The 112,254-nt window shown below is 73.5% G+C and carries 106 protein-coding genes and 1 riboswitch (2 of these 107 running past the window's edge); of the genes, 56 read left to right on the forward strand and 50 right to left on the reverse strand.

Annotated features, from left to right (window positions below):
- The 4 genes from ACH4TP_RS28140 to ACH4TP_RS28155 all read left to right on the forward strand — a co-directional run.
- On the forward strand, positions 1-936 hold the 3' portion of the coding sequence (locus tag ACH4TP_RS28140) for a hypothetical protein (RefSeq protein WP_398439451.1). 525 nt of this gene lie to the left of the window's left edge; 936 of the gene's 1,461 nt are visible here — the last part of the coding sequence; the start codon falls outside the window, past its left edge; the stop codon is at positions 934-936.
- 428 nt (positions 937-1,364) lie between these two features.
- Positions 1,365-2,783: an alkaline phosphatase PhoX gene (locus ACH4TP_RS28145; RefSeq protein ID WP_398177303.1), complete on the forward strand. Its 1,419-nt coding sequence runs from the start codon at positions 1,365-1,367 to the stop codon at positions 2,781-2,783.
- Between the two features lie 63 nt (positions 2,784-2,846).
- Positions 2,847-3,542: a GntR family transcriptional regulator gene (locus ACH4TP_RS28150; RefSeq protein ID WP_389223535.1), complete on the forward strand. Its 696-nt coding sequence runs from the start codon at positions 2,847-2,849 to the stop codon at positions 3,540-3,542.
- Between the two features lie 47 nt (positions 3,543-3,589).
- The gene (locus ACH4TP_RS28155; RefSeq protein WP_398177300.1) at positions 3,590-4,606 is read left to right on the forward strand and encodes a 1-aminocyclopropane-1-carboxylate deaminase; all 1,017 of its coding nucleotides are present in this window, start codon (positions 3,590-3,592) and stop codon (positions 4,604-4,606) included.
- Positions 4,607-4,616: 10 nt separating this feature from the next.
- Here the strand turns inward: ACH4TP_RS28155 and ACH4TP_RS28160 are convergent, their stop codons facing one another.
- Positions 4,617-5,846, reverse strand: coding sequence for a TerD family protein (locus tag ACH4TP_RS28160; protein ID WP_389223529.1), 1,230 nt, complete (start codon positions 5,844-5,846; stop codon positions 4,617-4,619).
- A gap of 123 nt (positions 5,847-5,969) precedes the next feature.
- Here ACH4TP_RS28160 and ACH4TP_RS28165 point away from each other — a divergent pair, with 123 nt between their 5' ends.
- A complete protein-coding gene (locus tag ACH4TP_RS28165; protein ID WP_398439452.1) occupies positions 5,970-6,974 on the forward strand; it encodes an AraC family transcriptional regulator in 1,005 nt (334 codons plus the stop codon).
- Between the two features lie 486 nt (positions 6,975-7,460).
- Here ACH4TP_RS28165 and ACH4TP_RS28170 read toward each other — a convergent pair whose 3' ends face one another.
- Entirely contained in the window at positions 7,461-8,156 is a 696-nt protein-coding gene (locus tag ACH4TP_RS28170; RefSeq protein WP_389223523.1) for a GntR family transcriptional regulator, read from the reverse strand.
- Between the two features lie 215 nt (positions 8,157-8,371).
- Here ACH4TP_RS28170 and ACH4TP_RS28175 point away from each other — a divergent pair, with 215 nt between their 5' ends.
- Positions 8,372-9,643, forward strand: coding sequence for an amidohydrolase (locus ACH4TP_RS28175; protein WP_398439453.1), 1,272 nt, complete (start codon positions 8,372-8,374; stop codon positions 9,641-9,643).
- Entirely contained in the window at positions 9,640-11,103 is a 1,464-nt protein-coding gene (locus ACH4TP_RS28180) for an APC family permease (RefSeq protein WP_398439454.1), read from the forward strand. Before ACH4TP_RS28175 ends, ACH4TP_RS28180 begins: the two co-directional genes overlap by 4 nt.
- A gap of 97 nt (positions 11,104-11,200) precedes the next feature.
- On the opposite strand, the gene ACH4TP_RS28185 is transcribed toward ACH4TP_RS28180, so the two are convergent.
- From ACH4TP_RS28185 to ACH4TP_RS28225, 9 genes are all read right to left on the reverse strand, one after another.
- Positions 11,201-13,966, reverse strand: a complete 2,766-nt coding sequence (locus ACH4TP_RS28185) for a SpoIIE family protein phosphatase (RefSeq protein ID WP_398439455.1) — start codon at positions 13,964-13,966, stop codon at positions 11,201-11,203.
- Positions 13,963-16,035, reverse strand: coding sequence for a SpoIIE family protein phosphatase (locus ACH4TP_RS28190; protein ID WP_398439456.1), 2,073 nt, complete (start codon positions 16,033-16,035; stop codon positions 13,963-13,965). The genes ACH4TP_RS28185 and ACH4TP_RS28190 overlap by 4 nt, the downstream gene beginning before the upstream one ends.
- A 111-nt stretch (positions 16,036-16,146) precedes the next feature.
- Entirely contained in the window at positions 16,147-17,322 is a 1,176-nt protein-coding gene (locus ACH4TP_RS28195) for an MFS transporter (protein ID WP_398177282.1), read from the reverse strand.
- Between the two features lie 48 nt (positions 17,323-17,370).
- Positions 17,371-19,368 carry a hypothetical protein gene (locus ACH4TP_RS28200; protein ID WP_398439457.1) on the reverse strand — a complete coding sequence of 666 codons (1,998 nt, stop codon included), beginning with the start codon at positions 19,366-19,368 and terminating at the stop codon, positions 17,371-17,373.
- Positions 19,365-19,760 carry a hypothetical protein gene (locus ACH4TP_RS28205; protein ID WP_398439492.1) on the reverse strand — a complete coding sequence of 132 codons (396 nt, stop codon included), beginning with the start codon at positions 19,758-19,760 and terminating at the stop codon, positions 19,365-19,367. The genes ACH4TP_RS28200 and ACH4TP_RS28205 overlap by 4 nt, the downstream gene beginning before the upstream one ends.
- A gap of 161 nt (positions 19,761-19,921) precedes the next feature.
- Positions 19,922-21,370 carry a peptidoglycan D,D-transpeptidase FtsI family protein gene (locus ACH4TP_RS28210; RefSeq protein ID WP_398439458.1) on the reverse strand — a complete coding sequence of 483 codons (1,449 nt, stop codon included), beginning with the start codon at positions 21,368-21,370 and terminating at the stop codon, positions 19,922-19,924.
- 66 nt (positions 21,371-21,436) lie between these two features.
- Positions 21,437-22,081, reverse strand: coding sequence for a response regulator (locus ACH4TP_RS28215; protein ID WP_398439493.1), 645 nt, complete (start codon positions 22,079-22,081; stop codon positions 21,437-21,439).
- A 41-nt stretch (positions 22,082-22,122) separates the two neighbouring features.
- Positions 22,123-23,358 (reverse strand): sensor histidine kinase, encoded by a 1,236-nt coding sequence (locus tag ACH4TP_RS28220; RefSeq protein ID WP_398439459.1) that lies wholly within the window; start codon positions 23,356-23,358, stop codon positions 22,123-22,125.
- A complete protein-coding gene (locus tag ACH4TP_RS28225) occupies positions 23,355-24,341 on the reverse strand; it encodes a hypothetical protein (protein WP_398439460.1) in 987 nt (328 codons plus the stop codon). The genes ACH4TP_RS28220 and ACH4TP_RS28225 overlap by 4 nt, the downstream gene beginning before the upstream one ends.
- A 163-nt stretch (positions 24,342-24,504) precedes the next feature.
- On the opposite strand from ACH4TP_RS28225, the gene ACH4TP_RS28230 reads away from it, so the two are divergent.
- Complete coding sequence (locus ACH4TP_RS28230) at positions 24,505-25,002, forward strand: cupin domain-containing protein (RefSeq protein ID WP_398439461.1); 498 nt, start codon at positions 24,505-24,507, stop codon at positions 25,000-25,002.
- 3 nt (positions 25,003-25,005) lie between these two features.
- On the opposite strand, the gene ACH4TP_RS28235 is transcribed toward ACH4TP_RS28230, so the two are convergent.
- Positions 25,006-25,776 carry an IclR family transcriptional regulator gene (locus tag ACH4TP_RS28235; RefSeq protein WP_398439462.1) on the reverse strand — a complete coding sequence of 257 codons (771 nt, stop codon included), beginning with the start codon at positions 25,774-25,776 and terminating at the stop codon, positions 25,006-25,008.
- A 149-nt stretch (positions 25,777-25,925) separates the two neighbouring features.
- Here ACH4TP_RS28235 and ACH4TP_RS28240 point away from each other — a divergent pair, with 149 nt between their 5' ends.
- Positions 25,926-27,428, forward strand: a complete 1,503-nt coding sequence (locus tag ACH4TP_RS28240; RefSeq protein WP_389224231.1) for an aldehyde dehydrogenase (NADP(+)) — start codon at positions 25,926-25,928, stop codon at positions 27,426-27,428.
- Between the two features lie 3 nt (positions 27,429-27,431).
- Here ACH4TP_RS28240 and ACH4TP_RS28245 read toward each other — a convergent pair whose 3' ends face one another.
- Positions 27,432-28,433 (reverse strand): zinc-dependent alcohol dehydrogenase family protein, encoded by a 1,002-nt coding sequence (locus ACH4TP_RS28245; RefSeq protein WP_398439463.1) that lies wholly within the window; start codon positions 28,431-28,433, stop codon positions 27,432-27,434.
- A gap of 90 nt (positions 28,434-28,523) precedes the next feature.
- On the opposite strand from ACH4TP_RS28245, the gene ACH4TP_RS28250 reads away from it, so the two are divergent.
- Positions 28,524-29,438: an AraC family transcriptional regulator gene (locus ACH4TP_RS28250; RefSeq protein WP_398439464.1), complete on the forward strand. Its 915-nt coding sequence runs from the start codon at positions 28,524-28,526 to the stop codon at positions 29,436-29,438.
- 84 nt (positions 29,439-29,522) lie between these two features.
- Positions 29,523-31,088, forward strand: a complete 1,566-nt coding sequence (locus tag ACH4TP_RS28255; RefSeq protein WP_398439465.1) for a phosphatidylinositol-specific phospholipase C domain-containing protein — start codon at positions 29,523-29,525, stop codon at positions 31,086-31,088.
- Positions 31,089-31,203: 115 nt separating this feature from the next.
- Here ACH4TP_RS28255 and ACH4TP_RS28260 read toward each other — a convergent pair whose 3' ends face one another.
- Positions 31,204-32,571, reverse strand: coding sequence for an MFS transporter (locus tag ACH4TP_RS28260; protein WP_398439466.1), 1,368 nt, complete (start codon positions 32,569-32,571; stop codon positions 31,204-31,206).
- 70 nt (positions 32,572-32,641) lie between these two features.
- Between ACH4TP_RS28260 and ACH4TP_RS28265 the strand changes: the two genes are divergently transcribed.
- The 3 genes from ACH4TP_RS28265 (at position 32,642) to ACH4TP_RS28275 (ending at position 35,596) form a co-directional block, all read left to right on the forward strand.
- A complete protein-coding gene (locus tag ACH4TP_RS28265; RefSeq protein ID WP_389223478.1) occupies positions 32,642-33,643 on the forward strand; it encodes a GlxA family transcriptional regulator in 1,002 nt (333 codons plus the stop codon).
- Positions 33,644-33,707: 64 nt separating this feature from the next.
- Positions 33,708-34,415, forward strand: coding sequence for a DsbA family oxidoreductase (locus tag ACH4TP_RS28270; RefSeq protein ID WP_389223475.1), 708 nt, complete (start codon positions 33,708-33,710; stop codon positions 34,413-34,415).
- Between the two features lie 110 nt (positions 34,416-34,525).
- On the forward strand, positions 34,526-35,596 hold the full coding sequence (locus tag ACH4TP_RS28275; RefSeq protein ID WP_398439467.1) for an aminotransferase class V-fold PLP-dependent enzyme: 1,071 nt from the start codon (positions 34,526-34,528) through the stop codon (positions 35,594-35,596).
- A gap of 37 nt (positions 35,597-35,633) precedes the next feature.
- Here ACH4TP_RS28275 and ACH4TP_RS28280 read toward each other — a convergent pair whose 3' ends face one another.
- Positions 35,634-36,149 (reverse strand): MarR family winged helix-turn-helix transcriptional regulator, encoded by a 516-nt coding sequence (locus tag ACH4TP_RS28280; protein WP_398177253.1) that lies wholly within the window; start codon positions 36,147-36,149, stop codon positions 35,634-35,636.
- 116 nt (positions 36,150-36,265) lie between these two features.
- Between ACH4TP_RS28280 and ACH4TP_RS28285 the strand changes: the two genes are divergently transcribed.
- Positions 36,266-37,333 carry an alkene reductase gene (locus ACH4TP_RS28285; RefSeq protein WP_398177250.1) on the forward strand — a complete coding sequence of 356 codons (1,068 nt, stop codon included), beginning with the start codon at positions 36,266-36,268 and terminating at the stop codon, positions 37,331-37,333.
- A gap of 76 nt (positions 37,334-37,409) precedes the next feature.
- Here ACH4TP_RS28285 and ACH4TP_RS28290 read toward each other — a convergent pair whose 3' ends face one another.
- Positions 37,410-38,510, reverse strand: a complete 1,101-nt coding sequence (locus tag ACH4TP_RS28290; RefSeq protein WP_389224228.1) for a pyridoxal-phosphate-dependent aminotransferase family protein — start codon at positions 38,508-38,510, stop codon at positions 37,410-37,412.
- A gap of 268 nt (positions 38,511-38,778) precedes the next feature.
- Here ACH4TP_RS28290 and ACH4TP_RS28295 point away from each other — a divergent pair, with 268 nt between their 5' ends.
- On the forward strand, positions 38,779-39,762 hold the full coding sequence (locus ACH4TP_RS28295; RefSeq protein ID WP_398177247.1) for a hypothetical protein: 984 nt from the start codon (positions 38,779-38,781) through the stop codon (positions 39,760-39,762).
- Between the two features lie 34 nt (positions 39,763-39,796).
- Positions 39,797-40,882, forward strand: a complete 1,086-nt coding sequence (locus ACH4TP_RS28300) for an amidohydrolase family protein (RefSeq protein WP_389223459.1) — start codon at positions 39,797-39,799, stop codon at positions 40,880-40,882.
- 57 nt (positions 40,883-40,939) lie between these two features.
- On the opposite strand, the gene ACH4TP_RS28305 is transcribed toward ACH4TP_RS28300, so the two are convergent.
- Positions 40,940-41,506, reverse strand: coding sequence for a GNAT family N-acetyltransferase (locus ACH4TP_RS28305; protein WP_389223455.1), 567 nt, complete (start codon positions 41,504-41,506; stop codon positions 40,940-40,942).
- A complete protein-coding gene (locus tag ACH4TP_RS28310; RefSeq protein ID WP_398439468.1) occupies positions 41,503-43,860 on the reverse strand; it encodes a penicillin acylase family protein in 2,358 nt (785 codons plus the stop codon). Before ACH4TP_RS28310 ends, ACH4TP_RS28305 begins: the two co-directional genes overlap by 4 nt.
- Before the next feature lie 352 nt (positions 43,861-44,212).
- Here ACH4TP_RS28310 and ACH4TP_RS28315 point away from each other — a divergent pair, with 352 nt between their 5' ends.
- Entirely contained in the window at positions 44,213-45,187 is a 975-nt protein-coding gene (locus ACH4TP_RS28315; protein WP_398439469.1) for an SCO1860 family LAETG-anchored protein, read from the forward strand.
- A 113-nt stretch (positions 45,188-45,300) separates the two neighbouring features.
- On the opposite strand, the gene cobC is transcribed toward ACH4TP_RS28315, so the two are convergent.
- Positions 45,301-46,950 (reverse strand): Rv2231c family pyridoxal phosphate-dependent protein CobC, encoded by a 1,650-nt coding sequence (gene cobC, locus ACH4TP_RS28320; protein ID WP_398439470.1) that lies wholly within the window; start codon positions 46,948-46,950, stop codon positions 45,301-45,303.
- A gap of 6 nt (positions 46,951-46,956) precedes the next feature.
- On the opposite strand from cobC, the gene ACH4TP_RS28325 reads away from it, so the two are divergent.
- A complete protein-coding gene (locus ACH4TP_RS28325; protein ID WP_389223443.1) occupies positions 46,957-47,685 on the forward strand; it encodes a ZIP family metal transporter in 729 nt (242 codons plus the stop codon).
- Between the two features lie 2 nt (positions 47,686-47,687).
- Here the strand turns inward: ACH4TP_RS28325 and ACH4TP_RS28330 are convergent, their stop codons facing one another.
- The 7 genes from ACH4TP_RS28330 to ACH4TP_RS28360 all read right to left on the reverse strand — a co-directional run bounded on the left by ACH4TP_RS28330 (position 47,688) and on the right by ACH4TP_RS28360 (position 56,104).
- Positions 47,688-49,118: a cobyrinate a,c-diamide synthase gene (locus ACH4TP_RS28330; RefSeq protein WP_398439471.1), complete on the reverse strand. Its 1,431-nt coding sequence runs from the start codon at positions 49,116-49,118 to the stop codon at positions 47,688-47,690.
- Positions 49,112-49,720, reverse strand: a complete 609-nt coding sequence (gene cobO, locus ACH4TP_RS28335) for a cob(I)yrinic acid a,c-diamide adenosyltransferase (protein ID WP_398177233.1) — start codon at positions 49,718-49,720, stop codon at positions 49,112-49,114. Before cobO ends, ACH4TP_RS28330 begins: the two co-directional genes overlap by 7 nt.
- The gene (locus ACH4TP_RS28340) at positions 49,720-51,774 is read right to left on the reverse strand and encodes a putative cobaltochelatase (protein ID WP_398439472.1); all 2,055 of its coding nucleotides are present in this window, start codon (positions 51,772-51,774) and stop codon (positions 49,720-49,722) included. The genes cobO and ACH4TP_RS28340 overlap by 1 nt, the downstream gene beginning before the upstream one ends.
- Positions 51,775-51,823: 49 nt before the next feature.
- Positions 51,824-53,332 (reverse strand): cobyric acid synthase, encoded by a 1,509-nt coding sequence (locus tag ACH4TP_RS28345; RefSeq protein ID WP_398439473.1) that lies wholly within the window; start codon positions 53,330-53,332, stop codon positions 51,824-51,826.
- The gene (locus ACH4TP_RS28350) at positions 53,329-54,315 is read right to left on the reverse strand and encodes a cobalamin biosynthesis protein (RefSeq protein WP_398439474.1); all 987 of its coding nucleotides are present in this window, start codon (positions 54,313-54,315) and stop codon (positions 53,329-53,331) included. The genes ACH4TP_RS28345 and ACH4TP_RS28350 overlap by 4 nt, the downstream gene beginning before the upstream one ends.
- Positions 54,316-54,348: 33 nt before the next feature.
- A riboswitch (cobalamin riboswitch) is annotated at positions 54,349-54,491 on the reverse strand.
- Positions 54,492-54,603: 112 nt separating this feature from the next.
- Positions 54,604-54,825: a hypothetical protein gene (locus ACH4TP_RS28355; RefSeq protein WP_389223426.1), complete on the reverse strand. Its 222-nt coding sequence runs from the start codon at positions 54,823-54,825 to the stop codon at positions 54,604-54,606.
- A gap of 16 nt (positions 54,826-54,841) precedes the next feature.
- Positions 54,842-56,104, reverse strand: a complete 1,263-nt coding sequence (locus ACH4TP_RS28360; RefSeq protein ID WP_389223423.1) for an anion permease — start codon at positions 56,102-56,104, stop codon at positions 54,842-54,844.
- Between the two features lie 363 nt (positions 56,105-56,467).
- Here ACH4TP_RS28360 and ACH4TP_RS28365 point away from each other — a divergent pair, with 363 nt between their 5' ends.
- Both ACH4TP_RS28365 and ACH4TP_RS28370 read left to right on the forward strand, forming a co-directional pair.
- Positions 56,468-57,595, forward strand: coding sequence for an alpha/beta hydrolase (locus ACH4TP_RS28365; protein WP_398177225.1), 1,128 nt, complete (start codon positions 56,468-56,470; stop codon positions 57,593-57,595).
- An 88-nt stretch (positions 57,596-57,683) separates the two neighbouring features.
- Positions 57,684-59,102: a hypothetical protein gene (locus ACH4TP_RS28370; RefSeq protein WP_398439475.1), complete on the forward strand. Its 1,419-nt coding sequence runs from the start codon at positions 57,684-57,686 to the stop codon at positions 59,100-59,102.
- A gap of 16 nt (positions 59,103-59,118) precedes the next feature.
- On the opposite strand, the gene ACH4TP_RS28375 is transcribed toward ACH4TP_RS28370, so the two are convergent.
- Positions 59,119-59,520: a VOC family protein gene (locus ACH4TP_RS28375; protein WP_398439476.1), complete on the reverse strand. Its 402-nt coding sequence runs from the start codon at positions 59,518-59,520 to the stop codon at positions 59,119-59,121.
- Positions 59,521-59,596: 76 nt separating this feature from the next.
- Positions 59,597-60,487 (reverse strand): neutral zinc metallopeptidase, encoded by an 891-nt coding sequence (locus ACH4TP_RS28380; protein ID WP_398439477.1) that lies wholly within the window; start codon positions 60,485-60,487, stop codon positions 59,597-59,599.
- Between the two features lie 268 nt (positions 60,488-60,755).
- Here ACH4TP_RS28380 and ACH4TP_RS28385 point away from each other — a divergent pair, with 268 nt between their 5' ends.
- From ACH4TP_RS28385 to ACH4TP_RS28395, 3 genes are all read left to right on the forward strand, one after another.
- Positions 60,756-62,354, forward strand: a complete 1,599-nt coding sequence (locus ACH4TP_RS28385; protein WP_389223407.1) for an ABC-F family ATP-binding cassette domain-containing protein — start codon at positions 60,756-60,758, stop codon at positions 62,352-62,354.
- Between the two features lie 353 nt (positions 62,355-62,707).
- Positions 62,708-62,929 carry a helix-turn-helix domain-containing protein gene (locus ACH4TP_RS28390; RefSeq protein WP_006123601.1) on the forward strand — a complete coding sequence of 74 codons (222 nt, stop codon included), beginning with the start codon at positions 62,708-62,710 and terminating at the stop codon, positions 62,927-62,929.
- Between the two features lie 133 nt (positions 62,930-63,062).
- Positions 63,063-63,863, forward strand: a complete 801-nt coding sequence (locus ACH4TP_RS28395; protein ID WP_398177216.1) for an enoyl-CoA hydratase/isomerase family protein — start codon at positions 63,063-63,065, stop codon at positions 63,861-63,863.
- 97 nt (positions 63,864-63,960) lie between these two features.
- Here ACH4TP_RS28395 and ACH4TP_RS28400 read toward each other — a convergent pair whose 3' ends face one another.
- A complete protein-coding gene (locus ACH4TP_RS28400) occupies positions 63,961-64,641 on the reverse strand; it encodes a hypothetical protein (RefSeq protein ID WP_398177213.1) in 681 nt (226 codons plus the stop codon).
- A gap of 93 nt (positions 64,642-64,734) precedes the next feature.
- Here ACH4TP_RS28400 and ACH4TP_RS28405 point away from each other — a divergent pair, with 93 nt between their 5' ends.
- The 5 genes from ACH4TP_RS28405 to amaP are packed head-to-tail and all read left to right on the forward strand — an operon-like array spanning position 64,735 to position 67,024.
- Positions 64,735-65,211: an Asp23/Gls24 family envelope stress response protein gene (locus ACH4TP_RS28405; protein WP_389223398.1), complete on the forward strand. Its 477-nt coding sequence runs from the start codon at positions 64,735-64,737 to the stop codon at positions 65,209-65,211.
- Positions 65,212-65,253: 42 nt separating this feature from the next.
- Entirely contained in the window at positions 65,254-65,445 is a 192-nt protein-coding gene (locus ACH4TP_RS28410) for a hypothetical protein (protein ID WP_189505666.1), read from the forward strand.
- 6 nt (positions 65,446-65,451) lie between these two features.
- Entirely contained in the window at positions 65,452-65,820 is a 369-nt protein-coding gene (locus tag ACH4TP_RS28415; RefSeq protein WP_398177209.1) for an Asp23/Gls24 family envelope stress response protein, read from the forward strand.
- Positions 65,817-66,440 carry a DUF6286 domain-containing protein gene (locus ACH4TP_RS28420; RefSeq protein WP_398177206.1) on the forward strand — a complete coding sequence of 208 codons (624 nt, stop codon included), beginning with the start codon at positions 65,817-65,819 and terminating at the stop codon, positions 66,438-66,440. Before ACH4TP_RS28415 ends, ACH4TP_RS28420 begins: the two co-directional genes overlap by 4 nt.
- A complete protein-coding gene (gene amaP, locus ACH4TP_RS28425) occupies positions 66,437-67,024 on the forward strand; it encodes an alkaline shock response membrane anchor protein AmaP (RefSeq protein WP_398439478.1) in 588 nt (195 codons plus the stop codon). The genes ACH4TP_RS28420 and amaP overlap by 4 nt, the downstream gene beginning before the upstream one ends.
- 15 nt (positions 67,025-67,039) lie before the next feature.
- Here amaP and ACH4TP_RS28430 read toward each other — a convergent pair whose 3' ends face one another.
- From ACH4TP_RS28430 to ACH4TP_RS28455, 6 genes are all read right to left on the reverse strand, one after another.
- The gene (locus ACH4TP_RS28430; RefSeq protein WP_389223386.1) at positions 67,040-67,795 is read right to left on the reverse strand and encodes an SDR family oxidoreductase; all 756 of its coding nucleotides are present in this window, start codon (positions 67,793-67,795) and stop codon (positions 67,040-67,042) included.
- A gap of 5 nt (positions 67,796-67,800) precedes the next feature.
- A complete protein-coding gene (locus ACH4TP_RS28435; protein ID WP_398439479.1) occupies positions 67,801-69,585 on the reverse strand; it encodes a glycoside hydrolase family 15 protein in 1,785 nt (594 codons plus the stop codon).
- A 34-nt stretch (positions 69,586-69,619) separates the two neighbouring features.
- Positions 69,620-70,435 carry an SURF1 family protein gene (locus ACH4TP_RS28440; protein WP_398439480.1) on the reverse strand — a complete coding sequence of 272 codons (816 nt, stop codon included), beginning with the start codon at positions 70,433-70,435 and terminating at the stop codon, positions 69,620-69,622.
- A gap of 80 nt (positions 70,436-70,515) precedes the next feature.
- Complete coding sequence (locus ACH4TP_RS28445) at positions 70,516-70,749, reverse strand: hypothetical protein (RefSeq protein WP_030691654.1); 234 nt, start codon at positions 70,747-70,749, stop codon at positions 70,516-70,518.
- A 63-nt stretch (positions 70,750-70,812) separates the two neighbouring features.
- Positions 70,813-71,787, reverse strand: coding sequence for a DEDDh family exonuclease (locus tag ACH4TP_RS28450; RefSeq protein WP_389223378.1), 975 nt, complete (start codon positions 71,785-71,787; stop codon positions 70,813-70,815).
- Positions 71,784-72,461 carry a TetR/AcrR family transcriptional regulator gene (locus ACH4TP_RS28455; RefSeq protein ID WP_389223375.1) on the reverse strand — a complete coding sequence of 226 codons (678 nt, stop codon included), beginning with the start codon at positions 72,459-72,461 and terminating at the stop codon, positions 71,784-71,786. Before ACH4TP_RS28455 ends, ACH4TP_RS28450 begins: the two co-directional genes overlap by 4 nt.
- 96 nt (positions 72,462-72,557) lie before the next feature.
- Between ACH4TP_RS28455 and ACH4TP_RS28460 the strand changes: the two genes are divergently transcribed.
- The 8 genes from ACH4TP_RS28460 (at position 72,558) to ACH4TP_RS28495 (ending at position 80,211) form a co-directional block, all read left to right on the forward strand.
- Positions 72,558-73,355 (forward strand): acetoacetate decarboxylase family protein, encoded by a 798-nt coding sequence (locus ACH4TP_RS28460; protein ID WP_389223372.1) that lies wholly within the window; start codon positions 72,558-72,560, stop codon positions 73,353-73,355.
- Complete coding sequence (locus ACH4TP_RS28465; protein ID WP_398439481.1) at positions 73,355-74,239, forward strand: SDR family NAD(P)-dependent oxidoreductase; 885 nt, start codon at positions 73,355-73,357, stop codon at positions 74,237-74,239. Before ACH4TP_RS28460 ends, ACH4TP_RS28465 begins: the two co-directional genes overlap by 1 nt.
- Positions 74,240-74,268: 29 nt before the next feature.
- Entirely contained in the window at positions 74,269-75,561 is a 1,293-nt protein-coding gene (locus ACH4TP_RS28470) for an amidohydrolase family protein (RefSeq protein WP_389223366.1), read from the forward strand.
- Complete coding sequence (locus ACH4TP_RS28475) at positions 75,558-76,784, forward strand: amidohydrolase family protein (RefSeq protein WP_398177190.1); 1,227 nt, start codon at positions 75,558-75,560, stop codon at positions 76,782-76,784. Before ACH4TP_RS28470 ends, ACH4TP_RS28475 begins: the two co-directional genes overlap by 4 nt.
- A gap of 24 nt (positions 76,785-76,808) precedes the next feature.
- Positions 76,809-77,534 (forward strand): VIT family protein, encoded by a 726-nt coding sequence (locus ACH4TP_RS28480; protein ID WP_389223360.1) that lies wholly within the window; start codon positions 76,809-76,811, stop codon positions 77,532-77,534.
- Positions 77,535-77,638: 104 nt separating this feature from the next.
- On the forward strand, positions 77,639-78,520 hold the full coding sequence (locus tag ACH4TP_RS28485; protein WP_398439482.1) for a sterol desaturase family protein: 882 nt from the start codon (positions 77,639-77,641) through the stop codon (positions 78,518-78,520).
- Entirely contained in the window at positions 78,517-79,149 is a 633-nt protein-coding gene (locus ACH4TP_RS28490) for a lysoplasmalogenase (RefSeq protein WP_398177184.1), read from the forward strand. The genes ACH4TP_RS28485 and ACH4TP_RS28490 overlap by 4 nt, the downstream gene beginning before the upstream one ends.
- 18 nt (positions 79,150-79,167) lie before the next feature.
- Complete coding sequence (locus tag ACH4TP_RS28495) at positions 79,168-80,211, forward strand: zinc-dependent alcohol dehydrogenase family protein (RefSeq protein WP_389223351.1); 1,044 nt, start codon at positions 79,168-79,170, stop codon at positions 80,209-80,211.
- A gap of 37 nt (positions 80,212-80,248) precedes the next feature.
- Here ACH4TP_RS28495 and ACH4TP_RS28500 read toward each other — a convergent pair whose 3' ends face one another.
- Both ACH4TP_RS28500 and ACH4TP_RS28505 read right to left on the reverse strand, forming a co-directional pair.
- Positions 80,249-81,550 carry a CoA transferase gene (locus tag ACH4TP_RS28500; protein ID WP_398439483.1) on the reverse strand — a complete coding sequence of 434 codons (1,302 nt, stop codon included), beginning with the start codon at positions 81,548-81,550 and terminating at the stop codon, positions 80,249-80,251.
- A gap of 80 nt (positions 81,551-81,630) precedes the next feature.
- Complete coding sequence (locus ACH4TP_RS28505) at positions 81,631-83,166, reverse strand: S8 family serine peptidase (RefSeq protein ID WP_389223345.1); 1,536 nt, start codon at positions 83,164-83,166, stop codon at positions 81,631-81,633.
- Between the two features lie 273 nt (positions 83,167-83,439).
- Here ACH4TP_RS28505 and ACH4TP_RS28510 point away from each other — a divergent pair, with 273 nt between their 5' ends.
- From ACH4TP_RS28510 to moaA, 3 genes are all read left to right on the forward strand, one after another.
- Entirely contained in the window at positions 83,440-83,814 is a 375-nt protein-coding gene (locus tag ACH4TP_RS28510; protein ID WP_389223342.1) for a DUF485 domain-containing protein, read from the forward strand.
- Complete coding sequence (locus ACH4TP_RS28515) at positions 83,811-85,436, forward strand: cation acetate symporter (RefSeq protein WP_389223339.1); 1,626 nt, start codon at positions 83,811-83,813, stop codon at positions 85,434-85,436. The genes ACH4TP_RS28510 and ACH4TP_RS28515 overlap by 4 nt, the downstream gene beginning before the upstream one ends.
- Before the next feature lie 152 nt (positions 85,437-85,588).
- On the forward strand, positions 85,589-86,578 hold the full coding sequence (moaA, locus tag ACH4TP_RS28520) for a GTP 3',8-cyclase MoaA (RefSeq protein WP_389223336.1): 990 nt from the start codon (positions 85,589-85,591) through the stop codon (positions 86,576-86,578).
- A gap of 14 nt (positions 86,579-86,592) precedes the next feature.
- Here moaA and ACH4TP_RS28525 read toward each other — a convergent pair whose 3' ends face one another.
- Both ACH4TP_RS28525 and ACH4TP_RS28530 read right to left on the reverse strand, forming a co-directional pair.
- Positions 86,593-86,811, reverse strand: a complete 219-nt coding sequence (locus tag ACH4TP_RS28525) for a hypothetical protein (RefSeq protein WP_398439484.1) — start codon at positions 86,809-86,811, stop codon at positions 86,593-86,595.
- Positions 86,812-86,945: 134 nt separating this feature from the next.
- The gene (locus ACH4TP_RS28530; RefSeq protein WP_389223330.1) at positions 86,946-87,272 is read right to left on the reverse strand and encodes a DUF3099 domain-containing protein; all 327 of its coding nucleotides are present in this window, start codon (positions 87,270-87,272) and stop codon (positions 86,946-86,948) included.
- Positions 87,273-87,441: 169 nt separating this feature from the next.
- Here ACH4TP_RS28530 and ACH4TP_RS28535 point away from each other — a divergent pair, with 169 nt between their 5' ends.
- A complete protein-coding gene (locus ACH4TP_RS28535; RefSeq protein ID WP_389223327.1) occupies positions 87,442-87,717 on the forward strand; it encodes a GlsB/YeaQ/YmgE family stress response membrane protein in 276 nt (91 codons plus the stop codon).
- A 63-nt stretch (positions 87,718-87,780) separates the two neighbouring features.
- Here the strand turns inward: ACH4TP_RS28535 and tyrS are convergent, their stop codons facing one another.
- The 3 genes from tyrS to ACH4TP_RS28550 are packed head-to-tail and all read right to left on the reverse strand — an operon-like array spanning position 87,781 to position 92,015.
- Positions 87,781-89,049, reverse strand: coding sequence for a tyrosine--tRNA ligase (tyrS, locus tag ACH4TP_RS28540; protein ID WP_389223324.1), 1,269 nt, complete (start codon positions 89,047-89,049; stop codon positions 87,781-87,783).
- 54 nt (positions 89,050-89,103) lie between these two features.
- Positions 89,104-90,495 carry a metallopeptidase TldD-related protein gene (locus ACH4TP_RS28545; RefSeq protein WP_389223321.1) on the reverse strand — a complete coding sequence of 464 codons (1,392 nt, stop codon included), beginning with the start codon at positions 90,493-90,495 and terminating at the stop codon, positions 89,104-89,106.
- Positions 90,492-92,015 carry a TldD/PmbA family protein gene (locus ACH4TP_RS28550; protein WP_398177168.1) on the reverse strand — a complete coding sequence of 508 codons (1,524 nt, stop codon included), beginning with the start codon at positions 92,013-92,015 and terminating at the stop codon, positions 90,492-90,494. The genes ACH4TP_RS28545 and ACH4TP_RS28550 overlap by 4 nt, the downstream gene beginning before the upstream one ends.
- A gap of 244 nt (positions 92,016-92,259) precedes the next feature.
- Between ACH4TP_RS28550 and fabG the strand changes: the two genes are divergently transcribed.
- From fabG to ACH4TP_RS28565, 3 genes are all read left to right on the forward strand, one after another.
- Complete coding sequence (gene fabG / locus ACH4TP_RS28555) at positions 92,260-92,979, forward strand: 3-oxoacyl-[acyl-carrier-protein] reductase (protein WP_086827680.1); 720 nt, start codon at positions 92,260-92,262, stop codon at positions 92,977-92,979.
- Positions 92,980-92,984: 5 nt separating this feature from the next.
- Positions 92,985-93,761 (forward strand): enoyl-ACP reductase FabI, encoded by a 777-nt coding sequence (gene fabI / locus ACH4TP_RS28560; protein ID WP_030691677.1) that lies wholly within the window; start codon positions 92,985-92,987, stop codon positions 93,759-93,761.
- A gap of 160 nt (positions 93,762-93,921) precedes the next feature.
- Positions 93,922-94,362 carry a hypothetical protein gene (locus ACH4TP_RS28565; protein ID WP_389223314.1) on the forward strand — a complete coding sequence of 147 codons (441 nt, stop codon included), beginning with the start codon at positions 93,922-93,924 and terminating at the stop codon, positions 94,360-94,362.
- Here the strand turns inward: ACH4TP_RS28565 and ACH4TP_RS28570 are convergent.
- A complete protein-coding gene (locus ACH4TP_RS28570) occupies positions 94,277-95,020 on the reverse strand; it encodes a FadR/GntR family transcriptional regulator (RefSeq protein ID WP_389224225.1) in 744 nt (247 codons plus the stop codon). The two genes, ACH4TP_RS28565 and ACH4TP_RS28570, sit on opposite strands and share 86 nt — an antisense overlap.
- A gap of 73 nt (positions 95,021-95,093) precedes the next feature.
- On the opposite strand from ACH4TP_RS28570, the gene ACH4TP_RS28575 reads away from it, so the two are divergent.
- From ACH4TP_RS28575 to ACH4TP_RS28590, 4 genes are all read left to right on the forward strand, one after another.
- Positions 95,094-96,383: a CynX/NimT family MFS transporter gene (locus tag ACH4TP_RS28575; RefSeq protein ID WP_389223312.1), complete on the forward strand. Its 1,290-nt coding sequence runs from the start codon at positions 95,094-95,096 to the stop codon at positions 96,381-96,383.
- 17 nt (positions 96,384-96,400) lie between these two features.
- Complete coding sequence (locus ACH4TP_RS28580) at positions 96,401-96,517, forward strand: SGM_5486 family transporter-associated protein (RefSeq protein ID WP_256341457.1); 117 nt, start codon at positions 96,401-96,403, stop codon at positions 96,515-96,517.
- 147 nt (positions 96,518-96,664) lie between these two features.
- The gene (locus ACH4TP_RS28585) at positions 96,665-96,868 is read left to right on the forward strand and encodes a hypothetical protein (protein ID WP_389223310.1); all 204 of its coding nucleotides are present in this window, start codon (positions 96,665-96,667) and stop codon (positions 96,866-96,868) included.
- A 35-nt stretch (positions 96,869-96,903) separates the two neighbouring features.
- On the forward strand, positions 96,904-97,422 hold the full coding sequence (locus ACH4TP_RS28590) for a SixA phosphatase family protein (protein ID WP_389223307.1): 519 nt from the start codon (positions 96,904-96,906) through the stop codon (positions 97,420-97,422).
- Between the two features lie 69 nt (positions 97,423-97,491).
- Here ACH4TP_RS28590 and serB read toward each other — a convergent pair whose 3' ends face one another.
- Positions 97,492-98,709 (reverse strand): phosphoserine phosphatase SerB, encoded by a 1,218-nt coding sequence (gene serB, locus ACH4TP_RS28595; RefSeq protein ID WP_389223304.1) that lies wholly within the window; start codon positions 98,707-98,709, stop codon positions 97,492-97,494.
- 197 nt (positions 98,710-98,906) lie between these two features.
- Here serB and ACH4TP_RS28600 point away from each other — a divergent pair, with 197 nt between their 5' ends.
- Positions 98,907-101,486, forward strand: a complete 2,580-nt coding sequence (locus tag ACH4TP_RS28600) for an FHA domain-containing protein (protein ID WP_389223301.1) — start codon at positions 98,907-98,909, stop codon at positions 101,484-101,486.
- A gap of 64 nt (positions 101,487-101,550) precedes the next feature.
- Here ACH4TP_RS28600 and ACH4TP_RS28605 read toward each other — a convergent pair whose 3' ends face one another.
- From ACH4TP_RS28605 to ACH4TP_RS28615, 3 genes are all read right to left on the reverse strand, one after another.
- Positions 101,551-102,315: a transglycosylase SLT domain-containing protein gene (locus tag ACH4TP_RS28605; RefSeq protein WP_389223298.1), complete on the reverse strand. Its 765-nt coding sequence runs from the start codon at positions 102,313-102,315 to the stop codon at positions 101,551-101,553.
- Between the two features lie 289 nt (positions 102,316-102,604).
- On the reverse strand, positions 102,605-103,819 hold the full coding sequence (locus ACH4TP_RS28610) for an S-adenosylmethionine:tRNA ribosyltransferase-isomerase (RefSeq protein ID WP_398439485.1): 1,215 nt from the start codon (positions 103,817-103,819) through the stop codon (positions 102,605-102,607).
- Positions 103,816-104,514 carry an SDR family NAD(P)-dependent oxidoreductase gene (locus ACH4TP_RS28615; protein ID WP_398439486.1) on the reverse strand — a complete coding sequence of 233 codons (699 nt, stop codon included), beginning with the start codon at positions 104,512-104,514 and terminating at the stop codon, positions 103,816-103,818. Before ACH4TP_RS28615 ends, ACH4TP_RS28610 begins: the two co-directional genes overlap by 4 nt.
- A gap of 179 nt (positions 104,515-104,693) precedes the next feature.
- Between ACH4TP_RS28615 and ACH4TP_RS28620 the strand changes: the two genes are divergently transcribed.
- From ACH4TP_RS28620 to ACH4TP_RS28630, 3 genes are all read left to right on the forward strand, one after another.
- Positions 104,694-105,839: a GAF domain-containing sensor histidine kinase gene (locus ACH4TP_RS28620; protein WP_389223288.1), complete on the forward strand. Its 1,146-nt coding sequence runs from the start codon at positions 104,694-104,696 to the stop codon at positions 105,837-105,839.
- Positions 105,832-106,476 (forward strand): response regulator, encoded by a 645-nt coding sequence (locus ACH4TP_RS28625; protein ID WP_389223285.1) that lies wholly within the window; start codon positions 105,832-105,834, stop codon positions 106,474-106,476. Before ACH4TP_RS28620 ends, ACH4TP_RS28625 begins: the two co-directional genes overlap by 8 nt.
- A 153-nt stretch (positions 106,477-106,629) precedes the next feature.
- Positions 106,630-106,875 (forward strand): chaplin, encoded by a 246-nt coding sequence (locus tag ACH4TP_RS28630; protein ID WP_389223283.1) that lies wholly within the window; start codon positions 106,630-106,632, stop codon positions 106,873-106,875.
- A gap of 64 nt (positions 106,876-106,939) precedes the next feature.
- Here ACH4TP_RS28630 and ACH4TP_RS28635 read toward each other — a convergent pair whose 3' ends face one another.
- Positions 106,940-107,731, reverse strand: a complete 792-nt coding sequence (locus ACH4TP_RS28635) for a hypothetical protein (protein ID WP_389223280.1) — start codon at positions 107,729-107,731, stop codon at positions 106,940-106,942.
- Between the two features lie 135 nt (positions 107,732-107,866).
- Here ACH4TP_RS28635 and ACH4TP_RS28640 point away from each other — a divergent pair, with 135 nt between their 5' ends.
- The 4 genes from ACH4TP_RS28640 (at position 107,867) to ACH4TP_RS28655 (ending at position 111,077) form a co-directional block, all read left to right on the forward strand.
- A complete protein-coding gene (locus ACH4TP_RS28640; protein ID WP_359509350.1) occupies positions 107,867-108,664 on the forward strand; it encodes an ABC transporter ATP-binding protein in 798 nt (265 codons plus the stop codon).
- A gap of 76 nt (positions 108,665-108,740) precedes the next feature.
- Complete coding sequence (locus tag ACH4TP_RS28645; protein WP_389223277.1) at positions 108,741-109,169, forward strand: NfeD family protein; 429 nt, start codon at positions 108,741-108,743, stop codon at positions 109,167-109,169.
- A gap of 103 nt (positions 109,170-109,272) precedes the next feature.
- On the forward strand, positions 109,273-110,211 hold the full coding sequence (locus tag ACH4TP_RS28650; protein ID WP_389223275.1) for an SPFH domain-containing protein: 939 nt from the start codon (positions 109,273-109,275) through the stop codon (positions 110,209-110,211).
- A gap of 92 nt (positions 110,212-110,303) precedes the next feature.
- Positions 110,304-111,077 (forward strand): sulfite exporter TauE/SafE family protein, encoded by a 774-nt coding sequence (locus ACH4TP_RS28655; RefSeq protein WP_398177138.1) that lies wholly within the window; start codon positions 110,304-110,306, stop codon positions 111,075-111,077.
- A gap of 78 nt (positions 111,078-111,155) precedes the next feature.
- On the opposite strand, the gene ACH4TP_RS28660 is transcribed toward ACH4TP_RS28655, so the two are convergent.
- Complete coding sequence (locus tag ACH4TP_RS28660; protein WP_389223270.1) at positions 111,156-111,662, reverse strand: HNH endonuclease; 507 nt, start codon at positions 111,660-111,662, stop codon at positions 111,156-111,158.
- Between the two features lie 170 nt (positions 111,663-111,832).
- A protein-coding gene (locus ACH4TP_RS28665; protein WP_398439487.1) for a YbhB/YbcL family Raf kinase inhibitor-like protein crosses the window boundary here: on the reverse strand, positions 111,833-112,254 show its 3' portion. Its footprint extends 109 nt past the window's final position; the window shows 422 of its 531 coding nt (coding positions 110-531); its start codon lies off the right edge, out of view; its stop codon occupies positions 111,833-111,835.

Genomic DNA, 112,254 nt, shown 5'->3' on the forward strand with positions numbered 1-112,254 from the left:
AACCTCTACCTGCTGACCGTCAGCGAGGGCGGCGCCGGCGAAGGCCCCGTACCGCTGCCCGCGCTCGCCGCGTCGATGGTCGTCCCCGACGACATGGGCGAGCCCACCGACGACGTCCTGGAGCAGGTCTCCGACGCGATGATGCGGCTCGACGAGCAGTTCCGGCTGCTCGAACCGATCGGGCTCGTCGAGTACCAGCCCGTCGACGAGGCCCTGATGGCCGAGGAGGGCGAGGAGCCCGCGCCGCCCCTCGACGACGAGGACGTCACCCGCTACGGCATGGTCCGGCTCACCCCGCTCGGGCTCTACGGCGTCCGCGCCCGGATGCTGGAGGCCGGTGTCGACGCGCCCGCCGTCGGCGACCTCGCGGACAAGGGCGCCGACGCCCTCCTCGACGGGATCGCCGGCTACCCCCAGGCCGCGGCCCGCGAGGAGACCGCCGCGTGGCTGGCCGGCCGCGACGCGCTCGGCGCGGCCCGCGAACTGCTGCACGCCGCCCGGGGCGCCGACGCCGGCTCCCCGCTCCGCCGCCTCCACTGCCAGCAGACCCTCTCCCTGGTGGGCGCCGAGGCGGAGCCCGCCGTACGGGAGGTCCTGGACGACGCCGAACTCGGCGGGCTCGCCCGGGTCTGGCTCGCCGAGCACGGCGCGGCGGACGTCCCCGCCCCGCCGGAGTCCATGGTCTTCTGGCTTGCCATCGACACGATCGCGGCCCAGCTCGACTCGGACGGCGACCTGGCGGAGCTCCAGGAGCTGATCGAGGGCCTCACCGGCCGCCACGGCGGCTTCTTCGAGGCGGCCTGGCGGGTGCAGCACCCGGCGACCGCCGAGGTCCTGGAGGCCATGGGCCGCCTGCACCGCGACAAGGCCGTGGCGAAGGAAGCCCGCAAGGCGGCCTTCAAGGCCCGCTCCCGACAGGGGGCTTCGGGGGCCTGACGCGGGGGCGCCGATGCCGGGGGAGTCGGGCTCCTGGCGCGGGGCGCCGATGCCGGGAGAGTCGGGCTCCTGATGCGGGGTCACCGATGCCGGGAGAGTCGGGCTCCTGACACGGGGCCGCCGGCGCCGGGGGCGGCCGGGGGGAGGGCCCCGGTGGGGCGGCCGCCGGGGCGCGGTGCCCTACGGCCGGGTGCGCGCCGCGGCGCGGCGCCCCCGGCGGGGTGCGGTCCCGCCCTGGTGCGGGACGCCCGCGGGGGCCAGGCGGGATGCCCGTGGGGTCCGGACAGGATGCCCGTGGGGTCCGGGCGGGGCGCCCGTGGGGTCCGGGCGGGATGCCCGGTGGTGTTCCCGTGGTGTTCAGGCCGTGTTCTCGGGGGCGCGGCAGGGTGGCCCGCGAGACCCGGCCATCACAGGGAGACGCCACCACCATGCCGCTGAACCGCAGAGAGTTCACCAAGCAGTCCGCCGTCGCCGGTGCGGGCCTCGCCCTCACCGGTGTCGTCGGAGCTCTCGCCACCGCCCCCGAGGCGCTCGCCTCCGACGAGCCGGAGACGTACGGGGCGGGCCACGGCCACGACCTCGGGTACGGGCCGCTGGTCGCCGACCCCGACGGGATGCTCGCGCTGCCCGAGGGCTTCTCGTACCGCGTCGTCACCCACAGCGGCGTGACCCGCCTGGAGTCCGGCGAGTTCACGCCCTCCAACCACGACGGCACCGCCGCCTTCGCCGGGCCGCGCGGCACCACGTACCTGGTCAACAACCACGAGCTCAAGGGCCCCCGCGCCAAGTGGGCCCACCCCGTCCCGCTCACCGAGGGCCTCGTCTACGACCCGGCCGCGGCCGGCGGCTGCACCGTCGTCGAGGTGCACCGCGACGGCACCGTCGCCGAGTGGGTCGGCGTCGCCGGCACCTCCACCAACTGCGCGGGCGGCCGCACCGCCTGGGGCACCTGGCTGACCGGCGAGGAGACCGAGGACCTGGCCGGCAAGAACGGCATGACCAAGGACCACGGCTACATCTTCGAGGTCGACCCGCGCGACCGCCGGGCCAACCTCGCCCCGAAGCCCGTCAAGGCCTTCGGGCGTTACGCCCACGAGGCCGTCGTCCTCGACCCCAAGCGCGGCCACGCCTACCTCACCGAGGACGCCTCCGGCCCGAACGGACTGCTCTTCCGCTGGGTCCCGCCGCAGGGCTTCGAGCACGGCCGCGGGCAGCTCCGCACCCTCGCCGACGACGCCGGCGTGCTCCAGGCCTTCCGCTGCATCGACTCCTCGGGCGACTTCGTCGACGACCTGTCCCGCGCCACCCGGATCGGCACCGTCTACGGCGTCGACTGGGTCGACGTCCCCGACCGCGACGCCCGCACCACCTCCGTCCGCAAGCAGTTCACGGACGGTCAGGTCACCCGCGCCCGCAAGCTGGAGGGCATGTGGTGGGCCGACGGCGGCGCCTACGTCGTCTCCTCCTACGCGCGCGAGGAGAGCCCCGGCACCGCGCACGACGGCCAGGTCTGGTTCTACGACCCGAAGCACCGCACCCTCACCCTCAAGGTGCTCCTCGGGGTGAACCCCGCCCCGGCCGAGGACGGCGCCTTCGACGGCCCCGACAACATCACCGTCTCCCCGTACGGCGGGCTCGTCATCGCCGAGGACGGCGAGGGCGTCAACCACCTCTTCGGCGCGACCGACTCGGGCCGCACCTACCCGATCGCCCGCAACGACCTCAACGACAGCGAGTTCACCGGCGTCGTCTTCTCGCCCGACGGCGACACGCTGTTCGCCAACATCCAGGACCCGGGCATCATGCTCGCGATCACCGGCCCCTGGCGCCGCCAGCCCCGCCGCTAGGGTGGTTGAGGCCGAAACTGATCCCTGGTCAGCTCCATGGGCTGACATCTAACATGTCAGTCCATGGACGCACTGCGGCCCGTGGGCCGGACCCTGCTGCGTGACCGGGCGTACGAGGCGCTGCGCGAGGCCATCGTGCGCGGCGACCTCGCGCCCGGCGCCCCGCTGAAGGACGCCGATCTGGCCGAACGGCTCGGGCTCTCGCGCGCACCCGTGCGCGAGGCCCTGGCCCGGCTCGGCGCCGAGGGGCTTGTCGAGTCCAAGCCGCAGAGCTACACCCGGGTCACCCGGCCGGTCAGCCGGGTCGTCCGGGACGCCGCCTCGGTGGTCCGGGTGATGCACGAGCTCGCCGCCAGGACCGGCGTGCCGCTGCTCGGCCCCGAGGGCATCCGGACCATGCGCGAGGCCAACGAGCGCTTCGCGGCGGCCGTCCGCGCCTCCGACGTGGAGGCCGCGCTGACCGCCGACGACGAGCTCCACCAGGTCCTCGTCGTCGCCAGCGGCAACCACGCCGCCGCCGCCACGATCGCCCGCTACACCCCCCTGATCCGCCGCGTCGAGCGGCGCCTCTTCGGCGACGCCGGGAGCTGCGGATCGGCCGAACTGCACGCCCGGCTCATCGAGGCCTGCGCGGCGGGGGACGCCGAGGAGGCGGTACGGGTCACCAGCGAGATCTGGGCCACTCTGGAGCAACTCGCGGACGACGCCATCGAGGTGGCCGAGGTCACCGGGATCCCCGCGCCCGAGTCCGTCCCGTAGCGCGTCCAGGACCTCCGACCAGCCGTCGCCACCCACCGGGAGCCGCCATGCCGATCACCGACTTCGACCGCTACCCGCTCCTCTTCGGGCCCTCCCCGGTCCATCCGCTCGACCGGCTCTCCCACCACCTCGGCGGCGCCGCCCTCTGGGCCAAGCGCGAGGACTGCAACTCCGGTGTCGCGTACGGCGGGAACAAGACCCGCAAGCTGGAGTACCTGGTCGCCGACGCGCTCGCCGAGGGGTGCGACACCCTCGTCTCCATCGGCGGGGTGCAGTCCAACCACACCCGCCAGGTGGCCGCGGTCGCCGCCCGCGCCGGCCTCAAGTGCGTGCTCGTCCAGGAGAGCTGGGTCGACTGGCCCGACTCCGTGTACGACAAGGTCGGCAACATCCTGATCAGCCGTCTCGCGGGCGCCGACGTGCGGCTGGTGAAGGCCGGGTTCGGCATCGGGTTCAAGGAGAGCTGGGAGCAGGCCCTGCGGGAGGTCGAGGAGGGCGGCGGGAAGCCGTACGCGATCCCGGCGGGCGCCTCCGACCACCGGCTCGGCGGCCTCGGCTTCGCGAACTGGGCGTACGAGGTGGCCGAGCAGGAGCGGGAGCTCGGCGTCTTCTTCGACACGGTCGTCGTCTGCTCGGTGACCGGCTCCACCCAGGCCGGCATGGTCGCGGGCTTCGCCGCGCTCGCCGAGGAGGGCGGCCCGGCCCGCCGGATCATCGGCGTCGACGCCTCCGCGAAGCCCGTCCCGACGCACGAGCAGATCACCCGGATCGCCCGGGACACCGCCGCCCTCATCGGTGTCGAGCGCGCGGTGACGGCCGCCGACGTCGAGCTCGACGAGCGCTACCACGCCGGGGTGTACGGCGTCCCCGATGAGGCCACCCTCGACGCGATGCGGCTCGCCGCCCGCACCGAGGGCATGGTCACCGACCCCGTCTACGAGGGGAAGTCGATGGCGGGTCTGATCGACCTGGTGGACCGGGGGGAGATCGGCCGGGACTCGACCGTGCTCTACGCCCACCTCGGCGGCCAGCCCGCCCTCAACGCGTACAGCGCGCTCTTCTGACGTTCGGGCCCTACAGCGCCTGGGCGGCCGGCTTCACCATGCCCCGGACGGTCCGCGACTTCACGAACTCGCCCATCGCCGTCATCTCCCACTCGCCGGAGAACTGCTTGATCAGCTTGGCCATCATCACGCCGGTCTGCGGCTCGGCGGTGGTCAGGTCGAAGCGGACCAGCTCCTCGCCCGTCGCCGCGTCGATCAGCCGGCAGTAGGCCTTGGCGACCTCGGTGAACTTCTGGCCGGAGAAGGAGTTGACCGTGAAGACCAGGCCGGTGGCGTCGGCCGGGAGACGGCCGAGGTCGACGACGATCACCTCGTCGTCGCCCGCGCCCTCGCCGGTGAGGTTGTCGCCGGAGTGCTTGATCGAGCCGTTCAGGATGGACAGCTTGCCGAAGTAGCAGCTGTCCAGGTGGTTGCGCTGCGGGCCGTACGCGATGACGGAGGCGTCCAGGTCGATGTCCTTGCCCCGGTAGGCGGGCTCCCAGCCGAGGCCCATCTTGACCTGGGAGAGCAGCGGGCGGCCGCCCTTGACCAGGGACACCGTCTGGTTCTTCTGGAGGCTGACCCGCCCCTTGTCGAGGTTGATCTTGCCGGTGGAGGCGGGGGCCGGGGGAGCGGGTGGAGCCGGGGGCACCGGGGCCGTGATGCGCGGGTCCACCGGGGCGGCCGGCGGCGCGGGCGGCACCGGCGGGGCGGGCGGCACCGGGGCGACGGGGGCCGCGGCCGGTGCGGCGGCGGGCTCCTCGTCCACCGAGACGCCGAAGTCGGTCGCGATGCCGGCGAGCCCGTTCGCGTACCCCTGGCCGACCGCGCGGGCCTTCCACGCGCCGTTGCGCAGATAGATCTCGACGACCACGAGCGCCGTCTCCGTGGCCAGCTGCGGCGGCGTGAACGTGGCGATCACCGTGCCGTCGTCCGCGTTCCGGATGGTGGCCGTGGGTTCGATGCCCTGGAAGGTCTGGCCCGCGGCGTCCGGGCTGGCCGTGACGACGATCCTCTCGATGCCGGCCGGGAGGGCGCCGGTGTCCACCAGGATCGCGTCGGGCGCGGCCCCGCCGCCGGAGCGGTAGGTGACGCCGGGCCCGGCCGGCTGGTTGTAGAAGATGAAGTCGTCGTCCGAGCGCACCTTGCCGTTGGCGCCGAGCAGCAGGCCCGAGACGTCGAGCCGCACGGGCGCGGCGACGTCCACCGCCACGCGCGCGGCGGTGAGAGGGAGGTTCGAGCCGGGGGTCATAGCGGTCATGCCAGGGGTAACGATCAGGCCCCCTTTGCCGTTCCCTTACCCGCGACCGGTTCGGCCACCCTGGTGACGGGGCGGTTCCCGTCGTTTCCGGTCAGATCCGTCATATGAATATTCTTTCGGTCCATGGGAGCAGTGGGGGCCGGGGGCGGCACGGGAGCGACGGGCGGGAACTCGTTCCGGACGTACGACGTGGACGAGGCGCGCGAGGAACTTGACGCGCGCTACTACGCCAACCGCATGGCCGTCGTCGACCGGGAGCGGCGCCCCTTCGCGGCCCGCTTCGACACCGTGTCGCTCGGGCCGCTGGTCATCGGCGACCTCAGCTGCGGCGCCGACGTGCGGATGAGCTTCGGCGAGCTCGGCGCGTACCACCTGAACGCGCCGATGAGCGGGACGATGGAGCTGCGCCAGGGCGGCCGCTCCCCGGTCGTCGCGACGCCCACCGAGGCCCTGCTGCTCGACCCGGCCGGGGACACCTTCCTCGACCGCTGGAGCGGGGACTGCCGGACCCTGTCCGTGAAGATCGGCGCGGCCGAGCTGCGCGACCGCCTCGAACAGCTGCTGGGCCGGGCGCCGCGCGGCCCGCTCGCCTTCGCGCCCCACCTGGACATCACGCGCGGCCCCGGCCTGAGCTGGGTGCGCTTCGCCCGCCAGGTCGCCGCCGAGGCGCTCGCGGGGGAGGGCCTCGCCACGCACGAGCTGGTCGCCCGGCCCCTCCAGGAGGCGCTGCTCAACGGGCTGCTGCTCGCCGCCGAGCACCCCTGGCGCGAGGCCCTCGCCCACCCGGGGGAGGCGCGGCGCCCGGCCCCCGTCAAGCGCGCGATGGACGCGGTGCGGGAGCGCCCCGAGCACCCCTTCACGAGCACCGAACTCGCCGCCCTGGCGCGGGTGAGCGTGCGCCGCCTCCAGGAGTCCTTCCGGGAGTACGTCGGGATGTCGCCGATGGCGTACGTGCGGGAGGTCCGGCTCGACCGGGTCCGCGAGGAGCTGCGGGCGGCCGCGCCGGACGAGGTGAGCGTGAGCGAGGTGGCCTGGCGCTGGGGTTTCGCCCATCAGGGCCGGTTCGCGGCCCGCTACCGGGAGAGGTTCGGCGAGTCGCCGTCCCGGACGCTTCGGGCGAGCGTGTAACCAGGGCGGGGCGGGGCGGGGCGGCCGACCGGCGACGGAAGCGGGCGCCGGGTGGGGGAACGGAGCGCGAGCCCACCACCGGGAGGGGCGCAGGGGGCGCTTCCGAGCCTGTTTCGCCCATCAGGGCCGGTTCGCGGCCCGCTACCGGGAGAGGTTCGGCGAGTCGCCGTCCCGGACGCTTCGGGCGAGCGTGTAACCGGGGTCGGGGTGGGGTACCTGACCGAGAACGGAAAGCGGGCGCCTGACCGGCAAAGGAAAGCGGGCGCCCGATCGGGGACGGAGTGCGGGCCCGCCACCGGGAGGGGCGCACGGTGCGCCCCCGAGTCTGCTGCGACCCGCCGCGCAATCCGGACAGGTGTCGCGTTCCGCGGATCGCGATGATCTTCGGCCGGGCCTACGGTGAGCTGGTCGGGTGCGCCGGTGCGCACCGTGGCCCGGGCCCCGGCCGGCTCCCCCGTATCAGTCCGGCCGGGTCCTGCGTACCCCCTACGGGGTGTCCGGCAGCGCCGCGAGCAGGCGCAGGGTCGAGGCGCGGGTGTCGGCGACGTGGGCGCGGGCCAGGGCCTCCGCGCCCTCCTCGTCGTGGTCGCGGACCGCCTCGTAGAGCCGCTCGTGCGCCCCGCACATCGGCTCGCCGTCCGACTGGGCCGAGGTGAGCCGGAAGAGGCGGCGCAGCCGGGAGTCGAGCGGGGCCATCAGGTCCGCCAGGAGCGGGTTGCCGGAGAGCTCCACGATCCGGCGGTGGAAGTCGGCGTTGAGCGAGACGGCCTCGCGGAGCCGCCCGGACTCCGTCGCCCTCCGCGCCCGGGCAAGGAGCCGCTCCAGGTCCCGCAGCCGGGCGGGGCCCGCGTTCCGGGCGGCGAGCCGCGCGGCCAGGCCCTCCAGGTTCTCCCGTACGTCGAAGAGGTAAGCGGCGTCCTCGGGGCCGAACTCCGCCACCACCGACCCCCGGCGCGGCTGCACCGTGAGGAAGCCCTCCGACTCCAGGCGCTGCATCGCCTCGCGCACCGGCACCCGGGAGACCCGCAGGTCGTCGGCGATCTCCCGCTCCACGAGGCGCAGCCCCGCCGGGTACTCGCCCTCGATGATCCGCTCGCGCAGCTCCACGTACACCCGCTCCCGCAGGGACATGTGGGTGTCCCCGACGGCGGGGGTGCGGGCGGCGGGGCGGGGGGTGGTCATCGGGCGGGCTCCAGTCGTTCGGCCGGGAGTGCCGGGAGTGGGGAGGCGGTGTTCCCCGATCTTCGCAGACCGGTTCACGAGGGTTCCGAACCGAGGGCCCTCAAACCATTGCCTGGTATTCGGTATACCAGCTACGTTTGCGCCGCACCGCGGTCACCAGGGGGATCCCGACGCGCGCCCCCTCCCCTCGTCCGTATTCCCGCGAAGGAGACACCATGAGCGAGGCCTCCGCCCCGCCCGGTCCCACCGCCCTCCTCGGGGCCGTCCTCCCCGACGGCCGCACCGCCGACGTCCACCTCCGGGGCGGCCTGATCGACGCCGTACGGGAGCACGTCCCGGGCCGCCCCACCCCGCCCGGCGCGCTCGACCTCGGCGGCGCGCTCCTGCTGCCCGCCCTCGTCGACGGCCACGCCCACCTCGACAAGACCCTCCTCGGCGCTCCCTGGCGCCCGCACCGGGCCACCGCCACCCTCCAGGAGCAGATCGCGTCCGAGCGGGAGTCCCGCCGCGCCGAGGAGGTGCCCGTCACCGAACGGGCCGCCGCCCTGGCCCGCCGGATGGTCTCCCTCGGCACCGGACACGTCCGCTCCCACGTCGACGTCGACCCCGACACCGGCCTCGACCACCTGCACGCCCTCCTGGCCGTCCGGGAGGAGTTCCGCGACCGGCTCGGCATCCAGCTCGTCGCCTTCCCGCAGTCCGGGGTCGTCGCCGCGCCCGGCGTCGCCGACCTCCTCGACGCCGCCCTCGCCGACGGCGCCGACCTCGTCGGCGGCCTCGACCCGGTGGGCTTCGACGGCGACCCCGACGGTCAGCTCGACATCGTCTTCGGCCTCGCCGAACGCCACGGCAAGGGCATCGACCTGCACCTCCACGACGGCGGCGAGACCGGCACCGCCCAGCTGCGGGACATCGCCGCCCGCACCGCCGCCCTCGGCCTCGGCGGCAAGGTCGCCGTCAGCCACGCCTACGCCCTCGGCGGCGTCGACGACGCCGAACTCGACCGCACCGCCGCCGCCCTCGCCGCCGCCGGGGTCGCCATCATGACCAACGGCCCGAGCGGCCGCGTGCCGCCCGTCCTGCGGCTGCGCGAGCACGGCGTCCGGGTCTTCGCGGGCTCCGACAACATCCGCGACACGTGGTGGCCCTACGGCACCGCCGACATGCTCGAACGCGCCACGATCATCGGCCTCAGGACCGGCCTCATGACCGACCCCGAACTGTCCGCCGCCGCCTCCCTCGTCACCGACGAGGCCGCCGCCGCGCTCGGCCTCGACGCCTACGGCCTCGCCCCCGGCGCCCGCGCCGACCTCGTCGTGGTCGCCGCCGGTTCCGTCCCCGAGGCCGTCGCCGCCCACCCCCGCAGGCTGCTCGTGCTGCATGCCGGACGGATCGTCGGCCCCTTCGCCGACGACGCCTACCCCGAGCTCGTCCCGTCGGCGCTCGTCCCGTCGGCGCTCGTCCCGTCCGCCGGAGGGGCCGCGTGACCAACACGGACACCCCCTCCCGTACGGCCCCGGCGGAGGCGGGCCGGCTCGCCGCTGGCCGGATCGGCACCTTCGACCTCGTCTTCTTCGTCGTGGCCGCCGCCGCGCCGCTCACCGTCCTCGCCGGCGTCGCCCCCTTCGCCATCGGCATCGGCGGCCCCGGCGCCCCGCTCGCCTACCTCGTCTCCGGCGTCCTGCTCGCCCTCTTCGCCGCCGGGTTCACCGCGATGAGCCTGCACGTCCGCAACGCCGGCGCCTTCTACGCGTACGTCGCCCGCGGCCTCGGCCGCACCCTCGGCGTCGGCACCGCCTACGTCGCCGTCGTCTCGTACAACCTCGTCACCCCCGGAGTCGCCGCCGCCTTCGGCTACTTCGCCGCCGGATCCGTCCGGGACGCCACCGGCGCCGACGTGCCCTGGTGGCTGCTCTCCGGGCTCTGCGTCCTCGCCGTCGGCGTGCTCGGCTGGCTGAAGGTCACGCTCAGCGCCAAGGTCCTCGGCATCGCCCTGGTCCTGGAGGTCCTCTCGCTCGTCGTCATGGACGGCGGCATCCTCGGCGAGCGCGGCACCGCCGCCCTCGACACCGCCTCCTTCGCCCCCTCCACCCTCGCCGCCGGCGGCGTCGCGGGCATGTTCGTCCTGGTCATCGGCGCCTTCACCGGCTTCGAGGCCACCGCGATCTTCGCCGAGGAGGTGCGCGACCCCCGCAGGACCGTGCCCCGCGCCACCTTCATCGCGATCGGCTTCCTCGCCGTCTTCTACGCCCTCGGCTGCTGGCTGATCATGGGTGCCTTCGGCACCGACAAGGCCGTGGAGCTGGCCCGCGCGGCCGACGGACCCGAACTCACCTTCAAGGCCGCCGAGCTGTACGCGGGCGCGTGGCTGGCGGACGCCATGCACGGGCTCATCGTCGTCAGCGCCTTCGCCGCCACGCTCGCCTTCCACAACGCCGGGGCCCGCTACCTGTACGCCCTCGGCCGCGAGGGCCTGCTGCCCCGCCGCCTCGGCACGGTCTCCGGGAAGCACGGCTCGCCCGGCGGCGCCGTCATCGCCCAGACCGGCTTCAACCTGGCCGTGGTCGGCGCCGGGGCGCTCCTCGCCGCCGACCCGTACGGCGAGGTCTTCCTGTGGACCAACAGCGTCGGCGTCCTCGGCATCATGGGCATGCAGGCCCTCGCCGCCCTCGCCGTGTGGGCCTACTTCCGGCGCGACCGGATGGGCCTCTCGGCCGCCCGGGTCGTCTGGGCACCGCTGGTCTCCTGCGCCGGGCTCGCCCTGCTCACGGTGCTCGCCGTGGTCCACTTCGACCTGCTCACCGGCCGCACCGGCGCCGTGAACACGGCCCTCCTGGTGCCGCTGCCCGCGGTCCTGGCCGCCGGTCTGCTCGTGGCCCTGCGCATCCGGCGCACGGACCCCGAGCGGTACGCCTCGCTCACCACGGTGGACGTGGAGCGGGACTGAGCGCGGGTGCGGGGCGGGGGACCGGCCCCCGCCCCGTACCCGTACTCCTCGATGCCTCAGACCAGCCGGCCGTCCCGTGGGGCGCGGGGCCGCAACGTCACCAGGCGAGGTCCTCCAGCGCGTCCAGGTCCGGTACCACCATCGGGATCGGTTCGGAGCCGTCCGCGCCGACCCGGAGCTCTGCCCAGATGGTCTTGCCGCGCCGGGCGTAGCGCGTGCCCCAGCGTTCCGCGTACTGGGCGACCAGGTAGAGGCCGCGGCCGCCCTCGTCCGTCGTCGCGGCGTGCCGCAGGTGGGGGGAGGTGCTGCTGCCGTCGGAGACCTCGCAGATCAGGGTGCGGTCGTGGAGGAGGCGTACGCGTACCGGATCGGCTCCGTACCGGACCGCGTTGGTGATCAGTTCGCTGAGGATCAGCTCGGCGGTGAAGGCCAGCCCGTCGAGCCCCCATTCCGACAGCTTCGCGGCCGCCGCGTTCCGCACCGGCGAGACCGCCGAAGGATCCCGGGGCACCTCCCACTCGGCGATCCGCTCGCGGTCCAGCAGCCGGGTACGGGCCACGAGGAGCGCGATGTCGTCGCGCTGCGTCGGGGAGAGCAGCGTCGCGAGGACGTCCGCGCAGGTCTGCTCCGGGGTCCGGTCCGACCGCGAGAGCGTCGACCGCAGCAGCCCGAGCCCCGTGTCCAGGTCCCGACCGTGGTCCTCCAGGAGCCCGTCCGTGAACAGCACCAGCTTGCTGCCCTCCGGCAGCCGCAGCTCCGTCGACTCGAACGGCACGTCGCCCAGACCGAGCCCCAGCGGCAGTCCCGGCGACAGCTCGGGGAACTCGACCGTTCCGTCGGGCCGTACGAGCGCCGGACCCGGATGGCCGGCGCTCGCCACCGTGCACAGCCCGGACGCCGGGTCGTAGATCGCGTACAGGCAGGTCGCGCCGGTGATGCCCTCGTCCCGCCGCGGCCCACGGTCGTCCGGCACGTCCGAGTCCCGGTCCTCGATCCGGCCCGTCAGCTCGTCGAGATGGCCGAGGACCTCGTCCGGCGGCACGTCCAGGGTCGAGAAGTTGTGCACCGCCGTCCGCAGCCGGCCCATCGTCGCCGCCGCGTGCAGCCCGTGCCCCACCACGTCCCCCACCACGAGCGCCACCCGCGCCCCCGGCAGCGGGATCACGTCGAACCAGTCGCCGCCCACCCCCGCCTTCGCCGGGAGGTAGCGGTACGCCACCTCCACCGCGCTCTGCTCGGGCAGCGCCCTCGGCAGCAGGCTCCGCTGGAGCGTCACCGCCATCGCGTGCTCCCGGGTGAACCGGCGCGCGTTGTCGATCGCGACCGCCGCCCGCGCCGCCAGCTCCTCCGCGAACGACAGGTCCTCCTCCCCGAACGGCTCCGGGGTGTCCGCCCGCCAGAAGTTCGCCATCCCCAGGACCACCCCGCGGGCGAGGAGCGGCACCGTCAGCAGCGAGTGCATCCCGTACGCCAGGGCCTGCGCCGCCCCCTCCGGATCCTGCTCCCGCCAGCCCTCCGCCGCGGCCAGCTCCGCCTGCACCACCGCGTGCCCCGCATGCAGGGCCCTCGCCATCGGGGTGCTGGGGACGTCGAAGCGGACGGTGTCCCCGACCGGCTGGAGCGGCTGGTCCGGACGCAGCGCGCTCAGCGCCGTCCGCCGCATCTCCGTGGCCGCGGCCGCCGTCGCCGGGGGCTCCTCCCCGCGCAGCACCGGCTCCAGCAGCTCCACCGTCGCGAAGTCCGCGAACCGGGGCACCGCCACCTCCGCCAGCTCCTCCGCCGTCCGGACGACCTCCAGCGTCGTCCCGATCCGCACCCCCGCCTCGTACAGCAGCTGCAGCCGGCCGCGCGCCACCGCGGCCCGGCCGGTCACGGCCGCCAGCTCGGTGGTGTCCCGCATCGTCATCACGCACCCGGACTCCGAGCCGTGCGCCAGCGTGGGCCGCACGCTCACCGCGAGCAGCCGGTCGCCCGCCCGGTGCACCTCGTCCGTCGCCGCCCGCCCCGACTCCAGGAGCTCGACCGTACGGGGATCGAGACCGAGCTCCGAGACGTGCCGCTGCTCCGCCTCCGTGGTCAGACCGAGCAGCCGGCGCGCCTCGTCGTTGGCGAGCAGCAGCCGGTGGTCGGCGTCCACGATCAGGACCCCTTCCCGCACCGCGTGCAGCACCGCCTCGTGGTGCTCCTTCATCCGGGTCATCTCCGCCGGCCCGAGACCGTGCGTCTGCCGCCGCAGCCGCCGGCTCACCAGGGCCGCCCCGCCCACGGCCACCGCCAGGGCCCCGCCCGCCGCCCCGATGAGCAGCGGCATCCGCCCCTGCACCGCGTGCGAGATGCTCTCCACCTCGATGCCGCTGCTGACCATGCCGACGATCCGGCCCCGCGCGTCGACCACCGGCACCACGGCCCGTACCGCGTTGTTCGGCGCGCCGTGGAACAGCTCCGTGAACGCCTCGCCGTCCACCGCCGCCCGCGAGAGGTCCCCGGTCGCCTTCCGGCCGATCAGGGACGGGTCCGAGTCCGTGTACCGCACCCCCGTCGGGCTCAGGACCGCGATGAAGTCCACCCCCGTCGCCTTCCGGGTCGCCTCCGCCCGGCTCTGCAGCTGCCCCGTCGGATCGGGCGAGGTCAGCGCGGCGTCGATGCCCGGCGCGTGCGCGAAGCCCTCCGCGACCGCGAGCGAACGGACCCGGGCGTCCCGCTCGGTGTCGCTGCGCGCCTGGTGGAGCGTCACGAACACCGCCGCCAGGATCACCAGGAGCGCGATCAGCGCCTCCAGGGCGAACACCTGCCCGGCGACGCTCCGCAGCCCCGTGCCCCGGCCCCTCTCCTTCCCCCGCCCCCGCTCGCGGCCCCGGGTCATCCCGTGCTCCGGGCGATCAGGAGCGCCACGTCGTCCGGCGCGCCCGGCCGGCGCAGCGCCCTCAGGAGCCGGTCGCAGGTCTCCTCCAGCGGGCCGCGCTCCTCGTCGAGGAGGCGTACGAGCAGGGCGAGCCGCTCGTCGATCCCCTCCGTACGGGTCTCGACCAGACCGTCCGTGTACAGCACGAGGAGATCACCCGGCCGGAACGGCACCCGGGCCGTCCGGAACGTGCCGTCGCCGACGCCCAGCGGCACCCCCGTGGAGAGCCGCACCAGCTCGGCCGGCCCGTCCGCCGGGACCCGGACGGGCGGCAGGTGGCCCGCGTTCGCGATCCGGCACCGCTGCCGCACGGGATCGTGCACCGCGAACAGACAGGTCGCGATGTAGTGCTCCAGGCCCGCCGTGATCCGGTCCAGATGCCGCAGCACCTGGGCGGGGGACAGGTCGAGGTCCGCGAACGCGCAGGTCGCCGTCCGCAGCCGGCCCATCGTCGCCGCCGCGTCGATCCCGCTGCCCATCACGTCCCCGACGACCAGCGCCGTCTTGTCGTCGGGCAGCGCGATCACGTCGTACCAGTCGCCGCCGACCTCGCTCGACGCGTACGCCGGCTGGTAGCGGGCGGCGACCTCCAGGCCCGCCCGGACCGGCGGCGCGGCCGGCAGCAGGCTCCGCTGGAGCGTCACCGCCGAGTTCCGCACGCTCTGGTACCAGCGCGCGTTGTCGATGCTGACGGCCGCGCGCGCCGCGAGCTCCGTCGCCAGGAGCACGTCGTCCCCGTCGAACGGCAGCGCGTTGCGGTCCCGCTTGAGGTCCAGCGCGCCCAGCACCTCGCCGCGCGCGATCAGCGGCACCGCCAGGTACGAGTGGACCCCGGCCCGCGCGAGCAACTCGGCGGCCTCCGGGCTGCGCGCGATCCGCGTCAGGTCGCCCGGGCCGACGTGCTCCACCAGGACCGGCAGACCGGTGTGCACGCACCGGGTGACCAGCCGGTCCGCGCCGTACATCGCGACCTCCCCGGGCGGGTCCGCCGCCGGCAGCGCCTCCGTGGGGCCCTCCGCCTTCACCGCGAGCGCGCGGAACAGCTCCGGACCCTCCTCGGGCGCCCCCGGCCTGCGCAGCGCGAGGACGGAGTCGAGGACGTCGACGGCGGCGATGTCCGCGAGCACCGGCACCACGACCGAGGCCAGCTCGTCGGCCGTCCGCTCCACCTCCAGGGTGGTGCCCACCCGGGCCGAGGCGTCCGCGATGAGCGCGAGCCGTCGCCGGGACCGGTCGGCGTCCGCGTCCGCCCGGTGTCGCTCGGTCACGTCGATCACCGAGGCCGCGACCCCGAGGATCCGGCCCTCGGAGCCTTCGAGCCGGAACAGGGAGACCGACCAGGCGTGGTCCCGGTCCGGGTCCGCGGGCGTCCGTCCCACCGTCGGGTGGTCGAGCAGCGGCTCCCCCGTCGCGAGCACCTGGCGCAGCGCGGCGTCGAGCGCCACGGTGTCGAGCAGCGGCAGCATGTCGCCCATCCGCCGCCCGAGGTGCTCCGCGGCCGGGATGCCGTTGATCCGCTCCAGGGCCCGGTTCACCAGGACGTAGCGCAGTTCGACGTCGAGGACGGCGAGGCCGATCGGCGACTGGGAGACCAGCCGGTCGGAGAGCGCCAGCTCGGTCTCGATCCGCTCGACGGCGGTGGCGTCGGCGACGATCCCCAGGGCGTACGGGTCGCCCAGGTCGTCGGTGAGCCGCATGTTCCGGAAATCCACCCGGCGGACGGAGCCGTCCTTGTGCCGTACGGGGAAGGTGCCCGCCCAGGCCGTGCCGCCGTGCAGCACCTCGCCGAAGAGGCGCACCGCCTCCTCGCGGTGCTCCTCGCCGACGAGCAGCGGGGCCACGTACCGGCCGAGCGCCTCGTCGGCGTGGAACCCGAAGAGGGTCTCCGCCTGCGGGCTCCACAGCACGATCCGGCCGCGCGCGTCCACGACGACGGCGGCGACGCCGAGCACGTCGAGGAGGCCCTTGCCGTCCAGGGGCACCCCGACCCCGCCCGTCGTCCCCGTCCCGGGGAAGGATCCAGCGGTCACGCTGCCCTCCTCCCGCCGCGCCCTCACCTCCCTCCATGCTCCCCGTCCACCGCGCGCCCCGCCCGTTGTGGACCCGGGACGGGCGGGGCGCGGCCCGGCGCGGCCCCGGGGTCAGTCGCCGCGGATCAGGAGGCCGCGGCGGTACGCGCCCGGGAGGAGCGTCGCCGCCCAGCCGAGCCCCGCCACCGCGAGCACCGGCAGCAGGACGCGGAAGTCGGCGAGGGCGACGAGGCCGGCGCCGAGGGCGATGGCGAGGGCGTTCGGGGCCATGACCAGGGTGTTCGCGGTCGCGGCGACGCGGCCGACGGCCTCCGGCGGGGCCTCCTTCTGGACGGCGGTCATGACGGCGATCACGACCCACGGCAGCCCCAGGCCGATGACGGCACTCGCCGCGAGGGCCGTCGCCTCGTACGGCAGGGCTCCCCGCACCCCGATCGCCACCGAGAACAGCGCGAGGCCGAGGACGGCGAGGGTCCGCTCCGAGATCCGGCCGAGGAGGGGGCCCGTGACCAGGCCGGCGAGGACCGAGCCCACGCCCTGGACGGCGTAGAGGACGCCCACGTACGCGGGCGCGTGCCCGAGGCCCCGGTCCACCACGGTGTAGATCGCGGCACCGTTCACCCCGGCGAGCAGCATCGTGAACGCGCCCGTCGCCACGAGCGGCAGCAGCACCCGCGACTCCCGCAGCAGCCGCACGCCCTCGGCCGTCTCGCGCCACCAGTTCGAGGACTCCGGCCGGGTGGGCGCCGCCTCGCGGACCGGCATCAGCGCGAACACGCCGGCCGCGACCGCGAAGCTCGCCGCGTCGAGGAGGGCGACGGGCCCGCCCCCGTACGCGGCGAAGAGGCCCGCGGCGACCAGCGGGGCGATCAGCTTCATGGACTCGTTCGCGGTCATCCGCAGCCCGTTGAAGGTGCCGAGCCGCTTCTCGTCGAAGGCGGTCGCGATCAGCGCCTGCTCCGCCGCGTCATGGACGGTGCCCTGCGCGCCGTACAGCACGAGGACCGCGAAGAGCAGCCACACCCTGTCCGCCGACTCCACCCACAGCAGGAGCGGCAGCAGGCACGCCATCGCCAGGTTCAGGACGACGAGCAGCGGCCTGCGCCGCACCCGGTCGGCGAGCGTGCCGAGCAGCGGCCCCAGGAGCACCGGCGCCCAGAGGGCGAAGGAGGCCAGGGCCGCCAGACTGTCCGAGCCCGTGAGGGACTTGACCCATATACCGGAAACCAGCCACATCGCCGTCGTGCCGAATCCGGACACGACGACACCTGTCAGATACCAACGCATGGCCGAAGGCTGGCGTCTGAGGCGGGCCGCGCGGATCGGTCAGATGTCCTAGCCGACCGGGCCCGTTCCCCCCGAAATGCTGGTCAGCGCCGTAAGGACCGCCGTACACAGCGCGTCGTCCTCCGGTACGGACCGCCAGTTGCCGTGCTCCACCGGACGCTCGTCCGCCTCCAGGAACGCGCGGAGCACGGGCACGGCGGGGGCGGCCGCAGGCCCGATCTCGCCGAGCAGCCGGACCGTCTCCGGCACCGCGCGGGTGACGCCCCCGCCGGTGTACGGCTCGATCGCCGCCACCAGGGCCGGCACCACCTCCTCGGCCCGGCCGGTGATCCGCCACAGCGCCTCGCCGACCCGCAGCGGCAGCCAGCCCGTGGTGTCCGTGGCGAGCAGTCCGCGCAGCCGGTCCGCGTACGGGGCGCCCGCCGGGCCCAGCTCGCCGAGCGGGATCGCCGGGTTGTCGTTCCCGTACGGCTCGCCGAGCCGGGGCAGGTACAGGGCGAGCGCGGGCTCGCGGTCGCCGGTCAGCCGCCCGTACGCCAGGGCCAGGGCCCGCGCCGCGAAGGGCTGCCCCTCGGGCGGGGCGTCGACCAGGGCCCGCAGCCGGTCCCGGTCCAGGACCGCGGCCGCCGCCGGGCCGATCGCGGCGAGCGCCTCCGCCGCCCACACGGCGGCGTCCGTCTCCAGGAGGGCGCACAGCTCGGGGACGGCGGGCGCGGCCGCAGGACCCCACTCCGTCAGGGACTGGCACAGTGCCCGCGCCTCGTCCACCGACCGTACGTCCCGCAGCCGGGCCCGCAGCGGCGGAAGCAGCGCCTCCGCGTGGGCGGCGAGCGGACCGAGGGTCTCGCTCAGGCTCAGCTCGTGCGTCCACCAGCCCATGGAGTGCACCGAGAAGTACCCGAAGCCCAGCCGCTCCCCGGCGAGGCGCCGGGCCAGCGGGGCGGCGCAGCGCGGGTCCCCGGTCCGCGCGAGCGCCCACAGGGCGTGGTCCCGCGCGGGCGGGTGCGGCTCGCCCGCGTCGTCGGTCAGGGCGGCCAGCCGGTCCGCCCACGGCAGGGCGGCGGTCCCGCACATGCCGAGGACCCGGGCGGCGAAGAGCCGGTTGCCGGGCTCGGGGTCGTCGAGCCGTTCCGCCACCGCCGGAAGCAGCGGCGGGACGGCCGAGCGCCACCGGCTCAGCTCCCCGGCCACCGCCTCCAGGGCCTCGTGCCGGGTCGACGCGGCCGGGTGCCCGAGCAGCCGGACGAGGTGGCCGGCCCGCTCCGCCAGGGCCCCGCCGAGCAGCCGCACCGCCTGGGCGACCCGGTACCCGCCGAGGTCCCCGCCCTCCAGCACCTCGCCCACCACGCGCGCGTGGCTCGCGTCGCCGGTCCCGGGGGCGGCGGTCCGCAGGGCGGCCACGGCCCGCAGCCGCTCCCCGGGGCTCGCGTCCGGGACCGTCAGCGCGTGCAGCCGGGCGAGCGTCGCCTCCCGCTCCCGGTCCGCGTGGCCGGCCAGGTCGCCCACCGCGTCCACGAGTGCGCGCAGTACCTCCGGGGCGGTCTCCCGGGCATGCCGCGCCCACAGGGCGGCGAGGACGTCGTCGGCCCGCTCGCGAGCCTCGCCGAGGGCGCCGGCGACCGCCGCCCGTATCTTCGGCTCGGGGTCGTGGAGCAGCGGCAGCAGATCGGGGACCGCCAGGTCCCAGGCCTCGGCCCAGCCGTGCGCGACCAAGGGGGGCTCGACCCGGTTGCCCTCGGCGGCGACGCAGGCGACCAGGTCGATCAGGTCGATCCGTGCCGCCGCCTCGACGGCGGGGTCCACGGCGGCGCGGACGAGGAACGGGAGGACGGCCGGGGCGGCCGACTCGACGCAGCCGCCCTGGTGGTGCACGTTCACGAAGAGGGTGTCGGCCGCTTCGACGGCGTCCTCCGGCCGGTACAGGGCGCGGATCAGCCCCGGGACGTCGGCGGCGGAGCCGTACGCATGGGACAGGGACGCCCACCCGATGTCGTCGAGCCCGACGAACGGGCCGTCCCCGCCCGCCGCACGCCCCTCCTCGCTCACGCCCGCGCCTCCGTCCGTACGGCCGCCCGCTTGTCGTACCGCAGCGCGAACCCCGTCACCACCGCGCCGAGTCCCTCCCACAGGCCCACGCCGAGGAAGCCGGCCGGGGCGCGGCCGGTGGCGACCGCGAGGGTGAAGACGGCGCAGGTGAGCAGCCGGAAGGGGACCGTCCAGCGGAAGAAGGCCTTCCAGTCGGCGAGGGCGGCCAGGACGTAGTAGACGCCCATGTTGAGCGCGGCCATCGAGGAGGAGGTCAGGAAGACCAGGGTGTGGTCGCCGTCCGCGCGCCCGCCCGCGGGCACCGGCTCGAAGCCCATGACGGTGAGCAGGGCGTCGGGGGCGACCAGGCCCACCACCCCCAGGGAGGCGGCGAGCACGCCGAAGACCGCCATGGTCCAGCCGGACAGGGAACGGGGCAGACGCACGGCGGTCCTCCGTGGGACGGGAGCAGGGGCACGCCCCGTGATTCGAATGAGCGATCGGATCACGGGGCGTGCCCCTGCATATCGTGCGACGGGGGCCCACGGCCAATCGGCCCCCGCCCCCTGTCACTTCACCTCAGCGCCGCCTCCATCATCTTCTGCGCCACCGGGGCCGCCAGGCCGTTGCCGCTGACCTCGGAGCGGGCCGCGCCCGAGTCCTCGATCATCACCGCGACGGCGACCTGCTTCCCGGTCGAGGGGTCCTTGGCGTAGGAGGTGAACCAGGCGTACGGCGTCTTGCTGTTGTTCTCGCCGTGCTGCGCGGTGCCGGTCTTGCCGCCGACCTCGGCGCCGTCCACGGCCGCGTTGCTGCCGGTGCCCTTCTCGACGACGGTCACCATCGCGCTGCGCAGCTGCTCGGCAGTCGAGGAGGAGACGATCCGCTCGGTGTCCCCGTCCTTGTACGAGTTCAGCGCGTCGCCGTCGGAGTCGACGACCTCCGAGACCATGTGGGGGGCGGCGAGCAGGCCGTCGTTGGCGATCACGGCCGACACCATGGCCATCTGGAGCGGGGTGGCGGTCACGTCGAACTGGCCGATGCCGGTCAGCGCCGTCTGGGCCTTGTCCATGCCGGAGGGGTACACGCTCGCGTAGGCGCGGACGGGGACGTCCAGCTCGGCGTCGTTGAAGCCGAACTTCTCCGCCATCGCCCTCACCTTGTCCTGCCCCAGGTCGGCGGCCATCTTGCCGAAGACGTTGTTGCAGGAGTAGCGGAGCGCGGTGCGGATCGTGGCGTTCTCGCAGGGCGCGGAGGCGTTCTCGTTCCTCAGCACGGTCCGGGTGCCGGGCAGGGTGTACGGGTCGGGGCTCTCCGTTGCCGTGTCCACGGAGCCGTACAGGCCGTCCTCCAGGGCGGCGGCCGCGACGACCAGCTTGAACGTGGAGCCGGGCGGGAGCGGCTGCCGGAGCGCGCGGTTCACCAGCGGCTTGTCCTCGTCGGCCGTCAGCTGCTTCCAGACGTCGCCGTCGTTCGTCCCGGAGATCTTCGACGGGTCGTAGGACGGGGTGGACACCATGGCGAGGATCCGGCCGGTCGCCGGGTCGATGGCGACGGCCGCGCCCTTCTTGCTCCCGAGCGCCCGGTAGCCGGCCTTCTGCACGGCCGGGTCGATCGTGGTGACAACGGTGCCCGGCTGCTGCTGCTCGCGGGTGACGGCGTCCAGGGGGTTCTTCAGCCGGTCGTCGGTGCCGTCGAGGACCTTGGAGTAGATGCCCTCCAGCTGGGTGGCCCCGTACGCCTGCGAGCTGAAGCCCGTGACCGCCGCGTACAGCTCGCCGTCCGTGTAGGTGCGCTTGTACGCGAGATCCGATCCCTCCGTCCTCTTCGAGCCGGTGACCGGAGAACCGGCCACGACGATGTTCCCGAGCGGCTGCGCGTACTGCGCGATCGTCTTCCGCCGGTTCTTCGAGTCGTCCGCGAGCGCCGTGCCTTCGTACGCCTGCACCCAGGTGGCCCGCCCGAGGAGGGCGAGCACCAGGACGAGGACGAAGACCGACGTGTGCCTGATCGTCTTGTTCATCGCACTGAGGGGGACGAACGGGCCGGTGCGGGACGTTCCGGATGTGGCCCGTTTCTCAGCGAACCTTCATGTCCGGGGGCTGCGGGGTCCCGGGTCGGCCCGCCCCGCGAACCCCGACTCGTACGCCAGGATCACCGCCTGGGTGCGGTCGCGGGCGCCCAGTTTGGACAGGACCGCGGCGACGTGGGTCTTGACGGTGGCGGGGCCGACGCCGATGCGGTCGGCGATCTCGGCGTTGGTGAGGCCGGTGGTCACGAGGCGGAGGACCTCTGACTCGCGTTCGGTGAGGCGGGCGGCCCAGGGGGGTGGCGTCGGGGGGCGGCGGCGGGCGTGTTCGGCGGCCAGGCCGCGTACGGCGGCGGGGTAGAGGAGTGAGTCGGTGCGGGCGACGAGGCGGACCGCGCTCACCAGCTCTTCCGCCGCGGCCCGCTTCAGGAGGAAGCCGGCGGCGCCGACGCGCAGGGCGTCGTACACGTAGGAGTCGTTCTCGAAGGTGGTGACGACCACGATCCGGGGCGGTTCGGTCATTCCGGCGAGGATCTGTTCGGTGGCGCGGATCCCGTCGATCTCCGGCATCCGCACGTCCATGAGGACGACGTCCGGCCGCTCGGCCCGCACCACCGAGACGGCCTCGGCGCCGGTGGCGGCCTCGCCGACGACCTCGAGGTCGGGTTCCGCGTCGAGGATGACCCGCAGGGCCGTCCGGACCATCCGCTCGTCGTCGGCGAGGACGATCCTGATCGCCGGGGCGCTCACCGGGGGAGCCTTGCGGCGAGGCGCCAGACGCCGTCCGCCGGGCCCGCCTCGGCGGTGCCGCCGAGCAGCCGGGCCCGCTCGGCGACCCCGCGCAGGCCGCGCCCGCCGTCGGGCCGGGTGACCGGGGGACGGTCGGGCAGGGGGTTCTCCACGGTGATCTCCAACTCCTCGGTACGGGCGTCGAGCCGTACGGTGACGGGCGCGCCGCCCGCATGCCGGGCCGCGTTCGTCAGCCCTTCCTGGACGATCCGGTACGCCTCCCGGGACAGCGCCTCCGGTACGGAGCCCAGGGCCCCGCCGACGGTCAGCGCCACCCGCGGCCCGGCGCCCCGCACCAGGGCCTCCAGGGCGTCGAGCCCCGGGCCCGGACCCCGCTCCGGTGCCCCGTCGTTCCGCAGCACGCCGAGGACCCAGTCCAGTTCGCCGACCGTGCGCCGGGTGGTCTCCTCGATCGCGGTCAGCGCCTCCCGTACGAACTCCAGGTCGGCCGCGTCGCCGTCCAGGACCCGGCGGGCCGCGCCCGCCTGGAGGGTGACCGCGCTCAGGGCGTGGCCGACGGAGTCGTGCAGCTCGCGGGCGAGCCGGTTGCGGGACTCGGCCTCGGCGGCGCGCCGTTCGGCCGCCGCGAGCCGGTCCGCCGGGCTCGGCCCGAGCAGCCGGGGCGCCTGCCGGGCGAGCAGGGCGCCGGTGGCGGCGACGACGGCGGCGAGCGCGAGCAGCATCGCCAGGCCCGCGGGGAGCGCCGCCCAGACCCAGCCGGGCCGGTCGAGGCCCCAGAACCGGCCGAGTTCCGACTCCCGGAGTCCCGGCGAGAACGGCAGCGCCATGACCGCGACCGTGAACGGCGGCAGGGCCAGGGTCGCCCCGCTGACCAGCGCCCCGGCGCCCAGGTGCAGGGTGAACCAGCCCGCCGTCCGGGCCCTGGCCGCCCGGCCGCGCGCCGGGCCGTCCGCGAACCGGTCCGCCGCCACCCCGCACAGCGCCCGCGCCGCCGCCACCGACATCGGCCGGGCCAGCGGGAAGAGCGCGACGACCGCGGCGAGCGGCAGCCCCACCGCGTACGCCCCGAACTGCGTCCCGAGGCCGCCGGTGAACAGGCCGCCGTCGTCGAGCAGCGGCCCCACGACCAGCGAGCCGACCATCCAGAACGGCATGAACAGCGCGCCGCCCAGGATCAGATGGAGCCAGCGCAGCCTGGCCCGCTGCCCGAACAGGGCCTGCACCGGTCTCACGCCTCGGCGCTCCGGCGCCGCAGGAAGACGGCCACGCATGCGGCGAGCAGGAACCCGGTGATCATCTCGCCAGCGTAGGACAGCTGTACGAGCCCCGGGACCCGCTTCGTGGGATCCGCGTCCGGGAGCAGTGCGACGAGCGACATGTAGGCACCCCAGCAGCCGACCGCCGCCGATGACGTCCAGGCCAGGGCGAGCGTGGTGCGGACCCCGAGCCGGGCGGGCCGGCGCAGCACCAGGAAGAGGGTGAGGACGACGGCGACGGCGACGAAGCCGGCCGTCTGGGCCTCCAGGACGTGGAAGTCGGGGTCGCGTTCGGCGATCCGCCGGGGGGACAGGCCGGTCGTGGCGCCGGTCGCCCAGATCAGGTGGAGCGTCGCCGGCAGGAGCGCGACCACCGCGCCGACCAGGGCGGTGGCCCGTACCCCCGGCCCGGACGTACGGGCGGACAGCTCGCCGAGCCGGCCCCGCCAGACGTGGCCCCAGCGGTCCCGGGCGTACAGGGCGAACAGGGTGCCGAGGGCGAGGCCCTGGAGGATGAAACCGCTGTAGACGACGCCGAAGACCCAGTCGTCCAGGAAGGGTTCGCGGGGTGCGGCGGCCCGCTCGTCGCCGGTGAAGAGGGCGACCACGAGCTGCGTCGGGTAGCCGGTCATGATCGGGGCGAGCAGCCCGGTCGCCGCCCACATGGGCAGGGCGAGCAGCCAGGCGGGGAACCGGCGGCCCCAGGCCTGGGTGAGCAGCAGGGCGAGGGCGACGACGAGGACGTCGGCCAGCACGGTGGCCGAGTTGACGACCACCATCATCCGCCGGTGCTCCAGGAGGACGCTCCCGGCCGGGATGCCGATGTCGCTCCCCGCCACCCAGGCGACCTTGAGCGCGATGTACGGGAGGCAGGCGAGGATCGCGAGGACGCGCAGCGCCCGGCGGGCGGGAGCGGTCCCCGGTGCCGGAGCGGCCGCTGCCGGAGTGGTCTCTGTCATGGCTCCACGCTCCCGCGCGGGCCCCGGCCGCCACCTCCTGCCGGACGGTGAACCGCCTCCGCCGCACGGGGGAGGGGGCCTCCGCCCCGCACCGAATTGACCCGCCTATCCGGGGCTCGATTGCACCCCTTCCAGTGGTCAATGCCCTTCTAGGCTGGGGAACATGAACGAGACCGCGCCCTTCGCCCCGCTCCTCGCCCGCGCCGCCACCGCCGAGACCACCGCCGACCCGAGCAGCGTGATGACCCTCCTCGCCGACTCCGACACCACCGGCGGGCAGCTCACCAGCTACCGCTCCTCGTTCGCGAAGGGCGCGGTCGGCGCCCCGGCGCACTTCCACACCAGGGCCTCGGAGATGTTCTTCGTGCTCGGCGGCTCGCTCCAGGTCCTGGTCGGCGAGGAGCTGACCGTCCTGGAGCGGGGCGACTTCCTCCTCGTCCCGCCGCACACCCCGCACGCCTTCGCGGCGGCGCCCGGTGCCGAGGCCGACGTCCTCTTCGTCTTCACGCCCGGCACGGCCCGCTTCGACTACCTGCGCCTCCTCGGCCGCGTCATGCGGGGCGAGGCGAGCTCCGAGGAGATCAAGGCCTCCTCGGAGCAGTACGACAACCACTACGTCGAGAGCCCGGTGTGGCAGAAGGCCCTCGCCGACCGCGCATGACCTTCAGGGGCGGCGGGTCGCCGGCGTCATCCGGTCCCGCGCCTGGAACAGCGCGTCCTTGATCGCCCGCTCGTGGGCCGGGGTGAGCCGTGCCACCGGCACCGAGCAGCTGATCGCGTCCCGCGCCGGGGTCCGGTGGGGGATCACGACGCCGAAGCAGCGCAGCCCCAGCGTGGTCTCCTCGCGGTCCACCGCGTAGCCCCGCTCGCGGACGGTGCGCAGCTCCGCGATGAGCCGCTCGCGGTCGGTGACGGTGTGCTCGGTCAGCGCCGGGAGCGTCTCCGGGAGCATCCCGCGCACCTGCTCGTCGCTGTGGGTGGCGAGCAGCGCCTTGCCCAGCGCGGTCGAGTACGCGGGCAGCCGGCGCCCGACCCGGGTGAACGGCCGCAGGTGGTGCAGGGACTGACGGGTCGCCAGATGGACCACGTCGGTGCCGTCGAGCCGCGCCAGGTGGATGGTCTCGGTGGTGTCGTCGGAGAGCCGGTCGAGGGTGGGCCGGGCGGCGGCCACCACCTCGTCGCCGTCGAGGTACGAGGTGCCGACGAGCAGGGCCCGCACCCCGATCCCGTACCGCGTGCCCGTCGCGTCCGTCTCCACCCAGCCCAGCTCGACCAGGGTGCGCAGCAGCATGTACAGACTGGACTTGGGGTAGCCGACGGCCTCCTGGACGGCGGTGAGCGAGTGCGTCCCGGGACGTCCGGCGAAGAACTCCAGCAGCTCCACGGTCCGCACCGCGGACTTCACCTGTGCCCCGCCCGCGTCGGCAGTCGCCACGCCCCGCCCCCTTTTCCGCTGTCCGGCCGCCCACCGGCGCCCCGGCCTGGCGGGAGCCTTGTGGAGACGGCCGGGCCGTCAATAGAGTCCCCTCCGGAACGCGTTCATCTACGGGAACCGCGTTCAGAATAGCGAACAGGGGCGTGACGGTGGCGGCGGAATCGGTGTGGAGCGTGGACCCCAGGACGGGGAAGCCGCGCGAGCAGGTCGCGGTGGAGGCCACCCCCGAGGAGGTCGACCAGGCCGTCAGGTCCGCGCACGCCGCCCGGGGGGCGCTCGCCGACCGGGCGGTCCGGGCCGCCTTCCTCCGTACCGCCGCCGACCTCCTCGACGCCTCCGGCGAGCACGTCGTCGAGGCGGCCGACGCCGAGACCGCCCTCGGACCCGTCCGGCTCACCGGCGAACTCGCCCGCACCACCGCCCAGTTGCGGTCCTTCGCCGAGGTCGTCGAGGAAGGCTCCTTCCTCGACATCCGGATCGACCCGCCGGACCCCGGGGCCGTCCCGCCCCGCGCCGACCTGCGCCGCTGGAAGATCCCGCTGGGCGTCGTCGCCGTCTACGCCGCGAGCAACTTCCCGCTCGCCTTCTCCGTCCCCGGCGGCGACACCGCGAGCGCCCTCGCGGCCGGCTGCCCCGTGGTGGTCAAGGCCCACCCCGACCACCCGGCCACCTCCGAGCTCTGCGCCTCCCTGCTGCGCCGGGCCGCCGCCAAGGCCGGACTCCCCGAGGACGTCGTCGTCCTCGTCCACGGCTTCGACGCGGGCCTGGAGCTCGTCCGCCACCCGCTCGTCGCGGCGGCGGGCTTCACCGGCTCGGTCCGCGGCGGCCGCGCCCTCTTCGACGCGGCCGTCACCCGGCCCGTCCCCATCCCCTTCCACGGCGAACTCGGCTCCCTCAACCCGGTCGTGGTCACCGAGGCCGCCGCCGCGGAGCGCGCCGAGGAGATCGGCGCGGGGCTCGCCGCCTCCATGACCCAGGGCGCCGGCCAGTTCTGCACCAAGCCCGGCTTCGTCCTCGCCCCCCGGGGCGAGGACGGCGACCGCTTCCTCGACGCCCTCACCGCCGCCGTCAGCGACACCGAACCGGCCGTCATGCTCGACCACCGGATGCGGGACGCCTTCGTCGCCGGGGTCGCCGAACGCGCCGCGCTCGCCGGAGTCGACACCCCGGTCACCCCCGGCGCCGGCAGTGCCCACACGGTCAGCGCCGGAATCCTCGCCGTCGACGCCGCCGTGCTCACCGGGGGCGGCCACCACCTCCTCCTGGAGGAGTGCTTCGGACCGGTGACCGTCGTCGCCCGCTACTCCACCCGCGAGGAGGTGACCGCCGTCCTCGGCCTGCTCCCCGGCAACCTCACCGCCACCCTGCACAGCGCCGAGAACGCCGCCGAGGATCCAGCGGCCGCCCCGCTGCTCGCCGAGCTCACCCCGCTGGCCGGCCGCGTCCTCGTCAACGGCTGGCCCACCGGCGTCGCCGTCGCCCCCGCCCAGCACCACGGCGGCCCCTACCCGGCCACCACCTCCACCTCCACCTCGGTCGGCGCGACCGCGATCGAGCGCTGGCTGCGCCCGGTCACGTACCAGTCGACGCCCGACCACCTCCTCCCGCCCGAGCTCCGCGACGGCAACCCGCTGGGAGTCCCGAGGCGCTGACGGTCAGAGCCTGACCACGATCTTCCCGAGGTGCGCGTTCGACTCCATCAGCCGGTGGGCGTCGGCGATCCGCTCCAGACCCTCGAAGGTCTCGGCGATCACCGGCGCCAGGGAGCCGTCCCGCAGCCCCGAGCCGATGAACCCGGCCGCACGCCGCCGACCCTCCGCCGTCCTGGCGAGCGCCCCGTTCGCGTACGTGTGCGTGGTCAGCGGCCAGTTCCGCGACAGCTCGACCGGCCGCGGGTCCTGCCAGCCGTAGAGCACGGCGGTGCCGCCGGTCCGCAGCGCGTCCCCGAGCCGGGCGAAGCCGGGCCCGCCGATCGCGTCGAAGGCCAGGTCGGCGCCCGTGCCACCGGTGACCTTCCGGACCCCGTCGACCAGGTCCTCGGTGTCCGTGGCGATCACGTGCGCCGCCCCGAGCTCCAGGAGCCGCCTCCGCTTCCCCTCGCCCCGGGTGGTGGCGATCGGCACCGCGCCGACCCGCAGCGCGACCTGGATCGCGGCGGTGCCCACCGAGCTGGACGCCCCCGTGATCACCACGTGCTCGCCCGCGCCGAGACCGCCGGTCAGCACCATCCCGCCGTACGCGGTGAAGTAGCTCAGCCACACCGCCGCCGCCGTCACCGCGTCCACCCCCTCGGGCCGGGCCACCACGTACTCCTCCGGGAGCACCACCCGCTCCGCGTGCACCCCGTACGTCCCGAAGTCGAAGTTGGCCGCCGCCATCACCGGGTCGCCCGGGGCGTACGCCGTGACGCCCGCGCCGACCGCCTCGACCACGCCCGCCGCCTCGTAGCCGAGCCGCGAACCCGGCAGTGTCGCCGGGTAGTAGTAGGCGCCGGCGCGGAACAGCGCCTCGGCGCGGTTGAGCCCGATCGCCTCGACCCGGACCAGCACCTCCCCGGGACCGGGCGCCGGCAGCGGCACCTCCTCGACCTTCAGCACCTCGGGTCCGCCGAGCTCGTGGAACAGAACCGCCTTCGTCGTCATGCCTGTTGTCGTCATGCCCCTGACGTTAGGAGCGGCGGGGAAGACGATCCATGTCTCCCCGGCTTCCCGCCATGTCCGATCGTCTCGGGCGCTACCGTTCGGACCATGGACGTACTGAGCGACGCCATCGCCGTCATGCGCACCGGACGCCCGCACTCCTCCCGCACCGTCCGCTTCGCCCCCTGGGGCTACCGCTTCCCCCCGAGCATGGGCGCCGGATTCCACGTCGTCCTCCAGGGCTCCGCCTGGCTGCTGCCCCCGGACGACGGCGCCCCCGTCCGGCTCGGCCCCGGTGACGTCGTCCTCGTCGCCCACGCCACTGGGCACGGCCTCGCCGACCGGCCCGACACCCCGCTCGTCGAGGCGGTGCCCACCCCCGACGGCTCCTGGCCCACCCGGCCCCACCGGGGGCCCGTCGGCGCCGACGAGACCCTGCTGCTCTGCGGCGCCTACCAGCTCAGCCGGGCCCACGCCCACCCCCTGCTCACCGAGCTGCCGCCGTACGTCCACCTCCCCGCCCGGGTCGGCGCCCACCCCCGGCTGCGGGTCGCCGTCGACCTCCTCGGCGCCGAACTCGCCGAACCCCAGCCGGGCTCCGACGCGATCGTCCCCGCGCTCCTCGACACGCTGCTCCTGTACCTGCTGCGCACCTGGTGGCTCACCGAACGCGCCGACCGCTCCACCGGCTGGTCGGCCGCGCTGAGCGACCCCGCCGTCTCGGCCGCCCTGCGCGCCCTGCACGGCGACCCGGCCCGCGCGTGGACGGTCGAGGAGCTCGGCGCGCTCGGCGGCCTCTCCCGCGCCGCCTTCGCCCGCCGCTTCACCACCCTCGTCGGCCGCCCGCCCCTCGCCTACCTCACCTGGTGGCGCATGACCACGGCCGGCCGCCTCCTCCGCTCCGACGACCTCCCCCTCCGCGCGATCGCCGAACGCTCCGGCTACTCCTCGGAGTTCGCCTTCGCCAAGGCCTTCAAGCGGGAGTACGGGGTGGCGCCCGGTCGCTACCGCAGGGGTGCGTAGGGCGTTAGCGGAACGTCAGTGGAACGCCAGTCGTGGCGGCCAGACTGGGCCCCGCACCGCCCCCCTCACCCGGACTGGAGTCTCATGTCCCGCCCCACCCCCCGCGCCAAGGGCGCCGGATCGCCCCGGCGCTCCCGCCGGCTGACCGGCCTGATGACGGCCGCCTGTCTCGCCCTGGGAGCCGCGCTGCTGACGCCCGTCACCGCCGACGCGGCGGGTTCGACGAACCAGGACGCCTACCGGAACATCGGGCAGCCGGACCGGGCCGAGTGGATGTGGGGCGTCGCGAGCGACACCCCGCTGTCGAACATGTCCATCCCCGGCACCCACGACACGCTCGCCATCCACAACGGCACCAGCGTGCAGACGCAGGAGGACTGGGGCGACAGCGCGGACACCCTGACGGCGCAGCTGGAGCGGGGCATCCGGGCCATCGACATCCGGGCCCGGGTCTCCGGGGGCTCGGCCTTCACGATCCACCACGCCGTGTACTACCAGCAGGCCAACTTCGACGACGTCCTGACCAAGGCGCAGTCCTTCCTCCGCGCGCATCCGACCGAGACGATCGTGATGCGTCTGAAGTCCGAATGCCCCTACTCGGGCGCGGGTGCCTTCGACTGCGCGCACGACCCGAAGTCGGTGACCCCGGCGACGGTCAGGTCGATCTTCGCCGGCTATGTGGCGAGGTACCCCGGCCTCTTCTACGCGCCGTCGACGTCGGGTTCCGGCCGGGCGGACGTCCCGACGCTCGGGCAGGTCCGCGGCAAGCTGGTCCTGGGCAGCTTCGACAGCGTCGACAGCGACGGCTACGGGATCAAGGGCTTCAACGACCGCATGGAGGACCACTGGGCGGCGGAGACCGTCGCCGAGAAGTGGGGCTACGTCAAGGGCAACGTCGACCAGGCGCGCTCCGGCCGCCCCGGCGACATGTACGTGACGTACTCGTCCGCGTCCAAGGCCCCCTTCGGCCTGTTGCCGTCCGACTACGCCGGCGGCTGGAAGCTGGGCAACGAGAACGGTGACATCGTCCACGAGGAACCCGGTGTCAACGTCCAGCTGATGAAGCACCTCAACAGCACCACCGGCCGGGTCGGCATCGTCATGACGGACTTCCCCGGCTGGGGCCTGGTCAACGCGATCATCGACCACAACGCCGACAACGCCGTCAGGGGCGGCAACCGTACGATCTGGCTGGTCAACGCCGACAAGACCTACGTCAACAGCCTGTACGGCCGCTGCATGGTCCGGGGCCCCGAGTTCGACAGCTCCAAGACCGGCGGCCTGGTCACCCAGCGCGAGTGCCAGTCGACCCCGCCCAGCAGCCACCAGTGGGGGGCCGAGAAGCCGTCGACGTACGACGGCAAGGGCTACTACTGGATCAAGGCGAGCAACGGCAAGTGCCTGACCGTCCCCTACAACAACGGCACCCCGCCGGGCTCCGGCACCCAGCTCTTCTGGTGGGACTGCGAGACCCGCTGGTTCTCCGGCAGCCAGCTGTGGAACATCATCCCGACCAAGCTCGCCACCGCGACGGGGTCCCGGCCGGCCTACCAGTTCATCAACAACTGGACGGGCCTGTGCCTGTCGATGGATCCGGCCACCGCCGCCACCGCGGGCGGCAAGGTCACCCAGGAGACCTGCTCCAGGTAACGCCCGCCCGCAAGGGGTCCGGAGCGCGACGCGCCCGCCCCGTCCACGCCCCAGGCCGTCCTCTCCCCCGGAGGGCGGCCTGGCCGTGTCGCCCCGGCGCGGCACGCCCCGGCCCTCAACGGCTCCGACGGCGCGGCAGCCGCAGCGAGACCAGGGTGGTCAGGGTCAGCAGGCCGGCGCTGATCAGCAGGGTCGTCGGGAGCGCCGTGTCGAAGCCCCGGGCCGCGAGCGAGCCGAAGACCGCGATCGCGAGCGCGCCCGCCGTCTGCCGGATCGCGTTCAGGAGGCCCGCCGCGGTGCCCGCCCGCTCCGCCGGGACGGCCTCCATCATCGCCGCGATCAGCGGCGGCAGGGAGAAGCCGGCCCCGAGCGCCAGCGGCACGAGGAGCAGGGCCTGCGCCACCCGCGAGGAGTCCGCGTCCACGGTGAGCAGGCCGAGGAGCCCGGCCACGGCGACCACCTGGCCCAGGACGATCGGCAGACGCGCCCCGTACCGCGCCGCCACCCTCGCCGACAGGATGTTCACCCCGGCGAGCAGCCCCGTCATCGGCAGGAACATCAGCCCCGCGCCGAGCGCCGAGAGCCCGAGGACCTGCTGGAAGAAGAGGCCGAACACGAAGACCATCCCGTAGAAGGCCACGCTGTTCGCCGAGCCCGCCAACACCGCCACCGCGACCGTCGTGTTCCGGAACAGCCCGAGCGGGACCATCGGATGCCGCCGCCGCGCCTCGATCAGCAGGAACGCGGCGAAGGACACCAGCGCGACCCCCAGCGCCCACCAGGCCTCCGCGCCGCCCTCGATCGCGGCGAAGGTCAGCGCCCCGAGCGCCGCCATCGCGGTCAGCTGCCCCGGCAGGTCCAGCGGGGCCGACCGGCGCTCCGAACGCGCGACCCGGGTCAGCAGGGCGAGCGCGAGGAGCCCGAGGGGCAGGTTGATGAAGAAGATCCCGCGCCAGCTCCAGGCCGTGGTCAGCGCCCCGCCCGCGACCGGGCCGAGGGCCACCGCCACCGTGCCGCCCGCCGCCCACAGCGACACCGCGCGGGCCCGCCGCCCGGGATCGCCGTACGCCTCCCGTACGAGGGCGAGCGAGGCCGGCAGCATCACGGCCGCTGCCGCGCCCTGCACCGTCCGGGCCGCCAGGAGCCCGGGGAGGCCGGGGGCCAGGCCGCAGGCGGCCGAGGCGAGGGTGAAGACGACGACCCCCGCCCCGTACGCCCTGCTCGCCCCGACCCGGTCGGCGAGCGCCCCGCTGGAGAGCAGCAGCGCGGCGAAGGCCAGCGTGTACGCGTCGACCACCCATTGCAGGCCCGTCATCCCGACCCGCAGGTCGGCGCCGATCGCGGGCAGGGCGACGTTCACGACGGAGGTGTCGAGGGTGATGAGGGCGAAACCGAGCATGGCGGCGGCGAGGGCCGGGCCGGGGGAGGCGGAGGGGGCGTCGCGACGGACAACGGGGGCCTTGGTGAGGGCTGTTGAGGACATGGGTCCAGCTTCGTGACCTGCGGACCCGTACAGTAGTGGCTGGAATGCCATACGACCGGAGGTTCTGGCCATGACCGTCGAGTCCCGCGTCCGGGGCGTCCAGCGCGTCGCCGTGATCGCCGCCCCGCCCGTCTCGATGTTCAACCTGGCCATCCCGGAGATGCTCTTCGGCAAGGTCGAGATCGACGGCGGGCCCGGGTACGAGACGGTCATCTGCGCCCCCGACCCGGGGCCCGTCACCACCACCGGCGGCCTCGACCTGGTCGTCCCGCGCGGGCTCGACGCGGTCGAGGGGGCGGACACCGTGATCCTCGCGGGCAGCGGCGCGTACACGGACCCCGACCCGCGCGTCCTCGACGTCCTGCGCGCGACCGCCGGCGCCGGCAAGCGGATCGCCTCCATCTGCACCGGCGCCTTCGCGCTCGCCGAGGCCGGACTGCTCGACGGCCGGGCGGCGACGACGTACTGGGCCTATCGGCCGCTGCTCGCCGCCCGGCACCCCGCCGTCGACCTCCAGGACGACGTCCTCTTCGTCCAGGACGGCCCCGTGCTCACCTCCTCCGGGTACGCGGCGGGCATCGACCTCTGCCTCCACGTCATCCGCACCGACCACGGCGCCGCCGTCGCCAACGCCGTGGCCCGGCTCGCCCTCGTCGCGCCCGTCCGGCCCGGCGGCCAGACCCAGTTCACCCAGACCCCGCTGCCGCCCGAGCGCGGGGTCTCCTTCGCCGACACGCGCGCGTGGGCGATGGAACACCTCGACGAACCCCTCGGCCTCGGCGACCTCGCCCGGCATGCCGGGGTCTCCGTGCGCACCCTCTCCCGCCGCTTCCACGCGGAGACCGGTGTCAGCCCGCTCCAGTGGCTGCTCCACCAGCGCGTCGAGCGGGCGAAGGAGCTCCTGGAGACCACCACCCTCCCCATGGACCGGCTGGCCCGCGCGAGCGGCCTCGGCACGGCGGACTCCCTCCGGCAGCACCTCCTGCGCCGCACCGGCCTCACCCCGAGCGCCTACCGGGCCTCCTTCAACCGCATGGTGCCGCGCCTCACACCGGGGCCGGAAACGGAATGAACCGGACCGGCGCGCGCGTTCCCCCTGCGGTACACCCCATCGGAACCCCTCGGAGAGAAGTCACATGCGCGTCGAGATCTGGAGCGACATCGCCTGCCCCTGGTGCTACATAGGCAAGGCCCGCTTCGAGAAGGGGCTCGCGGCCTTCGCCCACCGCGACGACGTCGAGGTCGTGCACCGCTCCTTCGAGCTCGACCCGCACCGCGCCAAGGGCGACACCGGCCCGGTCCTGGAGATGCTGGCGAAGAAGTACGGCCGCACCCTCGACGAGGCCCGCGCCATGGAGGCGCACGTCGCGTCGAACGCGCACTCCGAAGGCCTCGACTACCTCACCGACGGCCGCGACCACGGCAACACCTTCGACATCCACCGGCTCCTGCACCTCGCCAAGGAGCGCGGCCGTCAGAACGAGCTCCTGGACCTGGCCTACCGGGCCAACTTCGCCGAGGAGCGCTCCGTCTTCGACGCCGAGACCCTGGTGGCCCTCGGCGTGGAGGCGGGTCTCGACGAGGCCGAGGTCCGGGCCGTCCTCGCCGACGAGACCGCGTACGCCGACGCCGTACGGGCGGACGAGCGCGAGGCCGCCGAACTCGGCGCCAACGGCGTGCCGTTCTTCGTCCTCGACCGCCGCTACGGCGTCTCCGGCGGCCAGCCCGCCGAGGTCTTCACCCAGGCCCTGGAGCAGGCCTGGCAGGGCCGCGTCCTCCAGCCGGTCGGCTCCGACGCGGAGGTCTGCGGCCCGGACGGCGCCTGCGAGGTCCCGCAGGCCTGAGCCTCCGACCCGCCTCACCGCTTCCGACCTGCGGAGACAAGCGCGTCCTGGGTTTTCCCCACGGTCGGATCGCCATTGACGGGTGATCGTGGGGAACCCAGGGTGGGGACATGGATTCCCTTGACCGGTCGCTCGACCAGCCGCTCGGCGGCGCCGAGTTCGCGCCCAAGAAGACGTATCTGAACACCTCCGCCTGCGGACTGCTGCCCCGCCGGACCGTCGAGGCGGTCACCCTCCTCGCCGAGGAGACCGCCGACGGCCGTCCCGGCGGCGCCGGCGACTTCGACCTCGTGGACGAGGCCCGTGCCGCCTTCGGCCGGATCGCCGGGGTGGCCCCCGAGCGCGTCGCCGTGGGCAGCTCGGTCGCGGTGCACTGCGGAATGATCGCCCAGTCGCTGCCCACCGGGTCCGAGGTCCTCTTCCCCGAGGGCGACTTCTCCTCCGTCATCACCCCCTTCACGATCCGGGGCGACCTCAAGGTCCGCTTCGCGCCCCTGGAGCGGCTCGCCGAATCCGTGCGGCCCGGGACCGCGCTCGTCGCCTTCTCCGCCGTGCAGTCGGCGGACGGGCGCACGGCCGACTTCGCGGCGATACGGGAGGCGGCGGCCGCCCACAGCGCGCGCACCCTCATGGACGCCACCCAGTCGGCGGGCTGGCTGCCGCTGCGCGCGGGGGAGTGGGACTACACGGTCGCCGGCGGCTACAAGTACCTGCTCTGTCCGCGCGGGGCGTCCTTCCTGACCGTCACCGAGGAGGCGCAGGACTCGCTCCTCGCCATCCACGCGGGCTGGGTCACGGGCGAGGAGCTGTGGGTGAACAGCTACGGCCCGGTCCGTGAACTGGCCCGCTCCGCCCGCCGGTTCGACGAGCCGGCGGCCTTCCTCTCGTACCACGGGGCGGCCCGTTCGCTCGCCCTCCTGGAGGAGATCGGCATCGAGCGGATCGAGGCCCACGACAAGGGGCTCGCGGCCCGCTTCCGCTCCGGGCTCCTCGCCCTCGGGCACGCGCCGGTCACGGACGACTCGACGGTCGTCGCCGTCCCCGGCCTCGGCGACCGGGCGGACGCCCTGCGCGAGGCCGGCGTCCTGCTCTCGGCCCGCGCGGGCAACCTGCGGGCCTCCTTCCACCTGTACAACACGGCGGCGGACGTGGACCGCGTCCTGGAGGTCCTGGCGGGCTGAGCGGGCGGCGCGCCGCGGTTCGGCGGCGCGCCGCGCTTCAGCAGACGGCGCCCGGGCCGGGCGGGCAGTCGCCCTCCTCCTCGCTCAGGTTCCCGTCCAGGAGGCCGAGCAGGCGGGCGAGCTCCGCCCGGTCGGCCGGGGCGAGCCCGGCGAGGGTGCTCTCCTCCAGGTCGGCCCAGGCGCCCTCGACCCCGGCGCGCAGGGCCAGGCCCTGTTCCGTCGCCTCGACGAGGACCGCGCGCCGGTCGGCCGGGTCCGGGCTGCGGCGGACGTATCCGCACTGCTCCATGCGCTGGAGCATCTTCGTCACCGTGGAGGGGTCGAGGCCGAGGGACTGGATGAGCTCCGACTGGCGGGCCGCCCCGCAGTCCCACAGGCGCATCATCATCAGCTCCTGGCCCGGGTAGAGGCCGAGGTCCTTCAGCCGCCGGCCCATGGCGCTCCGGTGGAGCCGCGCGACCCGCGCGAGGGACTCGCTGACGGTTCCGGCGCAGGCGGCGGAGGGGCGCGGCCCGGTGGGCCGGGTGGTACAGACGGGGTCGGTTCCAGGCATGGGGGCTCCTCGGGACGGCTCTTCACAAGATTACCTTGGCTGGCCAAGGAATGGGGGTTACAGTGGCAGCGGCCCGATTAGTTGGCCGACCACATATTTCATGTGAGGAATGTGCCGTGACCACTGCCTTCGACCCCGTCGACCTCGCCGGAACCCGCCTCGCCAACCGCATCGCGATGGCCCCGATGACCCGCAGCCGCGCCAACGGCCAGGACGGCACCCCCACCGCGGCCACCGTCGAGTACTACGCCCAGCGCGCCTCCGCCGGCCTCATCATCACCGAGGGGACCCAGCCGGTCCCCGAGGGCCAGGGCTACCCCGACACCCCCGGACTGCACAGCCGCGAGCAGATCGCCGCCTGGCGCGAGGTCACCGCCGCCGTCCACGAGCGCGGCGGACGGATCTTCGCCCAGCTCATGCACACCGGCCGGATCGGCCACCCCGACCTCCTCGCCGGCGACCTCCACCCCGTCGGCCCCTCGCCGATCGCCGCCGCCGGGCAGGTCTACACCCACGAGGGCCCCAAGGACTACGTCACCCCGCGCGAGCTCACCGGCGACCAGGTGCGCGAGGCGATCGCCGGCTTCGCCTCCGCCGCCCGCAACGCCATCGAGGCCGGCTTCGACGGCGTCGAGATCCACGGCGCCAACGGCTACCTCGTCCAGCAGTTCCTCGCCACCGGCTCCAACCAGCGCACCGACGAATGGGGCGGCCCGGTCGAGAACCGCATCCGGTTCGCCGTCGAGACCGTCAAGGCCGTCGCGGCCGAGATCGGACCCGAGCGCACCGGCCTGCGGATCTCCCCGGCCAACGTGTACAACGACATCTCCGAGAGCGACACCGAGGAGACCTACACCGCCCTCGTCGACGCGATCGAGCCGGTCGGCATCGCCTACCTGCACATCACGGAGCCCGTCCCCGAGGTCCGCGAGCTGACCCACGCCCTGCGCAAGCGCTTCTCCGGCACCCTCGTCCTCAACCCGGCCACCGACGGCCCCACCGGCCCCGAGGCCCTGGCCCTGATCGAGGACGGCACCGCCGACGTCCTCGCGTACGGCGCGCTGTTCCTCGCCAACCCCGACCTGCCCGCCCGGCTGCTGGCCGGCGGCCCGTACAACACCCCGGACCGCGCCACCTTCTTCGGCGGCGACCACCGCGGCTACACCGACTACCCCGCGCTGTAGACCCGTCCGGGCACGACCGTCCGGGCATGCGAAAGGGCGGGGTCCGGCACCGGACCCCGCCCTTCGGACGTACGGACTACGCCCAGGCGCCGGTGACCGCCCGGCGCGCGGCCTCCAGGTCCACCGCGCGGCCCGACTCGCCGAGCGCCGCGCCCAGGGCCGCGAGCGAGGACTGCACGGCCCCCGGCGTCGCGTCCACCCCGTAGTGGTTGACCCGGATCATCTCCTTGGCGAGCGCCCCGCCGCCCGCGATCAGCGGCAGCGACGGATCGGCCGCGAGGGCCTTCGCCACCAGCTCCGAGGCGTCCAGGCCCGCCGGCACGCGCAGCGTCGTCGCCACCGGAGCCGCGTCCTTCGCCTCGTACACGTACGGCTCGAGCCCGCCGCCCAGGGCCAGCGCGCCCGCGCGGGTCGCGGCCGCCGCCGAGGCGTGCCGGGCCATCAGCGCGTCCAGGCCCTCGGCCTCGATCCGCTCCACACAGGCCTCCAGGGCCAGCATCTCCAGCTGCGCCGGAGCGTGCAGCAGGGCCTTGCGGCCGCCGTCGATCCAGCGCTCCTTCCAGTCCAGGAGGGAGAGGTACGAGCGGCGCGGCGCGGCCGGGTTGGCGGCGAACCGCTCCCAGGCACGGGCGCTCACCGACACCGCCGACACGCCCGCGGGGCCGCCCATCGCCTTCTGCGCGCCGATGATGCACATGTCCACGCCCCAGGCGTCCGGCAGCACCGGCTCGGCGCCGATCGACGCCACCGCGTCCAGGTAGAACAGCGCGCCGTGCGCCCGCACGACCTCGCCGATCTCCGCCACCGGGTTGGTGTTGCCGGTCGCCGCCTCCGCGTGCACGAGCGACACGAAGTCGATCTCCGGGTGCTCGGCGAGCGCCCGCTCCACCTGCTCCGCCGTCACCGCCGTGTGGAACGGCACCTCCAGGTCGACCACGGTCGCCCCGCAGTCCCGCAGCCAGTTCCCGAAGGTCTGGCCGTACGGACCGGTGACGACGTTCAGCGCGGTCGAACCGGCCCGCGCGCCGCTGCGGATGCATCCCTCCAGGGGCAGCAGCGCCTCGCCCTGGGTGATCACCACGTCCTGCTCCGTGGAGAGCAGGGCGGCCACCCGGCGCTCGATGGACGCGAAGTGCGCGGCGGTCAGCGGGGCCAGGTCCAGCAGCGGATGTGTCACGGTCACGGGGTTCCTTCTTCGGTGTCGCATGCGTGTCGCATACATCGGGATGAGGCTCGTGCCAGCGTAAGCGCTCCGCCCGCCGCCGGGCGGTGCAGCCCCGTGCGCCGTCACGGCGGTGTGCGGAACGTGTCACAGGGCCCGTACCGATGGGCTCCCGCCCTTCCCCCGGTGCCCCGTCGGTGGGATGTTGCGGGCCGGAGCGGCGCCGCACGATGCCGCCTGGACGAACGGGGTGGAGACCATGGCCGGACACGGGAGAACAGGCGTGAACGACGGAGCGCGACTGCGCCGGGCGGCGGTGGCCGCCGCCGCGCTCGCCGTCACCGCACCGCTGACCCTCGGCGCCGCGGGAGACGCGGGAGCGACGGGGGCGGTGGTGACGTCCGGCGCGGCCGGCGCGGCGGCCACGGCCGCCGCCGCGTGGTCGGCGATCGGCCACCCGATCGTCTTCGCCCGCTACGACGCGACGGCCCCCGTCGAGGACCTGTACGGGATCTCCCCGCTCGGCGGCGGGGCCGTCAAGCTCACCCACACCCCCGACGTCAGCGACGTGATGCCCAGCTGGTCCCCGGACGGCAAGCGGGTGGCGTTCCTGCGGTACGGCGCCGGGGGCGCGATCAACGGCATCTGGACGATGAACTCCGCGGGCGGCGACCTCAAGGCCGTGCCCGGCACCACGGACGCCTCCGACCCCGCGTGGTCCCCGGACGGCAAGAGGATCGCCTACTCCAAGCCCGTCGACGGCCAGCGCGAGATCTACGTCGCCGACGTCGACGGCACCCCCACCACCCGCCTCACCCACACCCCGGAGGACGAGTTCCACCCGACGTGGTCCCCGGACGGCAAGAACCTGGCGTACAGCCGCGCGGACGCGGCCGGACACAGCCGGCTGCTGCGGATCCAGCTGTCCACCCTGGTCCAGACGCCGATCACCCTGTCCTTCTCCCAGGACTGGACGCCCGACTGGTCGCGCGGCAACCGGATCGTCTTCAGCCGGGCGGACGGCACCGGCTTCACCCACCTCTACTCCGTCCGCCCCGACGGCTCGGGGACCACCCCCATCACCTCGGGGCAGGCCAACGACAAGTTCCCCTCCTGGTCGCCGGACGGCAGACGCCTGGTCTTCACCCGCGGCGGCACCGACGACGCCGACCCCGAGCACCTCTTCCTGGTCCGCGCCGACGGCACCGGCCTCAAGCAGCTCACCAAGACCGGCTCGCACGACCTGGAGGCCGACTGGCGCCCGTGACCCGCGCCCTCGACACGGCTCGTAGAGTGCCGGTATGAGCGATCACGAGGTGCTGCACGTGAAGGGGCGGGTGCTCGTCGGCCCGGAGGACGTCCGCGACGAACTGTGGTGCGTCGACGGGCGGATCACCTTCGAGCGGCCCGCCGCCGAGGCCGTGACCGTCGAGGGCTGGGTGCTCCCCGGCCTCGTCGACGCCCACTGCCACGTCGGCCTCGACCGGCACGGCCCCGTCGACGAGGCCACCAGCGAGAAGCAGGCCCTCACCGACCGGGACGCCGGCACCCTGCTCATCCGGGACGCGGGCTCGCCCTCCGACACCCGCTGGATCGACGACCGCGAGGACCTCCCGAAGATCATCCGGGCGGGCCGGCACATCGCCCGCACCCGCCGGTACATCCGCAACTACGCCCACGAGATCGAGCCCGCCGACCTCGTCGCGTACGTCGGCCGCGAGGCCCGCCGGGGCGACGGCTGGGTCAAGCTCGTCGGCGACTGGATCGACCGCGAGGCGGGCGACCTCACGGCCTGCTGGCCGCGCGCCGAGGTCGAGGCGGCCATCGCGGAGGCGCACCGGCTCGGCGCCCGGGTCACCGCGCACTGCTTCGCCGAGGACTCGCTCCGGGACCTCGTCGAGGCGGGCATCGACTGCATCGAGCATGCGACCGGGCTCACCGAGGAGACGATCCCGCTCTTCGCCGAGCGCGGCGTCGCGATCGTCCCGACCCTGGTGAACATCGCGACCTTCCCGCACCTCGCCGACGGCGGCGAGGCGAAGTTCCCCCGCTGGTCGGCCCATATGCGCCGGCTCCACGAGCGCCGGTACGACACCGTCCGCGCCGCCTTCGACGCGGGCGTGCCCGTCTTCGTCGGCACCGACGCGGGCGGCTCCCTCGCCCACGGCCTGGTCGCGGAGGAGGTCGAGGAGCTCACCAAGGCCGGCATCCCGCCGGTCGACGCGCTCGCGGCCACCGCCTGGGGGGCCAGGGCCTGGCTGGGCCGCCCCTCCCTGGAGGAGGGCGCCCCGGCCGACCTCGTCGTCTACGGCGAGGACCCGCGCGCGGACGTCCGCGTCCTGGCGGCGCCGCGGCGGGTCGTCGTCAACGGGCGGGTCGTGGGCTGAACGCCGGGGGCGTCCGGGCGTTCGGCGGCCCGTTCGTCGGCTCGTCCAGCGGCCCGTTCAGCGGCTCAGGAAGGCGAGCCGGGCCCGCTTCTCGGGGATGAACACCTCCGGCAGGTCCACCTCCGGCAGCACGACCTCGGGCCCCAGCTCGAAACCGGCCCGCACGAGCCGGGCGATCGCCTTCTCGTTGGCGGCGTCCGGCTCGACCACGACCCGCGCGTGCTCCTTCAGGGAGAAGGCGACCAGCGCGGTCAGCAGCCGGCCCGTGAAACCGGGTTCCGGGGCGAGACCGGGCGCGACGAGCAGATGCACGCCGATGTCCCCGGGCCGCACCTCGTAGCACTCGCTCACGCGGTCGGCCCCGGGGTCGTACGTCTGGAAGAGGGCCACCGGCTCGCCGTCCCGGGCGATCAGGAAGCCGTGGTGGGTGCTGAGCGAGTCGAGGTGCGCGTAGACGTCCCGCACCTGCTCCACGGTCGTCCCGACCATCCCCCAGAAACGGGCCCGTTCCTCGTTGACCCAGCCGTGCAGGAGCGGCGCGTCTCCGTCGGGGTCGACGGGCCGGACCGTGACGGTGCCGAAGCCCTCGACGGTCTGGACGTGGACGTGTTCGGGGGTGGTCATCCCTGCTCCTCGGTGAGACGGTTCCAGTCGGTGGTGACGGGGGCGAGTTCGCCCCGCAGCCACAGGGGGAGTTGGTCGAGGTGGTGCGGGTCGCCGGGGACGCCGGACGCGCCGAAGGGCACGATCCAGCGGCTCCGCTCCCGGTCGGCGAGGTCCCAGACGTAGCGGGCGGCGGAGGCGCGGGCGCTGCGGTCGGTCCACCCGGGCACGCTGGACGTGGAGAGCACGCAGTCGTGGTCCCCGCCGAGCCCCGGCCACCGCTGGTCGCCCGGGTCGGGCAGCGCCTGCCAGGGCGCGAGCCGGTGCGTCACGCCCCAGGCGGCGGGCGGCTCGCCCGCGCCGACCTCGTCGAGCGCCTCCCGCACGATCCGGTCGACGTCCCCGGCGGGCACGGGCCCGGCCACCAGCAGGGTCTCCAGGGCGAAGGCGACCCGCGGCCCGAGCGCGAGCCAGGGCCGGAACAGCTCGGGGTACGGCCCGGGTTCCCGCAGCCCCGCGAACGCCTCGTGCCCGGCGAGCCGCCGCACGACGGCCCCCCGCACGGCCGCGTACAGACCGGCGCCGGTACTGTCCGCCTCCATCCGCCGGTCCCACGCCAGCAGCCGCTCCCGGACGCGGGCGCCGGCGGGGGAGAGCCGCGGGGCCCGGCCGCGGTGGGCGCCGCTTGCGTCGGGCGAGTGCGGTGCGCTTGAGCCGTGGCCGTGGGGTTCGTCCGCCCCGGGCCGCCCCGGTCGCTCGCCCACGCGTCGTACCGCCTCCAGGAGGCGGGCCGCCGAGGGGTTGTCGGTGTCCGAGTGGATCGCCGCCGTCGTCTCCGGTGTCCAGGCCGCCGAGGCGCCGAGCAGCGCGTCGATCCGGGCCGCCCGGTGCGGCGGGGCGAACTCGACGCCCAGGGGCGCGGCCAGGCCCCGCGCGTTGGCCATGACGGCGTGGCCGCGGACCTCGGCGCGGGGCAGCGGCGCCGGGGCGTCGGCCCAGGCATGCGCCGGATCCCAGGCGGGCACGATCCGCAGGGAGTTGGCCCGGTCCCGTACGGGCACGTGGCCGGCGACCCGGTGCAGGAGGCCGCCCCCGGTGTCGGCGGCCAGGACGACGTTCACCGGCTCGACCCAGCCGTCGAGGGCCGCGTCCACATCGGCGACGGTCCGGGCGCGCAGCAGCGCGGGCAGCACCCCGAAACCGAGCTCCCCGGTGACCCGGGGCGGGTACCGCAGAGCGAGTGCCTCCCACACGGGCGAGCCGCCCCGGCTCTCACCGCCGACCACCGAGGTCCCGACCGCCGAGGTGCCGGCCGGGGGCTGGCCGTTCACCGCCGAGGCGCCGTCCCGGGGCTCGCCACCCAGCGTCGAGGTCCCGGCCGGAGGCTGGCCGTTCACCGCCGAGGTCCCGGCCCCGGACCCGTCGCCATCCATCGGGGCGCCCGCCCCGGGCCCGTCGGCCGTGTCGATGACGACCGGTCCCCGGGCCGTCTCGATCACCTCGATCGTCACCGGTTCCGCGTCCGCGACCTCGATCGTCTCCGTGTGGGCGGAGGCCGGGGACCAGCCGTCGGGGCCGAGGGCCTCCACGGTTCCGTCGGGGAGTCGGCGCAGGTGTTCGCGGTACAGGTCCTGGTAGTCGGCCATGGCGTTGGTGATGGCCCAGGCGACCGGGCCGGTGTGGCCGAAGTGGGCGAGGCCGGGGACGCCGGGGACGGCGAGGCCCACCACGTCGTAGGCGGGGCAGGAGAGGCGGATCTGCTGGTAGACGCCCGGCGCCTCGATGAACCGGTGCGGGTCGCCGGCGACGAGGGCCGCCCCGCTCGCGGTCCGTCCGCCGGCGACGACCCAGCCGTTGGAGCCGGCGGTGCCGGGGCCGTCGGTCGCGAACAGCTCCGTCCACTCCTCGCCGAGCCGCCGGGCGACCTCGTCCCGCCACAGCTTGGTGGGGAAGCCGGCGAAGAGGATGTGGGTCGAGAGCCAGACGGCGAGCGGGGTCCACGGCTCCCAGCGGCCGGGCGCGAGGCCGGTCCTCGCGAACTCGGGGGCGCGGGCGGCGCCTTCGGCGAGGCCGTCGTTGACCCCGTCCACGTACGCGCGTACCCACGCGGCCGTCGGCGCGTCGGTCTCCTCCAGCCGTGCGGAGCAGCGGCGGGCGGTGTCGGCGAGCCGGGCCCGCCGGGCGAAGGAGTCCCAGCCGAGCTCGGCGGCGCCGAGGAAGGCGGCGGTGGTGCCCTGGGCCCGGTGCCGCTCGACCTCCAGCTGCCAGGCGCGGTCGCGGGCGGTGACCCGGCCCTGGGCGAAGGCGAGTTCGTCCGGGTCCGTGGCCCTCAGATGGGGGACGCCCCAGGCGTCCCGGTAGACCTCGATGCTCACGGAGACCCTTCGGGGTTAGGTTAGGCTGGCCTAAATTAGCCTACAGGAGTCCGGGATCCACCCTCGTCGCCGGGTTGACGATCCGTGACCCCGGACCGGCTCGAATCGTTCTCACCCCTCCCGTGCGCGCCGCCCCGTGCGAAACGCACGGGGCAACCGGGAATGGTTGTATGGAGAAAAATCGAAAATGAACGCGGAAACCCCCCTTTGGAGTGAACTCACGTCAGGCAACTGCCAGTTCACTCTCCGTGCGTAAAGATTCCGGTGTCTCAAGTCGCCGAGGCCGTGCCGACCCACCGTCCCCGTGGTGAGCGGCCGGCGACGCCATGTCTCCTGTGGGGGTTCCACCATCTTGAACAGCAACACCTTCCGCCTGCCCGTACGCCGCTCCGCCGCCGCCGCGACCGTCGCCGCCCTGGCCGTCGGCCCCGTGCTCCTCGCGGCCCCGGCGGCGCGCGCCACGGGTGGCGAAGGGCACGCCACCGCCGCCGTGCTGCGGGCCGGACTCGACGTCTCACTCCTCGGCAAGACCGTGAACGTGCCGGTGCGGGCCTCCCTCAACGAGGTCGAGGCGCCGGAGAGCGAGAACGAGACCGCGCTCTCCGTGAAGGTGCAGGGAGCCGAGGGCGGGAAGCCGGTCGACCTCCTCAAGGCCGACGTCGCCACCGCCGACGCGACCGTGGACGAGAAGAAGGCCGAGGGGTACGTCAACCTCGTCAAGGCCCGGGTCCACGTCCCCGGCATCCCGCTGCTCTCCCTCATCGAGGTCGAGAAGGTCACGTCCAAGGCGCTGTGCGAGGTGGGGAAGAAGCCGGTCGCCCAGTCCAACGTCCTCGGCCACGTGACCGTGTTCGGCAAGAAGACCACCCTGTCCGCCGGCGGTCGGACCCAGGTCGGTGTGCCGGGTGTCGGCCAGGTCACCCTGGACCTCTCCCGTACCTCCACGACCTCCCGCACCGCCGCCGCCACGGCCCTCGAACTCAAGGTGAAGGTCAACCCGCTGAACCTCGGCGTCGCCGAGGTCGACGGCACGGTGACCCTCGCCGAGGCCACCTGCGAGACGCCCGAGGGCACGGCACCGACCGAGAAGCCCACCGGGCAGCCCACGCACCAGCCCAGCGAGCGGCCCACGCACCAGCCCTCGGTCAAGCCGAGCGACGCCGGCGGCATCAAGACGAACAACGGCGGTACCACGCCCACCGAGAACCTCGCCGAGACCGGCTCCAGCTCCACCACCCCGTACATCGCGGGCGGAGCGCTGGCCCTCCTCGTCGCGGGCGGCGGCGTCCTCGCCCTGACCCGCTCGCGCGCCCGCAACCGCGGCTGACGGCCCGAGGGGGACGCGCCGGGGGGCGCCAGGAGGGGGAACAGGGGTCCGGGGAGGGCGGCGGTGACGACACCGCCCTCCCCGGGCCCTTCCGCGTATGCCCGGTGGTGCGATCAGCCGCCGATCAGCAGCGCCTGGTCGAGCGCCTGCAGGAAGCGGTTCGTCGTCGCCCGGTCCCGCACCGCGAGCCGCAGCCAGTTCCGGTCGAGCCCCGGGAACGTGTCGCCCCGGCGGGCCGCGAACCCGAGCGACCGCAGCCGCTCCCGTACCGCGTCCGCCCCGTCGATCCGCAGCAGCACGAAGGGGCCCTCCGCCCCCGCCACCGTCCGCACCTCGTCGAACTCCGCGAGCCCGGCGAGCAGATGGGCCCGCTCCACGCCGATCCGGTGCGCCGCGTGCTCCGCCTCCGCGAGTGCCGCCCGCGACATGCACGCCTCCGCCGCCACCAGGGCCGGCGTCGACACCGGCCACAGCGGCTGCGTCCGCTCCAGGGCCGCGATCGTCTCCGGCTCGGCCAGCACGTACCCGATGCGCAGCCCGGCGAGCCCCCAGGTCTTGGTGAGGCTCCGCAGCACCACGAGCCCCGGCACGTCGGTCCGCCCGGCCAGCGACTCCCGCTCGCCCGGCACCGCGTCCATGAACGCCTCGTCCACCACCAGGACCCGCCCCGGGCGGGCCAGCGCGGCGATCGAGGCGGCCGGATGCAGCACGGAGGTCGGGTTCGTGGGGTTGCCGATCACCACCAGGTCCGCGTCCTCCGGAACGGCCGCCGGATCGAGCCGGAAACCGTCCTCCTCGCGCAGCAGCACCCGCCCCACCTCGTGCCCGGCGTCCCGCAGCGCCGCCTCCGGCTCGGTGAACTGGGGGTGCACCACCACCGGTCGCCGCACCGGCAGCGCCCGGGCGAGCAGTACGAACGCCTCCGCCGCGCCCGCCGTGAGCAGCACCCGGTTCGACGGCAGGTCGTGCCGCTCGGCGACCGCCGCCCGCGCGGCCCGGCCGTCCGGGTAGGCCGCGAGCCCGGTCAGCGAGTCCGCGATCCGCTCCCGCAGCCAGTCCGGCGGGGTGTTCGTCCGGACGTTGACCGCCAGATCGATGAGTTTCTCGTCCCTGACCTCGGCGTCACCGTGGTGGCGCAGGTCGTGGGCGTCGGTGTGCGTGTGCGTGTCCATGGCCGCCGTCGTGTGGGGGGTGGGGATGGTGGGGGGTGAGCCAGGTTCGCCAGCGATGTACCCGTGGGTCAAGGGCAACAACCGTGCGCCTGGGGCGTCTTCGTTCGGACGAACCGGTACGGAAGCGGCGAGAGCGCACGTTACGGACCGGGTTTTCCGCTTCGGTACGAGCAGCACGGCCCCGGCCCGGCCGGCGAGCCGCACGACGGGCCCGGCCCGACCACCCCCACCCGCGCGCGTGCCCAGGTCCCCGCCCGGCTCCGCATCCGCTCCCGCCGCCAGCAGCGCCGCCGCCTCCGCCACGGACGCCGTGCCCGTCGCGGCCAGCGGCAGCGCCGAGGGATGCGGTACGGGTACGGCCGTCAGCTCCCCGGGCGTGAACCCGCGCACCGGCACCCCGAGCGCCGAGGCGGCCGCCACGATCCCCGGCTCGGCCGCCCGCGCGTCGAGCGTGCCGAGCGACCGGACGGCCGCCCGCGTCAGGCCCGCCTCCCGCAGGACCGCGTCGACGAGCGCGAGGACCTCCTCCGCCGGCGCGCCCGACCGGGCCCCGACGCCGAGGTGCGCGGCCCGGGGGCCATCGGATAGCAAGGGGCCATGGCTGTAGTCGTCGCGTTCGGCGCGTTCCTCATGACGCTCTTCGGCGGCTGGGTCGCCGGGCGCGTCACCGACCGCCGCCACCTCGTCCTCGGCCTCGCCGGCGGACTGATGCTCGGCGTCGTCGGACTCGACCTCCTGCCGGAGGCCCTGGACGCCGCCGGGCGGAAGGTCTTCGGCGTCCCCGAGGCCCTGCTGCTCTTCGTCGGCGGCTTCCTCTTCGCCCACGTCGTCGAACGGCTCCTCGCCGTCCGCAGGGCCGCGCACGGCGTCGGCGCCGACGAAAGGGTTCCCCAGGTCGGCCTGACGGCCGCCGCCGCGATGGTCCTCCACAGCCTCATGGACGGCGTGGCGCTCGGCGCCGCCTTCCAGGTCGGCGGCGGCATGGGCGCCACCGTCGCCCTCGCCGTCATCACCCACGACTTCGCCGACGGCTTCAACACGTACACGATCACGAGCCTCTACGGGAACGCCCGCCACAAGGCCCTCGCCATGCTCGTCGCGGACGCCGTCGCCCCGCTCGTCGGCGCCGGACTCGCCACCCTGTTCACCCTTCCGGAGGAACTCCTCGGCGGCTATCTCGGCTTCTTCGGCGGCGCCCTGCTCTACCTCGCCGCCGCCGAGATCCTGCCGGAGGCCCACCACGAACACCCGGCCCGCTCCACCCTGCTGTGCACGGTGGCGGGCGTGGCCTTCATCTGGTTCGTGGTGGGCGTCTCCGGCGGCTGATCTCACGCGCAGTGCTCCACGAACCGCGCGGCGACCTCCGGGGACCCCGCCCAGTGGGTGTGCACATAGCTGGCATGCACCCCGCCCTGCACGAAGCCCTCCACGCGCCGCTCCGGCTGCCGCAGCCCCCAGGCCGCAAGCGGCCCGGCACCCGGCTCGATCACGGTCCGGTGGAACTCGTGCCCCCGCAGCCGCGCCCCGGCCGGCGCGAGGACGCTGTCGCTGACGGCCACCGCGTCCCGGTAGCCCAGCGTCAGCCGCTCCGACATCCGCGCCTCGGCGTCCAGCACCCCGCACATCGGGTGCCCGTCCAGCGACCGCGCGAGGTAGAGCAGCCCGGCGCACTCGGCGGCGACGGGCGCGCCGGACGCGGCGAGCTCGGCGACCGCCTTGCGGAGCGGCTCGTTGGCGGACAGCTGCTCGCCGTACATCTCGGGGAAACCGCCCCCGATGACGAGCCCGCTCGTCCCCTCGGGCAGGGCCTCGTCCCGGAGCGGGTCGAAGGTGACGACCTCGGCCCCCGCGGCCCGCAGCAGCTCCGTGTGCTCGGCGTACGAGAAGGTGAACGCGGCCCCACCGGCGACGGCGATCACCGGCCTCGTCGTGGGCAATCGTTCCGCTGGGGCGAGGGGGGTCCCCCCTGCTCGAGCGAAGCCGAGAGCTTGGGGGAGGGTGGGCACCACGGAACCACCGGCGTGCAGCCGCTCCCCGACCCCAGCCGCCCACGGCTCGGCGTGCAGCTCAGGCGCGCTGCGGGCCAGCGCCAACAGGGCTTCCAGGTCGCACCCCTGCCGCACCTGCTCCGCCTGCGCGGCCACCGCCTCCACCGCCTGGGCCTGCCGCTCGGCAACCGGCACCAGGCCGAGGTGCCGGGACGGCGTCGCGACGGCGGGCGCGCGCCGCAGGACGCCGAGCACCGGCACCCCCGACTCCCCGAGCGCCTCCCGCAGGAGATGCTCGTGACGGTCCGACGCGACCTTGTTCAGGATCACGCCCCCGATCCGCACCTCCGGATCCCAGGACGCGAACCCGTGCACGAGCGCCGCGACCGACCGCGACTGCGAGGACGCGTCCACGACGAGGACGACCGGTGCCCGCAGCAGCTTCGCCACCTGCGCCGTGGACGCCAGCTCGCCCTGGTCGGCGGCCCCGTCGTACAGGCCCATGACGCCCTCGACCACGGCCAGGTCGCAGCCGCGCGCCCCGTGCAGGAAGAGCGGCGCGATCAGCCCCGTACCGCACATGTACGCGTCGAGGTTGCGGCCCGGGCGGCCGGTCGCGAGCGCGTGGTAGCCGGGGTCGATGTAGTCGGGGCCGACCTTGTGCGGGGAGACGGCCAGGCCACGGCCGGCGAACGCGGCCATCAGGCCGGTCGCGACCGTGGTCTTGCCCGCGCCGGAGGACGGCGCGGCGATGACGAGACGTGCTACCACTCGATGCCCCGCTGGCCCTTCTGACCGGCGTCCATCGGGTGCTTGACCTTGGACATGTCGGTGACGAGGTCGGCGAAGTCGCAGAGCTCCTGCGGCGCGTTGCGGCCGGTGATGACGACGTGCTGCTGCCCGGGGCGGTCGCGCAGCACCTCGACGACCTCCTTGACGTCGATCCAGCCCCAGTGCAGGAGGTAGGCGAACTCGTCGAGGACGTAGAACTTGTACGTCTCCGCGGCGAGGTCCCGCTTGACCTGCTCCCAGCCCTGCCGCGCCTTCTCCTCGTGCGAGAGCTCGCCCTCGGCGACCTCGCGCTGGATCCAGGACCAGCCCTCGCCCATCTTGTTCCAGGTGACCGTGCCGCCCTTGCCGGTCTCGCCGAGCGCCTTGAGGGCGTTCTCCTCGCCGACCTTCCACTTGGCGGACTTGACGAACTGGAACACCCCGATCGGCCAGCCCTGGTTCCAGGCGCGCAGCGCCATGCCGAACGCGGCGGTCGACTTCCCCTTGCCGACGCCGGTGTGCACCATCACCAGCGCCCGGTTGCGGCGCTGACGGGTGGTGAGACCGTCGTCGGGGACGACGGTCGGCTGTCCCTGAGGCATTAAGCGGCCCTCCTGGTGGCGTTGTCTGCTTGTACGTCTCTGACGAGGCCGGCGATCGACTCGGCGCGCAGCTCGTCCAAGGTGACGGCGGTGCCGCCGAGTTCGCGCGCCAGGTTCCCCGCGAGACCGAGCCGCACCGGCCCGGTCTCGCAGTCCACGACCACGCTCGCCGTGCCGTCGGCGGCGTGCAGCCGCGCGGCGCGGGCGGCGAGCGCCACCGGATCGCCGGCGGCCCGGCCGCCGGTCGCCCGCCCGTCGGTCACGACGACGAGCAGCGGGCGGCGCGAGGGGTCCCGCAGCCGTTCGACCCGCAGCACGTCATGGGCCTTGAGCAGCCCGGCGGACAGCGGCGTACGGCCTCCGGTCGGGAGCTTCTCCAGGCGGGCGGCGGCCGCGTCCACGGACGAGGTCGGCGGCAGCGCGACCTCGGCGTCCCGGCCCCGGAAGGTGACGAGACCGACCTTGTCGCGCCGCTGGTAGGCGTCGAGGAGCAGCGAGAGCACCGCGCCCTTGACGGCGCTCATCCGCTGCCGGGCGGCCATCGACCCGGAGGCGTCCACGGCGAAGAGCACGAGGTTCCCCTCGCGGCCCTCCCGGGTCGCCTGCCGCAGGTCGTCCCCGCGGACCACCAGACCGGGCCCGGACCGGCCGCGGGCCCGCTGGTGCGGGGCGGCCGCCTGAACGGTCGCGGCCAGGTGCAGCTTGGTCAGCGCGCCCCGGGGCCGGGTGGATCCCGTGGTGCGGCCGTGCTCGGTGCGGGCCCGGGAGCGGCGCCCGGCCGCGCCCTCGCCGAGACCGGGCACGCTCAGCACCTTCGTACGGAAGGGCTCACCGGCCTTGACGGCGGCGCGCTCACCGGCACCGGCACCGGAGCCCTGCGGGGCCTCCTGCGGGGCGGGCGCGCCCTCCGGGGCCTCGGCGGGCTCGGCGGACTCGGGCGCGGGACCGTCGGGGCCCTCGCCCTGCGGCGGAACGCCCCCGCCGCCACCACCCGGGCCGCCGTCACCCGGCCCGTCCGGCTCGGGATCCTTGTCCGGCTCGTCGCCCTTGAACTGCTCCAGGGTCTCGTCGAGCTTGTCCTCGTCGAGGCCGGGCGCGTCGAAGGGCGAGCGCCGCCGGCGGTGGGGGAGAGCCAGGAGCGCGGCCTGCCGCACGTCCTCCGAGGTCACCTCGGTCCGCCCGGCCCAGGCGGCGAGCGCGGTCGCGGTGCGGGCCATCACGATGTCGGCCCGCATGCCGTCCACCTCGAACGCGGCGCAGGTGGCGGCGATCTGGAGCAGCACGGCGTCGCCGAGGGTCACCTGCGGCAGCAACGCCCGGGCGGCGACGATCCGTTCGCGCAGGGCGGCCTCCTCGCCGGCCCAGCGGGCGGCGAAGGCGGCCGGGTCGTCCTCGAAGGCGAGCCGCCGCCGGACGACCTCGACGCGCTGCTCGGGGTCGCGGGAGGCGGCGACCTCGACGGTCAGCCCGAAGCGGTCCAGCAACTGCGGCCGCAGCTCGCCCTCCTCGGGGTTCATGGTCCCGACGAGCAGGAAGCGGGCGGCGTGCCGTACGGAGACGCCTTCGCGCTCGACGTGGGAGGCGCCCATGGCGGCGGCGTCGAGGAGGTGGTCGATGAGGTGGTCGCTCAGCAGGTTGACCTCGTCGACGTACAGGATCCCCCGGTGCGCGGCGGCGAGCAGCCCCGGCTCGAAGGCCTTCACGCCCTCGGCGAGCGCCTTCTCGATGTCGAGCGCGCCGACGAGCCGGTCCTCGGAGGCGCCGACGGGCAGCTCGACCATCCGCGCGGGACGGGCGGTCCCGGGCGCGTCGCCGTGGGGCCCGTCGGGGCAGCCGGGGTCGGGCGAGGCCGGGTCGCAGCTGAACCGGCAGCCCGCGACGACGGCCACGGAAGGCAGCAGCTCGGCGAGCGCGCGGACGGCGGTGGACTTGGCGGTCCCCTTCTCGCCCCGCACGAGCACCCCGCCCACGGCCGGGCTGACGGCGTTGAGCAGCAGCGCGAGCCGCAGATCGTCCATGCCGACGACGGCGGTGAACGGATACCGGGTGCTCATCGAGTGGTCACTCCTTCGGTACGTACGGATTCCTGGACCGCGCGGCCGCTCACGGCGCCCCCGGCGGCACGAACGGCAGCCCCTCCGGCGCGCCCCGCTCGATCAGCCGCAGCAGCGCGTCCGTGTCCGCGTGTTCCTCGATCAGGTCGCCGAGGCGGTCGAGCTGCTCCTCGCGCAGCGCGCCGAACGAGGTGTCCGGCGCCGGTACGAACCGGCGCCCGGCCGCCGCCGCGACCTCCCGGAGGAAGGCCCGCCGGAAGCCGTCGCTCTCCAGCGAGCCGTGCCAGTGGGTGCCCCAGACGGAGCCGACCCGGCAGCCGTCGAGGAAGGGCTCGCCACCGTCCACGGAGGCGACGCCGTGGTGGATCTCGTACCCCTCGACCCGCTTGCCGAGCGCCTCGCCGACCGGCCGGGCGAGGGTCTTCTCTACCCCGAACCGCACCCGTACGGGCAGCAGCCCGAGCCCGTCGACGACTCCGGCCTTCGACTCGACCTCGTCCTCGATGCGCTCGCCCAGGGCCTGGAAGCCGCCGCAGATGCCGAGCACCGGCCGGCCCTCGGCCGCGCGCCGGACGAGGGCGTCGGCGAGGCCGCGCTCCCGCAGCCAGGCGAGGGCCTTGACCGTGCCCCGGGTGCCCGGCACGACGACGAGGTCGGCGTCGACGAGCTCCTCGGGCCGGTCGACGAAGCGGACGACGACGCCCGGTTCGGCGGCCAGCGCGTCCACGTCGGTGAAGTTCGACATCAGCGGTACGGCGCAGACGGCGACCCGCAGCACGTCCTCGCCGACCGGCGGCGCGACGACCGACTCGCGGACGGTGCCCCGCAGGGAGACCCGCAGGCCGTCCTCCTCGTCGATGCCGAGCCCGTGCGCGTACGGCAGGACGCCGAAGGTCCGGCGTCCGGTGAGCCCGTGCAGCATGTCGAGGCCGGGCTCCAGGAGCGTCACGTCGCCCCGGAACTTGTTCACGAGGTAGCCCGCGACGAGCGCCTGGTCCTCGGGCGCGAGCAGCGCCGTCGTCCCGAAGAACTGGGCGAAGACCCCGCCCCGGTCGATGTCCCCGACCACGACGACGGGCAGCTTCGCGGCGCGCGCGATGCCCATGTTCACGATGTCCGTGCGCCGCAGGTTGATCTCGGCCGGACTCCCCGCCCCCTCGCAGATCACGGCGTCATACGTGCCCCGGAGCTCCTCCAGGCACGCCATCACCGGCTCGAAGAGGGCCTGCTGCCTGCCTCCGTGGTAGCCGCGGGCGCTCATCTCGCCCACCGGCTTGCCCATGAGGACGACCTGGCTGGAGCGGTCGCTGCCGGGCTTGAGCAGCACCGGGTTCATCAGGGCGGTGGGCTCGACCCGGGCGGCCTGCGCCTGCATGGCCTGCGCGCGGCCGATCTCGGCGCCCTCCCGGGTGACGAAGGAGTTCAGGGACATGTTCTGTCCCTTGAACGGAGCGACCTTGATGCCCTGCCGGACCAGCCAGCGGCAGATGCCGGCCGTGACGACGCTCTTGCCCGCGTCGGACGTGGTCCCGGCGACGAGCAGCCCCCCACCCCTCATGCGTTCCTCCGCTTCAGCGCGCTCGCGATCATGCGGCCGCCCACGCAGGCGGCCAGGGTCAGTCCGGTGATCCGGCGGGAGAGCCGGACCGCGCGGTCGATGTCGGCGACCTCGACGGGTCGCCCCTCCCCGTTGAGGACGGGCCGGTGCTCGACCCGCCCGGCGTACGAGAGGGTCCCCCCGAGCCGTACGCCGAGGGCGCCCGCGAAGGAGGCCTCGACGGGGCCCGCGTTGGGGCTCGGGTGCTTCGAGGCGTCCGCCCGCCAGGCCCGTACGGCTCCGCGCGGGTTCCCGCCGGCGACGGTCGCGAGGGCGGCGGTCAGCCGGGCGCCGGGCCAGCCGGCCACATCGTCGAGGCGGGCCGAGGCCCAGCCGTACCGCAGGTGGCGGGGGGACCTGTGGCCGACCATCGCGTCGAGGGTGTTCACCGCGCGGAAGCCGAGCAGGCCCGGCACGCCCGCGACCGCTCCCCAGAAGAGGGCGCCGACGACCGCGTCGGAGGTGTTCTCGGCGACGGACTCGACGACCGCGCGGGCCATCGCGGGACCGTCGAGGGACTGCGGGTCGCGCCCGCACAGGTGCGGCAGCCGCTCCCGGGCGACCTCCAGGTCCCCGGCGGCGAGGGCGCCGCCGATCGCGCGGGCCTCGCGCCCCAGGGTCGTACCGCCGACGACGGCCCAGACCGAGGCGGCGGTGAGGGCGACGGAGGCCGCGCGGCTGCCCCGTACCGCCCGGGCGGCGAGGGCGCCGGCCGCGACGGTGGCGCCGGCGCAGACGGCGGTGTGCAGGGCGCCCCAGCCGCGGTGGTCGTGCCACAGGGCCTTCTCGACCCGGGCCGCGGCCCGGCCGAAGGCGGCGACGGGATGGCCGCGTCGGGGGTCGCCGACGAGCAGGTCGACGGCGAGACCGGCGGCCGCGCCGTACGCGAATCCGTCCGGGGAAAGGCGGCTGGCTCTGGAGGGGGTGGGGCTGCGGCCGGGCATGGCGCTGTGTCCTCACTCAGGGTCCGCGCCCTGGATCGACGTGACCGGCGGCGAGAGTTCCTGACTCCCGGACCCTTCGGATCCGGTCACAGTGGCGGGACCGCGCCGGAATCGCACCGGACTTCCTCTACAGCAGCCGTAATGGCCCCGGCAGTCCACCACGGCCCGAGAACAGCCGTCAACTCACCCTTGACCTGCATCGCGTCACTGTGCGAAGCACCACAAACACGACGGCGGGGCGGCCCGCACCCGAAGGTGCGGACCGCCCCGCCGGTCACGCCCGGAGCGTCAGGCGACGATCAGGTAGATGCCCCACGCCACGGCCGCCAGGCACAGGGCGAAGCAGGCGTAGGCGCCGGTGCGGGCCAGGGCGGCGGAGCCTCCCTGGGCGGCGGCCCGCTCCTGCTTGGAGAGGCCGACGACACCGAGGGTGAAGAGGCCCACGAGGGCGACGGTCGCCACGAGGCTGACTCCGAAGACGGAGCCGAGGGCTGCCCAGTCGATCTTCATGCTTGGTTCCAGTTCCTTAGACCGCGGCCGGGGCCGGGGGAGCGGCCGGGTCCGTGGGGACCGGCGCGGGGATGGTGGTCTTCAGGTCCTCGTCCGCGACGGCGGCGACGGAGCCGGCCGGCGGCGGGGTGACGGCCGCGATCGCGGTGGTCACGACGCCCTCGGGCTCGGCGTCGGCCTCGACCTCGTTGACGTTGGTGTGGTCGACCGGCTGGCGGCGGGAGACGAGCCAGATGCCGACGCAGGAGGCGGCGAGGAAGGCCGCGACGACGTAGACGCCCCAGTCGCCCTGGCGGGCGACGTACTCGGCGCCCGCGCCGACCAGACCGGCGGCCGGCAGGGTCAGGCCCCAGGCGACGAACATGCGGGTGGCGGTCGACCAGCGGACGACACCGCCCTTGCGGCCCAGACCCGCGCCCATGACGGCGCCGGAGACGGAGTGCGTGGTGGAGAGGGAGAAGCCCAGGTGGGAGGAGGCCAGGATGACCGTGGCGGCGCTGGTCTGGGCGGCGAAGCCCTGCTGCGGCTGGAGGTCGGTGAGGCCCTTGCCCATGGTGCGGATGATGCGCCAGCCGCCGAGGGCCGTGCCCAGCGCGATCGCCGTACCGGCGGAGACGATGACCCAGACGGGCGGGTTGGCACCCGAGGGGAGGGAGCCGCCGGCGACCAGGGCGAGGGTGATGATGCCCATCGTCTTCTGGGCGTCGTTGGTGCCGTGGGCGAGGGAGACGAGACCGGCGGAGGCGATCTGTCCGACCCGGTAGCCCTTGGCCGTGTCCTTCTCGGAGGTCTTGGCGCCGATCTTGTACGTCAGCTTCGTGCCCAGCATCGCGGCGATTCCGGCGACGATCGGCGCGGCGACGGCCGGGATGAGGACCTTGGAGACGACGACATCGCCGTTGACACCGCTGACGCCGATCGAGGCGACGGTCGCGCCGATGAGGCCGCCCATCAGGGCGTGCGAGGAGCTGGAGGGCAGTCCGACCAGCCAGGTCACCAGATTCCAGAGGATCGCGCCGACGAGCGCGGCGAGGATCACTTCGGGCTGGATGCCGTCCTCGTTGACCAGTCCCTTGGAGATCGTCTTGGCGACCTCCACGGACAGGAAGGCGCCGACGAGGTTCAGCACGGCGGACATGAGCACCGCCGTCTTCGGCTTGAGGGCACCGGTCGAGATGGTCGTGGCCATCGCGTTCGCGGTGTCGTGGAAACCGTTCGTGAAATCGAACACGAGAGCTGTCACGACCACAATGGCGAGCAGCAGCGTGATGTGTTCCATTTACCCAGGCAATCGTTCGACGTCAGTGTTTCGTTGAACGTAGGCAACCTGGGTGAACGGAAGATGAACTGGGACGGGCGACGTGGTGTCCCTAACCGGTGTCAAGAGGTTCCGCTTCTCGTCCCGGGGCGCCCGGTGTCCAGGATGCGGTCACCCCTGAACCCCGGGCATCCCGGTCCTCACGGGGCACATGCGACCTGTCCCGCTTCCTCCCCCCGCATCCCGTTCCGCTCCCTGGACGGGACCGCCCGACCGGGGGACCCCCTGAAGGAGACCCATGTCACTCCCCGGGGCGACCCTTCCGCTTCCCTCCGCCGGGTCCGTCCGGTGGCAGCCCCACCCCCTCCTGCCGACACTGGGGAGGTGCGCCCGGCTACAGCGACGGCAGCGGCCGTCACCACCCTGATCGGTGTCGGCGCGGCCGCGGTGGCGGCCGGCCGGTACGCCAGCGACGTCGTCCTCAAGGCGCCGTCCGGACGACCCCTGCCCGGAGACCCCAAGCTCACCGTGCACGCCACGGAACCCGAACGGGTCACCCTCACCCGCAGCCTCGCCTCGCTGCGCCCCGGCACCTACGGGATGGCGGCCCCCGGTCTGCACGCCGTCCTCGGCCCCGTCCTCGACCGGGCCCCGCACACCGCCGACACCGTCGTCCGCCGCTTGGAGCGCGTCGAGCTCGGCGCCCTCGGCCCGGGCGCCCGCGTCCGGCTCACCCCCCAGCTGCACATCGGCACCCCGCTCAGCGCCCTCGGGCTCGCCCACGAGGACGCCGAGATCCCCGGCGAGCTCGGCCCGCTGCCCGCCTGGCTCGTGACCGGCGCCCGCACCACCTGGGTGATCGCCCTGCACGGCCTCGGCACCACCCGCGAGCACCCGCTGAACCTCGTCCCCTTCTACAACCGCCGCAAGGTCCCCGTCCTCGTCCCCGCCTACCGGGGCGACGAAGGCGCGCCCGCCTCCCCGGACGGCCTCGCCCACCTCGGCGACTCCGAATGGCGGGACGTCGACGCCGCCATCCGCTACGCCGTCCGCCGGGGCGCGCGGAAGGTCGTCCTGCACGGCTGGGGCACCGGCGCCTCGATGGCCCTGCGCGCCGCCGCCGAGTCGGGCGTCCGCGACCGGATCGGCGGCCTCGTCCTCGACTCCCCGGTCCTCGACCGGGAAGCCACCCTCCGCAACCTCGCGGCGGCCTCCCACGTCCCCGGCCCCCTGGTCCCGCTCGCCGTCCGCGCCGCCCAGGGCAGGACCGGCCCGCACCCCGACCTCCTGGCGACCGTCTCGGAACCGGACGCCCTGCGCGTCCCCGTCCTCCTCTTCCACGGCCCCGACGACACCCTCGCCCCCTGGGAACCCTCCGTCGAACTCGCCGCCCGCCGCCCCGGTCAGGTCGGCCTCCAGACCGTGCGGCACGCCCCGCACGCCTCGATGTGGAACGCCGACCCGGTCCGCTACGAGGAGTCCCTGCGCCGCTTCCTCACCCCGCTGCTCTGAGGCCGTTTCCGGGGCCTCGCGGCGCCCGTTCCGACGGGGTGTCCGATTCCGATTGGGCTTTCGGGCCGTCAGCGGGAAGACTGCCCCCGTGACGTCTCGAAAGCCCGATGAACCATTGGCGCGCAACTCCAGACTCCGACTCGTCCGCCCGCGGGCGCTGGCCACCGCCCGACGGGCCGTGGCGACCCGGCGCACCCGGCCGGCGCCGCGGCCGCCCGAGGGGACCCCGCCCCGGGCGGAGCTCGCCCGCCAGGCCCGGCACGTCCTCGCCGACGCCGTACGGATCGCCCGCTGGGCCGCCGTCGAGCACGGCGCCGACACGGCACTCCGTACCGGTCCCGGAGCGGGCCCCGTCCAGGAACGGGCCGCGGCCGCACTGGACCTGACACCCGGCCAGGTCCGGGCCGGCTGGGACCGTGCCCGGCTCGCCGGACTCGTCGAACTGCACGGCGACACCGCCCGCCCCGGCTGGCGGCTGCACGCCTGGGACCGCGACGACTCCGCCGTCCTGCGCGGCTGGGTCGCCCTCTTCGACGCCTGGTCCCTCGTGCACCCGGCTCCCGAGGGGGTCGCCACGGCGGCCGTCGCCGAGGTCGTCGAGGCCGTCCCGCAGGTCCTGTCGCTGCTCCAGCTCTCCCAGGGCCCGGTCCTCGTCCCCGTCCTCCTCGACCTCCTCGGCCAGCGCGTCGAGGAGCTCCGCGAGGAGCGCTGCGAGGTCCCCGCGGCCGAGCCCGCGCCCGAGGCGGCGGACGCCCCCGGCCCCGGCCCCGCTGATGGGTTGCCCGCCCTCCTCGACTGGGCCCTGGAGGGCCTGGCCGCCGTCGGCGCGCTCACCCTGGACCCCGGCACCGACGAGCGCCACGCCACCCTGACCCCGCTCGGCAACTGGGCGGTCTGGGTCAAGCTGGAGCAGATCTGCGTCGCCGCGCAGAGCCCCGCGGGCAACATCGAGCAGTCCGCCGAGGACATGCTCCGCGGCTGCGCCCGGCTCACCCCGGGCCCGGCCCGCGACGAGTACCGCGCCTGGCTCGCGGCCCGGACGCTCTCCAGCGCCGTCGGCGAACTCCTCGCCGTGGCCCGCGGCGAGGACGCCCTCCTGCGCGGGCTCGCCTTCGAGGCGCTCCGCGTCGTCGGCGCGCCCGCCGAGGCCGAGGTGCGCGCCACCGTCACCGAGCCCTCGCTGCGCCCGTACGCGCTGCTCTGGCTCGCCGAGTACGAGGGGGCCGACCCCGACGACGCCCAGGAGGTGCTGACCCGCGAGGAGGCGACCTGGCTCTGGGTCGACACCGCGGCGGCCGTCGCCGACCACGGCGAGAGCGAGCTGCTCGTCCGCCACCTCGACTCCGCCGTGCAGGGCACCGTCCCGGCCCTGCTCGACGAGGTCCGCGCGATCGGTCACCCCCGCACCGTCCAGGTCCTGGTCGCCCTGGCCGCGGCCCACCCGGACCCGGCCCTGGCCAAGGCGGTCCGCCGGGCCGCCTTCCAGGTCCACACCGGCGGGGCCTGAGCGGGGGAGCGGGGAACTACCCGGCGGCGCCGGGGGCGTACGTGCCGAAGCTCCACACGTTGCCCTCGGCGTCCCGGGCCGTGTAGTCCCGCGAGCCGTACTCCTGGTCCGTCGGCGGCAGCACGATCTCGATGCCGTACGCCACCGCCCGGTCGTGGTGCGCGTCGACGTCGTCCACGCGCACGTACACCGCGGTCGGCCCGCCCTCGGCCATGAGCCTGTCGAACGGCGTGCCGCCGCCCTTGCTGCCGAGCATCACCATGCCGTTCCCGCAGATGAGCTCGGCGTGCATCACACGGCCGTCCTCACCCTCGTACACCGCGTGCTCGGAGAAGCCGAAGCCCTCCGTGAGCTGCTTGATCGCGGCCTTCGCGTCCTGGTAGCGCAGTGCCGGACAGATGTCGGGTGTGCCAGCCATCCCGATCACTTCCTCTCGATGGGTCGACGAGGCCCGATGTGACCTGGATCTCAGTCTGTCAGTCGCCACTGACAGCTCACCGGAAGGTGTTGCACCGGGCCATGTCGCCGGTCCGGTAGCCCTCGTAGAACCACTGCTGGCGCTGCGCCGCCGAGCCGTGCGTCCAGCTCTCCGGCGTCACCCGGCCCTGGAACCGCTCCTGGATCCGGTCGTCGCCCACGGCCGCCGCCGCGTCCAGGCCGTCCCGGATGTCCTCGTCGGTGAGCTTGGTCAGCAGCAGCCGGCCCGTCTTCTCGTCGGGGGTGGTCGTCGCGTGCCGGGCCCAGACCCCGGCGTAGCAGTCGGCCTGGAGCTCGACCCGCACGGCGTTGGAGTTCGCGCCGGTCCGCCCGTCCTGGGCGCGGCTCAGGGTCCCCATCAGGTTCTGGATGTGGTGGCCGTACTCGTGCGCCACCACGTACGCCTGGGCGAAGGGCCCGCCGCTCGACCCGAACTTGGTCCGCAGCTCGTCGAAGAAGCCGAGGTCCAGATAGACCTGCCGGTCGCCGGGGCAGTAGAAGGGTCCGACCGCCGAGGTCGCCGAGCCGCACGCGGTGCCGACCCGCTGGCTGAACATCACGGTGGCGGCGTTCCCGTAGGTGCCGCCCCGGCGCGGGTACTCGCTCCGCCAGTAGTCCTGGACGCTGTTGACGACGGCGACGATCCGGCAGTCCTGGCGCGCGTTGGCGTCCGAGCCCTTCTTGCAGCTCTGGTCCACCTGGGCGGCGGACGAGGAGGACGCGCCCGGCTCGTCCCCGCCGGAGGAGAGCCCGAGCTGGTCGGGGCCCACTCCGAAGAGCACGCCGAGGACCAGCGCGATGAGGCCGATGACGCCGCCGCCGACGGTCGCCCTGCCGCCCGGGATGCGACTGCCGCGGACGTCCCGTACCTCCGAGGTGTCCAGGTCGGCGTCGTCGTCGAACTGCACGGTCCACCACCCTCCGCGTCGCTGTCGCGGCGGTGGCCGCCGCCCTGCGCCGAGTATCGGATGATCCCGTGGGCTTCGCCCCTTTTATTGCGCATGGGCGGGAATGTGAGAAAGCTCCTGATTCGCCATCGTCCCCCGCATGGCCGAAAACCAGTTGCAGACGCCCGTTAGACTGGCCGCATGGCCATTCTCCTTTGGGTGCATTAGCGGCGTAGAAGCCCGCCACCAGCCGTCCTTCCGCCGTTTCCCACCGCCCTGGAGTCTGTCCGTGATCACCGCTTCCGGCATCGAGCTGCGCGCCGGCGCACGCATCCTCATCGAGAACGCTTCCTTCCGCGTCGCCAAGGGCGACCGCATCGGCCTCGTCGGCCGCAACGGAGCGGGCAAGACCACCCTCACCAAGTGCCTCGCCGGCGAGGGCCAGCCCGCCGGCGGCACCATCGCCCGCTCCGGCGAGGTCGGCTACCTCCCACAGGACCCGCGCACCGGCGACCTCGACGTCCTGGCCCGCGACCGCATCCTGTCCGCCCGCGGCCTCGACGTCCTCATCAAGAAGATGCGGATGAACGAGGAGCGCATCGCCACCGGCTCCGGCGCCACCCGCGACAAGGCGCTGCGGCAGTACGAGCGCCAGGAGACCGAGTTCCTCACCAAGGGCGGATACGCGGCCGAGGCCGAGGCCTCCACCATCGCCGCCGCCCTCGGCCTGCCCGACCGGGTCATGGGCCAGCCGCTGCACACCCTCTCCGGTGGCCAGCGCCGCCGCGTCGAGCTCGCCCGGATCCTCTTCTCCGACGCCGACACCCTGCTCCTCGACGAGCCCACGAACCACCTCGACGCCGACTCCATCGTCTGGCTGCGCGACTACCTGAAGACCTACCGCGGCGGCTTCATCGTCATCTCCCACGACGTCGACCTCGTCGAGACCGTGGTGAACAAGGTCTTCTACCTGGACGCCAACCGCTCCACCATCGACGTCTACAACATGGGCTGGAAGCTCTACCAGCAGCAGCGCGAGGCCGACGAGAAGCGCCGCAAGCGCGAGCGCCAGAACGCCGAGAAGAAGGCCGCCGCGCTCAACTCGCAGGCCGACAAGATGCGCGCCAAGGCCACCAAGACCGTCGCCGCGCAGAACATGGCCAAGCGCGCCGAGCGCCTGCTCTCCGGCCTGGAGGCGGCGCGCGTCTCCGACAAGGTCGCGAAGCTCCGCTTCCCCGAGCCGGCGCCCTGCGGCAGGACCCCGCTGACGGCCGAGGGGCTCTCCAAGTCCTACGGCTCCCTGGAGATCTTCACCGACGTCAGCCTCGCCATCGACAAGGGCTCGCGCGTCGTCATCCTCGGCCTCAACGGCGCGGGCAAGACGACCCTGCTGCGGCTCCTCGGCGGCGTCGAGAAGCCCGACACCGGCGAGGTCACCCCGGGCCACGGCCTGAAGCTCGGCTACTACGCCCAGGAGCACGAGACGCTCGACCCCGAGCGGACCGTCCTGGAGAACATGCGCTCGGCCGCGCCCGACCTCGACCTCGTCGACGTGCGCAAGACGCTCGGCTCCTTCCTCTTCTCGGGCGACGACGTCGACAAGCCGGCGGGCGTGCTCTCCGGCGGCGAGAAGACCCGGCTCGCGCTCGCGACCCTGGTCGTCTCCTCGGCGAACGTGCTGCTCCTCGACGAGCCCACCAACAACCTGGACCCGGCCAGCCGCGAGGAGATCCTCGGCGCGCTGCGCACGTACAAGGGCGCCGTCGTCCTCGTCACCCACGACGAGGGCGCCGTGGAGGCGCTCGACCCGGAGCGGATCATCCTGCTCCCGGACGGCGTCGAGGACCTGTGGGGCGCGGACTACGCGGACCTGGTGGCCCTCGCCTGAGCCCGGAAAGGGCCTCGGGGCCCTTGGGTGATCATCCCGGGCTGGATCATTCGGCTCATGGGTGATCCGTCATCTGAGTGAGGGTGTCTCATCCCCCCGGCGCGGTGCTCTGCCGAATCCTTCCGGCGGACCCGCGCCGTACTCGTGTTCCCCCTACGGCGCTGACCTGCTGCTTCCCGTACCGGACGGTCCGAAGGCGTGTTCCAGGGCCGGTGGAATCCAGGCTTCCGTTCGTGATGACGGCGTACTCGTCCACAAACCCGGCGGCACGGACCTTGTCGAATGGGTGGCCAGGACGGACGGGAGGGGTGATCATGAGAAGTCCAGAGCGCACTTCCCATGAGGAGGCACGGGTGGCCGAGACTCTGAAGAAGGGCAGCCGGGTGACCGGCGCCGCGCGCGACAAGCTCGCGGCAGACCTGAAGAAGAAGTACGACTCCGGTGCGAGCATCCGGGCGCTGGCCGAGGAAACCGGCCGCTCCTACGGGTTCGTCCACCGGATGCTGAGCGAGTCCGGAGTCACGCTGCGTGGACGCGGCGGGGCGACACGGGGCAAGAAGGCGGCCTCGGCCTGACATCGGGGCGGCTCGACCGGTCCACCGGGACCTCCCGGTGGGCACCCGGTCGACCCTGCGGTCGGCCAGGTGGTTACTGTGCAGTCACTTAGCATCTCGAATGCAGTGCTGCACCGGAACCGGAGGCGCCCCCATGACTACGCTCGACGACTCTGAGCTCGTATTCGACAAGGACGGTGTACGGCTCACCGTCGAGGACGCCGTTGCCACGGTGACCCTGACCAACCCGGCGAAGCGCAACGCCCAGTCTCCCGCTCTGTGGCGGGCGTTGACGGAAGCCGGACGGTCGTTGCCCGGCAGCGTGCGGGTCGTCGTTCTGCGCGGCGAGGGCAAGTCCTTCTCCGCCGGACTCGACCGGCAGGCGTTCACGCCCGAGGGCTTCGACGGCGAGCCGTCCTTCCTGGAGATGGCGCGCGGGTCCGACGAGGACCTCGACGCGCTCATCGCCGAGTACCAGGAGGCGTTCACCTGGTGGCGCCGCAGCGACCTCGTGTCGATCGCGGCCGTCCAGGGCCACGCCATCGGCGCGGGCTTCCAGCTCGCCCTCGCCTGCGACCTGCGGGTCGTCGCCGAGGACGTGCAGTTCGCCATGCGCGAGACCAGCCTGGGTCTCGTCCCGGACCTGACCGGGACGCACCCGCTCGTCTCGCTCGTCGGCTACGCCCGCGCGCTGGAGATCTGCGCCACCGGCCGCTTCGTGCATGCGGAGGAGGCCGAGCGCATCGGTCTCGCCAACCTGTCCGTGCCCGCCGACGAGCTCGACGCGGCCGTACGGGACCTCAGCGCCGCCCTGCTCGCGGCGCCCCGCGACGCGGTCACCGAGACCAAGGCGCTCCTCCAGGGCGCCTCCGGCCGCTCCTACGAGGACCAGCGCGCCGCCGAACGCGCCGCCCAGTCCCGCCGCCTGCGCGACCTGGCGGGCCTCGGCGACTGACGCACGCGCTCGGCCGGTGCGGGCGCGCGACTGACGCGTCCGCTCGACCGAGCCCGCCCCGGGGCTGCACCTGCGGCCGGCCGGGGCACGCGCGCGTTCAGCGCAGTTCCGACACCAGTACCGTGACCGCGGTCGCCCCAGCGGCGGCCGCGGTCGCGGCGTTCCGGGCCGCGCGGGCCACGTCCAGTGGGCGATGACCGGCCGTCACGGCCAGCTCCACCCGCACCTGGTCCGGGCCCCGGTGCACCGGCGGCCCCCAGGTGTCCGTCACGCCCGCCACGCCCTCGACCCGCAGGACCGCCAGGGCCACCGGATCGTCCGTCGCCGGAGCGGGCCGCCCCGGCGGGGGAGCGGTCGGCTCCGTCGCCGGCGGCTCCGTGTCGAGCAGCTCCGTCACCCGCAGGTCCACCGCCGTCACCCGCAGCCCGAGACCGTCGCGCGCCGCCCCGAGCAAGGTCGCCCGCAGCTCTTCGGCCAGCTCCGGCAGCGGACGGCCCGCCACCGCCCCGAAGTCCGCGGAGATCCGCAGCGCGCCCGGCCCGAGCCCGCCCGGCGGCACCGGAAGCGGGCCGGAGCCCGTCTCCTCCACGTCCGGGTCGGGCCCGATCCGCAGACCGCCCGGCACCACCCCCCGTACGGCCGAGGCCGCCGGGCCGAGAACACTCCGTGCCGCACGCTCAGTGATCCACGCGCCGTCCCCGGCCGCCCCGAGCGGCAGCAGCCTGCCCAGCGCGAGGCGGTCTCGTACCGCAGCCGTCCAACCCTCAGCCGTCGTCATTCCCCCAGCCTGCCGCATCCACAGGGCAAATTCGGGCAAGCGCCCTTAATGTGAGCAAGGAACCCCGAAATACCACAGAAGGGGATTAATCCAATGACGGACACCACCCACTCCGGCGACCCCACGACGGACGAGCCGCGCCGTACGTCCGTGACCAAGCGGGGCGGCGGCGCACCGGCCTCGCGGGGCCGGACGACGATCGCCGACGGTGTCGTCGAGAAGATCGCCGGCCTCGCCGCGCGCGACGTCGTCGGCGTCCACGCCATGGGCAGCGGCCTCTCCCGCACCTTCGGTGCCGTACGCGACCGGGTCCCCGGCACGGGGGGCGCCAAGGCGAGCGTCACCCGAGGGGTCAAGGCCGAGGTCGGCGAGGTGCAGACCGCGCTCGACCTGGAGATCGTCGTCGACTACGGCGTCTCCATCGCCGACGTCGCCGGCGACGTCAGGGAGAACGTCATCGCCGCCGTGGAGCGGATGACCGGCCTGGAGGTCGTCGAGGTCAACATCGCGGTCAGCGACGTGAAGCTGCCCGAGGACGAGGAAGAGGAGCCGGAGCCCAGGCTCCAGTAGTCGTCGGAACCCCGGCGACAGTGGCCAGGAAAGGGGCTCGGAATGAGCATGGCGGTGGTCGGCCTGGTGGCCGGCATGGCTCTCGGCTTCGCCGGATACTTCGGCGGCTTCGGAGCGTTCGTACTGGTCGCGGCCCTCGGGGCGATCGGCTTCGTGGCCGGTCGGTTCCTCGACGGAGACCTCGAACCCGGGGATCTGTTCCGGGGCCGCGAACGCGGCGACCGGCGGCGGTGACCCGGGGTGGTGACGGATCTGGCGGACGACCCGGTACGGGGCGGGGTGCGGGGCCGGGGGGCGACCACGATCGCCGACCGGGTCGTCGCGAAGATCGCCGCGCAGGCGGCCAGGGAGGGCCTCGACGCCGTCCCCGAAGGGGGCTCGAAGCCGCACGCCTCGGTCGTGGTCCACCGGGAGATCGCCCGCGTTTCGGTGAGCCTCGACCTCGGCTACCCCTCCGACGTGGGCCGCCAGTGCGGCGCCGTCCGGAACCGGGTACGCACGCGCGTGGAGGAGCTCGTCGGCCTTGAGGTCCACGAGGTGACCGTCCACGTCGAGCACCTCCACTCCGCGCACACCCGCCACGCCACGCCGAGGGGCCGCCTCGCATGACCACCACCCCGGAACCGGCCCCCGCGGCGGGCCCCGGCACCGACGCGCCGGCCGCGCACGTGCCGCACGTCCGCCGCTTCTGGGCCGTGCGCCGCATCCCCGCCGCCCTGCTCGCGGCCGTCGTCCTCGGCGGCGCCGGGCTGCTCCTCTACGACGTCGCGGCCGTACGGGCCGACCGCTCCGCCATGGCCTGGCGGCGCGAACTCGCCGACGCCCTCGCGACCCGGCCGCTCGACGACGTGGTCATCGTCGTCGGCGCGGCCGTCGCCGTCGTGCTCGGCCTCTGGCTCCTCGTCCTGGCCGCCACCCCCGGGCTGCGCGCCGTCCTCCCGATGCGCCGCGAACAGACCGACGTCCGGGCCGGCCTCGACCGCGAGGCCGCCGCCCTCACCCTGCGGGACCGCGTCATGGAGGTCTCCGGGGTGCAGTCCGTACGCGTGCGCGTGGGCCGCGCCAAGGTCGCCGTCCGGGCGGTGTCGCACTTCCGGGCCCTCGACGAGGTGCGGACCGATGTGGAGACGGTGCTCGCCGGCGCCGTCGAGGAGCTCGGCCTCGCCCGTCCGCTCGCGATGACGGTACGGGTGGCCCGGCCGTCCCGGAAGGAAGGGAAGCCCAAGTGACCGTCGTCCTCCGGCGCGTCAACCGCGTCCTGCTCGGGCTCGCCGGGCTGCTCCTCGTCGTCGTCGGCGGCGCCGTTCTCGCCGCCGCCCTCGACGCGCCCGTACCGTCCTGGTGGCCCTGGTCCGGCCCCGACGACGTGCTGCTCACCACCGCACAGCGGCAGCGCTGGCGGGACGAGAGCTGGTGGTGGCCGGCGGTCATCGCCGCCCTCGGGCTCGTCGTCCTGCTCGCCCTGTGGTGGTTCCTCGTCCAGTTCCGGCGGGCCCGGCTCCGCGAGGTCCTCGTCGACACCGGCGACGGCGAGGCGGCGGTGCTGCGCGGCCGTGCCCTGGAGAGCGTCCTGGAGGCGGACGCGGCCGCGCAGGAGGGCGTGGCCCGGGCCAAGGTCGCCCTCACGGGCCGCCGGGCCGCCCCCAAGACCCGGATCCGGCTCCTCCTGGAGCCGCACGCCTCCCCGGGCGACGCCCTGACCGCCCTCAGCACCGAGGCCCTCGCCCACGCCCGTACGTCGATGGGCCTGCCCGCCCTGCCCACCGAGGCGCGCCTGCGCGCGGTGAAGCACCGGGCGCGCAGGGTCGCCTGACGCCGCGCTCCGGGCTCAGAACCCGACGCGCGCCCCGCCGTCCACCGGCAGCATCAGACCCGTCAGGTACGAGGCGGCCGGCGAGAGCAGGAAGGCCGCCGTGGTCCCGAACTCCTCCGGGGTGCCGTAGCGGCGCAGCGGGATCGTGAGCTCGTTCGCCGCGCGGGCCGCGTCCGCGTCGCCGGAGAGCGCGTCCAGGGAGCGCACCCGGTCCGTGTCGATCCGGCTCGGCAGCAGGCCGACGACCCGGATGCCGCGCGGGCCCAGGTCGTTGGCGAGGGACTTGGCGAAGCCGGCGAGCCCCGGGCGCAGCCCGTTGGAGATGGTCAGGCCCGGGATCGGCTCGTGGACGGAGCCGGACAGGACGAAGCCGATGACCCCGCCCTCGGTGAGCGTCTCGGCGGCCGCGCGGGCCAGCCGTACCGCCCCCAGGAAGACGGTGTCGAAGGCGGCCGCCCACTCCTCGTCGGTGTTGTCCGCCGCGAAGCCGGGCGCCGGGCCGCCGACGCTGATCAGGATGCCGTCGAAGCCGCCGAACCGGGCCCGCGCCTCGGCGATCAGCCGGGCCGGGGTCGCCGGGTCGGCGTTGTCGGCGGCGATGCCGGCCGCGCCCTCGCCCAGCTCGGCCACCGCCTCGGCGACCGTCTTCTCCTCGCGCCCGGTGACCAGCACCTTCGCGCCCTCCGCGAGCAGCGCCTCGGCCGAGGCCCGGCCGAGCCCCCGCGTCGCACCGGTCACCACGTACACACGGTCCTTCAGTCCCAGATCCATGCGCCCTATCCTGCCGTCTCCCCGGCGTCGAGCGCCAAGGCGGTCCCGACCAGGCCGATGTGGCTGAACGCCTGCGGGAAGTTCCCCAGCTGACGCCGCGCCACCGGGTCGTACTCCTCGGCGAGGAGCCCCACGTCGCTGGTGAGCGCGAGGAGCCGCTCGAAGAGCTCGCGCGCCTCCTCCGCCCGCCCGGTCAGCCGCAGGGCGTCCGCCAGCCAGAACGAGCAGACCAGGAAGGTCCCCTCCTGCCCCGGCAGCCCGTCCAGGGCCGTGGAGTCGGGGCTGTAGCGGCGCACGAAGCCGCCGTGCGTGAGCTCGGCCCGTACGGCGTCCACGGTCCCCACCACCCGGGGGTCGTCCGGGGGCAGGAAGCCGACCTGCGGGATGAGGAGGGTGGCGGCGTCCAGCTCGGCGGAGCCGTACGCCTGGGTGAAGGTGTTCCGCACGGGGTCGTACGCCCGCGCGCACACCTGCGCGTGGATCTCGTCCCGCATCGCCCGCCAGCGCCCCGCGTCCCCCGGCAGCGAGGGATCGGCCTCCAGGGTGCGGACCGCGCGGTCGGCGGCGACCCAGGCCATCACCTTCGAGTGGGTGAAGTGGCGGCGGGGCCCGCGGACCTCCCACAGGCCCTCGTCGGGCTCCCGCCAGGTGGACTCCAGGAAGCCGAGCAGGCTCAGCTGGAGGTTCCAGGCGTGCCGCTCCGCCGGGACCCCGGCCTCACGCGCGCGGTGGAGGGAGTCCATGACCTCGCCGTACACGTCGAGCTGGAACTGCTCCACCGCCGCGTTCCCGGTCCGTACCGGCGCCGAGTCGGCGTAGCCGCGCAGCCACGGCAGGCTCGTCTCGGGCAGCCGGCGCTCCCCGGCGGGGCCGTACATGATCTGGAGGTCGGCGGGGTCGCCCGCGACCGAGCGCAGCAGCCAGTCCCGCCAGGCGCAGGCCTCCTCCTCGTACCCGGCGGCGAGCAGCGCGCCGAGGGTGAGGGAGGAGTCGCGCAGCCAGCAGGCGCGGTAGTCCCAGTTCCGCACGCCGCCGAGCTCCTCGGGCAGGGAGGTGGTGGGGGCGGCGACGATCCCGCCGGTGGGGGCGTACGTGAGCGCCTTGAGGGTGATCAGGGAGCGCAGCACCGGCTCCCGGTAGGGGCCCCGGTAGGTGCAGCGGGCGGCCCACTCCCGCCAGTCCGCGAGGCACTGCTCCAGGGCCTCGAAGGGGTCGACGAGCTCCGGGCGCGGCTCGTGCGAGGGGTGCCAGGTCAGCACGAAGGCCACCTTCTCGCCGGCGGCGACGGTGAAGGCGGACTGGGTGGAGAACTGCTGGCCCCAGGTCTTCACGTGCGGTTCGCTGCGCAGCCAGACCGAGTCCGGTCCGGCGATCGCGACCCGGTGGCCGTCGGACCTGCGCACCCAGGGGACGATCGAGCCGTAGTCGAAGCGGAGCCGCAGCACGGAGCTCATCTCGACGCTGCCGCTGACCCCCTCCACGATCCGCATCAGGTCGGGGGCCCTGTCCCGCTGCGGCATGAAGTCGACGACCTTGACGGTGCCCGTACGGGTCTCCCAGTAGGTCTCCAGGACGAGGGAGTCCTCGGCGTAGCGGCGGGTGGCGCAGGTCGTGGCGCCCTTGGGGGCGAGCCGCCAGTGGCCGTTCTCCTCGTCGCCGAGGAGGGCGGCGAAGCAGGCGGCGGAGTCGAAACGGGGCAGACACAGCCAGTCGACCGACCCGTCGCGGCCGATGAGCGCGGCGGTCTGGAGATCGCCGATGAGGGCGTAGTCGTCGATACGTTGCGTCACGCTTTGGGCTGTTCCCGGAAGCGGCGACGGTCAATCAGCGGGACGCGGTGGCCTGCGCCTCGGCGGGGTCCGGCTCCGGGGAACCGGAGGCCCCGGCGGCGGCCCCGGCCGCCCGGTCGCGCTTCTCCCGGCGCACCAGGATCACCCAGCCGACGGGCACCCCGGCGGCGAAGAGCCACCACTGCACGGCGTACGCCATGTGGGGGCCGATCGAGTCGTGGTCGGGCCCGGGGATCGGCTCGGGCGTGTTCCCGGCCGGCTCGGGCGCGGTCAGCTCCAGGTAGCCGCCGAGCACCTCGCGGCCGATGAGCTCGGCCTGCTGCCCGCTGCTGATCAGCATGACCTGCCGGTCCGGCAGGCCCTTGAGGTCCTTGATGCCGCTGGCGCCCGTCGTCTCGTCCGCCTTGAGCCGGCCGGTGACGGTCACCTCGCCCCTGGGGGCGGGCGGCACCGACGGGAAGGAGTGCTGGTCGGCGGCGGCCGGGACCCAGCCGCGGTTGACCAGGACGACCTTGCCGTCGCGCAGGACCAGCGGGGTCAGGACGTGCACGCCGACCTGGTCGTCGGAGGAGGTGCGGCGGCGGACGACCACCTCGTGGGCGGTGTCGAAGGTGCCGGTGGCGGTGACCCGCCGCCAGTAGTCGGCGCGCGGGACGGTGTGACCGGGGGAGGTGAGCTCCTCGACCGGTCGCGGCTCCGCCTTGAGGTTGTCCGCGATCAGGGCGTTCTGGGCGACCCGGTTCTCGTGCCGGTGGAACTGCCAGAAGCCCAGCTCGATCATCGTGGGGATGAGGGCGAGGGCGACGAGGGTGAGGATCACCCACTGCCGGGACAACAGGAAGCGGTACACCCCACGACCGTACAGCGCGGGTCGAGGGGTGCACGCAGGGGGGTTCGGGTCGGTTCGCCCGACCGGACGGGATCGTTTCCTCACACCCTGTCGACGATGCCCACCTTCCCCTCGGCGCGGGCGCAGTGGCCGCCGCAGTACCAGCTGCCCTCGACCTCGACGCCCTGTCCGATGATCTGGACCCGGCAGTGCTCGCAGATGGGCGCCATGCGGTGGATGGCGCAGGCGAAGCAGTCGAAGACGTGAACCGCGCCCTGTGCATGAACCTCGAAGGACATGCCGTAATCGTTTCCGCAGACCTCACAACGTGCCATGCGCCACAGGGTGGAGCGCCCGGCGGGCGCGCGCAGCTCGGCACGCCCGCAGGGCCGGGGGCGTCACCCGTCTGCCGGGGTCACGTCCCGCAGCAGCTGGGTGTAGGCGGCCTCGTCGACGACCGGGGTGCCGAAGGACTTCGCCTTCGCCGTCTTGGAGGTGACGGAGTCCGGGTCGTTGGTGACGAGCAGGCTGGTCAGCCGGGAGACGCTGGTGGCGACGTGGAGGCCGGCCTCGACGGTGCGGTCCTCCAGGAGCTCGCGGTCGATGGAGGTGTCGCCGGAGAAGGCCACCCTCATGCCCTGCTTGAGCGGCTTGTCCGTCTCGTACCGCCCCGGGTTGGGGTACGGGCACGGCGGACGCTTGCGCGAGGGGCGCCAGCTGCCCGCCCGGTAGGAGGACTGCCGGCCGATCAGCGGCTGCGCGGGCGCCGAGGCCCACTCGGTCAGCGGCCGGCACTCCAGGAGCGGCAGCCGTACGTTCCGCTCGGCCGCCGCGTGCAGGCTCGGCCGGAAGGCCTCGGCGAGCACCCGGGCGTCGTCGAGCGCGTTGTGCGCGTGCTGCTGCACGACGCCGAAGTGCGCGGCGAGCGACTCCAGCTTGTGGTTGGGCAGCGGCAGCGACAGCTCCTTGGCGAGCGCGATCGTGCACAGCCGCTGGCGCACGGGCGCCGCGGACTCCGCGCGCGCGTACTCCCTGGCGATCATCTGCCAGTCGAACATCGCGTTGTGCGCGACGAGCACCCGGCCGTCGAGCCGGGCCGCGAACTCCGCCGCGATCTCCGCGAAGAGCGGCGCGCCCTCCAGGACGTCGCTGGTCAGCCCGTGGATCCAGACCGGACCGGGGTCGCGCTCGGGGTTGACGAGCGTGTACCAGTGGTCCTCGACGTTCCCCTGGGCGTCCAGCCGGTAGACGGCAGCGGACACTATCCGGTCGTCGCGGGCGAGTCCGGTGGTCTCCACGTCGACGACCGCGTACCCCTGCGGGTAGGCGGCCGGCCACGTCGCTGCTGTCGTACGGTCGTCAAGCACGGTCATTGAGAATACGGCCCGCGGCCGACAATCCCGTCCTCGGTGTTCTCGATCTCACTCCGGGCACCCGCGAGCAGGCCCTCCACCAGGGCCCGCACGGAGTCCGTGAAGAGCCGCTCGGTGTCGATCGGCGCGGCCAGGGCGCGGGCGAGGGGCCCGTCGGCCTCGGCGTCCTCCCCGCGCCACAGCTCCTCCTCGGCGGGGGACTGGGCGGGGGCCCGCTCGCGGTTGCGCTCCACCAGGACGTAGCCGACGACCTGGAACTGCACGGCGCGCACGGCCCGCGCGGCATGCGCCCCGCGCAGCCCGGCCGCGTGCGCCTCGTGGACCAGGGCGCGCTGGGCCGGCAGGAACATGCGCTCCGTGAGGCCCCGCTCGTGGACCATCGCCACCAGGTGCGGGCGCTCGCGCAGGGCGCGGCGCAGCGCGCGGGCGACCGAGACGATCCGCTCGACCGGGGTCGTGCCCCGGGGGCGGATCGTGCCCAGGTCGGAGACGGTGCGGGCGACGAGCGCGTCGAGCAGCGACTCGCGGTTGCCGACGTGCCAGTAGATCGAGGTGACCGCGGTGCCGAGCTCGGCGGCGAGCCGGCGCATCGTGAGCGCGTCCGGGCCGTGCTCCCTCACCAGGGCGGCCGCGGTGTCCAGTACCTCGTCACGGGTCAGCGCGGAGCGTGCCATCGATTCCCCCAACTCCTCTGCGTGCAGACCTCTTTACCCTTCGGCGGTCGCGGTGTAACTGTGTTACAGGCCGACGATCCCGAAGGGTGGTACGTCATGGCACGAGTACGGTACGGGGCACGCAGCGACGCGGAGGCGGCGGCGGCCCGCGAGCGGTCCGCCAAGCTCCCCGACATCTGGTCCACCGGTGTGGTCGCCGTCTGGGAGACCGACCCGGACGTCGTGGCGGCGGTCCTGCCGCCCCCGCTGAAGCCCACCGCGCGCCCCCTCGTGCGCGCCAACATCAGCAAGGTCGACCTGCCCGGCTATCCGCTCGGCGCCGGCTCGGTGGCCGTGGCCGCCGCCCACGGCGACCGGGAGGGCTGGTACCCGCTGGTCATGCCGATGACCCACGAGCGGGCCCTGATCGGCGGGCGCGAGGTCTTCGGCGAGCCGAAGAAGCTCGGCGAGGTCACGGTCGAGCGCGAGGGGCTCGTCGTGCGCGCCGCCCTCGCCCGGCACGGCATCGCCTTCGTGGAGGTGCGCGGCGCGGTCTCCGGGACCCTGCCGGTCCCCGGGCCCGTCGAGAAGACCGACTTCTACTTCAAGTTCCTGCCGGGCGTGGAGGGCACCGGCTTCGACGCCGACCCCGTCCTCGTGCACTGCGTCCGCAACGAGAAGGTGCGGAAGCTGGAGCGGATCACCGGCGACGTGGTCCTGCGCGAGTCCATGTACGACCCGGTCGCCGACCTGCCGGTGCGCCGGCTCGTCGAGATCACGATCGGCGAGAAGACCACCGACCAGAAGGGCACGGTCGCCGAGCGGGTCTCCGCCGAGGCCCTGCTGCCCTTCGTCCACCAGCGGTACGACGACCCGCTCCAGATCCTCGACGGACCCCCGGAAGGAAGTGCCTGATGGAGCTGCGCGCGGGACAGGTCGCCGTCGTCACGGGCGCGGCGAGCGGCATCGGCCTCGCGATGGCCCGCCGCTTCGCCGCCGAGGGCCTCGCCGTCGTCATGGGGGACGTCGAGCGCGGCGCCCTCGAAGCGGCCGCCGACGAGCTGATGGCCGACGGGGCGCAGGTCCTCGCCCGGACGGTCGACGTCTCCGACCCCGAGGAGGTACGGGCGTTCGCGGACGCCGCGTACGACACCTTCGGCGCCGTCCACGTCCTCTGCAACAACGCGGGCGTCGGCTCCGGTGCGGAGGGCCGCATGTGGGAGCACGAGCCCAACGACTGGAAGTGGGCCTTCTCCGTCAACATCTGGGGCGTCTTCCACGGCATCCAGGCCTTCGTCCCCCGGATGCTCGCGGGCGGCGAACCCGGCCACGTCGTGAACACCTCCTCCGGCGACGGCGGCATCGCCCCGCTGCCCACCGCCTCCGTGTACGCGGTCACCAAGGCGGCCGTCGTCACCATGACCGAGTCCCTGTACGCCCACCTCAAGGCGGAGCACGCGCGCGTGGGCGCCTCCGTCCTCTTCCCGGGCCCGCACATGCTGCGCACCGGGCTGTGGGAGTCGCACCGCAACCGGCCCGAGCGGTACGCCAAGCAGAAGCCGCGCCGGACCCCGTACCGCAGCCTCGACCAGTTCGAGGCGGCGATGAAGGAGGCCGGGCGCGAGGTGGCCTTCACCCCGGTGGAGGAGGTCGCCGAGCACGTCGTCGACGGCATCCGCGCCGACCGCTTCTGGATGCTGCCGGCGAGCGAGCACAGCGACCGCCAGATCACGGCGCGCTCGCGGTCCATGCTCGACCGCGCCAACCCGTCGTACCTGGAGAACTTCATCCTCGACTGAGGGGCTTCACCGACCGAGGGGCTTTCGCCATGAGCAACGAGCGCCATGAGGACCCGTACCTGATCATCTCCTCCGACTGTCACGCCGGGCTGCCCACCGAGGAGTACCGGCCCTATCTCGACCCCCGCTTCCACCGGGACTTCGACGACTTCCTGGCGGGGCGCGAGGCCCGCCGGGAGGCCATGACCCGGCTCGGGGTGCGCAACGAGGCCTTCGCCGACAAGTGGTTCCACGACAACGAGGAAGGCCTGCGGGGCGGCTGGGACCCCGCTCAGCGGATCAAGGAGCTCGACGGCGACGGCGTGGCCGCCGAGGTCGTCTTCCCCGACGCGGACGCCGTCGACAGCCAGACCGCCGCGCCCTTCGGCGTCGGCCTCGGGCTCTCCGGCGACCAGGACCCGGAGCTCGGCATGGCGGGCGCGAAGGCGCACAACCGCTGGCTCGCCGAGTTCGTCTCCGCCAACCCGGCCCGGCACTGCGGGGTCGCCCTCCTGCCCGTCACCGCCGACGTCCGCGAGGTCGTCGCCGAGATCCACCGGGCCAAGGAGTCCGGGCTCGGCGCGCTCATGATCCCCTCCATGTGGGTGGACAAGGCCCCCTACCACGACCGGCGTTACGACCCGGTGTGGGCGGCGGCCGCCGAGACCGGGATGCCGGTCGTCACCCACTCCGGGGCGGCACCGCGCGAGGAGTACGGCGACCACCTCGGGATCTACGTCTCCGAGGTCACCTTCTGGCCGGCCAGGCCGCTGTGGTTCCTGCTCTGGTCGGGCGTCTTCGAGCGCCACCCGGGCCTGCGGTTCGGGGTCGCCGAGTCCGGCTGCTGGTGGCTGCCGAACCTGCTCTGGTTCATGGACCGGCTCTACCTGGGCGCGCACGGCGGCAAGAAGCTGTCCCCGTTCGCCGAGCTGAAGCGGCCGCCGAGCGAGTACCTGGACCGGCAGGTCTTCGTCTGCGCCACCAACACCAAGCGGCGCGAGCTCGCGCAGCGGTACGAGATCGGCGTCGACAACATCCTGTGGGGCTCGGACTTCCCGCACCCGGAGGGCACCTGGCCCGACACGCGCGCGTGGCTGCGGAAGACCTTCCACGACATCCCGGTCGCGGAGACCCGGCGGATGCTCGGTCTCGCCGCCGCCGAGGTCTTTGGATTCGATATCCAAATATTGGATCCGATAGCCCGTCGCATCGGCCCCACCCCCGCCGACCTCGGCCAGCCCGCCGACCAGGCCGCCGTCGAAGCCTCCTGGGCCCGCTCGCGCGAGGTAGGCCGGCACTGGCTCACCGACCACGACTTCCCGGTCCTGGGGGTGAACCCGTGACGGACCGCTACACGGTCGTCTCCGCCGACTGCCACGCCGGCGCCGACCTCCTGGACTACAAGCCGTACCTGGAGAAGAAGCACCACGACGACTTCGACGCCTGGGCGGCGACCTACGTCAACCCCTACGAGGACCTCCTCGCCGACACCGCCGACCGCAACTGGAACTCGCGGCGCAGGCTGCGCGAGCTGGAGGCGGACGGCATCGTCGCCGAGGTCGTCTTCCCCAACACCATCCCGCCGTTCTTCCCCAAGGCCTCCCTGATGGCCCAGCCGCCCACCCGCGCCGAGTACGAGCGGCGCTGGGCCGGGCTCCAGGCGCACAACCGCTGGCTGGCCGACTTCTGCGCGGACGCCCCGGGACGCAGGGCGGGCGTGGCGCAGATCCTCCTCAACGACGTGGACGCAGCGGTCGCGGAGATCCGCCGCGCCCGCGAGGCCGGACTCACCGGAGGCATCCTGCTGCCCGGCGTCCCGCCGGGCTCCTCCGTCCCCGAGCTGTACGCGGAGGCGTACGACCCGATCTGGGCCGTCTGCGCCGAGCTCGACGTCCCGGTCAACCACCACGGCGGCTCCGCGTCCCCGCCGCTCGGCGACGAACCGGCCGCCCGGGCGGTGTTCATGGTGGAGACCACCTGGTTCTCCCACCGGGCCCTGTGGCACCTGGTCTTCGGCGGCGCGTTCCGGCGCCACCCGGGGCTCAAGCTGGTCCTGACCGAGCAGGGCTCGGGCTGGATCCCGGGCGTCCTCGACATGCTGGACTACTACCACCGGCGCCTGGTGTCGGCCGCGACGAAGGCCTCCACCGCCGAGTCCAAGTTCGGCGCCGGCCTCGCGGAGTCCATGGGCAAGGGTCCCAAGGAGGTCTGGCGGGACAACTGCTTCGTCGGCGCGAGCTTCATGCGCCCCCACGAGGTGCCGCTGCGCGAGCGGATCGGCCTCGACAAGATCATGTGGGGCAGCGACTACCCGCACGACGAGGGCACCACCCCGTACTCCCGCGAAGGCCTCCGCATCGCCTACGCGGGACTCCCGAGGGAGGAGGTCGCCGCCATGGTCGGCGGGAACGCGGCCCGCGTCTACGGCTTCGACCTCGCCCTCCTCGACCGCCTGGCCGCCGTCCACGGCCCGTCGGTCGAGGAGATCGCCCGACCCTTGGAGAAGGTCCCCGAGGGGGCGACGAGCCCGGCCTTCGCCCCGGGCGGGTCGGTCCGCGTCTGGTGAGCCGCCGGGTGCGACCCTCCTGACGTGACGTCACCCCCCGTACCGGACAAAGCGCACGACGAGGCCCACGGCGGCGGCCTCGGCTCCCGTCTCAACTGGCTCCGGGCGGCCGTGCTCGGAGCCAACGACGGCGTCGTCTCCACCGCGGGCCTCGTCGTCGGCGTCGCCGGCGCCACCGAGGACCGGGCCGCCCTGCTCACGGCCGGCCTCTCGGGGCTGCTCGCCGGCTCGATGTCGATGGCGGCGGGGGAGTACGTCTCGGTCTCCAGCCAGCGCGACTCCGAGAGGGCCGCGCTGGCCCAGGAGAAGCGCGAACTGCGCGAGCAGCCGGAGGCGGAACTCGCCGAACTGACCGGCCTGCTCGCCGCCCGCGGCCTCTCCCCGGAGGTGGCCCGCGAGGCCGCCGAACAGCTCACCGCCCGTGACGCGCTGCGCGCCCACGCGCGCGTGGAGCTGGGCATCGACCCCGACGCCCTCACCAACCCCTGGCACGCGGCCGGCGCCAGCTTCCTCGCCTTCACCGTCGGCGCCCTGCTCCCGCTCCTCGCGATCGTCCTCCCCCCGCCCTCCGCCCGCCTCTGGATCACGGTCCTCTCCGTCCTCGCCGCCCTCGTCCTCACCGGCTGGTGGAGCGCCCGCCTCGGCGGCGCCCCCACGGGCCCCGCGATCCTGCGCAACGCGGCGGGCGGCGCCCTCGCGATGGCGGTCACCTACGGCGCGGGATCGCTGCTGGGAGCGGCGGGGGTCTAGGGACGCCTTGTCGGGAAGCTCCAAAGCTTGCTGACAAGTTGTCTCACTTACTTGTAAGTAATCACGTCTAGTCGCGTACGCCCCCCGCCTCTACCGTCATCGACATGCCGCCGAACCCGCCCGATGTCGTGCTCTGGTCCATACCGGCGTTCGTCCTGCTCACCGTCGTGGAGATGGTCGGCCACCGGATCCACCCCGACGAGGACGCCGCCGGGTACGCGGCCAAGGACGCCGCCACCAGCATCGGCATGGGCCTGGGCAGCCTCGTCGTCGACGCGCTGTGGAAGATCCCGATCGTCGCGGTCTACACGGCCGTGTACGAGCTGACCCCGCTCCGCGTCCCCGTCCTCTGGTGGACGATCCCGCTCATGCTGCTGGCGCAGGACTTCCTCTACTACTGGCAGCACCGCGGACACCACGTCATCCGCATCCTCTGGGCCTGCCACGTCGTCCACCACAGCAGCCGGAAGTTCAACCTCTCCACCGCCCTGCGCCAGCCGTGGACCAATGTGACGGGCTGGCCGTTCTACCTGCCGATGATCGCCCTCGGCGTCCACCCGGCGGTCGTCGCCTTCTGCCACTCGGTCAACCTCGTCTACCAGTTCTGGATCCACACCGAGCGCATCGACAAGCTGCCCCGCCCCTTCGAGTACGTCCTCAACACCCCCTCGCACCACCGCGTCCACCACGCCTCCCAGGGCGGCTACCTGGACCGGAACTTCGGCGGCATCCTGATCGTCTGGGACCGGGCGTTCGGCTCCTGGACCGGCGAGACCGAGCGGCCCGTCTACGGGCTCACCAAGAACATCGAGACCTACAACCCGCTCCGCGTCGCCACCCACGAGTACGCCGCCATCGCCCGCGACCTGCGCGCCGCGCACGGCTGGCGCGAGCGGGCCGGGCGGGTCTTCCGAGGGCCCGGCTGGCAGCCGGAGGCCCGTACCACCGCACCCCACGACCAGACCGCCCCGGAGCCCGCCGCGTGACCACCCCCTCCCGAACCCTGTTCGGAGCCTTCCTCCTCGCCGCGGTCGTCGACCTCGGCTCCCTGCTCGCCGGCGCGGACCTCGGCCACCAGGTCGCCAAGCCGCTCCTGATGCCCCTGCTCGCCGCGTACGCCGCCACCCGGGGCGCCCCCAAGCCGCTCATCGCCGCGCTCCTTTTCGGCTGGGGCGGCGACGTCCTCCTGCTCTCCGACGCCGACTGGGCCTTCCTCGTCGGCATGGGCTCCTTCGCCGCCGGACACGTCTGCTACCTGGTCCTCTTCGGACGCGGGCGTACGTCCCCGGCGCTCGGAGCCCTGTACGCGGCCGCGCTCCTCACCACCGTCGTGCTCCTCTGGCCCGACCTCCCCGCCGACCTGCGGATCCCCGTCGCCGGGTACTCGCTGCTGCTCACCGCCATGGCCTACCGCTCCAGCGCCTTCGGGCTCCCGGCCGGCCTCGGCGGCGCCCTCTTCCTGCTGTCCGACACCCTCATCGCCACCGGTGTCGCCGACTGGCCCCAGCTGCCGGCGCCCGACTTCTGGGTCATGCTGACCTACATCGCGGCGCAGTACCTGCTGACGGCGGGAACGCTCCGCGCGATGTACGGTGAACGTCGTACAACCGTCTGACAGCAAGGACCGCCCCCCATGCGCGCCACCACCATCCACGCCCCGTTCGACATGCGCGTGGAGGACGTGCCCGACCCGGTGATCCAGGAGCCCACGGACGTCGTCCTGCGGGTCCTGCGCGCCTGCATCTGCGGCAGCGACCTGTGGGCCTACCGCGGCGAGTCCGCCCGGCAGCCCGGCCAGCGCATCGGCCACGAGTTCCTCGGCATCGTCGAGGCGGCCGGCTCCGAGGTCACCGGCTTCGCCGCCGGCGACCTCGTCGTCGCCCCCTTCGTCTGGTCCGACGGCACCTGCGAGTACTGCGCCGAGGGCCTCCAGACCTCCTGCCCGCGCGGCGGCTTCTGGGGCTCGGTCGGCTCCGACGGCGGCCAGGGCGAGGCCGTCCGCGTCCCCTTCGCCGACGGCACCCTCGTCAAGCTCCCCGCCGACGCCGCCTCCGACGACCGGCTCCTGACCGCGCTGCTCGCCCTCTCCGACGTCATGGGCACCGGACACCACGCGGCCCTCGGCGCGGGCGTCACCAAGGGCTCCACCGTCGCCGTCGTCGGCGACGGGGCCGTCGGCCTCTGCGGCGTCCTCGCCGCCAAGCGGCTCGGCGCCGAGCGGATCATCGCGCTCGGCCGGCACACCGCCCGCACCGACATCGCCCGCGCCTTCGGCGCCACCGACGTCGTCGCCGAGCGCGGCGAGGCCGCCGAGGCCGCCGTCCGCGAGCTCACGGGCGGCCAGGGCGCGCACGCCGTCATCGAGGCGGTCGGCACCGAGCAGTCGATGCGCACGGCCGTGGCCATCACCCGCGACGGCGGCTCCATCGGCTACGTCGGCGTCCCGCACGGCAGCGGCACCGGCCTCGACCTCTCCGTCATGTTCGACCGCAACATCGCCCTGCGCGGCGGCGTCGCCCCCGTCCGCGCCTACATCCCGGAACTCCTCCCGGACGTCCTCTCCGGCGCGATCGACCCGTCCCCGGTCTTCGACCTGACGGTCGACCTGTCCGGCGTCCCCGCCGGCTACAAGGCCATGGACGACCGCACGGCCCTGAAGGTCCTGGTCAAGCCGTAAGGCACGACGGGGGCGGCCCCGGCGCCGCCCCCGTCCCTCAGGCCCCCGCCCACTCCGGCGCGTCCGCCCCCGCGACGCCCGGAGGCCGGGACCAGGACGTCGGCCCGCCCTCGTACGCCACCGGCGACAGCGCATGCCGCAGCCGCCCCAGCGGCCCCTCCGACTCGGCGAGGTACCGCTCCGGCTCGTACCGCGGCAGCGTCCCGGTCAGCCAGTGGCCCGTCTGCGCGAGGGCCAGGCGGACGAGGCGGCTGCCGCCCTCCGCGCGCTGCTCCGTCAGGGACCGCAGCACCGCCGCCGCGAGCAGATAGCCCGTGCCGTGGTCCAGCGCCTGGGCGGGCAGCGCGCCGGGCTCCGAGACCGAGCCCTCGACGACCGCGATCCCCGTCGCCACCTGCACCAGGGAGTCGAAGCCGCGCCGCCCGGCCCACGGCCCGTAGTCGCCCCAGGCGGAGATCCGGGCCGTCACCAGACCCGGCCGGTCCAGGTCGAACCGGTCGAGCGCGCCCGGCCGGTAGCCGGTCACCAACACGTCGGCCGCGTCGAGCAGTTCGTCGAAGGTCCGCCGGTCCGACGGCCGGTCCAGGTCCAGCGCGGACGTCCGCTTGCCGACGCACGTGTCCGCGTGCAGGTCCGGCAGTTCCGGGTTGCCCGGCGGGTCGATCCGCAGCACGTCCGCGCCGAGCAGCGCGAGCGTCCGGGTCGCGACGGGCCCGGCGAGCACCCGGGTCAGGTCCAGGACCCGCAGCGGGCGCCCGTCCGCCGCCCGGGGCGCCGCCTCGTCGAGCCGCTCCCGGGTCAGCAGCGGCCGCGCCGCCACCTCCCGGCCCTGCCCGCCCGCCGCCCACTCCTCGGGCGTGCGCAGGGCGACGGCCAGGCCCCCGGCCCCGTACACCGCCGTCTCGACCTCGACGGCCTTTCGCTCCCCGATCGCCGCCGCGACGGCCTCCACGGAGTCCGCCGCGTCCAGCGCCGTGAGCAACGCCGCCTTGTGGTGCGGGTAGTTGGCGTGCGTACGGACCCAGCCGTCGGCCGCCCGCCAGAACCGCGAGAGGGGCGCGAAGTTCACCGGCTCCCGCCCGTCGACCCGCAGATGGCGCTCGCTCACGAAGGCGGTCGCGACGGCCCCGTCGTCCACCCGCACCGGCCCCGGGATCCCCGCGTGCTCCACCGCGGCGAGCGAGCAGACCGCGACCGCGCCCCGCGCCAGGTCCATCACCGGCAGCCGCGCGGGCAGCAGCCCCGAGACCCCGCCGTACTCCACACGGTCGACGAGGGCGGGATCGCCGCCCAGGGCCGACCACAACAACTCCGTACCCGTACGCACTGTGTCGTCCATGACCGCAGTGTGGCACTCGGTGCCATGCGAAGGGCCCCGGTGTGGCGCACCACACCAGGGCCCTCGTCACGCGGTACCGCTTACTTCACGGCGGCCAGCGCGTCGATCAGACCGGCTCCGTAGAAGCCGTTCTTCTGCTTGCCGCCCTCGCAGACGGCGTCGACGACACCGTCACCGTTGATGTCGTACGGGTTGGTGCACGCCTGCTCGTCGGCCTGCGCGTACAGCAGCGCCTTCAGCGCCGCCGGACTGGCATGCGGGTGCGTCGACTTCAGCAGCGCGAGCACACCGGCGGCGTGCGGGGACGCCATCGACGTGCCGGCCTTGTAGTTGTAGCCGCCGTCGACCGTGGTCGACAGGATGCGGCCGTTGACCGCCGGGGCGTCCGGGGTCTGGTACTCGGTGCGGTCACCGCCGGGGGCGGCGATGTCGACGACGCCGAGACCGTAGTTGGAGTAGGACGCCTTGAGGCCCTTGGCGCCGGTCGCGGAGACCGTCACGACGCCCGGCAGCATGGACGGGTAGTCGAAGCACTCCGACGGGTCGACGTCACGGGGGACCGCCGTGGTGTCGTTCGGGCTGGTCGTGTCCGTGATCTTGTCGGCCGCCAGGTCGAACTTGGAGTTGCCGGCCGCGGCGACGTTGACCGTGCCCTTCTTCTCCGCGTACCGGGTCGCGCGGGTGACCGCCTCGATGAGGGCCTTCTGGTCCTCGTCGTTCTTGCAGGCGAACATCCACGGGTCGGTGTAGTAGCTGTTGTTCGTGATGTCGACGCCGTGGTCGGCCGCCCACACGAAGCCGCAGACCACGGCCTCGGTGTAGAAGAAGCCGTCCGGGTTCGCCACCTTGATGCCGGCGAGCTTCACGCCCGGCGCGACACCGGTGATGCCGATGCCGTTCTTGGCGGCGCCGATGGTGCCCGCGACGTGCGTGCCGTGGTCGCTCTCGCCCTTGTTCGGACGCCACGAACCGGCGGTGGTGTTCGCCACGCCGGACACGCAGTTGGCGGACTTGGAGGCGTCGAAGTTCGGCGCCAGGTCCGGGTGGGTGTCGTCGACACCCGTGTCGATGATGCCGACGGTGACCCGGCTGCTGCCGAGGCTCTTCTCGTGCGCCTTGTCGGCCTTGATCGCCGGGAGGTCCCACTGCAGGGGCTCCAGCGGGTCCTGACCGTCCGTGGCGGCGGCGGCGGCCGCCTTCGCCTCGGCGGCGGACAGCGTCTGCGCGCCCTCGTCGACGGAGTCGTCGGACTGGACGGAGAGCGGGGCGGTACGGGTGGCGCCGGCCGACTCCACACCACGCGCCTGCCGGATCGTCTTCGCGAACTCGGGGTTCTGCGAGTGGACGACTATCACGCCTATCTGGTCGTACGAGACGACCACCTCGCCGCCCGCGGCGGCGATCGACTTCCGCACGGAGTCGGCGGTCCAGCGGCCGCCCTCGACGTTGACGACGTACGAGAGCTTCGGGCCGCTGAAGGCGGCCACGGCGGCCGGAGCGTCGCTCAGTTCCGCGGCGGAGGCGGCGCCGGGGGCGAGGAAGCCGAGCGAGGCCGTGAGCGCGAGACCGACCGGCAGAGCGAGAGCTCGGCCGCGCCTCGATCCCAGATGAGCCATGGGTTCTCCACATCATCCGTACGTACTGCCCCCGCGCGGGTTTGCGCGCGGACAGGTGCATGACGAGTGAAGCTATCGCTGATCTTCCCGAACCTTCAATGAGTTGAGAAGACTTCATGAAGATATGTTCAAAGAAAAGTCCACGGTGAACCGCTTCGCTTCCCGCTCCGTGCCGTTGGGCAGGGGAGGAGCTCCGCTCGGAGCCCCGCTTCCCACACCGCTGGTGAGGCCCCCTTGACCAAGCCGTCCGTCCCCGCGTCACGAGGAGATTCCGTGGCTACCGAAGCACCGCCGCCGCCCAGAAACGGCACGGAGACCGACCACGGTCCCGCGTCGCCCACCACGGAGCAGTTCGTCGAGGTGCAGGAGGGAGCGGAGTTCGGCGAGCTGCGCCGCACGTACCGCTCCTTCGCCTTCCCCCTCACCCTCGCCTTCATCGCCTGGTACCTGCTGTACGTGCTGCTCTCCAACTACGCGGGCGGCTTCATGGGCACCAAGCTCTTCGGGAACGTCAACGTGGCCCTCGTCCTCGGCCTCGGCCAGTTCGTCACCACGTTCCTCATCGCCTGGCTCTACTCGCGGCACGCGGCGAACCGGCTCGACCCCAAGGCCGAGGCCATCAGAACACGTATGGAGGGCGACGCATGAGCACCCCCGTCCTGCTCGCGGCCGGCAGCGCCACCACCGAGCACCGGCCCCTGATCATCGCCCTGTTCGGCGTCTTCGTCCTCGCCACCCTCGTCATCACCGTCTGGGCCGGCCGCCAGACCCGCAGCGCCGCCGACTTCTACGCCGGCGGACGCCAGTTCACCGGCTTCCAGAACGGCCTGGCGATCTCCGGCGACTACATGTCCGCCGCCTCCTTCCTCGGCATCGCCGGAGCCATCGCCCTCTTCGGCTACGACGGCTTCCTGTACTCCATCGGCTTCCTCGTCGCCTGGCTCGTCGCCCTGCTCCTGGTCGCCGAACCGCTGCGCAACTCCGGCCGGTTCACCATGGGCGACGTCCTCGCCTACCGGATGCGCCAGCGGCCCGTCCGCACCGCCGCCGGCACCTCCACGATCGTCGTCTCGATCTTCTACCTGCTCGCGCAGATGGCGGGCGCGGGCGTCCTCGTCTCGCTGCTGCTCGGCATCACCAGCGACGGCGGCAAGATCGGGATCGTCGCCCTGGTCGGCCTCCTCATGATCGTGTACGTGACGATCGGCGGCATGAAGGGCACCACCTGGGTGCAGATGGTCAAGGCGGTCCTGCTCATCGCGGGCACCCTCCTGATCACCTTCCTCATCCTCCTCAAGTTCCACTTCAACATCTCGGAGCTGCTCGGCGCGGCCGCCACCAACAGCGGCAAGGGTGACGCCTTCCTGGAGCCCGGCCTCAAGTACGGCGCCACCGCCACCTCCAAGCTGGACTTCCTCTCGCTCGGCATCGCCCTCGTCCTCGGCACCGCCGGCCTGCCGCACATCCTGATCCGCTTCTACACGGTGCCGTCCGCCAAGGCCGCCCGTAAGTCCGTCAACTGGGCCATCGGCATCATCGGCGCCTTCTACCTGATGACGATCGTCCTCGGCTTCGGCGCCGCCGCCCTCCTCAAGAACAGCGACATCGTCGCCTCCAACAAGGCCGGCAACACGGCCGCCCCGCTCGCGGCCCTGGAGATCGGCGGCGGAGCCGGCTCCACCGGCGGCGCGATCCTCCTCGCCGTCATCTCCGCCGTCGCCTTCGCGACCATCCTCGCCGTCGTCGCCGGCCTGACCCTGGCCTCCTCCTCGTCCTTCGCGCACGACATCTACGCCAACGTCATCCGGCGCGGACAGGCCACCGAGAAGGAGGAGGTGAAGGCCGCCCGCTGGGCGACCGTCCTCATCGGCATCGTCTCCATCGCCCTCGGCGCCCTCGCCCGCGACCTCAACGTCGCCGGTCTCGTCGCCCTCGCCTTCGCGGTCGCCGCCTCGGCCAACCTGCCGACGATCCTCTACTCGCTCTTCTGGAAGCGGTTCACCACCCAGGGCGCCCTGTGGTCGATCTACGGCGGCCTGGTCTCGGCGGTCGTCCTCGTCCTGTTCTCCCCGGTCGTCTCCGGCAAGCCCACCTCGATGTTCAAGACGGTGGACTTCTACTGGTTCCCCCTGGAGAACCCCGGCCTCGTCTCCATCCCCCTCGGCTTCCTGCTCGGCTGGCTCGGCTCGCTCCTCTCCAAGGAGGAGCCGGACAAGGGCAAGTACGCCGAGCTGGAGGTCAAGTCCCTCACCGGAGTCGGAGCCCACTGAAACGCATAAGTTCCGCCACCGCCGACGGCCGCGTCGTAGAGTTCTACGACGCGGCCTCACCGGTCCTCGTGACAATCTGCCCTGCTCCTTGTCCGAGTGCTCACGTAGGCTCAGAACACACGCATCCGGAAGACCGGGAGAGGGGGCCCACAGTGCTCATCGACACATACGGCCGTGTGGCCACCGACCTGCGCGTCTCGCTCACGGACCGGTGCAATCTGCGCTGTACGTACTGCATGCCCGAAGAGGGCCTCCAGTGGCTCGCCAAGCCGGACCTCCTCACCGACGACGAGATCGTCCGGCTCATCCGCATCGCGGTCACCGACCTCGGCGTCACCGAGGTCCGCTTCACCGGCGGCGAGCCGCTGCTCCGCCCCGGCCTCGTCGGGATCGTCGAGCGCTGCGCCGCCCTGGAGCCCCGCCCCCGGATGTCCCTCACCACCAACGGCATCGGACTCAAGCGCACCGCCGCCGCCCTCAAGGCGGCCGGCCTCGACCGGGTCAACGTCTCCCTCGACACCCTGCGCCCCGAGGTCTTCAAGACCCTCACCCGCCGCGACCGCCACCAGGACGTCCTCGACGGCATGGCCGCCGCCCGCGAGGCCGGCCTCACCCCGGTCAAGGTCAACGCCGTCCTGATGCCCGGGCTCAACGCCGACGAGGCCCCCGACCTCCTCGCCTGGGCGATACGCGAGGGGTACGAGCTCCGCTTCATCGAGCAGATGCCCCTGGACGCCCAGCACGGCTGGAAGCGCGACGGCATGATCACCGCCGGTGACATCCTGGATTCGCTGCGCACCCGCTTCACCCTGACGCCGGAAGGCTCCGAGGAGCGCGGCTCGGCGCCCGCCGAGCGCTGGACGGTCGACGGCGGACCGCACACGGTCGGCGTCATCGCCTCCGTCACCCGCCCGTTCTGCCGGGCCTGCGACCGCACCCGGCTCACCGCCGACGGCCAGGTCCGCACCTGCCTCTTCGCCACCGAGGAGACGGACCTGCGGGCCGCGCTGCGCTCGGACGCCCCGGACAGCACGGTCGCGGAGCTCTGGAAGAAGGCCATGTGGGGCAAGAAGGCCGGCTCCGGCCTCGACGACCCGAGCTTCCTCCAGCCCGAGCGCCCGATGTCGGCGATCGGCGGCTGAGGTCCGGCCGAGGTCTAGCGGGCCTCCTCGGACTCCCAGTCGGCCAGCGGCACGACGTCCTTCAGGAAACCCCGTACCCCCAGGAACTGGGAGAGGTGCTCGCGGTGCTCCTCGCACGCGAGCCAGGTCTTGCGGCGCTCGGGCGTGTGCAGCTTGGGGTTGTTCCACGCGAGGACCCAGACGGCGTCGGCGCGGCACCCCTTGGCGGAACAGATCGGCTTCTTTTCACTCACCCGGTCATTGTCCAGCAACAGCGATGCCGGGCAGCCACGGGGGGAGCTGCCCGGCATCGGTCCGTCGCTCCGACGGGGGATGCGGAGCGCGTAGGCAGTATGTCACGGCACATGGGGTGCGGTGCACGGGATCGTCATGATTGATCTGAGCTTTTCTTGAGGTTCGGGGGGTCGAGCGCCGGGCGCACCGGAGTGGGGACGAAGGTGGAGGGAAGGGACGGAGCCCTCTCGCGTCCCGCGTTGGCGATCACCACCGCGATGTAGGGGAGCAGGAGCCCCAGCCCCAGCGCCACGAAGGCCACGTGCCGCTCGACGTTCCACAGCACCGTCGCGGCGATCACGGAGAGCGTCCGCACCGTCATCGAGATGACGTAGCGCCGCTGCCGCCCCCGCACGTCGTCGGCGAGCCCCTGCCGGGCCCCCGTGATCCGGAAGACCTCGGTCCCGCCATGCTTCAGCATCGCCGTTCACCGCCCACAGGTCGTGCCGGACCCTCCCCGGTCCGGACCTGATTCCACGGTACGCCCGCCCTCCACGGCCCACGAGACCGGGGCACGCATGGTGCTGCCCGACATGCGCCGTATGGCCGATGGGTCGAGACTGGGCGCACACGCGCACTAGGAGGCGGCGATGGGTTGGTTGTGGGCGATCATCGTGGGATTCGTCCTCGGTCTGCTCGCGAAGGCGATCCTGCCGGGGAAGCAGCAGATCCCGTTGTGGCTGACGACCGTGTTCGGCATTCTCGGCAGTGTGCTCGGCAACGCGGTCGCGGGCTGGATCGGAGTCGAGGACACCCGGGGCATCGACTGGACCCGGCATCTGCTCCAGCTGATCGGCGCCATCGCCGTGGTCGGCGTGGGCGACATGCTGTGGGTCTCGCTCAAGGGCGGCAGACGGCACGCCTGAGGGACGGGAGGAGGCCCGGTACGGCGCACAGCGCGCGTACCGGGCCTCCTCCCGTCGTGATCCTCACTCGCCGGCGAACTCGATCGCCGCCAGGTTCTTCTTGCCGCGCCGCAGCACCAGCCAGCGGCCGTGCAGCAGCTCCTCCGCCGACACCTCGGCGTCCTCGGCGGTCACCTTCACGTTGTTCACGTAGGCGCCGCCCTCCTTCACCGTGCGCCGCGCCGCCGACTTGCTCGCCACGAGACCGACCTCGGCGAACAGGTCCACGACCTGGCCCAGCTCGGACACGCGCGCGTGCGGCAGCTCGGAGAGCGCGGCGGCCAGCGTCGGCTCGTCCAGCTCGGCCAGGTCGCCCTGCCCGAACAGCGCCTTGGAGGCGCCGATGACGGCCGCGCACTGCTCGGCGCCGTGCACCAGGGTGGTGAGCTCCTCGGCGAGTGCCCGCTGCGCGGCCCGCGCCTGCGGCCGCTCGGCGGTCTGCGCCTCCAGCTCCTCCAGCTCCTCGCGGGACCTGAAGGACAGGATCCGCATGTACGTCGAGATGTCCCGGTCGTCCACGTTCAGCCAGAACTGGTAGAACGCGTACGGCGTGGTCATCTCCGGGTCCAGCCAGACGGCCCCGCTCTCGGTCTTGCCGAACTTGGTGCCGTCCGCCTTGACCATCAGCGGGGTAGCCAGCGCGTGGACCTCGGCGCCCGGCTCCAGGCGGTGGATCAGGTCGAGGCCGGCCACCAGGTTGCCCCACTGGTCCGAGCCGCCCTGCTGGAGCGTGCAGCCGTAACGGCGGTACAGCTCCAGGAAGTCCATGCCCTGGAGCAGCTGGTAGCTGAACTCGGTGTAGCTGATGCCCTGCTCGGACTCCAGGCGCCGGGCCACGGAGTCCTTGGTCAGCATCTTGTTGACCCGGAAGTGCTTGCCGATGTCCCGCAGGAACTCGATCGCCGACAGCCCGGCGGTCCAGTCCAGGTTGTTCACCATGACCGCCGCGTTCTCCCCCTCGAAGGAGAGGAAGGGCTCGATCTGCGAGCGCAGCCGGTTCACCCAGTTCGCGACCGTCTCGGGGTCGTTCAGGGTGCGCTCGGCCGTCGGCCGCGGGTCACCGATCTGCCCGGTGGCCCCGCCGACCAGCGCCAGCGGCCGGTGCCCGGCCTGCTGGAGCCGGCGGACGGTGAGGACCTGGACCAGGTGGCCGACGTGGAGACTGGCCGCGGTCGGGTCGAAACCGCAATAGAACGTGACGGGACCGTCCGCGAGAGCCTTGCGCAGTGCGTCCTCATCGGTGGACTGGGCGAACAGCCCGCGCCACTTCAGCTCGTCGACGATGTCCGTCACGATCGTCCGTCTCCTCAGAAAGTCGTCAGTACTACGTCGGCCAGTCTAGGCGGGTCAGACCCCCTTGCTGACCGAGCTCATGTTGAAGTCCGGCACCCGCAGGGCGGGCATCGCGGCCCGGGTGAACCAGTCGCTCCACTCGCGCGGCAGCGTCTTCTCCGTCCGGCCCGCCTCCGAGGCCCGCGACAGCAGGTCCACCGGCGACTCGTTGAACCGGAAGTTGTTCACCTCGCCGACCACCTCGCCGTTCTCGACGAGGTAGACGCCGTCCCGGGTCAGCCCGGTCAGCAGCAGCGTCGCCGGGTCGACCTCGCGGATGTACCAGAGGCAGGTCAGCAGCAGGCCGCGCTCCGTCGAGGCGACCATCTCCTCCAGGGAGCGCTCGCCGCCGCCGTCCAGGATCAGGTTCCCGGCTCCCGGCGCCACGGGCAACCCAGTAAGCCCCGCGGTGTGCCGGGTGGTGATCAGATGCGCCAGGGCGCCGGCCTTCACCCAGTCGACCGGCCCGACCGGCAGACCGTTGTCGAAGACGGAGGAGTCGTCGCCGGAGGAGTGCGCGATCACGAACGGCGAGGACTCCAGGCCCGGCTCGTTCGGGTCGCTGCGCAGCGTCAGCGGCAGCGGGGAGAGCTGCTCGCCGAGCCGGGTGCCGCCGCCGGGCTTGGAGAAGACCGTACGGCCCTCCACCGCGTCCCGGGCCGCCGAGGACCACAGCTGGTAGATCATCAGGTCGGCCACGGCGGTCGGCGGCAGCAGCGTCTCGTACCGCCCGGCGGGCAGCTCGATCCTCCGCTCCGCCCAGCCGAGGCGGGTCGCCAGCTCCGCGTCGAGCGCGGCCGGGTCGACGTCCTTGAAGTCCCGGGTCGAGCGCCCGGCCCACGCGGAGCGCGAGCGGTCGGGGGACTTGGCGTTGAGCTCCAGGGTCCCGTTGGGCTGGTCGTGGCGGAGCCGCAGCCCCGTGGACGTGCCCAGATAGGTGGAGGTCAGCTCGTGGTTGGCGAAGCCGTACAGCTCGCGACCGCCCGCACGCGCGCGTGCGAAGGCCTCGCCGAGCGCCGGGGCGAAGTCGGTGAAGACCGCGGAGGAGGTCTCCGCCGGGGCGTCCGTGAAGTCGGGCGAGGAGGGCACGCCCTCGACCAGCGGCTGCGCGTCCTCGGCGGGCCCGGCGGCGCGGGCGGCGGCCTCGGCGGCCCGCACCAGGGGCTCCAGGTCGTCCACGGTCACGGCGGACCGCGAGACGACACCGGAGGCGGTGCCCTGGGCGCCGTCGACGGTGGCGATCACGGTGAGGGTACGGCCCCGGGTCACCCCGTTCGTGGTGAGCGCGTTGCCCGCCCAGCGCAGGTTGGCCGAGGACTCCTCGTCGGCGATGACGACACACCCGTCGGCGCGGGACAGTTCGAGGGCCCGCTCGACGATCTCGTACGGCTTGCTGACGCGGCTCATCGACCGGCCTCCTGCGTGGTGTTCAGGATGTTGACGCCCCGGAAGAGGGCGGAGGGGCAGCCGTGCGAGACGGCGGCGACCTGGCCCGGCTGGGCCTTGCCGCAGTTGAAGGCGCCGCCGAGGACGTACGTCTGCGGGCCGCCGACCTGTTCCATCGAGCCCCAGAAGTCGGTGGTCGTCGCCTGGTATGCCACGTCCCGCAGCTGCCCGGCGAGCCGGCCGTTCTCGATGCGGAAGAAGCGCTGGCCGGTGAACTGGAAGTTGTAGCGCTGCATGTCGATCGACCAGGACCGGTCGCCGACCACGTAGATGCCGCGCTCCACGCCCCCGATCAGGTCCTCCGTCGACAGGCCGCCCGGGTCCGGCTGGAGCGAGACGTTCGCCATCCGCTGCACCGGCACGTGCGCGGGGGAGTCGGCGAAGGCGCAGCCGTTCGACCGGCCGAGGCCCGTGAGCTTCGCGATCCGCCGGTCCAGCTGGTAGCCGACGAGCGTGCCGTCCTTCACCAGGTCCCAGGACTGCGCCTCCACGCCCTCGTCGTCGAAGCCGACGGTGGCGAGACCGTGCTCGGCGGTCCGGTCACCCGTCACGTTCATGATCGAGGAGCCGTACGCCAGCTTGCCCAGCTGGTCGAAGGTGGCGAAGGAGGTGCCCGCGTACGCCGCCTCGTAGCCGAGCGCCCGGTCCAGCTCGGTGGCGTGCCCGATGGACTCGTGGATCGTCAGCCACAGGTTCGAGGGGTCCACGACCAGGTCGTACCGCCCGGCCTCCACGCTCGGCGCGCGCATCTTCTCGGCGAGCAGCCCCGGGATCTCGTCGAGCTCCTTGTCCCAGTCCCAGCCGGTCCCGGTCAGGTACTCCCAGCCCCGCCCGACCGGCGGCGCGATCGTCCGCATCGAGTCGAACTCGCCGGTCGTCCCGTCCACGGCGACCGCCGTGAGCTGCGGGTGCAGCCGGACGCGCTGCTGCGTGGTCACGGTGCCGGCCGTGTCCGCGTAGAACTTGTTCTCGTGGACGGTGAGCAGCGAGGCGTCCACGTGCGCCACGCCCTCCGCCCCGAGCAGCCGCGCGCTCCAGTCCGCGAGCAGCGCGCTCTTCTCCTCGGCGGGCACGGAGAAGGGGTCGATCTCGTACGAGGAGACCCACGTCCTCTCGGCGTGCACCGGCTCCGCGGCCAGCTCCACGCGCTCGTCCGAGCCCGCCGCCGCGATCACCTTCGCCGACAGCTTGGCCATGGCGACGGCCTGCGAGGCGACCCGCGCCGCCCCGTCCATCGTCAGGTCCACCCCGGACGCGAAGCCCCAGGCCCCGCCGTGCACCACCCGCACCGCGTAGCCGAGGTCGGTGGTGTCCGAGGAACCGGACGGTTTGGCGTCGCGCAGCCGCCAGGAGGCGCTGCGCACCCGCTCCAGGCGGAAGTCCGCGTGCTCGGCGCCCAGCGCGCGCGCTCGGGCGAGCGCGGCGTCGGCGAGCGCCCGCAGGGGCAGCGCGACGAACGAAGGGTCGATCTGATGGACCACGAGCGGCCTCGCTCTCGGCGATCGGAAGACAGCGGTCTGAAACCGGAAGTCAATCACGGGGCGGGCCCCCGGGTCCGCGCATTGGAGTGCGCCCCGGGCGAACCCGCCGACCGGTGGGCACCGGCCCCGAGCTGTAGGGACCCCACAGCGACACCCCTACGCCACTGTGGGAGGTCGATTCCCCATGTCGGGGGCGATACCGATAGGTTTTCGGCTACCAGACCGCTATCGAAAGGGTGATCCGTTGAGCCGCTCGGTTCTCGTCACCGGAGGAAACCGGGGCATCGGCCTCGCCATCGCCCGCGCGTTCGCCGAGGCCGGCGACAAGGTCGCGATCACGTACCGCTCCGGCGAGCCCCCGGCCGCCCTGGTCGAGCTCGGCTGCCTCCCCGTCAAGTGCGACATCACCGACGCGGAGCAGGTGGAGACGGCGTACAAGGAGATCGAGGAGAAGCACGGTCCGGTGGAGGTCCTCGTGGCCAACGCCGGCGTGACCAAGGACCAGCTCCTCATGCGCATGACCGAGGAGGACTTCACGTCCGTCCTCGACACCAACCTCACCGGCACCTTCCGGGTCGTCAAGCGCGCCAACCGCGGGATGCTGCGCGCCAAGAAGGGCCGCGTCGTCCTGATCTCCTCGGTCGTCGGTCTGCTGGGCTCCGCGGGCCAGGCCAACTACGCCGCCTCCAAGGCCGGCCTGGTGGGCTTCGCCCGCTCCCTCGCGCGTGAGCTGGGCTCGCGCAACATCACCTTCAACGTCGTCGCCCCCGGCTTCGTCGACACCGACATGACGGCCGTGCTCACCGACGAGCAGCGCGCCGGCATCGTGTCCCAGGTGCCGCTGGGCCGCTACGCGCAGCCGGAGGAGATCGCCGCCGCGGTGAGGTTCCTCGCCTCCGACGACGCCTCGTACATCACTGGAGCCGTCATCCCGGTTGACGGCGGATTGGGCATGGGTCACTGATCACCATGAGCGGAATTCTCGAGGGCAAGCGCATCCTCATCACCGGTGTGCTGATGGAGTCCTCCATCGCCTTCCACGCCGCGAAGCTGGCCCAGGAGCAGGGTGCGGAGATCATCCTCACCGCCTGGCCCCGGCCGACGCTCACCGAGCGCATCGCCAAGAAGCTCCCCAAGCCCGAGAACGTCAAGGTCCTGGAGCTCGACGTCTCCAACGACGAGCACCTCGCCCGCCTGGAGGGCCAGGTCCGCGAGCACCTGGGCGACCGCCTCGACGGCATCGTGCACTCCATCGGCTTCGCGCCGCAGGACGCGCTCGGCGGCAACTTCCTGAACACGCCGTTCGAGTCCGTGGCCACCGCCATGCACGTCTCCGCCTTCTCCCTGAAGTCGCTGACGATGGCGCTGCTGCCGCTGATGTCCGAGGGCGGTTCCGTCGTGGGCCTCACCTTCGACGCCAAGTTCGCCTGGCCGCAGTACGACTGGATGGGCCCGGCCAAGGCCGCCCTGGAGGCCACCAGCCGCTACATGGCGCGCGATCTCGGCAAGCAGAACATCCGCTGCAACCTGATCTCGGCGGGCCCGCTCGGCTCCATGGCCGCGAAGTCCATCCCGGGCTTCGGCGAGCTGGCCTCCGTGTGGGACAGCCGTTCGCCGCTGGAGTGGGAGCTCTCGGACCCGGAGCCGGCCGGCCGCGGCATCGTCGCGCTGCTCTCGGACTGGTTCCCGAAGACCACGGGCGAGATCATCCACGTGGACGGCGGCCTGCACGCCATCGGCGCGTAACCGCTCCCCACGGCAAGGCGAGGGCCGTGTGCCCGTCCTCCGGGACGGACACACGGCCCTCGTCGTTCCGCAACTCCTGCACGGGTCGAAAAGTAGCCCGAACGACCCCAGACTGGGGCAGAGCGTGATGTTCTGCTGCTGACGGGGAGGAGGTACGGGCATGCGCGCGATACGTCACGGCTTCGGGGCGATCGCCTCCGTCGCCGTCCTGGTCACCGGGACCGGCGTGGCCGCCGAGGTACGGGCCGCTCCCGCCCCCACCGAGGAGCTCCCCGTCACCGCCCCGGCGACCGAGGAGCCGCAGGACTTCGAAGCCTCCTGCCGCACCCTCGTCGAGGGCTCCCGCGTCACCGCCCACTGCAGCAATCCGTACCCCCGCACCGACCGCGTCCGCCTCCACGTCGAGTGCGAGCGCTGGTGGGACGTCGACACCGACAGCGCCCCCGTGGAGGTCGGACCCGCCGACTACGCCCAGCTCACCGGCCGCTGCTGGAAGGAGGTCCGGTCCGCCTGGGTCACGCACCAGCCCGCGGATCCGGCTCCTGCCCGGGGCCCTCTTCCGGCTCCTGCCCGGGGCTCCCTTCCGGTACGGGGTTCCTGAGGCACATGAAGGGGTAGCCGGCCGCCTCCGCGCCGGCCCGCTCGGCGTCGCCCGCGCGGATCGCGTCCACCAGGCGCGCGTGGTCCATGTGGTTCTCCGGCCGCAGCACCTGCCCGACGTCGTCGCGCAGCCACTCCCGCAGCAGATCGCCCAGGTCCGCGTAGAGCTCCGTCAGCACCTCGTTGCCCGAGGCGGCGACGACCGCGTGGTGGAAGGCCGCGTCGACCGTCACGAAGCGCTCCGCGTCCCCGGACTCCCATGCCTCCTCGCGCCGCAGGAGCAGGGCGTCCAACTGCTTCAGGTCCCGCTCCGAGCGCCGCCCGGCCGCGAACCGGGCCGCCGCCGACTCCAGCGTCGAGCGCAGCTCGGCGACGTGCCGGGGGTCGGAGCCGGCGAAGCGCCGGTGCATGACGCCCGCCAGCTCGCTGGTGGCGAGGACGTACGTCCCCGAGCCCTGGCGGATGTCGAGCAGGCCGTTGTGCGCGAGCGCGCGGACCGCCTCGCGCACCGTGTTGCGGGCGACGCCCAGCTGCTCGACCAGTTCGGGTTCGGTCGGGATGCGCGAGCCCACCGGCCACTCGCCGGAGGTGATCTGGTTCCGCAGCTCGGCGATCACCTGATCGGAGAGGCCGGTGCGCCGGGGGTGACCGAGGGCCATGGAACGCCTTCCCACGAGTTCAAATTAGTTCGAGATTGGACAACCAATCATCCCATGATTCTATGATGGCCTCATGTCTGACGAGCCGAAGACCCTGGACCTTGCCGCACGACCGGCGGAAGCCGGCGGACGACCGGCCGAGCACAGCGCACCACCGGCCCAGGCCCGCCGCTGGCCCCTCGGCCTCGTCACCGTCGGACTCGTCCTGGCCGCCCTCAACCTGCGCCCCGCCATCACCAGCCTCGGCGCCCTCCTCGAAGAGGTCAGCGCGGACCTCCACATGAGCGGCAGCGTCGCCGGCGTCCTCACCTCCGTGCCCCCGCTCTGCTTCGCGGTCTTCGGCATCACCGCCCCCCGCCTCGCCCGCCGCTTCGGCCCCGCCGCCGTCGTCTGCGCGGGCATGGCCGCGATCTTCACCGGCCTCGTCCTGAGGCCCTTCGCGACCGGCACCGCCGCCTTCCTCGCCGCCAGCGCCCTCGCCCTCATGGGCATCGCCGTCAGCAACGTCCTGATGCCCGTCATCGTCAAGCGGTACTTCCCCGACCGCGTCGGCAGCATGACCGGCCTCTACTCCATGGCGCTCGCCCTCGGCACCTCCATCGCCGCCGCCGCGACCGTCCCCATGACCGACGCCCTCGGCGGCGACTGGCGCCTCGGCCTCGGCGTCTGGGCGGTCCTCGCCGCGGTCGCCGTCCTGCCCTGGCTCCCGCTCCTGCGCGACCGGGGCACGGACACGGCGCTCCCGGCGGCCACGGCCCCCGCAGCGGCACCGGAGGCCCCCGCGCCGCGCATCACCCGCAGCCGCACCGCCTGGGCGCTCGGCGTCTTCTTCGGCCTCCAGGCCACCGGCGCCTACATCACCATGGGCTGGATGCCGCAGATCTTCCGCGACGCCGGCGTCCCCGCCGCCACCGCGGGCGTGCTCCTCGCCGTGACCATGGTCATGGGCGTCCCGCTCGCCTTCGTCATCCCCCGCCTCGCGACCCGCATGAAGAACCAGGGCCCGATCGTCGTCGCCCTCGGCCTGTGCGGACTCACCGGATACACCGGGCTCCTCCTCGCCCCCGCCTCCGGAGCCTGGGTCTGGGCGGTGCTCCTCGGCGTCTCCAACTGCTCCTTCCCGCTCGCCCTCACGATGATCGGCATGCGCTCGCGCACCGGCGCGGGCGTCGTCCGGCTCTCCGCCTTCGCGCAGAGCGTCGGCTACCTCATCTCCATCCCCGGCCCCCTCCTCGTCGGCGTGCTCTACCAGCACAGCGGCGGCTGGGGACTGCCCATCGCGCTCATGGGCGGCCTGATGGTGCCGCAGATGATCGTCGGAACCCTGGCCGGCCGGGACCGGACGGTCGAGGACGAATGCTGAGATGCGAGACTGTTCCCATGCCAGTCCTCGAACCCAATCCCCAGAACGGCCAGAAGAAGCTGCTCCTCGTGCTCGGCGCGATGCTCGGCATCACGGTCGTCATCGCCGTCATCGCCTCCTTCGCCTCCCCGTGAGCCTCCGGTGGGGTGGGGGTAGCCCCCGCATCCCCTAGGGGGTGAGTGTCAGGGTGAAGTGGGTGGATCACCGGATGGGCCGGAGGATGCGCGATCCGTACGTTGGTGACGACGGCGAAAGCACGGAACTCACCCACGGAGGCGGCCATGTCGGCCCCCACGCACCCCGGCATCCGGACCACGACCACCGGCGTCGACACCCGGCTGCCCTGGTGGGCCCTCGCCCTCCCGGCCGCCGCCTTCCTCGCCCTCCTGGTCCTCATGACCGGGTCGGGTGAGGCCCAGGCGACCGCGGGCGGCCTGGCGTTCGGCGGAGTCCTGGAGCACCTCTGGCAAACGCTGCCTCTCTGAGTCGTGGTGGCCTGTTTCGTGCGAAGCTGTGGACCATGAGCGTCGATACACCCCGCAGCATCGTGCTCCTCCGGCACGCGAAGGCAGACTGGAACGACGAGTCCGACCACGAGCGACCCCTCGCCGAACGGGGCCGCAAGGACGCCCCGGTGGCCGGCCGACGGCTCGCCGAGACCGGCATCGCCTTCGACCTGGCCCTCTGCTCGACCGCCCTCCGCACCCGCGAGACCTGGAAGCTGGCCGTCCACGAGCTCCCGCAGCGCCCGAAGACGGTGTACGAGGAGCGGATGTACGAGGCCTCCCTCGGCGAGCTCATCGCCCTGGTCAACGAGACCTCGGACGAGGTGAAGAACCTCCTGCTCATCGGCCACAACCCCGGCATGCACGCCCTCGCCGACGCCCTCGCGGGCGAGGCCGAGGGCGAGACCCTCGCCCGGATGAACCGCAGCGGCTTCCCGACCTCCGCCTTCGCCGTCCTCACCTTCAACGGCTCCTGGAAGTCCGTGGAGCACGGCGTCGGCAAGCTCGTCGAGTTCTGGACCCCGAACGCCTGAGCCCGTACCCGTACGAGAAGGGGCCCGGGTGTCGTCCGACACCCGGGCCCCGCTCCGTACCCCCGCCGCTCAGTGCGGCAGGTCGTCCTCGCCGAAGTCCGCGGCCTCGACCTCCTCGCGCGTGATGCCGAGGAGGTACAGCACGGTGTCCAGGAACGGCACGTTCACCGCCGTGTGCGCCGCCTGACGGACCACCGGCTTCGCGTTGAACGCCACCCCGAGCCCGGCCGCGTTCAGCATGTCCAGGTCGTTCGCCCCGTCGCCGATCGCCACGGTCTGCGCCAGCGGCACCCCCGCCTCCGAGGCGAACCGGCGCAGCAGCCGCGCCTTGCCCGCCCGGTCGACGATCTCACCGGTGACCCGGCCGGTGAGCTTCCCGTCCACGATCTCCAGCGTGTTGGCGGAGGCGAAGTCGAGCCCGAGCCGCTCCTTCAGGTCGTCGGTGACCTGCGTGAACCCGCCGGAGACGACGCCCACCTGGTAGCCGAGCCGCTTGAGCGTACGGATCAGGGTCCGGGCGCCGGGCGTCATCCGCACCTCGGCGCGCACCTTGTCGACCACCGAGGCGTCGAGGCCGGCCAGCAGCTCCACGCGCGCGTGGAGCGACTGCTCGAAGTCCAGCTCGCCGCGCATCGCCGCCGCCGTCACCTCGGCGACCTTGTCCTCGCAGCCCGCGTGCGCGGCGAAGAGCTCGATCACCTCGTCCTGGATCAGGGTCGAGTCGACGTCCATGACGACGAGCCGCTGGGCCCGCCGGTGCAGCCCGGCGGAGACCACGGCCACGTCGACGCCGACGCTGTGCGCCTCGGTGGCCAGCGCGGTCCGCAGCGGTTCGGTCCCGCAGCCCGAGACGGCGAACTCGACCGCCGTCACCGGGTACTTCGCGAGGCGGAAGATGCGGTCGATGTTGCCGCCGGTCTCCGCGATCCTGGCCGCTATGGCCGCCGTCTGCTCCGCGGTGAGCGGGTGGCCGAGCACGGTGACGTGCGAGCGTCCCTCGCCACGGGGACGGTTGTCGCCCGTGCCGGAGATGATCTCGGCCTGGAGCTTCAGCGACTCGGCCCAGCTGTGCACGGTGGCCCTGAGTTCGCCCGCCGAGGCGACGGTCGGCTCGGTGACGAGCGCGCACAGGACGAGGCGGCCACGGGAGACCACCTGCTCGATGTCCACGACGTCGACGGAGTAGGCGGCGAGGGTGTCGAAGAGTCCCGCGGTGATCCCGGGACGGTCCTTCCCGAAGATCTTGACGAGAAGAGTGGGAACGTCTGAGGTGTGCGATGCGCTCATGGTGGTTCCACCGTATCGGGCACCGTGTGCCGTCCGGCCCCCCGTCCCGCCCTGCGGACACCCGAGCGGTCCAGCGGATGACCCGAAGGTCTTCACGCGGCCCGACTTTCCGAGACGGGACCGGGCCTGAAATAGTTCCCCAGGATGATTCGCCATCCCTGGACTCCCGCAGACGGGGGTACATCGGGGGACAAGTAGTGGGGCATGGAGTGCCAGAACTCGTACTGGAATTGAACGGCAGGACCTGGACGCTCGATCCGTCCCGGTCGTACACCCTGGGCCGGGACCCTCAGGGTGACCTGGTCATCGACGACGCCAGGGTCTCGTGGCGCCACGCCACCATCAGCTGGGGCGGCCGGAGCTGGGTCATCGAGGACCACGGCTCCACGAACGGCACCTTCGTACAGGGCCAGCGGGTCCACCAGGTGGAGATCGGCCCCGGTTCGGCCGTCCACCTGGGCAACGCGACCGACGGCCCGCGGCTGAATCTCGTCGCGTCCGGCGCGGCGGCCGCACCGCAGCAGCAGGTCCCGCAGCAGCAGGCCCCGGCCCAGCAGGCTCCCGCCCACCAGGCCGCCGCGTCCGCCGCCCAGGCCGACTGGGCCACGCACCAGGCGCCCCCGCAGCACCAGGCGCCGCAGCACCAGGCGCCGCAGCAGGGCTGGCAGCAGCAGGCCCAGCAGCCGCCCGCCCAGCAGGTCCCGCACCAGCAGGGGCACGGGCAGGGCCACCCCGGCGTCGCCGCGGGGGCGTCGTCGGCCTATGCCGACCGCAGCCCCACCACGTTCCACCAGCTGGACCTCGGCCGCGTCATGCGGATCGGCCGTGCCCTGGAGAACGAACTGGTCGTCTCCGACCTCCAGGTCTCCCGGAACCACGCCGAGTTCCACGCGACGCCCGACGGCCGCTTCGAGATCCGCGACCTCGGCTCGCACAACGGCACGTACGTCAACGGCCAGCCGATCCCCAAGGGCGGCACCGCCCTCCTCGGCCCGCAGGACATCGTCGGCGTCGGCCACTCGACCTTCCGCATCGTCGGCGGCCGGCTGGAAGAGTTCGTCGACACCGGCTCGGTCTCCTTCTCGGCCCGCCACCTCACGGTCACGGTCGACGGCGGCAAGCAGATCCTCAAGGACGTCACCTTCGGCGTCCCGGAGAAGTCGCTGATCGGCGTCATCGGCCCCTCCGGCTCCGGCAAGTCCACCCTGCTCAAGGCGCTGACCGGCTACCGCCCGGCCAACGAGGGCGACGTCCTCTACGACAACCGCAGCCTCTACAAGCAGTTCGCCGAGCTGCGCCAGCGCATCGGCCTGGTCCCGCAGGACGACATCCTGCACAAGGAGCTGACCGTCCAGAAGGCGCTGCGCTACGCGGCCAAGCTCCGCTTCCCCGGCGACACAGCCACGGCCGAGCGCGAGGCCCGCATCGACGAGGTGCTGCGCGAGCTCAAGCTCGACATCCACAAGGAGAAGAAGGTCACCTCCCTCTCCGGTGGCCAGCGCAAGCGCGTCTCCGTCGCCCTGGAGCTCCTCACCAAGCCCTCGCTGATCTTCCTGGACGAGCCGACCTCCGGCCTCGACCCGGGCATGGACCGCGACGTCATGCAGCTGCTCCGCGGCCTCGCCGACGACGGCCGCACGGTCCTCGTCGTCACCCACTCGGTGGCCGAGCTGGGCCTCTGCGACAAGCTGCTCGTCATGGCGCCCGGCGGCTCCGTGGCGTACTTCGGCCCGCCGGAGGAGGCGCTGAACTTCTTCGGCTACTCCACCTGGGCCGACGTCTTCTCCGCCTTCGAGAACTACCGCGACTACGACTGGGCGGGCCGCTGGAAGGGCTCGCAGCACTACCAGATGTACGCCGCGGACATCGACGCCGTCGCCGCGCAGCCCGTCCAGATGCCGCAGCAGGCGATGGCCAGGCCGCCGAAGCCGCAGGGCTGGGGCTCGCAGCTGTGGACCCTGATCCGCCGCTACGTCTCCGTCATCGCCTCCGACAAGGGCTTCATGGCCCTGATGGTGATCCTGCCGGCCGTCCTCGGCGCGGTGTCCGTCGTCATCCCCGCCGACTTCGGCCTCGGCAAGCCCACGCCGCCGTCCCGCTTCAACGGCGACGCCGGCACGATCATGCTGATCCTCGCGGTCGGCATGTGCTTCTCCGGCGCGGCGAACTCCGTCCGAGAGCTGATCAAGGAACGGGTCATCTACGAGCGGGAGCGCGCCGTCGGCCTGTCCCGCTCCGCGTACCTGATGTCCAAGGTCATCGTCCTCGGCGTGATCACGGCCTTCCAGGGCGTGATCATCTGCGGCATCGGCTTCTCCACGCGCGCGCTCCCCGAAGAGGGCCTGTTCATGCCGCCGGCCGTCGAGCTGTGCGTCCAGGTCATCGCGCTCGGCCTGACCTCGATGATGGTCGGCCTGGTCATCTCCGCGCTGGTGAAGACCGCCGAGAAGACCATGCCGCTGCTCGTCATGTTCGCGATCATCCAGGTCGTGTTCACCGGCATCCTCTTCCAGGTGTACGGCTCGCCAGGCCTGGAGCAGTTCGCCTGGCTCATGCCCTCCCGCTGGGGCATCGCCGGCGCCGGCACCACGCTCGACCTGGCCCACCTGATGCCGCCGTGGGACCACAAGGACCCCACGAACGTCGACTCCCTGTGGGAGCACACGGCCGGCCAGTGGAGCCTGGACCTCGGCATCCAGCTGCTCATGGCCACCGTCTGCTGCGTCCTCGTGGCGCGGCTGCTGCGCCGCCACGAGCCCGAGGTCATGCGCAAGTAACGACGACAGCCCCGAAGGGCGGCACCCCGTGCGGGGTGCCGCCCTTCGGCGTGTCCGAGGCGACTCAGTACGCGCTGTTGACGTTGTCGATCGAGCCGTAGCGGTCGGCCGCGTAGTTGGCGGCGGCGACGATGTTGGCGACCGGGTCGTACTGGTCGAACTTGGTGCCGGCCACGTGGTACGCCTTGAAGGTCGGGTAGATCACCTGGAGCAGGCCCTTGGACGGGATGCCGTTGACGGCGTTGATGTCCCAGTTGTTGATGGCGTACGGGTTGCCGCTGGACTCGCGCATGATGTTCCGGTGCAGACCGTTGTAGGTGCCCGGGATGTCGTGCTTGTCCATGATGTAGAGCGCCTCGCGGATCCAGCCGTCGAGGTTGTTCGCGAAGACCGGGGTGCGGGTGACGGAGCGGTTCGCGGCCGCCTTCTCCGTGGCGCGCTTCTTCGCGGCGGCCTTGGCCCTCGCCTCGGCCTTCGCCTTCGCTTCGGCCTTCGCCTTGGCCTGGGCTTCGGCCTTCGCCTTCGCGGCGGCCTTGGCCTTGGCGGCGGCCTTGGCCTTCGCCTCGGCCTCCTGCTTCGCCTTCAGGCCGATGGTGGTCTGCTGCTCGTTGACGCTGGCGGCCAGCGCCTTCGCCTGCGGGCTGTTCGCGTCGTACGCCCAGGCGACCTGCTGGGTACCGGCCAGAGCCTGCGGCTCGGTCTCGGTGCTGCCGTGGTGGGGCACGAGGGAGAGCGTGAGGGCTGCGGCGCCCAGAGCGGCGACGCCGGCGATCGTGGCCTTGTGGGTCTTCTTCAGACCACGACTGTGGCCAGGGGTGTTCGCAGACATGCTGGGCTACCTCTTCGAATCGCTGGGGGTCGCTCGGCCGGGGCGGCGCTGCGCCTGCTCGGCGGCGACGGGGGCAATTCTTAGCGGCAGCAAAATCTCGTGGCAAAGGTGTGACGTACGAACCCGGGTAGTGGATCAGGGGCCCGTGCACGGGCCACACAATGCCCCCTGTGGCCCGTTTCATCCGCCCATATCGGGCTTTCTGGCGTCCACTAGGGGGCTTCGTAAGTGATGTGCGTCCTATGCGCGGCCTCACATCGAGCACGTAACAAACTCACCAAACGTTGCGTCAGCAATGCGCAGCGTGAGGCTTCTCCTCTGGAAGGAGGAGATGGACGTCGCCGAACTCGTGCCAGAGGTACCGCTCCCGCACCGCGGCGGCGTACGCGCTCCGCACCGCGGCCCGCCCGGCGACCGCCTCCAGCATCAGCAGATGCGAGGCCTCCGGCTCGTGCAGCCCGGTGAGCAGCCCGTCCACCACCCGCACTCCCCGAGCGGGCGTCACCACCAGATCCGTCCACCCGGCACGGGCCCGCACCACCCCACCGACCGCCCCGCCCGGCTCGACCACAGCCGACTCCAGCGCCCGCACCACCGACCCATTCCCTGACGCGTCCCTCGCGCCGCTCGGCCCCTGGGGGCCTCCCGGGCGTCGGGACGCTGCGCCGGACTCCGTCCGTCGGGCCGGCTCGACCACAGCCGACTCCAGCGCCCGCACCACTGTCGTCCCCACCGCGATCACCCGGCCGCCCCCGGCCCGCGCCGCGTTCACCAGGGTCGCCGTCGCCGCGGGGACCTCGAAGCGTTCCGGGTACGGCGGCTCGTGGGACTCCGCCGAGGAGACCCCCGTATGAAGGGAGAGGGGAGCGATCCGTACGCCCCGGTCGGTCAGCTCCGTCACCAGGCGGGCCGTGAAGGGCCGCCCCGCGCTCGGCATCTCCGCCGAGCCCGAGCCGTCGGGGGAGGGGAGCGCGAAGACCGTCTGGTACGCCGACAGGGGCTGGTCCCGCTCCGTGTACCCGTACCGGACGGCCCGCCCGTACCGCCCGAGCAGCCCCGGCACGTCCGCGTCCACGCGCCCCCACCACAGCCGCCCGCTCCCGGGCGCCAGAGGCCCCGCGAGCACGAGGCGCGCCCCTCCCGGCAGCCGTACGACCGCCCCCGCCGGACCGCCCCCACGCGGGCGCGTACTGCCCGAGGGTTCCGGCGTCCGCAGCTCCACCGCCCACCGCCCGTCGTCCCCGCGGGTCGAGAAGTGCACCACCACCGGTTCCCCGCCGGACCCGAGGCGCCCGTCCACGGCCGCCGCCAGCGTCGTGGAGGTGTTGACGACGAGCAGGTCCCCGGCCCGCAGCAGCGCGGGCAGCTCACGGAAGGAGTGGTGGGAGACCGCCTCGCCCCGGGACACGAGCAGCCGCACGTCGTCCCGGCCGCGCCCCGGCCCCCGCTGCTCGGCCGGCACCCGTGCCGACAGCTCCGCCGGCACCCGCACGGCCAGACTCATCGTGGTTCCAGGAAGGACGGCACCGAGTACCGCCCGCTCGCCGGCCGCTCGTCGACCAGCCGCAGGAAGACCGGGGCGACCTCGTCCGGGGTCGGCGTCCCCGACAGGTCCTCGCCGGGCTCCGCGGCCGCCAGCATGTCCGTCCGCATGCCGCCCGGATCCACCCACCAGACCCGCAGCCCCGGCTCCTCCACCGCGAGCACCGCCGACAGCTGGTCGAGCGCCGCCTTCGTGGCCCCGTACGCGCCCCAGGTCCGGTACGTCTCCGCCGCCGCGTCCGAACTCAGGTTGACCACCGCGCCGGCGGGGGCCGCGCGCAGCAGGGGCAGCGCCTCCTGCAGCAGCCCCAGCGGAGCCACCACATTGACCTCCAGGGCGGCCCGGAAGCCGTCCAGCGGGTGGCGGTCGAGCGGCACGAGCGGCTCGGCGCCCAGGATCCCCGCGTTGTTCACCAGCAGATCGAGCCCGCCGAGCTCCCGCGCCGCCGCCACCAGCTCCCGCCGGTGCGCCGCGTCCGTCACGTCCCCGGCCAGCGCCACCACCCGGGCGCCACGCGCGCGTGCCGCCGCCGCGCTCTCCTCCAGCACGTCCTCCTTGCGGGCGTCGAGCACCAGGTCCCAGCCCCGCCCGGCGAGCGCCGCCGCCAGCGCCCGCCCCAGACCCCTCGACGCCCCCGTGACGATCGCGACAGCCATGACGCCCATCCCCTCTCTACGGATCCTCCGGACGGCTCCAGCCTCCGGCCGCGCCCCCGCCCACCGCCTCGGCCCCCGGCCCGGACCGCCGAGGGCACTTCGACCTAGGTCCCGGGACCCGCACCGCCCTCGTCCCCGGACGGATACGGACCGTCACACCCCGCCGGTACGGTGAACACATGAGCCATCGACCGAGCTCCGGCCTGGCCGCCGTGAGCACCGCCCTGCTGGCGATGAGCCGCCACCTGGAGGTCCGCGACGTCCTCAAGACGATCGTGGCCTCCGCCCGTGAGCTGCTCGACGCCGAGTACGCGGCCCTGGGCGTCCCCGACGACCACGGCGGTTTCGCCCAGTTCGTGGTCGACGGCGTCAGCGACGAGCAGTGGAAGGCGATCGGCCCGCTGCCCCGCCAGCACGGCATCCTCGCCTCGATGCTCCACAGGGCCGAGCCCGAGCGGCTCGCCGACGTCCGCCGGGACCCCCGCTTCGAGGGCTGGCCCGACGCCCACCCCGAGATGTCCGACTTCCTCGGCCTGCCCGTCAGGGACGGCGACGAGATCCTCGGCGCCCTCTTCCTCGCCAACAAGCGCTGCCCCAAGCCCGAGGGCGGCTGCGGCTTCACCGCCGACGACGAGGCGCTCCTCTCGATCCTCGCCCAGCACGCGGCCATCGCCCTCACCAACGCCCGCCTGTACGAGCGCAGCCGTGAGCTCACCATCGCCGAGGAGCGCTCCCGCCTCGCCCACGAGCTGCACGACGCCGTCAGCCAGAAGCTGTTCTCGCTCCGGCTGACCGCCCAGGCCGCCGCCGCCCTCGTCGACCGCGACCCGGCCCGCGCCAAGGGCGAGCTCCAGCAGGTCGCCGCGCTCGCCGCCGAGGCCGCCGACGAGCTGCGCGCCGCCGTCGTCGAGCTCCGGCCCGCCGCCCTCGACGAGGACGGCCTCGTCCACACGCTCCGCGCCCAGATCCAGGTCCTCGACCGGGCCCACTCCGCCCGGGTCACCTTCGAGAGCCAGGGGACCCGGGCCCTGCCGGCCGCCCAGGAGGAGGCCGTCCTCCGGGTCGCCCAGGAGGCCCTGCACAACGCCCTGCGGCACGCCGACGCGCGGCGCGTCACGGTCTCCCTCACCCGCAGCGGCCAGGGCGCGCTGCTCACCGTCGCCGACGACGGGAAGGGTTTCGACCCGCGTACCGTCCGCAGCGCCGGACGCCACCTCGGCCTGGTCTCCATGCGGGACCGGGCGGGCGGCGTCGGCGGGCGGCTCACCGTGACCTCGGCCCCGGGCGAGGGCACCACGATCGAGATGGAGGTTCCCGGTGGCTGACAAGCCGATCCGTGTCCTGCTGGTCGACGACCACCAGGTCGTCCGCCGCGGACTGCGCACCTTCCTGGAGGTGCAGGACGACATAGAGGTCGTGGGGGAGGCCTCCGACGGCGCCGAAGGGGTCGCCAGGGCCGAGGAGCTCCGCCCCGACGTGGTCCTCATGGACGTGAAGATGCCGGGCACGGACGGCATCGAGGCGCTCAAGAGGCTCCGCGAGCTCGCCAACCCCACCAGGGTCCTGATCGTCACCAGCTTCACCGAGCAGCGGACGGTCGTCCCCGCGCTCCGCGCCGGAGCCTTCGGATACGTCTACAAGGACATCGACCCCGACGCCCTCGCCGGCGCGATCCGCTCCGTCCACGCCGGGCACGTCCTGCTCCAGCCCGAGGTGGCCGGCGCGCTCCTCGCCCAGGACGACTCCCCCGGGGGTACGGGGCGGGGCCCGTCCCTCACGGAGCGGGAGCGCGAGGTCCTCGGCCTGATCGCGGACGGCCGGTCCAACCGGGAGATCGCCCGCGCCCTCGTCCTCTCCGAGAAGACGGTCAAGACGCACGTCTCGAACATCCTGATGAAGCTCGACCTCGCGGACCGCACCCAGGCGGCGCTGTGGGCCGTGAGGCACGGCCTCACCCACTGACGCGCCCCCCGTACGCGCCGGGCGCACGACCGTTCAATAGGTCATACCGTCGTGTGTATATCCCCCGTTCGGCGCAACCCGACGGGGGCCGCGGCGTTCTCCATGGCGTGCTGCGGCGGACCGGCCGCAGCGATGACCAGGAGGAAGTACCAAGTGAAGAACCTCAAGAAGGCCGCTGCCCTCACCATGGTCGCCGGTGGCATCGTCGCCGCCGGCGCGGGTGTCGCCTCCGCCCACGGCGGCGCCGACGCCACGGGCAAGGCCCTCAACTCCCCGGGCGTCGCGTCCGGCAACCTGGTGCAGGTCCCGGTCCACGTCCCCGTGAACGTCTCCGGCAACACGGTCAACGTGATCGGCCTGCTCAACCCCGCCTTCGGCAACGGCGCCTTCAACGGCTGACCGTCCCACACGAACCCCGGCCCCGGACGATCCCCCCGGGGCCGGGGTTCGCCCTTTCCCGAGGTCAGAACCCCCGCTCCCGCTCCCTCTCCTCCACGTACGCGTTGTACGCCGCGACCTGCGCCCGCCGCGCCACCCGCTCCACCGGCCGCAGCGCCTCCCCCCGCGCCGCCATTTCCGAGGCGCTCACCGCGCCCCCGTGGCCGCGGTCGTACGCCAGGTCCACGAGCAGGCCGATCCGCTGGGCCAGTTCCAGGACGCGTACCGCGCGCGGCGGATAACCGGGGGCCAGTACCTCGCGGCCCACCTCCGTGCGCGCCCGGTACGCCTCGCGCGCCGCGTCCGCCACCGGGCCCGAGGCAGCCACGTCGAGCCGGGTCAGGACCGCCGTCGCGTCCCGCAGCGCCTCCGCCAGCTCGCGCTCCGCCTCGCCGAGGGACGGCACGTCCGCCGGGGGAGCCTCACGCACGGCCAGGCAGTGCCAGACCACCTCCACGTGCACATCGCCCGCCGGACCGGCCTCCGAGACCTCCGGCACCAGACCGTACGGCGCGCCGAAGCCCACCACCGCCTCCTCCGCCTCCAACGCGCGCGCGTTGAAGTCCGGCGGCCCGGACAGCCCCAGCGGATGCCCCGGCGCGGGCAACGCGACCCGCCACCCGGTCACCCCGAGCCGCCGCAGCCGGCCGAGCGCGAGCGTCAGCCCCACCGGCCCCGCCTCACCCGGCAGCCCCTCGACGCGGTGCACCGCGTCCTCCCCGACGATCGCCATCGCCGCCTCGTCGGGCGACACCGCCCCGGCCAGCAGGGCATTGCCCCAGGCGGCCAGGCGTCCTGAGCGTGGTTCCGAAAGCATCCCCCCAGACTAAGGACTCAAAGGAAGCCCTACGGACCGGTCCGCTCCGTCGATAACGTAGGTTTTCCCCTGGACGCCGCGCCCACCGGCGCAAGGCGTCGACAAGACTCGACCCCAAGGGGAGACAACGCGCTCATGAGCGATGTACTGGAGCTGGTGGACGTATCCGTGGTCCGCGACGGACGGGCTCTGGTGGACGAGGTCTCCTGGTCGGTCAAGGAGGGCGAGCGCTGGGTGATCCTCGGACCCAACGGCGCCGGCAAGACCACCCTTCTGAACATCGCCTCCAGCTACCTCTTCCCCACCAAGGGCACCGCCCGCATCCTGGGCGAGCAGCTCGGCGGCGTCGGCACGGACGTCTTCGAGCTCCGCCCCCGCATCGGCGTGGCCGGCATCGCCATGGCGGAGAAGCTCCCCAAGCGCCAGACCGTCCTGCAGACCGTCCTCACCGCCGCGTACGGCATGACCGCCACCTGGCACGAGGACTACGACCCGGTCGACGAGGAGCGCGCCAAGGCCTTCCTCGACCGGCTCGGGATGAACGACTACCTGGACCGCAGGTTCGGCACCCTCTCCGAGGGCGAGCGCAAGCGCACCCTCATCGCCCGCGCGATGATGACCGACCCCGAGCTCCTCCTCCTCGACGAGCCCGCCGCCGGCCTCGACCTCGGCGGCCGCGAGGACCTGGTCCGCCGCCTCGGCCGCCTCGCCCGCGACCCGTACGCCCCCTCCATGATCATGGTCACCCACCACGTCGAGGAGATCGCCCCCGGCTTCACCCACGTCCTGATGATCCGCCAGGGCAAGGTCCTCGCCGCGGGACCCGTGGAGACCGAGCTCACCTCCCGCAACCTCTCGCACTGCTTCGGCCTGCCGCTCGTCGTCGAGCGCGTCGGCGACCGCTGGACCGCCCACGGCCTGCCCCTGAAGTGACCGGCGAGGGCACCGGCGTCCCGCACAGCCGCCCGCGCCCTGTCCCGGAAGGACCCCACCGCCCTACCATGACCACGTGGACATCGACGCGTGGGTCTGGTGGCTGATCGGCGCGGTGGGGCTCGGCATTCCGCTGGTCCTGACCGCGATGCCGGAGTTCGGCATGTTCTCCGTCGGAGCGGTCGCCGGGGCGGTGACCGCCGCCCTCGGCTTCGGCATCGTCACCCAGGTGCTCGTCTTCGTCGTCGTCTCCGTGGCGCTCATCGCGGTCGTACGCCCGATCGCCGCCCGCCACCGCGCCGGCGGACCCGGACTCGCCACCGGCATCGACGCCCTGAAGGGCCGTCAGGCCGTCGTCCTGGAACGGGTCGACGGCAACGGCGGCCGCATCAAGCTCGCCGGCGAGATCTGGTCCGCCCGCACGCTCGACACCGGACAGAGCTTCGAACCGGGCGAACAGGTCGACGTCGTGGACATCGACGGGGCGACCGCCGTGGTCATGTGACGTCATGTGACCGAACCTCGCCCATGACGCTCCATCGTCTGGGAAACTCGATCATCTGAAGAAACCCGGCAGACAACCGGCAGCGAAGGGCACGGGGAACACGATGTCAGCAGTCATCATCGTCCTGATCATTCTGGTGGTGCTCGTCTTCATCGCCCTGATCAAGACGATCCAGGTCATCCCGCAGGCGAGCGCGGCGATCGTGGAGCGCTTCGGCCGCTACACCCGCACGCTCAACGCCGGACTCAACATCGTCGTCCCGTTCATCGACTCGATCCGCAACCGGATCGACCTCCGCGAACAGGTCGTCCCGTTCCCGCCGCAGCCGGTGATCACCCAGGACAACCTGGTCGTCAACATCGACACGGTCATCTACTACCAGGTGACCGACGCCCGCGCCGCGACCTACGAGGTCGCCAGCTACATCCAGGCGATCGAGCAGCTCACCGTCACCACCCTGCGCAACATCATCGGCGGCATGGACCTGGAGCGGACCCTCACCTCCCGCGAGGAGATCAACGCGGCCCTGCGCGGCGTCCTCGACGAGGCCACCGGCAAGTGGGGCATCCGCGTCAACCGCGTCGAGCTCAAGGCCATCGAGCCGCCGACCTCCATCCAGGACTCGATGGAGAAGCAGATGCGCGCCGAGCGCGACAAGCGCGCCGCGATCCTCACCGCCGAGGGCACCCGCCAGTCCGCGATCCTCACCGCCGAGGGCGAGAAGCAGTCCGCGATCCTGCGGGCCGAGGGCGAGGCCAAGGCCGCCGCGCTCAAGGCCGAGGGCGAGGCCCAGGCCGTCCGCACGGTCTTCGAGGCCATCCACGCGGGCGACCCGGACCAGAAGCTCCTCTCGTACCAGTACCTCCAGATGCTCCCGAAGATCGCCGAGGGCGACGCCAACAAGCTCTGGATCGTGCCCAGCGAGATCGGCGACGCCCTCAAGGGCCTCTCCGGCGCCTTCGGCAACGTGGGCGGCGGCACCCCCGGTTTCAACGTCAAGGACGTACCGTCCGCACGGCGAGACGAACCCACGGTTGACTGACACGTACACGTAATCCTCGTGCATGATCGGTGCGAGCCCCTCGACCCCGACTCCGTCAGGGCGGGGAGGCGATTCACTGACCGTGTAAGGAGATGGCGTTGTCCATCTGGGAAGCCCTGGCAGTCTTCGCCGCCGGCATCGGCGCCGGCACCATCAACACCATCGTCGGATCGGGAACGCTCATCACGTTCCCGGTCCTCCTCGCGACCGGACTCCCCCCGATCACCGCGAACGTCTCCAACGCCCTCGGCCTCGTCCCCGGATCCATCAGCGGGGCCATCGGCTACCGCCGCGAACTCAAGGGCCAGAAGGCCCGCGTCCTGCGACTAGGCGCCGTCGCCCTCCTCGGCGGCCTCATCGGCGCCATCCTGCTGCTGGCCCTGCCGTCCAAGGCCTTCGACGCGATCGTCCCCGTCCTCATCGGCCTCGCACTCGTCCTGGTCCTGCTCCAGCCCCGCATCGCCGCCGCCGTCAAGCGCCGCCGCGAACAGACCGGCACCGAGGCCCACCCCGACGGCGGCCCCGCCCTCCTCGCCGGCCTCTTCCTCGCCAGCATGTACGGCGGATACTTCGGCGCCGCCCAGGGAGTCCTCTACCTCTCCCTCATGGGCCTGCTGCTCCACGACGACCTCCAGCGCATCAACGCCGTCAAGAACGTCCTCGGAGCCCTGGTCAACGGAGTCGCCGCCGTCTTCTTCCTCTTCGTCGCCGACTTCGACTGGACGGCCGTCCTCCTCATCGCCGTCGGCTCCACCCTCGGCGGCCAGCTCGGCGCCAAGGTCGGCCGCAAGCTGCCCCCCACGGTCCTGCGCGGGGTGATCATCGCCGTCGGCATCGTGGCGATCCTCCAACTGACCCTCGGCTAGCCCCGGGGGAACGACGGGGCCCGCCTCCCCACCGGGGAGACGGGCCCTTCCGCATCTCCGTCCCTACGGATCACATGCCTACGCCGCCGAGTCGGCCAGCCACTCCGGCAGCTCGGACCGGTCGCTCGCCCGCATCGCGAGCAGCATCGCGTCCGCCGGCGTCGGCTCGAACGGCTGGTGCAACAGCGGCATCCCGGCCTGCTCCGGCGTCCGATCGGCCTTGCGGTGGTTGTCCTCGGCGCAGGAAGCGACCGTATTCAGCCAGTTGTCCCCACCGCCCTGCGCCCGCGGCACGACGTGGTCGACCGTCGTCGCCCGCCTCCCGCAGTACGCGCACCGGTGCTGGTCCCGGACCAGCACCCCCCTCCTCGACCACGGAGCCTGTCTTCGGAACGGCACCCGTACGTACCGGCAGAGCCTGATCACCCGCGGCACCGGGAGATCGACGGCGGCGCCCCGCACCCGCAGCTCGGGATGGGCCTGCTCGACGACGGCCTTGTCCTGCAGGACAAGCACCACCGCACGGTTGAGTGTGACCGTCGACAGCGGCTCGAAGCTCGCGTTCAGTACCAGCGTGTCCCGCATGTTGCCCACCTCCCGTGTGCCGGCCCCAGCCCCGGAAGGGGTCTTCGGGCTTGGATCAACGATGGCCGGGCCGGCCGGGTCGGACAACGCAATTTCCTGCGCAACAAAAGGTGCCCGCTTCTGATCTCTCCAAGACCAGAAGCGGGCAAACAACTGACGAACGATCAGCCTTACGCGGGATTCTCGTACTCACCCACGAGCTGGGCACGCCCGAGGGTGTGGAAGCGCAGGTTGAACCCGACCGCGGCCGGCGAGGCGTCGGCGTCCGGACCGAGCTTCTCCTGGTCCACCGCGTACACCGTGAAGACGTACCGGTGCGGCCCGTCGCCCTTCGGCGGGGCGGCGCCACCGAAGTCCTTCGACCCGTAGTCGTTCCGCGCATGCACGGCACCGGCCGGCAGCCCCGCGAACGGCCCGGACCCGGCACCGGTCGGCAGCTCCGTCACCGCCACCGGGATGTCGAACAGCACCCAGTGCCAGAACCCGCTGCCCGTCGGGGCGTCCGGATCGAAGCAGGTGACGGCGAAGCTCTTCGTCTCCGCCGGGAACCCCTCCCAGCTCAGCTGCGGGGAGGTGTTTCCCGCCGCGTACA

Origin of the sequence: Streptomyces sp. NPDC021012, from assembly GCF_044333355.1 — a bacterium.
Taxonomy (GTDB): Bacteria; Actinomycetota; Actinomycetes; order Streptomycetales; family Streptomycetaceae; genus Streptomyces.

Coding starts and splice junctions, on each gene's coding strand:
- ACH4TP_RS28175 (WP_398439453.1), top strand. CDS start 8,372: ATGAGCGAGGCCTCCGCCCCGCCCGGTCCCACCGCCCTCCTCGGGGCC.
- ACH4TP_RS28405 (WP_389223398.1), top strand. CDS start 64,735: ATGACGGACACCACCCACTCCGGCGACCCCACGACGGACGAGCCGCGC.
- ACH4TP_RS28280 (WP_398177253.1), bottom strand. CDS start 36,149: ATGCCTGGAACCGACCCCGTCTGTACCACCCGGCCCACCGGGCCGCGC.
- ACH4TP_RS28620 (WP_389223288.1), top strand. CDS start 104,694: ATGAGCCATCGACCGAGCTCCGGCCTGGCCGCCGTGAGCACCGCCCTG.
- ACH4TP_RS28570 (WP_389224225.1), bottom strand. CDS start 95,020: ATGGCCCTCGGTCACCCCCGGCGCACCGGCCTCTCCGATCAGGTGATC.
- ACH4TP_RS28395 (WP_398177216.1), top strand. CDS start 63,063: ATGACTACGCTCGACGACTCTGAGCTCGTATTCGACAAGGACGGTGTA.
- ACH4TP_RS28260 (WP_398439466.1), bottom strand. CDS start 32,571: ATGTCCTCAACAGCCCTCACCAAGGCCCCCGTTGTCCGTCGCGACGCC.
- ACH4TP_RS28245 (WP_398439463.1), bottom strand. CDS start 28,433: ATGACGACAACAGGCATGACGACGAAGGCGGTTCTGTTCCACGAGCTC.
- ACH4TP_RS28205 (WP_398439492.1), bottom strand. CDS start 19,760: ATGGCGGTCTTCGGCGTGCTCGCCGCCTCCCTGGGGGTGGTGGGCCTG.
- ACH4TP_RS28325 (WP_389223443.1), top strand. CDS start 46,957: ATGGCTGTAGTCGTCGCGTTCGGCGCGTTCCTCATGACGCTCTTCGGC.
- ACH4TP_RS28225 (WP_398439460.1), bottom strand. CDS start 24,341: ATGACAGAGACCACTCCGGCAGCGGCCGCTCCGGCACCGGGGACCGCT.
- ACH4TP_RS28430 (WP_389223386.1), bottom strand. CDS start 67,795: ATGGATCTGGGACTGAAGGACCGTGTGTACGTGGTGACCGGTGCGACG.
- ACH4TP_RS28340 (WP_398439472.1), bottom strand. CDS start 51,774: ATGAGCACCCGGTATCCGTTCACCGCCGTCGTCGGCATGGACGATCTG.
- ACH4TP_RS28530 (WP_389223330.1), bottom strand. CDS start 87,272: ATGCTGAAGCATGGCGGGACCGAGGTCTTCCGGATCACGGGGGCCCGG.
- ACH4TP_RS28575 (WP_389223312.1), top strand. CDS start 95,094: ATGTCTGACGAGCCGAAGACCCTGGACCTTGCCGCACGACCGGCGGAA.
- ACH4TP_RS28185 (WP_398439455.1), bottom strand. CDS start 13,966: ATGACCCGGGGCCGCGAGCGGGGGCGGGGGAAGGAGAGGGGCCGGGGC.
- serB (WP_389223304.1), bottom strand. CDS start 98,709: ATGAGCGCATCGCACACCTCAGACGTTCCCACTCTTCTCGTCAAGATC.
- ACH4TP_RS28590 (WP_389223307.1), top strand. CDS start 96,904: ATGAGCGTCGATACACCCCGCAGCATCGTGCTCCTCCGGCACGCGAAG.
- ACH4TP_RS28470 (WP_389223366.1), top strand. CDS start 74,269: ATGAGCAACGAGCGCCATGAGGACCCGTACCTGATCATCTCCTCCGAC.
- ACH4TP_RS28460 (WP_389223372.1), top strand. CDS start 72,558: ATGGCACGAGTACGGTACGGGGCACGCAGCGACGCGGAGGCGGCGGCG.
- ACH4TP_RS28465 (WP_398439481.1), top strand. CDS start 73,355: ATGGAGCTGCGCGCGGGACAGGTCGCCGTCGTCACGGGCGCGGCGAGC.
- ACH4TP_RS28500 (WP_398439483.1), bottom strand. CDS start 81,550: ATGGACGACACAGTGCGTACGGGTACGGAGTTGTTGTGGTCGGCCCTG.
- ACH4TP_RS28410 (WP_189505666.1), top strand. CDS start 65,254: ATGAGCATGGCGGTGGTCGGCCTGGTGGCCGGCATGGCTCTCGGCTTC.
- ACH4TP_RS28215 (WP_398439493.1), bottom strand. CDS start 22,081: ATGGTCCGGACGGCCCTGCGGGTCATCCTCGACGCGGAACCCGACCTC.
- ACH4TP_RS28195 (WP_398177282.1), bottom strand. CDS start 17,322: ATGCGTTGGTATCTGACAGGTGTCGTCGTGTCCGGATTCGGCACGACG.
- ACH4TP_RS28145 (WP_398177303.1), top strand. CDS start 1,365: ATGCCGCTGAACCGCAGAGAGTTCACCAAGCAGTCCGCCGTCGCCGGT.
- ACH4TP_RS28640 (WP_359509350.1), top strand. CDS start 107,867: ATGAGCGATGTACTGGAGCTGGTGGACGTATCCGTGGTCCGCGACGGA.
- ACH4TP_RS28150 (WP_389223535.1), top strand. CDS start 2,847: ATGGACGCACTGCGGCCCGTGGGCCGGACCCTGCTGCGTGACCGGGCG.
- ACH4TP_RS28450 (WP_389223378.1), bottom strand. CDS start 71,787: ATGACCGTGCTTGACGACCGTACGACAGCAGCGACGTGGCCGGCCGCC.
- ACH4TP_RS28455 (WP_389223375.1), bottom strand. CDS start 72,461: ATGGCACGCTCCGCGCTGACCCGTGACGAGGTACTGGACACCGCGGCC.
- ACH4TP_RS28485 (WP_398439482.1), top strand. CDS start 77,639: ATGCCGCCGAACCCGCCCGATGTCGTGCTCTGGTCCATACCGGCGTTC.
- ACH4TP_RS28270 (WP_389223475.1), top strand. CDS start 33,708: ATGCGCGTCGAGATCTGGAGCGACATCGCCTGCCCCTGGTGCTACATA.
- ACH4TP_RS28580 (WP_256341457.1), top strand. CDS start 96,401: ATGCCAGTCCTCGAACCCAATCCCCAGAACGGCCAGAAGAAGCTGCTC.
- ACH4TP_RS28170 (WP_389223523.1), bottom strand. CDS start 8,156: ATGACCACCCCCCGCCCCGCCGCCCGCACCCCCGCCGTCGGGGACACC.
- ACH4TP_RS28265 (WP_389223478.1), top strand. CDS start 32,642: ATGACCGTCGAGTCCCGCGTCCGGGGCGTCCAGCGCGTCGCCGTGATC.
- ACH4TP_RS28565 (WP_389223314.1), top strand. CDS start 93,922: ATGCGCGCGATACGTCACGGCTTCGGGGCGATCGCCTCCGTCGCCGTC.
- ACH4TP_RS28650 (WP_389223275.1), top strand. CDS start 109,273: ATGTCAGCAGTCATCATCGTCCTGATCATTCTGGTGGTGCTCGTCTTC.
- ACH4TP_RS28160 (WP_389223529.1), bottom strand. CDS start 5,846: ATGACCGCTATGACCCCCGGCTCGAACCTCCCTCTCACCGCCGCGCGC.
- ACH4TP_RS28230 (WP_398439461.1), top strand. CDS start 24,505: ATGAACGAGACCGCGCCCTTCGCCCCGCTCCTCGCCCGCGCCGCCACC.
- ACH4TP_RS28545 (WP_389223321.1), bottom strand. CDS start 90,495: ATGAGCCGCGTCAGCAAGCCGTACGAGATCGTCGAGCGGGCCCTCGAA.
- ACH4TP_RS28585 (WP_389223310.1), top strand. CDS start 96,665: ATGTCGGCCCCCACGCACCCCGGCATCCGGACCACGACCACCGGCGTC.
- ACH4TP_RS28155 (WP_398177300.1), top strand. CDS start 3,590: ATGCCGATCACCGACTTCGACCGCTACCCGCTCCTCTTCGGGCCCTCC.
- ACH4TP_RS28275 (WP_398439467.1), top strand. CDS start 34,526: ATGGATTCCCTTGACCGGTCGCTCGACCAGCCGCTCGGCGGCGCCGAG.
- ACH4TP_RS28605 (WP_389223298.1), bottom strand. CDS start 102,315: ATGTCTGCGAACACCCCTGGCCACAGTCGTGGTCTGAAGAAGACCCAC.
- ACH4TP_RS28400 (WP_398177213.1), bottom strand. CDS start 64,641: ATGACGACGGCTGAGGGTTGGACGGCTGCGGTACGAGACCGCCTCGCG.
- ACH4TP_RS28210 (WP_398439458.1), bottom strand. CDS start 21,370: ATGAACAAGACGATCAGGCACACGTCGGTCTTCGTCCTCGTCCTGGTG.
- ACH4TP_RS28375 (WP_398439476.1), bottom strand. CDS start 59,520: ATGGCTGGCACACCCGACATCTGTCCGGCACTGCGCTACCAGGACGCG.
- ACH4TP_RS28350 (WP_398439474.1), bottom strand. CDS start 54,315: ATGCCCGGCCGCAGCCCCACCCCCTCCAGAGCCAGCCGCCTTTCCCCG.
- ACH4TP_RS28515 (WP_389223339.1), top strand. CDS start 83,811: ATGAGCACCCCCGTCCTGCTCGCGGCCGGCAGCGCCACCACCGAGCAC.
- cobO (WP_398177233.1), bottom strand. CDS start 49,720: ATGCCTCAGGGACAGCCGACCGTCGTCCCCGACGACGGTCTCACCACC.
- ACH4TP_RS28615 (WP_398439486.1), bottom strand. CDS start 104,514: ATGGCTGTCGCGATCGTCACGGGGGCGTCGAGGGGTCTGGGGCGGGCG.
- ACH4TP_RS28655 (WP_398177138.1), top strand. CDS start 110,304: ATGGCGTTGTCCATCTGGGAAGCCCTGGCAGTCTTCGCCGCCGGCATC.
- ACH4TP_RS28660 (WP_389223270.1), bottom strand. CDS start 111,662: ATGCGGGACACGCTGGTACTGAACGCGAGCTTCGAGCCGCTGTCGACG.
- ACH4TP_RS28635 (WP_389223280.1), bottom strand. CDS start 107,731: ATGCTTTCGGAACCACGCTCAGGACGCCTGGCCGCCTGGGGCAATGCC.
- ACH4TP_RS28420 (WP_398177206.1), top strand. CDS start 65,817: ATGACCACCACCCCGGAACCGGCCCCCGCGGCGGGCCCCGGCACCGAC.
- ACH4TP_RS28250 (WP_398439464.1), top strand. CDS start 28,524: ATGGACGTACTGAGCGACGCCATCGCCGTCATGCGCACCGGACGCCCG.
- ACH4TP_RS28355 (WP_389223426.1), bottom strand. CDS start 54,825: ATGAAGATCGACTGGGCAGCCCTCGGCTCCGTCTTCGGAGTCAGCCTC.
- ACH4TP_RS28495 (WP_389223351.1), top strand. CDS start 79,168: ATGCGCGCCACCACCATCCACGCCCCGTTCGACATGCGCGTGGAGGAC.
- fabI (WP_030691677.1), top strand. CDS start 92,985: ATGAGCGGAATTCTCGAGGGCAAGCGCATCCTCATCACCGGTGTGCTG.
- ACH4TP_RS28360 (WP_389223423.1), bottom strand. CDS start 56,104: ATGGAACACATCACGCTGCTGCTCGCCATTGTGGTCGTGACAGCTCTC.
- ACH4TP_RS28305 (WP_389223455.1), bottom strand. CDS start 41,506: ATGACCACCCCCGAACACGTCCACGTCCAGACCGTCGAGGGCTTCGGC.
- ACH4TP_RS28165 (WP_398439452.1), top strand. CDS start 5,970: ATGGGAGCAGTGGGGGCCGGGGGCGGCACGGGAGCGACGGGCGGGAAC.
- ACH4TP_RS28535 (WP_389223327.1), top strand. CDS start 87,442: ATGGGTTGGTTGTGGGCGATCATCGTGGGATTCGTCCTCGGTCTGCTC.
- ACH4TP_RS28255 (WP_398439465.1), top strand. CDS start 29,523: ATGTCCCGCCCCACCCCCCGCGCCAAGGGCGCCGGATCGCCCCGGCGC.
- ACH4TP_RS28445 (WP_030691654.1), bottom strand. CDS start 70,749: ATGGCACGTTGTGAGGTCTGCGGAAACGATTACGGCATGTCCTTCGAG.
- ACH4TP_RS28610 (WP_398439485.1), bottom strand. CDS start 103,819: ATGAGTCTGGCCGTGCGGGTGCCGGCGGAGCTGTCGGCACGGGTGCCG.
- ACH4TP_RS28345 (WP_398439473.1), bottom strand. CDS start 53,332: ATGAGGGGTGGGGGGCTGCTCGTCGCCGGGACCACGTCCGACGCGGGC.
- ACH4TP_RS28505 (WP_389223345.1), bottom strand. CDS start 83,166: ATGGCTCATCTGGGATCGAGGCGCGGCCGAGCTCTCGCTCTGCCGGTC.
- ACH4TP_RS28300 (WP_389223459.1), top strand. CDS start 39,797: ATGAGCGATCACGAGGTGCTGCACGTGAAGGGGCGGGTGCTCGTCGGC.